Raw genomic sequence first — 114,088 nt, 5'->3', positions numbered from 1 at the left:
GCTCGACCTCGCCGCCGCACTGGCGGGCGACCCCCGGCTGCTGCTCCTGGACGAGCCGGCGGCGGGACTGACCGACGACGACATCGGCCGGCTGCTCGGCATCCTCGGCGGTCTATCGTCGAGCGTCGCGGTCATCCTGGTCGAGCACCATGTCGAGGTGGTCGCCCAACTCGCCTCGACCGTGACGGTGTTGACCGCCGGGAAGGTGCTCGTCACCGGCCCGACCCAGGAGGTTCTGGCGCATCCCGAGGTCCGCGAGGCGTACCACGGCACCGGCTCGACGGCGGGCCGGGCAGCCGGGACCGCCGCACCCCACCAGGGGGCCGGGACCACCGACCCGTCCGCCGCACCAGCGAGAGGATGACCGACGCCCGATGCTCGAACTCACCGGCCTGACCGCGGGCTACCACGGCGGCACCGTCCTCCACGGGCTCGACCTGTCGGTGACGGCCGGCACGGTCCACGCCGTCGTCGGCCACAACGGCGCCGGCAAGACCACCCTCGTCCACACCGTCGCCGGACTGATGCGCCCGAGCGCCGGGACCGTACGCCTCGACGGCCGCGAGGTGACGGGGCAGCCCGCGCACCGGATCGCGCGAGCCGGGATCGGGCTCGTACCGCAGGGCCGCCGGGTGTTCGCCGGGCTCACCGTCGATGAGCACCTGCGACTCTCCTACCGTCCACCGCGCCGGGGCGACACGGAGCGACCCAGCGTGTGGACCCCCGCGCGCGTGACGGAACTGCTGCCCCGGCTGGGCGAGCGCCGGGGCAACCGGGGTGCGGACCTGTCCGGCGGCGAGCAGCAGATGCTGGCGCTGGCCCGCGCCCTGCTCGGCTCGCCGCGTGTGCTGCTGCTCGACGAGCCGACCGAGGGCCTCGCGCCGGTGCTCGTCCGGCAGGTCCACGAGCTGGTGGCCACGCTGGCGGCCGAGGGCATCGCCGTACTGCTGGTGTCCCCCAGCCCGGCGCAGGCCGTCGAGTCCGCGGGGGCGCTCACGGTCCTCACCTCGGGACGGACGACGCTGCGCATGGACGGTGCGGAAGCCCGTGCCGACGACACCGCTCTGCACGCGGCGCTGGAGCTGGCGCCGACGGCGGTCTGATACGCGAACGGCAGGGGCGGCGGCGCCCGTACGGGGCCGCCCCTCCCACCGCGAGCGCCTTCCGCTCCACAAGCCCTACCCGGCCTCAAGCCTTGCCCGGCCTCAAGCCCTACCCGGAAGCCTTGACCGGAAGCCTTGACCGGGCTTGACGTCCTACCCGGCCTTCATACGGTGACCGCCGAAGCCGCTGCGCCGGTCGGAGCCCTTGTTCTGGTCCTGCCACCACGCGTCGAAGCCGGCCCGGTCCAGGGCGGACCAGTCGGGGGTGTTCTCGACCTGCGCGGCGCCCATGCGGCGGGCGAGCGCGACCATGGCCGACCCGACCGGACCACGCCCCGCGTCATAGCTCTCCAGGGCCTCCTTCCAGCTGCCCCCGGCCGTCCAGGCGGCCTCCAGAGCGGTGGCGTCCTGGAGCGCCTTCACGCTGCCGCCGCCGATGTGCGGCCGGGCGACGCTGGCGGCGTCACCGACGAGCACCATCCGTCCCGAGGTGTAGTGCGGCACCTCCAGGTCGTAGATGGGCTGGATGAAGGTGGTCTCGGCGGGAGTACGGAGCACCCTGGCCGCCCAGTACGGCGGGAAGTTGTCCGCGACCAGGGCCCTCAGACGCGCGGTGAGCTCGGAGTTGAGCCGGCCCGGCGGCAGGGAGGTGGGGGCCCGCAGGTCGGGGTGGAGGCCGTCGGCCTCGGGGGGCGCGGTGTAGAGCACCCAGTTGAGCCGGTGCCCGCCGACCCCGTCCGGGATGCGGTAGATCATGCAGTGACCGCCGGGGAAGACGATGTTGTGCGCGTCGTTGCCGTCCGACGGGAGGTCCGCGACGTCCGGCGACGTCCCGCGCCATCCGATGTATCCGGCGTACGTGGCGTCCGCGCCGGGGAACATGGCCTCGCGGACGACGGAGCGGTAGCCGTCCGCCCCGATCACGAGGTCGAAGTGCTCCTGCTGCCCGTCAGCGAGCCGCAGCGTCACCCCGTCGGCGTCCGGCTCCACCCCGGTGACCACGGCCCCGGACCGGTAGGAGACCGACTCGGGCACCCGGCGGCGCAGTTCGCTCCACAGGGAGCCCCAGCTGTAGGCACGGAAGGGGAACGGCTGCTCGCCGACGACCCGGCCGTGATCGGCCTCCCCGTCCCGCACGCTCCACACCCGCCTGGTCAGCGGTGCCCAGGGCATCTCCGGAGCGACGTACCCGGCCTCCCTCAACTCGTCGTAGCGGTCGCTGTGGAGGGCGATCCCCACCCCCCTGTCACGGAGCCGGGCATCGGCGCGTTCCAGGACGGTGATCCGCTCGGCTCCCCCGCGCGACGCGGCCAGGGCCGCTGCACACCCCGCTATGCTGCCGCCGACCACGGCGACGCTGCCTCCACGCATGTCTGGCACTCCACTCACTCGACGTTCCGGCCTTCCGGTCCCGCCCACCCGACACGCCCCGACCACCGCCGCGGACGCCGCTGTCGTGGCCCGGGGGCCGGGCGGGACGGGGCGGGGCAGTGGCGCGTCTGGGCGAAATCACCCTGTATCAAGGGCTGTTGACCTGCGATCGGCCGGTCGGGACCCGCACGGGATCCTATCGGGGCATCCGGTGGACCGGCGGCGTACGCACGTCGGACGGTGGGCGCGCGAAGCGATGGAACGCACAGGGGCCGCCGCCGCGCTCCCGCCCTCCGGCGCCCGGTGATCGATGTCCGGCGGCGCCGACTCAGCCTTCGTCGACGCGCCCCTCCGCGGCACCGCGCCGTCGGCGCGTTCGCTCGGCGATGCCGCTCGACAGCCTGCCCGTGACCGAGCCGGCCCGGTCGAGGGTCTCGCTGCCGAGGCTTCTGGCGGTGTCGAGGCCCTTCGCTCCTGTCTCGATCGCCTTGTCCCTGGCCTCTGCGGCAGCCTCCGCCCATCGCCGCACCTCCGACGGCCGGGGGCCGGACTCGATCCCGAGCCGCACGTGGAAGTCGTGGACGCCGGTGGCGACCTGGTTCCTCGACCGGACGACGGCCGGGGACTTGCCCGGGTGCAGCAACACCTTCGCGTTGGCTGTGCCGGCAGCGTCGTTCATCCTCGCCACAAGGCGCCCGGTGCTCCGCGAGATGTGTTCCAGCCGGTCCCGCCTGGCGGCCTTCAGCCCGAGGCGATGCCCGTTCAGCTCGTCCGGAGACGTGTCCCCCACCCGGTCGAGTTCGAGCACGGCGACCGCGTCCTGCAGTTGGAAGCAGCGGGCCAGCACGGCGAGCCACTCCCCGACCGCTGTCTCGGCATCCCTCGCCGCCTCGGCCAGGTCACCGATCTTGGTGTGCTTCTCCATCTTCTCGGCGATTGCGTCGAGTTGGCGCAGCGCGTACGCCTGGGTCTCCGCGATCGCGGCCGGCGCCGCCTGCACCTTCGACCACGAAACCTCGTCGCCCCCGCCCCTCATCTCCCGGACGGTCATGGCCTCCTCGATGACGAAGCCCACGCCGATCATGCGGGCCAGCACGGCGTCCTTCTGGGCGCGCAGCACATCGTCGACCTTCGCGTCGATCACGGCGAGATAGTCGGTGATCTCATCCATGGTCTGCTGCATCGCGACCTGCGTCATGATCCGCGCGGCATTCGCGAGAACCGCGGGGTTCGTCAGAAGAGACCGGGGCGCCTTCGCGAATTCGACGAATCCCCCGACCTGTCCCTTGCGCCCTTTCACCACACCGGTGCTGAGACCCGTCTTCGAGCTTTCCCTCAGCCCGTACTTCTTGACGAGCTGCGCCGACTCCGGAGTCAGTTTCACCCAGCGTCCGGAGTCGGCGGCCATCTCCGAAGCCGCCTGCGCGACGGCGGCCCCGGCGCTGCCGAAGGACTTGAGCCGTTGCGGTCCCAGGTCCTTCGCCGACAGGCCCTCCGCGACCAGGAAGCGTTCGACATCCGCCGCCCGCCCGATGACCGCCAGCCCGTCGTCGTCGCTGATCAACTGAATCTCGTTGTCCATCGCCTGCTCCTGAAGTGGCTTTCGCGCGCGGTGTCCGGGAAGCAGGCGGGTCAGCTCTTCCGGAACGCCGCGTCCAGGTTGGGGACCTCGACGGAGGAGTGCAGGGTGACGCCGTCGACCGGCTCGACCTGGGCGGCGATCAGAGCGAGTACGGCGTCCGCGAGGCGGGTCTTGGTCTCGTCGGTGCGGCCGTGGAGCAGTCTGATCTCGATGTGCAGGACCGCGTGACCTTCGGTCTCACCGCCGATGACGAAGTCGTCCACCTGGCGGAAGCGGGTCTTGCAGGCCTCCGGGCGGGTATCGACGGTGGCGACGACGAGCGGGTGCAGGGCGAGCGCGAAGGCCTGACGGTCGAAGGCCTCGGCGAGCGTGCCGGAGTAGTCGACGGTGATCTGCGGCATGGGAGGCAACTCCTCGGAGAACGGCGCGGGCTGGAGACGTCCGCTGGTACGGGGGGAACGGTAGCCGAACGTGCGTCCAGGTCGGGGGCCCGTCCGCCGTCCGGATCGGGGGCTCGTCCGCCGTCCGGGCCCCGGACTCCTCCGCCGTCCCGGTCGGCGCGTGCTCCGGTCGGCCCCGTCCGCGCTGCGCACCGGGACGGCCGGCCTTACCGTCTGTGCTGACGCCGTCACCCAGGGAGCCGGTCGACGCGGAAGCCCGCACCCGGCGGGGCGCCCGTCCCACCCCCGTACAGGAGGAGCCCATGCCGGAGCTGTTCATCGATGGTCAGTGGACCGCTGCCGCCGAGGGGCGGACGCGGGAGATCCGCTGTCCCGCCGACGGCACGCTGGTGGCAGAAGTCGACGAGGGCGGGGCCGGGGACGCCGCCGCGGCGGTCGCCGCGGCCCGGCGGGCCTTCGACCACGGGTCCTGGCCGGGGACGTCCGCCGCCGAGCGGGGGCGGCTGCTGCTGCGGGTGGCGGAGCTGCTGGAGCGGGACAAGGACGTCTTCGCGCGGGCCGAGTCGCTGGACACGGGCAAGCGGCTGGTCGAGAGCGTCTACGACATGGACGACATCGCGAACTGCTTCCGGTACTTCGGCAACCTCGCCGGTTCCGGGGGCACCGACCGGGTCGTCGACACCGGGAGCGCCGACACGGACAGCCGTATCGTCCACGAGCCCGTCGGGGTCTGCACGCTCATCACGCCGTGGAACTATCCGCTGCTCCAGACCGCCTGGAAGGTCGCTCCCGCGCTCGCGGCCGGCAATACGTTCGTGCTCAAGCCGAGTGAGCTGACCCCGCACACGGCGGTCCTGCTCATGAGGGTGCTGGCCGAGGCCGGGCTGCCGGACGGGGTCGCCAATCTGGTGCTGGGGGCGGGTGCTGTCGTGGGCGCGCCGCTGACCGAGGATCCGCGCGTGGACATGGTGTCGTTCACCGGAGGGCTCGCCACCGGGCGGCGCATCATGGCGGCCGCCGCGCCCACCGTGAAGAAGGTCGCCCTGGAGCTGGGCGGCAAGAATCCCAACATCGTCTTCGCCGACGCCGATTTCGAGACCGCCGTCGACTACGCGCTGATGGCGGTCTTCCTGCACTCGGGGCAGGTCTGCTCCGCCGGGGCGCGGCTCCTCGTGCAGGACGAGCTGCACGACCGGTTCACCGACGAGCTGGTGGCGCGGGCCCGCCGGATCCGGCTCGGCGGACCGTTCGACGAGGACGCCCGCAGCGGTCCGCTGATCTCCGCCGCGCACCGCGACAAGGTCGAGGCGTACGTGGCCGAGGGCATCGCCGAGGGTGCGGTGCTGCGGTGCGGCGGGGCGCGGCCCGACGATCCGGCGCTGGCGGGCGGCTTCTACTACCCGCCCACCGTGCTGGACGAGTGCGCGACCTCGATGTCCGTGGTGCAGGACGAGTCGTTCGGTCCGGTGCTCACGGTCGAGCGGTTCCGGGACGAGGACGACGCGGTCCGGCTGGCCAACGACACGGTGTACGGGCTGGCGGGGGCCGTGTGGACGCAGGACGGCGGGCGCGCCCACCGGGTGGCCTCGCGACTGCGGGCGGGCACCGTGTGGATCAACGACTTCCACCCCTACGTACCGCAGGCGGAGTGGGGCGGTATGAAGCAGTCCGGATTCGGGCGCGAGCTGGGTCCCGCCGGTCTTGCCGAGTACCAGGAGGCCAAGCACATCTGGCGCAATGTCGCGGCGGTCCCCCAGCGGTGGTTCGAGTGAGCGCGGACAGCGGTCCGGACCGGGGTCCCGCGGCCGAGGCCCGCAGTCGCGACCAGGACGACGACGACGCGCTCGGCGAGCTGGGCTACCGTCCCGAACTCCGGCGTACGCTCGGCAATTTCCACACCTTCGCCGCCGGGATCAGTTACATCTCGATCCTGACCGGCACCTTCCAGCTGTTCTACTTCGGCGTCAGCTTCGGCGGTCCCGCCTACTGGTGGTCGTGGCCGATGGTCTTCTGCGGACAGCTGATGGTGGCCCTGTGCTTCTGCGAGCTGGCGGCCCGCTACCCGGTGGCCGGTTCGATCTACAACTGGGCCAAGAAGATGGGCGGTCCGCACGTCGGCTGGCTCGGCGGGTGGATGATGATGACGGCCACCATGGTCACCCTGTCGGCCGTGGCGCTGGCGTACCAGATCACGCTGCCGCAGATCGACGACTGGTTCCAGTTCGTGGGCGACGGGAGCGGCAAGAACGACCAGGCGGCCAACGCCGTGCTGCTGGGCAGCGTGCTGATTCTGTTCTCCACGCTGGTGAACGCGTTCGGGGTCAAGCTCATGGCCCGGATCAACTCCGCGGGCGTCTTCATCGAGCTGATCGCCGCCGTCCTGCTCATCATCTTCCTGGCGGCCCACATCACCCGTGGTCCCAGCACCGCCCTGACGGAAACGTACGGTCTGGGCAGCGGCCAGTCGCTGGGCTACTTCGGCGCGTTCCTCACCGCGTCGCTGGCCTCGGCCTATGTGATGTACGGCTTCGACACCGCGTCCTCGCTCGGCGAGGAGTCGCACGATCCGGGCCGCAACGCGCCCCGCGCCATTCTGCGGGCGCTCATCGCCTCGTTCCTGATCGGCGCGTTCATCCTGCTCTTCGCGCTGCTCGCGGTGCCGGACCTGCACGCCGAGGAGCTGTCGACGGGCGGTCTGCAGTACGTGGTGCTGGCGACGCTCGGCGACACCGTCGGGGAGGTCTTCCTCTGGGCGGTGGTCGTCGCGATCACGGTCTGCGTGCTGGCGGTGCAGGCCGCCGGGATCCGGCTGATGTTCGCCATGGCGCGGGACAACAACCTGCCCGCCGGATCGAAGCTGGCCAAGGTCAGCCCCCGCTTCGGGACGCCCGTGGTGCCCGCCGTGCTGATCGGGGTGGTGGGCGTCGTCATCCTGGTGGTGAACATCAACCAGCCGCAGATCTTCTCGGTGATCACCAGCATCGCGATCATCATGATCTACGTGGCCTACCTGCTGGTCACCGTGCCCATGCTGCTGCGCCGGCTGCGCGGCGACTGGGAGCCGCGCGAGGGCGCGTTCTCGCTGGGCCGCTGGGGGCTGCCGGTCAACGTCGTCGCCGTGCTCTGGGGCACGGCGATGTCGCTCAACCTGGCCTGGCCGCGCGCCGAGGTCTACAACGCGACCGGCCCGCAGCACTGGTATCTGCGCTGGGGCGCGTTCCTCTTCATCGGCGTCGTCGCGCTCGGCGGCTTCGCCTACTACTGGTTCGTCCAGCGCCACCGGACCGGCGTACTCGCCGAGCACCGGTTCGAGACGCAGGACCCCGGAAAAGGCCCTGCCGCTCCCCCGTCCCCGCCCGCCGTCTGAATCCTGGAGTCGTGATGCCCGACGCAAGCACCCGTTCCGAGTTCGACTACGTCGTGGTCGGCGGCGGTACGGCCGGAGCGGTCATCGCCGCCCGGCTCACCGAGGATCCCGCCGTCACCGTCTGCGTACTGGAGGCGGGCCCCTCGGACGTCGGGGACGAGAGCGTCCTGCGGCTGGATCGGTGGATGGCCCTGCTGGAGTCCGGTTACGACTGGGACTATCCGGTGGAGCCGCAGGAACGGGGCAACAGCTTCATGCGGCACGCCCGCGCCAAGGTGCTCGGCGGCTGCTCCTCGCACAACTCGTGCATCGCGTTCTGGGCCCCGGCCGAGGACCTCGACGAGTGGGGCGCGCTCGGCTGTACGGGGTGGAGCGCGGCGGACTGCTTCCCGCTGTACCGGCGGCTGGAGACCAACGACGCGCCCGGCGACCACCACGGCCGCTCGGGTCCGGTCACCATCCGGACCGTGCCGCCCCTCGATCCCTGCGGCGGCGCCCTGCTGTCGGCCTGCGCGGCGGCGGGCATCCCCACCGTCCCGTTCAACACGGGCTCCACGGTGGTCCGGGGTGCGCACTGGTTCCAGATCAACGCCCGTGAGGACGGCACCCGTTCGTCGGCCTCGGTGTCGTATCTGCATCCCGTTCTCGGCTCCCGGCCGAACCTGGACGTACGGACGGGGCTCCAGGCGAAGCGGCTCCTGTTCGAGGGGGAACGGTGCTCCGGGGTGGAGTACCTGGAGCCCGACACCGTCCACAGCGGCACGGTGCGCGCCCGGCGCGAAGTGATCGTCTCCTGCGGGGCGATCGACTCCCCCAAGCTGCTGATGCTGTCCGGCATCGGCCCGGCCGGGCATCTGCGGGACACCGGGGTGGACGTGCGGGTGGACTCCCCCGGCGTCGGCTCGCACCTCCAGGACCACCCCGAGGGCGTGATCATGTGGGAGGCGAAGCGGCCCATGGTCGCCTCCTCCACCCAGTGGTGGGAGATCGGGATCTTCGCGGACACCGAGCCGGGTCTCGACCGGCCGGACCTGATGTTCCACTACGGCTCGGTGCCGTTCGACATGAACACCTACCGGCGCGGCTACCCGACCTCGGACAACGCGTTCTGCCTGACCCCGAACGTCACCCGCGCCCGGTCCCGGGGCACGGTTCGGCTGCGGACCCGGGACTTCCGCGACAAGCCCCGGGTCGATCCGCGCTACTTCACCGACGAGCACGACGTACGGGTGATGACGTACGGGCTGCGGCTGGCACGGGAGATCGTGGCGCAGGCCCCGATGGCCGAGTGGGCGGGCGCCGAGCTGGCTCCGGGGCCGGGCGCGACCACGGACGCGGAGCTGTTCGACTACATCCGCGAGACGCACAACACCGTGTACCACCCGGCCGGAACCGTCCGTATGGGCCCGGTGGACGACCCGGAGTCGCCGCTCGACCCCCGGTTGCAGGTCAAGGGGGTCTCGGGGCTGCGGGTGGCCGACGCGTCCGTCATGCCGTTCCTGCCGACGGTCAATCCGTGCATCACCACGATGATGATCGGCGAGAAGTGCGCCGATCTGATCAAGGAAGGCTGAGCCGACGGCCTGCCACTCTCCCGTTATTCGCACACCTGATCGAATAGCGGTACGCTCTCCCCATGGCCGTACACCTGCAAAGCTCACTTTTCGACCAGGAGGCCGAAGTCGGCACCGCCCCCCTGAGCGGGCTGCGGCGCACCGATCTGGGCCACGGGGCCTGGATCGACGTGCTGCCGCAGTGGCTCCGGGGCGCGGACACGCTGTTCGAGACGCTGGTGCGCGAGGTCGACTGGCGGGCCGAGCAGCGCGTCATGTACGAGCGTGTGGTGGCGGTCCCCCGGCTGCTGGCCTTCTTCGGCCGCCGCGATCCCCTGCCGCATCCGGCGCTGGAGGCCGCCCGCACCCGGCTCGGCGAGCACTACGCGGCCGAGCTGGGCGAACCGTTCACCACGGCGGGGCTGTGCTTCTACCGGGACGGGCGGGACGGGGTCGCCTGGCACGGCGACACCATCGGCCGGGGAAGCACCGAGGACACGATGGTCGCGATCCTCTCGCTGGGAGCCCCCCGGCACCTCGCGCTGCGGCCGCGCCGCCCGGGGCCCGCCCCCGTCCGCAGGCCGCTCGGGCACGGCGACCTGATCGTCATGGGCGGCAGTTGCCAGCGCACCTGGGAGCACGCGATCCCCAAGACCGCGCGGGCCGTCGGACCGCGCATCAGCGTGCAGTTCCGGCCCGACGGGGTGCGCTGAGCCAGGCGTCCGGCGGGTGCGGCGCGGGTCACCGCAGTTGTGCCGGTCCCGGGCAGGGCGGATTCTGAGGGTAATGAACCGGGCCGGTGTCGCGCCGTGAGCGCGGCGAGCACGGCGGAGAGCGCCGATTTCCGCGGCCCCCTGGACATCACCAGGGCGGCCACGGTGGTCCTGGACGCCGAGAGCACCGTCATCGGCTGGAGCCCCGCGGCCTCCGAGCTCCTCGGCTACGGCCCCTCCGACGCCCTGGGCAGGCCCCTGACCACGTTCCTCTCGGTGCGGCCGGCCGGCGGCACACTCCCGGCAGAGGCATCCGGAGCGGCCGGTCCCGGCCCCGGACCACCGTCCCTCGTCGGCAACGAGATCCATGTGGCCCGCACCCGGGACGGCCGTGAGCTGCTGGTGGCGACGGCGACGTGTCCGCTGCCGGGTGCGGCCGGGGCGAGCGGCCCCGGCACGCCGGACCGGATCCTGGTGGCGGCCGAGGTGGAGGCACTGCTGCACTGGGAGTCGCGGATCGCCCTGCTCCAGGGGCTGGCCACCCAGTCGCCCGTCGGCCTGGCCATCTACGACACCGACCTGCGGCTGAGCTGGAGCAACACCGCCTACGAGCGGGAGATGGGACAGCCGCTGGCCGCGTTCCGGGGCAAGCGGGCCGAGGAGCTGTACGGCGCGGGCTCCTTCGTGACCCCCGGCTACCCGCACACACTCGCCAGCGTCATGCGTCAGGTGCTCGACACCGGCGAGCCGGTCCTCGACCTGCACTTCCGGGGGCAGCCGCCCAGCGACCCGGGCAGGGACCATCTGTGGTCCTGCGCGTACTACCGGCTGGAGGACGCCCACGGGCACGCGCTCGGCGTGTGCGAGGACGCGTTCGACATCACCGACCGCTACCGGGTCCAGGAGCGGCTGACCCTTCTCGTCGAGGCCGGCCGCCGCATCGGCACGGTCCTGGACGTGGCCACCACCGCCGAGGAGATCGCCGACGTGGCCGTGCCGGACTTCGCCGCCACCGTACGGGTCGATGTCACCCGGGCCGCGGTGACCGGGGAGACGGCGGCGGTGGGCAGCCCGGCGGACATGACCCTGCTGCGGGTGGCGGAACGGTCGGCGCCGGGGTCCGGTACGCCGGATCCCGGCCTCCCGGCGAGCGGACCGACGGAGACCGGCCGCCCGGATCCCTACCGCCCGGCGGCGAGCCCGACGGTGGCCGACAGCCCGGATACCGGCCGCCCGGATACCGGCCCGACCGGTAGCGGCCCGACCGGTAGCGGCCCGACCGGGAGCGGCCCGACGGCGACGGCGCGGGGCCCCGCCGGCCCCGGCGGCACCAACAGCCCCGGCGGTCCCGGCGGCCCCCGGCAGCCGTATCCGCCGGTCGACTATCCGCCCGGGTCGCAGCAGAACCGCAGCCTGTCCTCGGGCGGGCTCGTGCTCGACGAGGGCACCCTGGTCGTCCCGTTGCGGACCGGGGGCGGCATCCTGGGGCTCGTCACCTTCGACCGGGGCGAGGGCTCCGACACCTCGGGCAGGACGCCCGGCCCCGACCGCGCGACCACGTTCGACAACGGCGAGGTCGCCCTGGCCGACGAGCTGGCGGCACGGGCCGCCGTCTGCATCGACAACGCGCACCGCTTCCCTCGCCCTCCAGCGGCAGTTGCTGCCCCATCACCTGCCGCCGCAGTCCGCCGTCGAGACCGCCTACCGCTATCTGCCGGCCGACGACGTGACCGGCGTCGGCGGGGACTGGTTCGACGTGATCCCGCTGTCCGGGACCCGGGTCGGCCTCGTGGTGGGGGACGTGGTCGGGCACGGGCTCCAGGCGGCCGCCACCATGGGCCGGCTCCGCACCTCCGTACGGGCCTTCGCGCAGCTCGACATGGCCCCCGACGAGCTGCTGACCCGGCTGGACGATCTGGTGGGACAGCCCGCGGAGGACCGGTCGGACGCGTGCGGCGGGGCCGTCGAGACCTATGACGTGACCACCGGGGCGACCTGCCTGTACGCGGTCTACGACCCGGTCTCCCGGCGTTGCGTCATGGCCCGTGCCGGGCATCTGCCCCCGGCGATCGTCGGCCCGGGGGGCGAGGTGTCGTTCCCGGACCTGCCCGCCGGTCCGCCGCTCGGTCTCGGCGGGCTGCCGTTCGAGTCGATGGAGATCGACCTGCCCGTGGGCAGCCTGCTGGCGCTCTTCACCGACGGTTTGGTCGAGGCCAGGGACCACGACATCGGACGCGGCCTCGACACGCTGGGCCAGGTGCTCGGCGACCGTTCGGCGTCGCTCGAGGAGCTGTGCGACCGGGCGGTGTCCGAGCTGGTGCCCGGCGGCACGAGCGCCGACGACACGGCCCTGCTCCTGGTCCGCACCCGTGCCCTCGGCGCGGACCGGGTGGCCGACTGGGAGCTGACCGCCGAACCCGTGTCGGTGGGCCGTGCCCGTGAGCTGGCCACCGGGCAGCTGGAGGCCTGGGGACTGGAGGAGCTGGTGTTCGCGACCCAGCTGGTCGTCAGCGAGCTGGTCACCAACGCGGTGCGGTACGCGGGCGGTCCGCTGGGGCTGCGCCTCATCCGGGACCGCACCCTGGTGTGCGAGGTCGCGGACACCGGCCACACCTCTCCGCACCTGCGGCACAGCGCGGCGGACGACGAGGGCGGGCGCGGCCTCTTCATCGTGGCGCAGCTCGTCCAGCGGTGGGGCACGCGGTACACCCCGACCGGAAAGACCATCTGGACCGAGCAGGCCCTGCCGCCGGCCGAAGCCGGCTGACCCGTACCGCGCGCGGGAAGCCACGCGTCGGCAGCGCCCGTGAGCAGCACCCCGTGAGCAGATCCCGTAGGCAGCACCTTTGTTGACAACCCAACAGACTTGGACTTAGGTATGCCTTACCTAAGTCGACTGGGTGTCCGTGGTTCTGGTTACCGATGCCGAGAAAGGTGCTCATCTCATGAGTGCTGTTCCCTCCACCCGTACCGTCGCCCGCGCGGGCCTCGCCGCGTTCGCCGCCGCCGCGCTGGCTCTGGCCTTCGCCTCCCCCGCAGCCGCCGCGACCGGCACCCGTACGGTCACCGACGGGGGCGCCACCTACAACCTGTCGCTCACCGCCCCCGACACCGCGGCCGCCGGGGGCGCCAACATCACCGTCACCGGCAGCGGTTACAACACCGGCCAGGGCGTCTACGTGAGCCTGTGCGTGGTGAACGGGGCCCAGGGCGCCAACAAGCCCTCGCCGTGTCTCGGCGGCCAGGACCAGTCCGGCACCACCGGCGCCTCGCACTGGGTGTCCGGCCTGGGCGGCGGCCTCCCCAACACCTCGCCGTTCGGCGCGGGCGGCACCTTCAGCGTCCGGATACACGTCAAGGCCGACCTCGGCGGCGGCAACATCTGCGGCGACACCGTCGAGTGCGCCGTCGTGACCCGCGCCGACCACACCGACACCAACGACCGCAAGTACGACGTCCACGCCCCGATCAGCTTTGTGTAGCACAGCCCACCACAAGTAGCGCCGATCGACTTCGCGCCACTCCTGCCAACTCCCCTGGGCAACACAGCCATTCGCCCGGTCCCGGCCGCTCGCGCCGGGGCCGGGCTCCCACGCGTCGTGACGAGGAATGACATGACATCCACTCCGGGCACCGCTCCCGGCACACCACCGAACGGCAGCCGCGGAATCGGCCGGCGCAGACTCGGCCGGCGGGCGGGTACGGCGGCCGTCGCCGCCCTGCTGCTCGCGGCGATCCCCACGGGCGCGGCGGTCAGCGCCGACTCCGGCACCCCGAAGACCGCCACCGGCCCCCAGGGGCAGAAGCTCACCGTCTCGGCCACCACCGGACTCGACCCGGCCGGCGAGAAGGTCCGGGTCACCGGCGAGGGGTACGGCCTGAAGTCCGGCATCTACGTCGCCCTGTGCAAGGACAACGGCGACAACCGGGCGCCCTCCCCCTGCCTCGGCGGCGCGGACATGAGCGGCGGCTCGAAGACCTCGCAGTGGATCGTGCCCCCGGGCGACCCGTACGAGGGCGACCTCGCCCGCGCCTTCGGGCCCGGCGGAACCTTCGACGTGGAGATCGAGATCGCCGCGAAGGGCGACGGCCTCGACTGCGCCGAGGTGGCCTGCTCCCTCGTCACCCGGGCCGACCACCGCGCGGGCGGCGACCGTACGCAGGACGTCCGCATACCCGTCGCCTTCGCGGGCCAGGAGCCCGGCGAACCGGGCGGCGAGGGCGTCGACGTGCCCGCGGGGACCGTCTCCTACCGGGCCGTCGCCGACTTCACCTCCGCCGGCAAGCCGCTGGACCTGCTGCTGCACCCCGACTCGAAGAAGCTCTACGTCGGTGCGGACAACCTCCCCGACACCGCCGACGTCGACGAGCGCGGGCTGTATGTGCTGAACCCCGGGGACGGGAAGGCCGAGAGCTGGATCAGCCAGGCGCCCGGGCCCACCGGGGAGGTGCGCACCTCGGCGGCCGCCCGCATCGCGGGACCGCTGCCGGGCGACGGCGTCGTCTACAACTACCCGCTGCGGGGCGTCGGGAGCGCCAAGGCCGGTGACGAGAAGGCCTCGGGCGTCTGGCTCACCGGGTCCACCATCACCGACATCGCCCCCGGCACGACCCCGGGCACGGTGCTGGTCGCGCAGGGCGCGAAGCTCTCCGAGATCGAGCGGGCCACCGGCGCGGCGACCCGGAGCCTCACGCTCCCGGGCGGCACGCAGTTCGCCGCCGATCCCGCCCGGGGCGCGCTCTGGTTCAGCGACTTCGCGGCCGGGAAGCTGCACCGGGTGGACCTCGCGTCGTTCGCGGTCACCGCGTCCTTCGAGCTGCCCGGTGCGCAGGGCATGGCCGGTTTCACCGAGATCGACCCGGCCGCCGGCGCGGTGTGGGTCGGCGTCAACCGGTCCGTGCTGGTCCTCGACGCCGCGGGCAAGCAGTTCAAGACGCTCGTCGGCAAGGACCTGGCCCGCGACGCCGCCTTCGACGCGGCGACGGGCCGGGCCTACGTCGCCTGGCAGGACGGCGGGGACCTCTCCGATCCGGCCAACGACAACAACGGCACGCTGACCGTGTACGACACCGAGGACTTCGCCGTGGCCGCGAAGGACCTGTCGCTGCCCGGCAACCACTCCCAGTCCGGCGCGGCCTCGCTCGCCGTCGAGCCGGGCGGGGCCACCGTCTTCGTCACGAGCCCCGCCGAGGGAAAGATCACCAAGCTGGTCCGGCAGATCTCGCCGCTGGTGACCCGCGCGCCCGCCGACCTGGCGGCGGTGGACGGCGAGGAAGTCGCCATCGCCGCAGCGGCGGAGGGCTCCCCGGAGCCCACGGTCCGCTGGCAGGTCAGCACCGACTCCGCGCAGACCTGGAAGGACGTCGAGGGCGCGACCGGGTCCGCCCTCGCGTTCACCGCGAGGACGGCGCAGGACGGCTACCGCTACCGCGCCGAGTTCCGCAACGACGCCGGCACCACCCGCACCTCCGCCGTGACACTCACCGTCACCGCGGCCACGGGCGGCGGGGAGACGGGCGGCGACAGCAGCGGCGGCAGCACAGGAGGTGACGGTTCGGCGGGCGGCGACAGCGGTACGCGGTCGGGCGGCGGCTCCACCACCGGGGGCTCCGGCTCCACCGGCACGACCGGCGGTTCCGGCACGGCCGGCGGTTCCGGCTCCACGGTCGGCGGTGGCGCGGGCGGCGGCACCGGAACCGCCGCCACGTCCGGCGGCGGCAGCCTGGCCGCCACCGGCGTCACTGTGATGTCCGCAACTCTCTTGGCGGCAGCACTCGTTGGCGCGGGGCTACTGGTCCACCGGCGCACGAGGAGGCGCACGGACCGCGCGTTCTGACCCCGTAACGACGCCTCCACCCTCACGGGCGGGCGGGCGGAACGCGTGAACCCCCTGGCCCGGCGCCCCGCCTGCCAGGGGGTTCACGTGTTCCCTCCCGGGCGCACCGGAGCCGGAGCCTCCGCCGATCGCTCCCCGACCCGGACCGGCACAAGCGCTTACCCGCCCGACGCTCCCTCAACATCCGTACACACAAGGCGACATCGGGCGGTTCCGGCTGATCGGAGGTGTCTGGAACGAGCCGTCTGAACTTCACGGGAACTCCAGCGAAATGGCACGTGTGTGGATATCGTGCACCGAGCGAGGGCGCGTCCGTCAGTCCATGGGATCGGCGGATGCGTCGCGTTTGTGGGGGTGCGACTGTGACTGGGGGGTTCATGGGGCATGTCGAAATACCTGATACCGACCTATCCGGACCGGTGGGGCTCCGGGGCGCGCCGCGCCCCCGCACCGCCGCGTCCCGGAATCGCACGGCGGCCCTGGAACAGCTGTGGAGGGCCCCGACAGCACAGCGCGACCCGGCCGGCCGGGCGCCGGCCCGGCGGCGGCCGGCGCCCGGCCCGGCCCTCGCCGCGCTGACCGACCTGCTGGGTCTGGCCGGTCCGGCCTGGCTGCTGCTGCACGCGGGCGACCAGCCGCGCCCGGTGGCGGCCGCCGCGGTGGCGGGGCTGGTCTGGGCCGGGCTGCGCGGCGCCCGGGGGCGGTACACGGACCGGCCGAGGACCGCGCCGGGCGGCGCGCTCGGCGCGGTCGGGGACTGGCTCGTGCTCATCGGGCTGCTGGCCGTACTGCACACGGCCGCGGGCAGTCCGGTGGACCCGGCCACGGCTGTCGTGGCCGTGGCGCCGGGACTGCTGGTCGCCGCGGCGGTGGCGGGGCTGCGGCGGTGGCCGCGCTCCGGACGCCGGGGCCACCGGGTCCGCAGAGTACTGCTGGTCGGCGAGGCTTCGGGGGTGGGCCGGGCGGCCGAACTGCTCAACTCCCGTACGGACCACGACTATTGTCTGGTCGCCGCCATTCCGGTGGGCGCCGCCCGGCTGGAGCTGGACGGGGTGCAGGTGCCGGGGCGTCTCGCGTCCTGCCCGGCCGACGACGACGTGACGACGGTGCTCGGCGGGGTCTACGCCCACGCGGCGGACCTGGTGCTGGTGGCTCCCGGGCCCCAGCTGACCGGGGACCGGCTGCGCCGGCTCGGCTGGGGGCTGCACGACGGCGGCGTCGCCCTGTCCGTGGTCTCGGAGCTGTCCGGGGTGGCCGCCGAGCGGGTCCGCCCGGTCACGGCGGCCGGGCTCACCCTGCTGCACATCGCTCCGCCGCTGCGCGGGGGGCCGCAGGCGGTGCTGAAGAACGTGCTGGACCGTACGGGGGCCCTGTTCGGGCTGCTGGCCCTGACGCCCTTGTTGCTGGCGGTGGCGCTGAGCGTCCGGCTGTCCTCGCGGGGGCCGGTCTTCCATCGACAGGTTCGACAGGGGCAGCACAACCGGCCGTTCACCATGTGGAAGTTCCGCACGATGGTGGCGGACGCCGAGAAGCTCAAGGCGCAGCTCGCCGCGAGCAACGAGGTCGACGGACCGCTGTTCAAGATGCGTGGCGACCCCCGGGTGACGTCGGTCGGGCGGATGCTGCGGCGTACCTCGCTCGATGAACTCCCGCAACTGGTCAATGTGTTGCTGGGCCATATGTCGCTGGTGGGCCCGAGGCCGCCGCTGCCGGAGGAGGCCTCGCGCTACGACGAGCGGGAGCACCGCCGGCTCGCCGTGAAACCGGGGCTGACGGGCCTGTGGCAGGTGAGCGGCCGTTCCGATCTGACCTGGCAGGAGACCGTCTCGCTCGACCTCTGGTACGTCGACAACTGGTCGGTGGCCGCCGACATGGGACTCCTCGCCCGCACCGTGCGCGCCGTCGCCGACGGCCGCGGTGCGTACTGAGGGCGGGGGCGTGCGGATGCGTGGAGCACAGCCGGTGCGCCGCCGAGGGAAACCCCTCGACGGCGCCGAACGGTCATTGCCCGGCGGGGAGTTGTCCGAGCCACCAGGCGTAGGTGCGGGCGATGCCGTCGCGCAGCGGGATCTTCGGCGTGAAACCGAGGGAGGAGAGGCGGGTGACGTCGAGCAGCTTGCGGGGCGTCCCGTCGGGCTTCGACGCGTCCCAGCCGATCTGCCCCTGGTATCCCGTCACCTCCCTTACGGTCTCGGCGAGTTCACGGATGGTGAGGTCGTCTCCGCAGCCGATGTTGACGGGCTCGTCGCCGTCGTAGGCCTCCAGCAGGGTGACGCAGGCGGCGGCAAGGTCGTCGACATGGAGGAACTCGCGGCGCGGGGAGCCGGAGCCCCACAGGGTCACCTCGGGGGCCCCGTCCCGCCGCGCCTCGTGGAAGCGGCGGATCAGCGCGGGCAGAACGTGCGAGGTCTCCAGGTCGAAGTTGTCGCCGGGCCCGTAGAGATTGGTGGGCATGGCGCTGATGTAGGAGGCGCCGTACTGCCGCCGGTAGGACTGGATCTGGACGATTCCGGCGATCTTGGCGAGGGCGTAGGCCTCGTTGGTGGGCTCCAGCTCGCCGGTGAGCAACGCGTCCTCGCGGATCGGCTGGGGCGCGAGCCGGGGGTAGATGCACGACGAGCCGAGGAAGAGCAGCCGCTCGGTGCCGGCCGCGTGCGCGCCGGCGATCACGCTGAGCTGGATGCGCAGGTTGTCCTCCAGGAACTGCACCGGATACGTGCTGTTGGCCATGATCCCGCCGACCTTGGCGGCGGCCAGCACCACGGCGTCCGGGCGGACCTCCTTCAGATACGTCCCGGTCCGCGCGGCGTCGCGCAGGTCGAGGAGGTCGCGGCCGCGGGTGAGCACCTCGTGGCCGTCGTCGGCGAGGCGGCGGGCCACCGCCGAGCCGACCAGGCCGCGGTGTCCCGCGACGAATATGCGGGAGCCGGGCCGCAGTAGCGGGCGGGCGGATTCCCGGGAAGGGGCGTGGAGTTCGGTCGTCATGGCTCGGATTGTGCCAGCAGAAAGGGACTGCGGTGACACTTTGCCGCAGAACGCATCAATTCCGATATGTCGGTGAACGTCGCCGCCGAGGCGATCAGCAGAGAAGGGGGAATCGTGGCGAAGACCGCGCTCATCACCGGAGTGACCGGCCAGGACGGTTCGTATCTCGCCGAGTTGTTGCTCGACAAGGGGTACACGGTGCACGGCCTCATACGCCGTTCCTCGAGCTTCAACACCGAGCGGATCGACCACATCTACCAGGGCCCCGAGGAGCCGGAGCGCTCCTTCGTCCTGCATCACGCGGACCTGACCGACGGTGTGGCCCTGGTGAACCTGCTGCGCGACATCCAGCCCGACGAGGTCTACAACCTGGGCGCGCAGTCGCATGTGCGGGTGTCCTTCGACGCCCCGCTGTACACCGGTGACGTCACGGGGCTCGGCACCGTCCGGCTCCTGGAGGCGGTCCGGGCCAGCGGCATCCAGACCCGCGTCTACCAGGCATCGTCCTCCGAGATGTTCGGCGCCAGCCCGCCCCCGCAGAACGAGGGGACCCCGTTCCATCCGCGCAGCCCGTACAGCGTGGCGAAGGTCTACTCCTACTGGGCGACCGTCAACTACCGCGAGGCGTACGGCATGTTCGCGGTGAACGGGATTCTCTTCAACCACGAGTCGCCGCGCCGGGGCGAGACCTTCGTGACCCGGAAGATCACCCGGGGCGTCGCCCGGATCAAGGCCGGTCTCCAGGACCGTCTGCACCTGGGCAACCTGGACGCGGTCCGGGACTGGGGGTACGCGCCGGAGTACGTGGACGCCATGTGGCGGATGCTCCAGTGCGACACCCCCGACGACTATGTGGTCGCCACCGGTGAGGGCGTCAGCGTCCGGCAGTTCCTGGAGTTCGCCTTCGAGCACGCGGGACTGGACTGGCGCGAACACGTGCGTTACGACCCGAAGTACGAACGCCCCAGCGAGGTGGACGCGTTGATCGGGGACGCGTCGAAGGCCGAGGAACTGCTGGGCTGGAAGCCCGAGGTGAAGTCTCGGGAGCTGGCCCGCATCATGGTCGACGCCGACATCCGCCGGCTGGACGACCAGCTGACCGGGGCCGCCGTCCGGGTGGACAGGTGACCCGGCCGGGCGGCGTGTTCCCGCGCGTCCGCCCGGCGGGCCCGTCCGTCCCCGGGCCGGCTCGGCCGACGGCCACCACCGGGCGCCGGCCACCGGAGCCCGGACCGATACGTCGGTCACCCCCAACTCCCGGCCGGCGCCAGCCGCGCCCGTGCCCGGGACGATCACCGGCGCGCCCGCCGTCTCCACCGATCACTCGGTGGAGCTCTCCGCGCCGGCACCGGGCGGGGCCCTCGGCTCCGCCTACTCACTCGCGTCGGCCGGCAGCGGGACGGACAGTCCGCGCGTCCGGTCGGGCGAGGCAGGATCCGCGGCCTCCAGGCCGCAGCTCGAATCTCACCTTCGGAGCTGAATGATGAACGGAAGTACGGGGCAGAGAACCGGAGGACGCGGCCGTGTGCGGGCCGCTTCCGCCGCTCTCGGCCTGCTGGCCGGAGCCCTGACCGCGACCGCGGCCGGGACCTCTCCGGCGGCGGCGCTGACACCACCGGTCGCCATCACCGCGGACGACCTCACCACCTGGCAGACCAACGGCATCGTCTGGTCGATGGCCGCCGGCGACGGCGTCGTCTACGCGGGCGGCACCTTCTCCACCCTGCGGCCCCCCACCGCCGCTCCCGGAACGGGCGAGCAGCCCGCGGTGAACTTCGCCGCGCTCGACGCGGCGACCGGGGCGCCCACCGACTGCTCACTGTCCTTCACCATCTCCTCGGGGACCGCGACCGTCCGCGCCCTGGCGCTGTCACCGGACGGCGAAACCCTGTACGCGGGCGGCCAGTTCGGGGCGGTGAACGGAGTCGGCGTGAGCAACATCGCGGCGATCGACACCGAGACCTGCACGGTCCGCAACACCTTCAAGATCGGGGTCTCGGCGACCGTGCGGGGGCTCGCCGTCACCGACGACACGGTCTATCTGGCGGGCGACTTCACCACGGTCGGCGGGCAGGCCAGGAACCACTTCGCCGCCGTCACGACCGGAGCCTCGCTGCTGCCCTTCACGGCCAACGCCGACGAGGTCGCGCGGGCGGTCGAGGTGACTCCGGACGGGCAGAACGTACTGCTCGGCGGTGACTTCTTCCGGATCAACGGCACGACCACCCACGCCCTGGCCGTGGTCGACGCGACCACCGGCCAACTCACCAAGGCCTACCCGGGGTTCATCCACAACAACTCCACCGTGCAGGACATCACCACCGACGCCACCGGCTTCTACACCGGCAACGAGGGCACCGGCGGCGGGGTGTTCGACGGGCGGATCGCTCTGAACCTGGGCGACTTCCAGCAGCGCTGGCGGGACACCTGCCTCGGCGCGACCCAGGCGGTGCTGGTGCACTCCGGCGTGCTGTACAGCGGCAGCCACGCCCACGACTGCTCCAGCATGGGGGCCTTCCCGGACCAGCAGCGCAAGCATCTGCTGGCCCAGTCGGTCGACGACCCGAAGCTGCTGCCGTGGTTCCCGGACACCAACGACGGCATCGGGGAGCCGGTCGGACCGCGGGTGATGACCCAGGCGAGCAGCGGCGGGGGCCACTACCTGTGGGTGGGCGGCGAGTTCACCACCGTCAACAGCAAGCCGCAACAGGGGCTGACCCGGTTCGCGGACGGCCCGGACACGGGCACGCCCTGGGTGCCCAACGTCAGCCTGTCCACCCTGACCCCGGGGCGGATCGACGTGAACTGGCAGACCAGCTTCGACACCGACGACGGGGAGCTGACCTACCGGATCTACAAGGACGGCTCGAACACCCCGGTCCACACGACGACCGGCTACTCGGTCTTCTGGGACCGGCCCCAGCTGACCTGGACGGACACCGACGTCGAGCCGGGCGCGACCCACTCGTACCGGATCACCGCGAGCGACGGCACCAACACCAGCGCCAAGTCCCCGGCCCAGTCCGCGACCGTGGCGAACACGACGGAGGCGTACCCGGCCCGGGTCAGGTCCGACGGGGCGAGCCTGTACTGGCGCTACGACGAGGGCGCCTCCACGTTCGCCCACGACAGCAGCGACAACCTGAACAACGGCTTCCTGCGCAACGGCCCCGCCTACCGGCAGACCCCGGCGGCGGTCGCCGGGCCCTCGACGGCGATCGGCTTCAACGGCGCCGACGACTACGCGTACAGCAACCGGCAGCACGCCGCGCCGGGCCGGTTCTCGGTGGAGACCTGGATCAGGACCACCACCACCCGGGGCGGGAAGATCATCGGCTTCGGGAACATGACGCAGCAGAACAGCACCCGTCAGGACAAGAACGTCTACATGCGCAACGACGGACGGCTCGTGTTCGGCGTCCAGAGCAGCGGGGCACGGACCGTCACCACTCCGGCCGCCTACAACGACGGCCAGTGGCACCACGTCGTCGCCACCCAGGGCCCCCTGGGGCAGGGCATGGCGCTGTACGTCGACGGGCAGCTGCGCACGTCGAACATCCTGGTCTCCGGCAACGACGGCAACCCCGGCTACTGGCGGGTCGGTGGGGACAACCTGTCCGGCTGGCCGAACCGTCCGACCAGCAACTTCTTCGCCGGGCAGATCGACGAGACCGCCGTCTACCCGACCACGCTGAACTCTTCGCAGGTCAGCGCGCACTACGCCCTGAGGAATGGCTGATCCGATGAGGAACCCGCTCCTGGCCGGCGCCGTCGTCATCATGACGACGGCGGCGCTGGCCGCCTGCGGCTCGTCCGCCGACGGGAACGGTCCGGAGGCCGCGGGCGCCCAGCGCCCCGCGGCCTCCGGGCCCGCCGTCCCCGGCCCGTCCGCCTCCACGCCCACCCCACCCGCCACGCCCTCCGCGGGGGACCCCGAGGAGCCGGCGGCCGGCCCTTCCGCTCCCGCCACGGGCCCGAAGACGCCGTCCGACGCGATCACCCCGGCCACCGGGACGTTCACGAAGAAGCAGAAGGAGTATCTGCGGGACCGGGTGCCGAAGGGCATGGACCCGGCCGCCGTGCTCCAGACCGGCCAGGAGACCTGCGACAAGCTCCGCTATCTGGTCAAGGCCGACCGGGACACCGCCGTCGGCGCCATCGCGACGGAGGAGATCCCGGACGCGGCGGACGCGGTCGCCGGGCTCTGCCCCCAGCACCAGGACCTGGTGGACGAGGCGGCGTACGCCTATCCCGACGGCGTCCACACCGGGAAGAGGCTCCGGCCGGGCGCCTACCGGTCCGCCTCCCCCACCGCGGCCTGCTCCTGGCAGATCACCGGGGCCGGGGGCAAGGAACTGTCCTCGGGCTCCTCCGACACCGGCGCCTCCCGGAAGATCACGATCCCGACGTCCGCCCGCACGTTCACCTCCACAGGCTGCTACGCCTGGCTGCCCGAAGGAGCCAAGGGATGACCGCAGGAAAGCCGAAGCTGCCGATAGCCGTGGCGATCCCCACGAAGAACGAGGGCCTGAACATCGCGGAGGCGGTGAAATCGGTGCTCGGCCACTTCGAGGCGGTCGTGGTGGTGGACTCCCACAGCACCGACGACACCGTCAAGATCGCCGAGGAGTGCGGAGCCGAGGTGGTCACGTACACCTGGGACGGGGGCCACCCGCGCAAGAAGCAGTGGTGCCTGGACAACGTCCGCACCGATCTGGACTGGATCCTGCTCCTGGACGGCGACGAGCGGCTCAGCCCCGGGCTGCTGGCCGAGCTGCGGGAGACCTTCCGGGACCCGGCGGCCCCGAAGCCGGCCGCGTACGACATTCCGCTCGGCTACTGGTTCTCGGGGAAGCGGCTGCGCCACGGATACACCATCCGCAAGCGGTCGTTGACCGACCGGACCCGCTCCCACTACCCGGAGGTCGGGGACCTCGACGCCCCCGGCATCGGTGAGGTGGAGGGCCACTACCAGCCGGTCGCGGCGACGGTGGGGACGCTCACCCACCCCATCGAGCACCAGGACCTCGACCCGGTGACCGCCTGGTTCGAACGGCACAACCGCTACTCCGACTGGGAGGCGTGGCTGGAGCAGCACCCCCAGGTGAAGGAGCAGGTGCGCCAGGTCAAGTCCCGCCAGGGGCAGTTGTTCCACAAGGCGCCGTTCAAGCCGGTGGTGTCGTTCGCGTACATGTACCTCTACCGGCGGGGCTTCCTGGACGGCCGGGCGGGCTTCGACTTCGCGCTGGCGATGAGCTTCTACCGCTGGCAGATCGCCCTCAAGTCGCGCGAGAAGCCCGTGCGTCGGTGAACAGCCCGGTCACCACCCACGCCTCCGGCGGACCACGTCCTCGTAGGTCCGCCGGAGGGTGGCGGTGACGGCCTCGATGGTGAACTGCTCGTTCACCAGCTCCCAGGCGGCCTTGCCCGCCCGCTCGGCGGCCTCCGGCTCCAGCAGCTCCAGGATCGCGTCGGCGACCTTGCGCGCGTTGGCCGCGTCCTCGCCGACCCGGCTGTCGATCACCCGGCCCGCCCCCGCCCCGGCGACGTCGGGGGCCTGCCCGCAGGTGCGGGTGATGACGACCGGGGTGCCGACCGACATCGCCTCCAGCACCGAGACCGGGAACGGCTCCTCGATCGCCGGGAGCACGTACACATCGGCCTCGCGGTCGGCGGCGAGGACCTGATCGTGCTCCAGCGGACCGACATGGTCGAGGGAATCGGCCACACCCAGCTTCCGGGCGAGTGCGAGGGTGCCGGCCAGTGCGCCGGTGTCCGGCCCGGCGAGCACGAAGCGGGCGTCCGGGTGGCGGGCGAGGACGTGCGGCATCGCGGAGACGAAGTCCTCGGGCCGCTTGCGCTCCTGGATCCGGGCGAGGAAGAGCACCGTGGGCGGGCGGCCGGGGTCGCGGGCGGGCTTGCGCTCCTGCGGGCGGACCCCGTTGACCAGCCGTACGGTGCGGGTGAGCGGGACGGGGGCGGCGACGTCGTTCACATCGACCCGCTCCATCTCGGTGAGGTGCAGGACGGCGTCGGCCTCGCGGAGCACCTTGCGGACCCCGAGCAGGTCGGTGAGCTGGGCGACCTTCTTCTCGGTGGGGTCGATCATGCCGTGGGTCTGGACGACCAGCGGCGTCCGGGACGCGAGCGCGAGGAGCGCCGCCGGCAGGGTCACCAGGTCCCGCATCAGATGGACGTGTACGAGGTCGGCGCCGCGCATCATGCGGCGTGCGGTGCGCAGCAGCGTGGCGGAGGTGATGCCGCTGACCTCGAACATCGGGAGCAGGTGCCGCGCCTGGAAGAGGTGGACCGGAACTCCCTCCACCCGGCTGGGCAGTTCACCGTCGGGGAAGCCGTCGCCGAGGGCCATGACGCGGGCGTCGTCCCCGGCGGCCCGCTGGACCCTGGACAGGTTGAACGCCACCCGGGTCGGACCTCCGAAGGCGTGGTCCGGAGTGTGGAGCGTGACAACATGCAGGATTTTCACCAGAGTTCCCCTCAACCTCGGCCGACCGTTCACAGCCTAGTCATCGCATCCCCTCAAGTGGGTTGATTCGTTAGAGTGTTCAGCGGTTCACTGATCGGGGGGCGCATGACGTCGGTGCACACGTCGGCGCGCACGCCGACCCGCGGGAAGCCCTCCGACGCGCCCGCGCGGCCGATCGCCTGGGCCATGCTGTCGCGGGCCCTGTCCGTGCCGCTCATCCTGGGACTGGTCTGCTTCCTGCCCGCGGTGATCGCCGCCCAGCCCGGCAGCGGGGTCCGGGACACGGCGTACTGGCTCCAGTTGGTGCTGACCTGCTATGCGGGGGCCCGGCTGGCGACGATGATCCTCTCGACCCGGCGGCGGCTGCTCCAGGGCGTCTTCTGGATGTTCGTGTACATCGCGATGGGCGTGGCGCCGTTCGCCCAGGTGGTGATCGGGCAGACGCCGACGCCGATGGTGGGGCCGCGCCAGGACCTGGTGACCGCGATCGCGATGGTCCTGGTGGGGTGTGCCGCCTATGACCTGGGGGCGCTGCTGGCATCGCGGCGCCCGCTGCGCCGCCGGGCACCCTCCGCGCGGGGCTCGGGCGGGGGGAAGGCCGCCGTGGCGCATCCGCTGCGGCTGCGGCTGCTGGTGCTGCTGGCGTTCGCGGCGAGCGCGTTCTACGTGCTGAAGCTGGGCGGGCCCGCGGTCTTCTTCTCCAGCCGGCAGGAGATCAACGAGACCGTCGCGGCGAGCGGGGTGGTGACCGAGGGGTCCAACGTCGGCTCGGCGTTCGTCAAGGGCTTCGGCCAGGTCCCGGCGCTGCTGGCGCTGCTGTTCTACACCCGCCGCCTGGCGACCTCCCACCGCGCCCGGCGCACCCCGTCTACGGTGCTGGTGTGGGTGGCGCTGGCGGCGTTGAACCTCGTGGTGAACAACCCGATCTCCAATGCCCGTTACTGGTTCCTGACGGTGCTGATGGCGTTCGTGTTCACCGCGTTCCCGAGCAGTGCGGCGTTCTACCGCACGGTGCTGGCGACGGGGGTGGTGGGGGCGCTGGTGGTGTTCCCGTACGCGGACCGGTTCCGGTACGAGGAGGGGGGACAGCGGCCCGTGCAGTCGGCGTCGGTCTTCGAGCCGCTGGTGACCAAGGACTACGACCAGATGGTGATGTTCGCCAACACCATCTCGTGGGTCGACACCCGGGGGCACACCTATGGCCGTCAGCTGACGGGCTCCGCGCTGTTCTTCGTGCCGCGCGCGGTGTGGAGCGGGAAGCCGGAGGACACCGGGGTCCGGGTCGGGCAGTGGATGGGGCTGCGGATGACCAATCTCTCGGCCCCGCTGTGGACCGAGTTCTGGGTCGACCTCGGTCCGGCCGGGATGGTCGGCGGGATGGCCCTGATCGGCTACGCGGCGGCCCGCACCGACCGCAGGTACGCCCTCGCGGTCACCCGGGCGGGTCCGGGTTCGGGCAGCGTGCTGGCCATCGCGGCCCCGTTGATCGCCGGATACACCTTCATCCTGCTGCGCGGTCCGCTGCTCCAGGCGGTGGGGAAGCTCGCCATCGCGGCGCTGTGCCTGGTGCTGATCACCACGTTCAGGGAGCAGCGGGCAGCGCGTCGGCGCTGACGGTCTCCCGGGGCGCGGGCCCCCGGCGGTGGATCCGGGCCACCCTGATCCAGGTCGCGACGGCCTTGCAGAGCGAGCCCAGGGCCAGCCCCCAGGCGGCGCCCGGGACACCCCCGACGGCGTAACCGCCCGCGAGGAACGCCACCGCGGTGAGCGAGAAGACGACCTGGACGCTGAGCGTGGTGCGCGGGTCGAGCATGCGCAGGGCGAGCAGCCCGCAGGTGCCGACGGCCATCGCCGCGTACTGGCTGCCCGTCGCGGGGAGCAGGGCGGCGGCCGTGGGCCAGGTGTCGCCGAGCAGTTCGCGTCCGGCGCGTTCGGGCAGCAGGGCGAGCACGGTGGCCCAGAGCGCGGCGGTCGCCGCGAGGACGGCGGCGAGGGCGGCGGTGGCCCGGACCCGGCGGCGGTCGTCGCCGATGCGGCCGAGGAGTGGGGGGCCGAAGGAAGTGGTGGAGGTGTAGAGCACGTTGAGCGGTCCGAACAGGGTGGTCGCCCCGCGCAGCGCGCCGACGAGGAGCGGGTTGCCGACCGCGCCGAGGCCGAGCACGGAGAGCTGGCCGGTCGCGTTGCCCACGCCGAACTCGACGGTGAAGCGCTGCCCGAGGTGGCCGCGCCGGAGCATCGGGCGCAGCCGCACCGGGGTCCCCGCGGTGGCCCGGTGGAGGAGGGAGGCGGACAGGAGCAGGGCGGGCAGGGCGGAGAGGCCCCAGACGGCGATCAGGCGCGCCGGGGACGCCCCGTAGTCCTGCGCGGCGAGCGCGCCCAGCACGCAGCCGAGCCGCAACAGGTCGGCGGTCAGGGCGAGATGGGGCTGCTGGAGGGTGGAGAAGGCATACCGTCCGGCGTCCTGCCCCAGCGCCACGGGGAGCACGAGGCCGAGCGCCATCAGTGCGCGGGCGGTGTCGCCGGGGACGAGGAGGCAGACGGCGGCGAGCAGCGCGCCGAGGGCGGCCGAGGCGAGGACGGTGAAGGCGACGGCGGACCGGCAGGCGCCCCGGGTCTCCTCCCCCGCGCCGCGCTTGAGGACGAGGGGCTGCCCGGTGTACGCGCCCGAGACGCCGAGGAGCACCGTGAAGACCAGGTACACCGCGGAGAAGCGGGCGAAATCGGTGAGGGTGGAGAGCCGGGCGGCGGCAAGGAGCACCAGGATGTTGGTGAGCGCCGCCACGCCCTGGTCGGCGACCGAGCAGAGGACGGCGGTGCGGGCTCTCACCGGCGCGCGGCCGGCAGGGTGAAGGTACGCAGGCCGAGGGTCTCGGTGGGATCACCGGTGTTCTCGGGAGCGTCCGGCTCGGTAGTGGCGGCGGGCCCGCCGCCGTCGCCCCGGCGTCGCGTCGGCTTCGCCCGTCGCCGCGCGCGGCGCAGTCGGCCCCGGCCCGGGTGGAGCAGCGCGCCGAGTACGGATCCTCCGGAGGCTCCGATGATCTCGCGGATGCGTTCCAGGTCGCTGCGGTGCACCTCGCGCGGGTCGCAGACGATCATGACGCCCTCCACCCGGTCGACGAGAGCGACCGCGTCCGCGTAGGACAGGACGGGCGGGGCGAGGACGATGACGACATTGCCGGGCCGGTCGGCCTCGGCGACGATGCGGCCGACGGGCGGGGAGGTCAGGGCGCGCGGGACGTTGTCGACGGTGGTCCCGGGGATCAGGGCGAAGGCCCCGGATCCGGGCACGTCCACATGGGTGCGGCCGCCGGTGGGCCAGCTGCCGTCGCCCTCCCCGGCCGCCCAGCGCGGTGGGCGCATCCCGTGGGCGGCGGAGCCCAGGTCGCGGGCGAGCGAGGGGGTGCGCAGGTCGGCCTCGACGAGCAGGACGTCGCGGCCCATCTCGGCGAAGGCGGCGGCCAGGTTGGCGGCAGCGGCGGCGGCCGCCGTGCTGTCGCCGCGCGGGGCGGTGACCAGCAGGCGGCGGCTCTCGGCGAACGACGGGTCGTAGGCGAGCCGGAAGGCGACGGCGCGGTACTCCTCGGCCAGCCGGGAGCCGCCGCGGCCGATGGCGAGCAGGCTGCCCGCGGCGGCGCGTTCCCGGGGCAGGGTGCCGAGCAGGGGTGCGCCGAGCGAGTGGACGAGTTCGCGGGTGGAGCGTACGGCGGGGTCGAAGACGAGGCGCACCCAGGAGAGCAGCAGCCCCAGCGCGAGGCCGACGACGCCGCCGAGCCCGAGCAGGAGGGGCAGTCCCGCACCGGTGGGCGCGGTGGGGGCGACGGGCTTCTTGTTGAGGTAGCCGGGGGTGGTGTCCAGGGCCTTCAGTTCGGAGATCTTCCGGCTCAGCTCGGAGATGGAGACGATGATGTTGGCGCGGGCGCTGCTGACGTCGTCCTCCGCGCCCGCCCCTATCTGGTCCTCCAGGAGGTCGCGCTTCTCCTCCAGCGGGCCGAGCTGGGCCCGGTAGCCGTCGGACATGTTCTGGATGCTCTCCTCGGTGCGCGCCTTGCGGTGGGCCAGATAGGCCCCGGCGAGGGCTTCGGCGCGGGCGCGGGCCTGTTCGGGGGTGGCGGCCGTGTAGGAGAAGCGGAGGGTGAGGGTGTTGGGCGGGTTGGTGACCTGGAGCCCGGTGAGCAGCTTGCGGGCGGTGACGTCGTCGCCCGCCTTGAGGAGGGTCCCGGCTGCCAGGGTGCCCACCGTGTCGCTGACGGCGGTCTGGCGCTCGGAGCCGATGTTGATGCCCTTGTCCGCGGTCGATCCGGCGGCGAAGGGGTCGGAGATCGCGGAGCGTACGAGCACCTCGCCGGTGGCGGTGTAGACGTCCTCGCCGCCGAGGGCGAGATAGCCGCCGCCGAGCAGGCCGACGGCGACGCCGCAGGCCAGCAGGGAGCGGTAGCGCAGGAGTTGGCGGAACTGGTCGCGCAGGAGCGCCGGCTCGTCCTGGTCGTCCGGGGCGCGGTGATGGGGTGTCATCGGCGGGGGCTCCCTTGTGCGTCCGGCAGGACCTCGGCGAGCAGGGCGTCGAACCGGGCGAGGCCCGCCTCCCGGCTCAGATGGCGGGCGACGTAGCGCGGGCCCTCGGCCCCGAGGGCGTCGGCGGCTGCCGGGTCGGCGGCCAGCTTCCGCAGCGCTTCGAGCAGGGCGGCCGGATCCTCGGGAGCGACGAGGACCCCGGCTCCCGAGCGGCGGACCTCGTCGGCGGTGCCGCCCTCGTCGGCGACGGAGGCGATCACGGGGCGTCCCGAGGTGAAGTAGGAGGTGAGCTTGGAGGGGACGCTCATGTCGAGGACCGAGGCGCGCTGGGTGACCGCCAGGACGTCGGCGGCGGCGAGGACGTCGGTGAACTCCTCGGCGGCCGCGGGCTCCAGGAAGTCCACGTTGGCCAGTCCCTCGGCGCGGGCGCGCAGGGCGTCGCGCTGGTTGCCGTCGCCCATCAGGACGACGCGGACGTCCGGGGCGATGCGGGCGGTGTCCACCAGGACGTCCAGGCCCTGCTTGAGGCCCATGTTCCCGGAGTGCAGGACGACCGGGGCGCCCTCGGGCCAGCCGAGCCGGGCCCGGGTCGCGGCCCGGTCGGCGGTGGGGCCCCGCACATGGGTCCAGTTGGGGACGATGCGGATGCGGCCGGGGTCAACGCCGAGAGCGGTGACGCCGGGGACGAAGCTCTCGTGGATGACGCCGACGAGGGCGGCCCCGCGCAGGGCGTACCGCTCGGCGGCCGCGGCGACCGAGGCGGCCCTGCCGCCGCCCCGGATGCCGCTCTGCGCGGCTGCCGCCCCCATCAGGTCCTGGACGACGGGCAGATGGGGGACGCCGTGGCGCCGGGCGAGGCGGGCCCCGATGACGCCGCCGGCGAGGCTGGGCATCTGGGAGATCACGACGTCGGGGCGTCCGGGCGGTGGAGCGAACAGCCCGGTCGCGAGGACGCTCGCCTCGAACGCGGCCCGCTTGAGCGCGGTCTGACGGGGTGGCACATAGTGCCGGCGCCGGTGCACGCCGACTCCGCCGCGTATCTCCACCGTTCTCCAGACGCCCCGGTACTCCTCCTCCAGCCGCCAGGAGGGGTAGTGCGGCATGCCGGTGAGTGCCCGGACGCGGGCGCCGGACTCGGCCCAGTGCTCGGCCAGTTGGGTGGCGTACGGGCCTATGCCGGTGAGCTCCGGTGCGTAGTTGGTCGAAACCACCAGGAGTCGGCGGTCCCGCAGCGGACTGGGCCTTGACGTTTCGGACATCGGACGATCGCCTTCCCCCCACGACAGCCACTGTCCCCACCGGGGAACAGCCCCTGTCGAGCTTATCCGTTCACGGCTTGCACAAGTGTTCTTCACAGTAAGGTCGTTGGAACATCACCGGATCACGTTCACCGTGGGGGGAGAGATACGGATGGTGCAGCACAGGGTGGGTTACGCACCCGGGGTGTACGACCTGTTCCACGTCGGGCACCTCAACATCCTGCGGCACGCCCGCAGCCAGTGCGACTACCTGGTCGCGGGGGTCGTGTCGGACGAGATGGCCGCCCTCGCCAAGGGCCACACGCCGATGATCCCGCTCCGCGAACGACTGGAGATCGTCCGCAGCGTGCGCTTCGTGGACGCCGCGTTCGTGGAGACCGTGCCGGACAAGGTCGAGACCTGGCAGCAGGTCCGGTTCGACGTGATCTTCAAGGGCGACGACTGGCGGGGCACGGAGAAGGGGGAGAAGCTGGAACGCGACTTCGCCGAAGTGGGCGTGGAGGTCGTCTACTTCCCGTACACCGTGCACACGTCCAGCACCCAGTTGCGCCGGGCGCTGGACGTGCTCGTCAGCCGGCCCGGAGCGCTTTCAGCTCCCTGAACCACTTGGCGAGGAAGAGCGCCAGGAACAGCGTGTGCACCACCGCGAGCGCGGCGTACCCGGCGCGGAAGGCCCCGGGTGCGCCGAGCAGCAAAAACACCAGGCAGAACACCCCGTAGTCGGCGGGCAGCAGCGCCGCGGCCCGCACCCGCGAGACGGGCGGCGCCGACGCCGGCGCCGCCCAGGACGGGCCCCGGGCGCTCACCGCCGCCTTGCCGAGCTGTTCGCGCAGCAGCCCCGCGCAGAAGGTCACCACCGCCGCCAGCTGGAAGCCCAGGGGAAGCAACAGCCAGGCTTCCGAGGGCAGTTCACCGAAGCGGTAGAAGGAGATCAGAACGGCGGCGTGGACGAGCAGCAGCTTCCCGCAGTCCACGACATGGTCCAGCCACTCCCCGTCGGGGCCTCCCCGGCCGGTGAGCCGGGCGAGCTGCCCGTCGGCGGAGTCGAAGGCGAAGCCGACCGCGAGGGCCGCCCAGACCAGGACGCCGAGCGTCCAGGACGGCTCGACGAGCGCGACCGACGCCAGTGCGCCGTAGGTGAACAGCGCGCTGATGAGCGTGACGTGATTGGGTGTCACACCCGCCCGGTACGCCCCGGCCGCGAGCACCCGCCCGGCGGGCCGGTTCACATACCTCGAATAGAGCGAGACGCCCTTGGCGCTCTTCTGTGCACCGCGCAATTCGCGCAGCACTGTGCCCGTGCTTCCCATACGCCCCCCAGCGTCCGGCATTGCCCGCATCATGACATGCGGACACCGGCCCGTGGGCGCTTTGGCGGGGACCGGGCGGTGAGGGGATTCAGACGCGTTCCAGCGGGCGGTGCGGGCCCCCGGGGAGTTCGGCGGCGACCGTGTCGCCGGTGCGGATCACACCGCCCTGCCGGACCACGCTCATGACACCCGCCTTGCGCACGACCGCACCCGTCGCGTCCCGGCCGACGACCTGCTTCAGCAGCCCTTCCTGGAAGGCCTCGATCTGGAGGCAGGGGTTGCGCAGGCCGGTGACCTCGACGACCGCGTCGTCGCCGATCCTCAGCAGGGTGCCGGTGGGGAGGGCGAGCAGGTCGATGCCCCGGGTGGTGAGGTTCTCGCCCAGCTCTCCGGGGGCCACGGTGAATCCGGCGCCGGACAGCTCCGTGAACAGCTCCTCGTGGATCAGGTGGACCTGCCGCAGATTGGGCCGGGTGGGGTCCTGCGCGACCCGGGAACGGTGCTTGACCGTCACGCCCGCGTGGGCGTCCCCCTCGACCCCGAGCCCGGCGAGCAGCGTCACGCTGTCCCGGTTCGCCTTGCTGAACGTGTGCCCGCCGCCCGCGCTGACCGTCGTGACCGTTCCGTACGTCATGGTTCCCTGCCCCCGCTCGACATGCGCGATGCGCGACCTCCTTCGACCCTACGCCCGGCGGCGGACCGGCAGACGGAGCCCCCTTACCTCCGGGGTAATCGACGGTGCCCGAGCCCCCGGGCCAAGGTGGGGTCACCGCCCCGGACCACCGGGGCGCACGAGGAGAGGGCACACCATGACCGGGTACGACGAGGCCGTCCAGCGCTACTTCGCCGCCTGGAACACCACCGGGGCCGAGGAGCGGGCGAAGGCCGTGGCCGCCGCGTTCACCGCCGACGCCCGCTACACCGACCCGCTGGCCGATGTGCGGGGGCACGAGGGGCTGGCGGCCGTGATCGGCGGCGTGCACGAGCAGTTCCCCGGCTTCCGCTTCCGGCCCGCCGGGACGGCCGACGGGCACCACGACCTGGTCCGGTTCGCCTGGGAGCTGGTCTCCCCGGCGGACGGCTCCGCGCCGGTGGCCGGGTTCGATGTGGCCCGGCTCGCCGAGGACGGCCGGATCAGTTCGGTGAGCGGGTTCCTGGACCGCGTGCCGGAGGCGTGAACGCGCCGCCGGGCGCTCACTTGCCCTCGGTGAGCTGCTCGTCGAGTTCGTCGAAGAGCAGATCACCGTGGTCGATCTGACCGGTGCGGTACGCGGAACGGGCCACCAGGTGCGAGGCCACCGGGCCGGTGAGCATCTGGAAGAAGGCGATGAGGCCGAGGGTCGCGAGATCCATGCCGCTGCGCAGCCGCAGCGCGACCCCGGCCAGCACCAGGATCATGCCGAGGGTCTGCGGCTTGGTCGCCGCGTGGCTGCGGGAGAGGACGTCGGGCAGCCGGATCATGCCGATCACCCCGAGCAGACAGATCGCGGCGCCGATGAACAGCAGTGCGGCGCCGGCCGTGTCGACGATCTGGAGCCAGAGACTCACCGCGGGCCCTCCTGGGTGTCGTCGGGGTGCGGGGGGCGGGGCCGGTCGCGTACGGCGATGAAGCGGGCGATGCCCACCGAGCCGGTGAACCCGAGGAACGCCAGCACCAGCATGATCGGGAAGTAGAACGGGTCCCGGGCGAACGCCGATTTGGCGGCGAGTCCGGCGATGATCAGGGCGGCGCAGACGTCCAGCGAGATCGCCCGGTCCAGCATGGAGGGGCCCCGCCAGATCCGGGCCAGCAGCAGGGCCCCGGCGAGCAGGATCAGGACGACGGCGGCGGTCAGCAGGACGCGGTCGACCTGTTCGGGCGCGATCATGGTGCGGGCCTCCCGGCGGCGAGCTGGGGCGGTGGCGGGGGTTCGGCGACCCGGGCGATCTCGTCGGGGGTCCCGAAGGCCCGTACGGTCAGTTCCTCGATCCGCCACACCTGGCGCCGGGCGGCTTCGAGCTCCTCGGGACGGTCGGCGTCCAGGACGTGCAGGAAGACCGTGGCGGTGGCCCGGCGCACCTCGATGATGGAGCCGCCGGGGACGTTGGAGACGGCGACGGCGGTGGCCGCGAGCATCAGGTCGCTGCGGCAGCGCAGGGGCACCCCGATCACGGCGGCCCGGTGCGGCAGGCCGAAGAAGATCTGCCGGGTGACCTTCACCCCGGAGGTGTACATGTCGTGGAGGAGATAGGAGACCAGCCGCAGGATGCCCCAGGGGTGGAGCCGCAGTCCGAGGTCGACCCGGGGCAGCGGGAAGGCGAGGCAGACGGCGACCGAGACGACCAGGCCGGTGATGACGTTGGCCCAGGTGAGGGTGGACCAGAGCAGCACCCAGATGAGGGTGAGCCAGGCGATCAGCGGCAGGTCCAGCACGCGCCGCCGGCGGGTGCCGAACTCGGCGCTCAGGGGCGGCAGATCGGCGTTGCGGAACGAGAGGCGCAGGATGCGTTTCACCGGCCCAGCACCTCCTGGACGTACGGGGTCCGCTGGAGGAGTTCGGCGGCCGTGCGGTCGGTGAAGGCGGTGAGCGGGTCGGCGAACACCGTGAAGGCGAGGCCGATCCCGATGGTCGCCGCGGTGGCCGCGACCATCGGGCGGGGCAGCCGGCTGGTGGTGATGACGGCCCGTCCGTGCAGAGTCGCGCCGGCGGCCTGTCCCGCCGGGCGGTGGGCCGGTGTGATGCCCTCGTCACCGGTGCCGCGGATCCGGTCGGGGCCCGCGTCCGCGTCGTCGTCGCTGTCGTCGCCGGACTCCAGGACCGTACCCGCGGCGGCCTGGCCGGGCGGGGCCGCCCGCCAGAAGGCCAGGTTCCAGACCTTGGCGACCACGTACAGCGTCAGCAGGCTGGTGGCCGCCGAGCCCGCGACCAGCAGCCAGGCCCAGCCGCCGCCGTCGGCGACGCCGGCGCGCATCAGCCCGAGCTTGCCGATGAAGCCGGACAGCGGGGGGATCCCGGCAAGGTTCATCGCGGGGACGAAGAACAGCACGGCGAGCATCGGCGCGGCCCTGGCCAGACCGCCGAGCCGGGTCAGCTCCGTGGTGCCGCCCCGGCGTTCGATGAGCCCGGCGACGAGGAACAGGGTCGTCTGGACGGTGATGTGGTGGGCGACGTACACGATGGCCCCGCCGTACGCCTCACGGGTGGCGAGGCCGATCCCGAAGACCATGTAGCCGATGTGGCTGATCAGGGTGAAGGAGAGCAGCCGCTTCAGGTCGGTCTGGGCGACCGCGCCGAGGATGCCGATGACCATCGAGGCCAGGGCGATGGCCATCAGGAGGTCGCCGAGGCGGTTGCCGGGGAAGAGCAGGGTCTCGGTGCGCAGCATGCAGTAGACGCCGACCTTGGTGAGGAGTCCGGCGAAGACGGCGGTCACGGGCGCCGGGGCGGTCGGGTAGGAGTCGGGGAGCCAGGCGGCGAGCGGGAAGACGGCGGCCTTGATCGCGAAGACGGTCAGCAGCAGCGCCTGGATGAGGGTCTGTACGCCGATGGGGAGGTCGGCCAGCCGTCCCGCGAGCTGGGCGAAGTTGGCGGTGCCGGTGGCCGCGTACGTCATGGCGATGGCGGTGAGGAAGAGCATCGAGGAGAACAGCGAGATGATCACGTAGGTGGAGCCCGCCCGCATCCGGGGTCCGGTGCCGCCGAGGGTGAGCAGGACGAAGCTGGCGACCAGCATGATCTCGAAGCCGACGTAGAGGTTGACGAGGTCGCCGGCGAGGAAGGTGCAGGAGACCCCGGCGACGAGGATCAGATAGGCGGGGTGGAAGACGGCGAGCGGGGTCTCCTTGTCGCGGTCGGTCATGCCCTGGCCGAGGGAGTAGACGAGCACGCAGAGCGTGACGGCCGAGGAGACCGTGAGCATCAGCCCGGACAGCCGGTCGGCGACCAGGGTGATGCCGAGCGGCGGGGCGAAGTCGCCGAGGTGGACGGAGAGCGGGCCGTGCCGGTCGGCGGCGATCATGAGGATCACCGAGAGCGCGAGTACGGCGGAGAGCACGGCGACGCTGATGAAGCGCTGGAAGCGCCCCAGGCGGGTGCCGAAGGCGAGGCTGAGGCCGGTGGCGCACAGGGGCAGCAGCACGGGCAGCGGGACGAGCGCGTTCATCCGTCGGCTCCTCGGTCGCGGGGGTAGCGGTCGTCCGCCTTGGCGTCGCCGTCGCGTGCGTAGTCCTCCGGGTCCGCGCCCAGCACGTCGTTCCACAGGTTTCCGGAGGCGTCGCGGCCCCGGGCCTGGCGGGCGCGGTCGGCGCGGAGCCGGTCGCGGAGCCGGCGGCGCTCCTCGCGGTAGCGTTCGCGCTCCTCGGCGGTGGGCTCGGCTCCCGACCGGAACTGCTCGCGCAACTGGGCGCGTTCGCCGAGCACTTCGGCGCGCAGCACGATGCGGCGGTCCTCCAGGTCGTCGTGGACCTCGTCGGTGCCGGTGATCTGGTGGCTGCGGTAGGCCATGGCCAGCAGGAAGGCGGTGGTGGCCAGGGTGATGACGATGGCGGTCAGTGCGATGGCCTGGGGCAGCGGGTCGGTGACCCGGCTCAGGGACACCCCGTAGAGCAGGGGCGCGGCCCCGGCCCGGCCGGTGGAGGAGAGGACCAGCAGGTTGATGCCGTTGCCGAGGATGACGGCGCCGAGCAGGATGCGGGTCAACGGGCGGGTGAGCATCAGGATGCCGCCGACGGCGCAGAGCACGACGGCGGTGGCGAGGAGCGAGGCGCTGACGATCATCGGGGGCCCCCTCCCGCCTCGGGGCCGCCCTCGGGGGTGAGGACGCCCGCCGCCCGTTCGATCTGCCGGTCGATCTTGGCGCCGAGGGCCCGCACGATGTCCAGGACGACGCCGAGGACCAGCAGGTAGACGCCGAAGTCGAAGAGGACCGGGGTGCCCAGGTGGTATTTGCCGAAGACCGGCAGATGCCCGTAGTACGTGAAGGCGTGCAGGACGGTGCCGTCGGCGAGTCCGAGGAGGCCCACTCCGGTGGAGATGAAGAGGCCGAGGCCGGTGAAGAGTCCTGGTTGCAGGGGGGCGGCCTCGGCGAGTTCGAAGCGGCCGCCCGCCAGGTAGCGGGTGATCAGGGCGAGTCCGGCGACGAGTCCGGCGACGAACCCGCCGCCGGGCAGGCTCTCGGCGCAGAACAGCAGATAGACCGAGAGCACGAGGATCGGGTGGAACAGCAGCCGGGCCACCACCTCGAAGACGATCGAGCGGTGCTCGGGGGCGAGGGTGGCTCCGGCTGCCAGCCAGCTGCGTTCGGGGGCCGCTTCGTCGCCCTGCGGCAGTCTGGAGGAGTGGTGCGCCGACAGGGACCAGGCGGTGCGGCCCCGCAGCTCCTCCTGGACCATGGTGCCCTCGCTGCGGCGGTGCAGGTAGATGAGGCTGGTGACGCCGATCGCGGCGGCGGCGAGCACGGCGGACTCCCCCATCGTGTCCCAGGCGCGGAGGTCGACGAGGATGGTGGCCACGACGTCCTTGAGCCCGTGGTCGGCGACTTCCCGGACCATGGCGGCGCCGGCCGGTTCGGCGGTGCGCGCGGCGGCGGCGACCCACATGCCGACGCCGATGGTGGCGGCCGCCGCGAGGGCCATCGGGATGCGGGCGGCCCGCCGCCAGGTGCTGACGGTCTCCTGGAAGTGGACGGGCATCCGGCGCAGCACCAGCACGAAGACGATCATCGAGACGGTCTCGACGCAGAACTGGGTGAGCGCCAGGTCGGGCGCTCCCTGGACGACGAAGAGCAGGGCGGCGCCGTATCCGGTGAGGCCGGCCAGGACGACGGCCTTCATGCGCCGGCGCACCGTCAGGCACAGCAGGGCGGCGGCGCAGGTCAGGGCGGCGACCGCACCCTGGAGCGGGTTGTCCCAGAGCCGGGGGCTTACGGCCCCGTCCCAGGGGGTGTCGATGACGAGGACGGCGAGCTGTCCGGCGAGCATGACGAGGAGGGTGGTGGCGAGGTACACGGAGAGGGAGCCGCGCTGGATGAAGCCGGTGACCTGGAGGGCGAGACGTTCCTGCCCGAGCAGCAGATGGCCGAAGACGCTGTCGGCGGTGGGCCAGGCGATCCGGCGGGAGAGCCGGGTGACGCGTGCGCGGCCGAGGAAGAGCACGGTGCCCGCGGCCCAGGCGAGGGCCGACAGGAGCAGGGCGAGGCCGAATCCGTGCCAGAGGGCGAGGTGGTACGGCTTCCCGTCGGCCGGGAACGTGTCGGCGTACGCGCCCAGCAGCCGGTCGGTCCAGCCGACGCCGGGGCCGAGGACCAGGCCGAGGACGGCGAGCAGGGCGGGCGGGGCGAGGAAGGCCCACCCGACGCGGTGGACGGGGGTGTCGGGGACGCCGGGCTTGCGGGCGAACGCGCCCCAGACGAACCGCAGGCTGTACGCGGTGGTCAGCGCGGACCCGGCGACGACGACGGCCAGCGCCCACCGGTCGGCGGCGGAGCCGTGCAGCAGCGCCTCGAACGCGGCCTCCTTCGCGGCGAACCCGAGCAGCGGCGGGAGGGCGGCCATGGAGGCGGCGGCGAGCACGGCGACGCCGGCGACGTACGGCAGGGAGCGGCCGACCCCGGAGAGTCGGCGCAGGTCGCGGGTGCCGGCGGCATGGTCGACGATGCCGGTGACGAGGAACAGCGGGGCCTTGAAGAGGGCGTGCCCGAGGATCATCGCGGCGGCGGCGAGCGCGGCGTTCCGGTTGCCGGTGCCGGCGAGCAGGGTGAGGAAGCCGAGCTGGCTGACGGTTCCGTAGGCGAGGACGAGCTTGAGGTCGTTCAGGCGCAGCGCCCGCCAGCCGCCGAGCAGCATGGTCGCGCCGCCGAGGACGAGCACGACGGGTTTCCAGACGGGGACGTCGGCGAAGGCGGGGGCGAGCCGGGCGACCAGGTAGACGCCGGCCTTGACCATCGCGGCGGCGTGCAGATAGGCGCTGACGGGGGTCGGCGCGGCCATGGCGTTCGGCAGCCACATGGAGAACGGCCAGATCGCGGACTTCGACAGGGCCCCGCACAGCACGAGGACGACGGCGACGGACACGGCGAGGGTCGTCTCGGGCGGATCGGCGACGATCGCGGAGATCCGGTACGTGCCGGCGGCCTGACCGAGGATCAGGAAGCCGACGAGCATGGCGAGGCCGCCGAAGGTGGTGACGACGAGGGCCTGGAGGGCGGAGCGGCGGCTGTGCCGGTGTTCGCTGCCGTGGCCGATCAGCAGGTAGGAGAAGACCGTGGTCAGTTCCCAGAACACATAGAGCGTGATCAGGTCGTCGGCGAGGACGAGGGCGAGCATCGCGCCCGCGAAGGCGAGGAGGTTCCCGGCGAAGCGGCCCAGTTGCGGGGTGTCGTCGGTGAAGTAGGAGGCGCAGTAGAGCAGGACGAGCGCGCCGACCCCGGCGGCGAGCAGCACCATCAGTTCGGCCAGCGCGTCCAGGCGGAGGTCGAGGGCGACGCCGTAGTCCGGGATCCACTGCCAGGACCAGGTGTCCGCACCCGAGGACGCGACGGTGTCCCAGCGGGTGAAGGCCCAGACGGTGGCCGCCGCCGGGGGCAGGGCCAGCACGACGAAGGCCCGTCGGCCGAGCCGGTGCACCAGCGGGCCCGCGCAGGCCGCCAGGGCGAAGTGGGCGACGATGAGCGCGATCACCGAGGGGTGTCCGGTTCGGGCGACGGGGCATCCGGAATAAAAGGCACTAAATACAGATATATCTCTCAGGCCGATTCACCCGACCGGCGCGCCGCGCACCTCCCGGCCCACTGCGTTCGGTGCGGCCGTCTCAGCCGTGTCCGGCACAGGGGCCGCTGTGGTCGCAGTACGGGGTGTTGCCGGTGGCGCCGCAGCCGCAGAGCATCACCCGGGTCTCGTGGCGCGGACCGTACGGGGTGGCGACTTCGAGGTCCCCGCGCAGGTGCAGCACCCCGTCGGCGTGCAGGGAGACGTGGGTGGGGACGTCCGGGACCTCGTCGGGCATCCCGTCGGTGCGGTGGTACTGGAGCGCGCCGCTCGGGCAGCGGTGGATGACGTCGGCGACCTCGTCGGCGGGGGCGTTGTCGGGCTGGACCCAGGGGCGGCGGTCGACGTCGAAGACGGCGGGGAGCCCGGTCACGCACTCGGCGGCGTGCAGGCAGCGGTGCGAGTCGAAGCCGACGACGATGCCCTCGCCGTCGTAGGACTTGGCGGCGGGGCGCGGGGGTGGCTGGCTGGTCACCGCTGACTCTCCCGGGTCGGCTCGGCATCCGGACCCCTTCAGCCTCGCCCCGGCGCCCCGCCGCCGCTACTCGGGGGCCGGGCTCTCACGGGAGGACCGCGACCCCGTCGATCTCGACCATCGCCTGTTCGTCCCAGAGCCGGGCGACGCCGATGACGGCCATCGCCGGGTAGTCGCGCCCCGCGAGCCTGCGCCAGGTCCGGCCCAGCTCGGCGGCGTGGGACCGGTAGTCGGCGATGTCCGTGGCGTAGACGGTGACCCGGGCGAGGTCGGCGGGGGCGCCCCCGGCCGCGTGGAGAGCGGTGAGCAGATTGCCCAGTGCCACGGCGAACTGGTCGGGCAGGGTGGCCCCGACGACCTTGCCGTCCGGGTCGAGCGCGGTCTGCCCGGCGAGGAAGACCAGGTGCCCGCCGGTGGCGACGACCGCGTGGCTGAAGCCGGTGGGCGGGGAGAGTTCGGACGGGTTGATCCGGTGGGACGGGCTCATGCGGGCGGCTCCTGGGTGAGGTCCCCCGGCTCCACGGGCTCCTGGGCGGTGGACTGCTGGGCGAGGGTCAGCTGCGCGGCGCGCTGCTGGGCGGGGGGCTCGGACCGCCGGTCGCCGTTCGCGTACAGCTCCTTGGCGATGATGGTGCGCTGCACCTCGCTCGCACCCTCGTAGATCCGCGGCGCGCGGACCTCGCGGTAGAGGTGTTCGAGCAGATGCCCCCTGCGCAGGGCGCGGGCGCCGTGCAGCTGGACGGCGGCGTCCACGACGTACTGCGCGGTCTCGGTGGCGTACAGCTTGGCCATCGCCGCCCGGCGCGGCACGCCGTCCTCCCCGGCGTCGTACGCCGCGGCCGCCGCGTAGACCAGGAGGCGGGCGGCCTCGGTGCGGGTGGCCATCTCCGCGACCTGGTGCGAGACGGCCTGGAGGTCGCTCAGCGGGCCGCCGAACGCGGTGCGCCGGGCCGTGTGGTCCAGGGTCGCGTCGAGGGCGGCGCGGGCCATCCCGACGGCGAACGCCCCGACGCTGGGCCGGAAGAGGTTGAGGGTGCTCATCGCGACGCGGAAGCCCCGGTCGGGCTCGCCGAGCACATCGTCGGCGGTGACCGGTACGCCGTCGAACTCCAGGGTGCCGATGGGGTGCGGGGAGAGCATGTCGAGGGCGGAGCCGGTGAGTCCGGGACGATCGGACGGAACCAGGAACGCGGTGATGCCACGGGATCCCGCACCGGGGGTGGTCCGGGCGAAGACCACGGCGAAGTCGGCCTCGGGGGCGTTGGAGATCCAGCACTTCTCGCCGGTGAGCGCCCAGCCGGCCGGGGTGTGCTCGGCGGCCAGGCTCAGGGCCGCCGCGTCGGAGCCGGCACCCGGCTCGCTCAGGGCGAACGCCGCGACGGCCCGCCCGGCCCGGACCTCGGGGAGCCAGCGCTCACGGTGGGCGGGGGTGCCCGCTTGGACGATCGGGGTGGTGCCGAGGCCCTGGAGGGCGAGGGCGGTCTCGGCCTCGGTGCAGCCCCGGGCCAGGGACTCGCGCAGCAGGCACAGGTCCAGCGCCCCGGAGCCCAGCATCCGGCCGAGGAGGCCCAGCTCGCCGAGAGCGGCCAGCAGCGGGCGGTTGACGCGCCCGGGCTCTCCCTTCTCCGCCAGCGGGCGCAGCTCCTGTGCGGCGAGGGTGCGGAGCTCCTCGCACCAGGCGGTTTGTTCCGGTTCGAGGGAGAATGCCGTCATGGCGGCGCCTCTCTTGTCGCGTCGTTTCGCGTGCCCCGTCGCGTCGCGTGACATCTCGTCGCATCGCATCGCACGTCATGTCTTATCGCGGACCGTTGACTACCGTCACCCAAACGATACGCTCCAAAGGCGACAAGGGGGCGATCCTTCATGGAGCCGAATTCCTCGCCGAACACGCCCACAGCCGCCGCCGACGCGTCCGTACGCGTCCCCGGCGCGCATCCCGAGCCGTCCGGCCACGCCGCGGGCGCCCACGCCGACACCTTCACGCGCGACCATCTCCCGCCACCGGAGCAGTGGCCGAAGCTCCTCCTGGACGATCCCGGGTCGCGTTACCCCGACCGGCTGAACTGCGGGTACGAACTGCTGGACCGCACCGTCGAGGAACGGGGCGCGGACCGTCCCGCGCTGCGTTCCGCCGACGGGAGCGTCTGGAGCTACGGCGAGCTCCGGGAGACGGTGGACCGCATCGCCCATGTGCTGACGGACGATCTGGGCGTCGTGCCGGGCAACCGGGTGCTGCTGCGCGGGCCGACGACGCCCTGGCTGGCCGCCTGCTGGCTCGCCGTCATGAAGGCGGGCGCGGTCGCCGTCACCGTACTGGCGCAGGCGCGCGCGACGGAGCTGGCCACCATCTGCTCGCTGGCGCGGATCAGCCACGCCCTGTGCGACGCCCGTTCGGTACGGGATCTGGCCGAGGCGGACGTGGACGGCCTGCGGATCACCCTGTTCGGCGGGGACGCGCCCGGGGACCTGACCCGGCTGGCCGCGTCCAGGACCGGGCCGTACCGGGCGGTGGACACGGCCGCCGACGAGGTCGCGCTCATCGCGTTCACCTCGGGGACCACCGGACGCCCCAAGGGCTGTATGCACCTGCACCGGGACCTCCTGGCCATCGCCGACACCTTCTCCCGGCACGTGCTGCGCCCCTCGGCCGACGACGTGTTCGCGGGCAGCCCGCCGCTGGGCTTCACGTTCGGCCTGGGCGGGCTGCTGGTCTTCCCGCTGCGGGCCGGGGCCTCGACGCTGCTGCTGGAGCAGGCCGGCCCCCGGCAGCTGCTGCCCGCCCTGGTCCGGCACCGGGTCTCGGTGCTGTTCACCGCGCCGACGGCCTACCGCACGATGCTCGGGCAACTGGACGGCCACGACGTCTCGGCGCTGCGGCGCTGCGTGTCGGCCGGGGAGAACCTTCCCGAGGCGACCTGGCGGGCCTGGTACGAGGCGACGGGGCTGCGCATCATCAACGGCATCGGGGCCACCGAACTGCTGCACATCTTCATCTCCGCGGCCGACGACGCGATCCGGCCGGGCACGACGGGGGTGCCCGTGCCGGGGTGGCAGGCCCGGGTGGTGGACGAGCACGGGGACGAACTGCCCGACGGCGAGCCGGGACTGCTGGCCGTGCGCGGCCCGGTCGGCTGCCGCTATCTCGCCGACCCGCGGCAGACGGAGTACGTCCGGCACGGCTGGAACATGACCGGCGACACCTTCGTCCGCGACCCGGACGGCTACTTCCGCTACGTCGCCCGCGCCGACGACATGATCATCTCCTCCGGGTACAACATCGCGGGCCCCGAAGTGGAGGACGCCCTGCTGCGCCATCCGGAGGTCGCGGAGGCCGCCGTGGTGGGCCGGGCGGACGAACTGCGCGGCGAGATCGTGGTGGCGCACGTGGTGCTGCGGAACGGCTCGGAGCAGACCGCGGACTCGCTGCGCGCCCATATGAAGGCCAACCTGGCCCCGCACAAGTGCCCGAGGGTCTTCGTCTTCCAGGAGTCCCTGCCACGGACGGCGACCGGCAAACTCCAGCGGTTCCTGCTGCGGGACCGGCCCGGCTCTCCCCCGGCCCGGCCTCTAGAGTGATCACGTGGCCGAGTTGCGCACCCCCCGTTCCCTGATCGTCACGCTCTACGGCGCCTACGGCCGCCCGCCGGACGGCGCACCGTTCGCGGTGTCGGAGCTGATCCGCCTGCTGCACGCCGTCGGCGTCGACGCCCCCTCCGTACGCTCCTGCGTCTCGCGGCTGAAGCGGCGCGGGCTGCTGGTGGCCGCCCGTGCGGCGGACGGTTCGGCGGGGTACGCGCTGTCGCCGGACGCCCGGCAACTGCTGGACGACGGGGACCGGCGGATCTACCGGCGGCGTGCACCGCGGCTCTCCGACGGCTGGGTGCTCGCGGTGTTCTCCGTGCCCGAGGCGGAGCGCAACAAACGCCACCTGCTGCGCTCCCGGCTGGCCCGGCTCGGCTTCGGCACGGCCTCGCCCGGAGTGTGGATCGCGCCGGCCGGGCTGTACGAGGAGACCCGGCACACCCTGGAGCGGCTGGGACTCGCCCCGTACGTGGACCTGTTCCGCGGCGAGCATCTCGGCTTCGCCGCCACCCGCGAGGCGGTGGCCCGCTGGTGGGACCTGGCGGCGGTGGCACGCCTGCACCACGAGTTCCTGGAACTCCACGAGCCGGTGCTGCGGGACTGGGAGACGTCCGGGGACGCCGACGACGCCCCCCGCCCGCAGACCGCCTACCGGGACTACCTGCTGGCACTGGACTCGTGGCGTCAACTCCCTTACGCGGACCCGGGTCTGCCGCAGGAGCTGCTGCCCGGCGACTGGCCGGGCGGCCGGTCGGCGGAGGTGTTCGGCCGGCTGCACGAGCGGCTGCGGGACGCCGGGGAGCAGTACGTACGGCCGTGACTCCCGCCGGGGGTGAAATCCAGGTGCCCCGGGCCCCGGCCCACGGGCAGGATGAGGCATGACCTGGACCTTCGGAGACGACACCGGCACGTTCCTCGCCGCGGCCGGCGCGTCGCTCGCCGCGCGGCCCGTCGAGCACACGGTGGCGCTGACGGTCACCGAGCGGCTGAGGCGTGCGGGCCCGCACCACTACGGCGGGGGCGATCCGGTGTTCGGCTGGTGGCGCGGGGCGGACGGCACGGTGGCGGGGACCCTGGTGCGCACTCCGCCGCATCCGGCGCTGCTGAACTCCGTGCCGGCCGAGGCGGTGGGGCCGCTGGCCGACGCCCTGGGAGCGGGCCCGGATCTGGACGCCGTCAACGCGGACCGGGACACCGCGGCGCTGCTGGCCACCCGGCTGCCCGGCTACCGGACCGAGCAGGAGCATCGGCTGTACCGGCTGGGCCCGCCCCGGCCGCCCTCCCCCGCACCGGAGGGCCGTGCCAGGGCGGCGACACCTGCGGACCGGGCACTGCTCGTGGAGTGGGTGCGCGGGTTCGCCGACGCGACCGGGCAGTCGAAGTCCTCGGCCGAGTGGCTGGTGGACGAGGGCACGGAACGCGGGGCACTCACCCTCTGGGAGAGCGGCGGGGCTCCGGTGGCTCTCGCGGGTCGCTCCCCGATGCTGGCGGGGACCGTGCGGGTGACGTTGGTGTACACCCCGCCGGAGCTTCGCGGCCGGGGGTACGCGGCCGCCGTGACGGACGAGGCCGGCCGGGCGGCCAGGGAGTCGGGGGCGGCGGAGGTCGTGCTGTTCGCCGACCTCGCCAACCCGACGAGCAACGGCGTGTATCTGCGCATCGGCTACGAACCGGTGGCGGACCGGCTGTTGTTGAGGAGGAACCCGTGACCGAGCGGCATGTGGACGCTGAACCCGTCACGGCGGAGCCCGTGACGGCGGAGCCCGTGACGGCGGAGGCGCTGTGGCTCGTCGCCGCGAACGTGGTGCGGTGGCGGCGGTACGGGGACGGCGGGCAGCAGCTGCGGCCCGGGACCAAGTCGTACCGGGGCGGGTCGAAGGTTCACGTCGTCACGACCTACGGGGGCATGGCGCACCAGGAGTTGACCACCATCGGGCGCGGCCGGCACACCGGCGCGTACATCACCATCGACATGGCGACCCGCAATCTCCACACCTTCCGGCCCGTCGCGGTGTACAGCCCTGCGGTGCTGCGCCGCGCGGCGGTGTTCGGCGTCGACGGGTCGTGGGCCACGCGGGAGTACGCCGAGGAACTGGCCGCCCTGCTCGGGCGCCTGGCCCCCCGGTACCGCGAGGAGCACTGGCGCGGAGCACCGCACCCGGTCCCCTGCCGCTGCCACGACTGCCTCAGCCCAGCGTGAGTCGGGGCTTCGGTCCGTCGGTGCGGCCGGTGGGCGGGGGGCGGCTGCCCGCGCCGTACGGAAGGGGCCAGGGAGCTCCGGGGCCGGCGTAGCCCTGGTCGGCCGCCGCGTGCAGGGTCCAGTGGGGGTCGAACAGATGGGGGCGGGCCAGGGCGCAGAGGTCGGCGCGGCCCGCCAGGAGCAGGGAGTTGACGTCGTCCCAGGAGGAGATCGCGCCGACCGCGATGACGGGGACGTCGACGGTGTTGCGGATCCGGTCGGCGTACGGGGTCTGGTAGGAGCGGCCGTATTCGGGGCGCTCGTCGGCCACGACCTGGCCGGTGGAGACGTCGATGGCGTCGGCCCCGTGGTCGGCGAAGGCGCGGGCGATCGTGACGGCGTCCTCGGCGTCGGTGCCGCCCTCGGCCCAGTCGGTGGCGGAGATCCGCACGGTCATCGGCCGTTCCGGCGGCCAGACTTCGCGTACCGCGTCGAAGACTTCGAGGGGGAAGCGCAGCCGCCCGGCCGGTGCTCCGCCATAGGCGTCGGTGCGGCGGTTGGTGAGCGGGGAGAGGAAGCCGGAGAGCAGGTATCCGTGGGCGCAGTGGAGTTCGAGGAGGTCGAAGCCGGAGTCGGCGGCGCGCCGTGCGGCCGCCACGAACTGCTCGCGCACGGTGTCCAGTCCGGTCCGGTCCAGCTCCGCCGGGACCTGGCTGACACCGGGCTCGTACGGGAGTGGGGAGGCGGCCGTCAGCGGCCAGTTGCCGCTCTCCAGGGGCTGGTCGATGCCTTCCCACATCAGCTTCGTGGAGCCCTTGCGGCCGGAATGTCCGAGCTGCACACCGATGGCGGCGCCGGGGGCGGAGGCGTGGACGAAGTCGGTGATCCGCCGCCAGGCGGCGGCCTGTTCGTCGTTCCACAGGCCGGTGCAGCCGGGGGTGATGCGACCCTCGGGGCTGACGCAGACCATCTCGGTCATGGTGAGCCCGGCGCCGCCGAGGGCGCGGGCCCCGAGGTGGACGAGGTGGAAGTCGGCGGGCATCCCGTCGGTGGCGGAGTACATGTCCATGGGCGAGACGACGACGCGGTTGCGCAGCTCCAGACCGCGCAGCCGCAGCGGGGTGAACATCGGCGGGGTGCCCGGTGGGCAGCCGAACTCCTCCTCGACGGCGGCGGTGAACGAGGCGTCGCGCAGCCGGAGGTTGTCGTGGGTGACCCGGCGGCTGCGGGTGAGCAGGTTGAACGCGAAGCGGCGGGGCGGCTGGTCCACGTAGGTGGCCAGTTCCTCGAACCAGCGCAGGCTGGCGGCGGCGGCGCGCTGGGTGGAGGCGACGACCGGGCGGCGCTCGGCCTCGTACGCGGCGAGGGCCGTGGGCAGGTCCGGCTGTTCCCCGACGCAGGCGGCCAGCGCCAGGGCGTCCTCGACGGCGAGCTTGGTTCCGGAGCCGATGGAGAAGTGGGCGGTGTGGGCCGCGTCGCCGATGAGCACGGTGTTGCCGTGGGACCAGCGGGAGTTGGTGACCGTACGGAAGGCGAGCCAGGAGGACCGGTTGCCGCGCAGCGGTCGGCCGTCCAGGGCCTCGGTGAAGAACTTGGCGCAGCGGGCGGTGGATTCGGCCGGGTCGCAGCTGTCGAGCCCGGCGGCGCGCCACACCTCCTCGCGCATCTCGACGATGACGGTGGAGGCGTCCGTCGCGTACGGATATCCGTGCAACTGCATGACGCCGTAGGGGGTTTCGGCGATCTCGAAGCGGAAGGCGTCGAGTGCGAAGTCGGCGGCGAGCCAGATGTAGCGGTTGCGGTGTTCGGTGACGCCCGGGCCGAAGGAGTCGGCGTGGGCGGCGCGGGTGGCGCTGTGCACCCCGTCGGCGGCGATGACCAGGTCGTGGTGGGCGGCGAGCTCGGCGGCGGGCGGGGCGGGGGCGCGGAAGCGGAGGTCGACGCCGAGGCCGGCGCAGCGCTCGTGCAGGATCTCCAGGAGCCGTCGGCGGCCGAGGGCGGCGAAGCCGTGGCCGCCGGAGGTGTGGGTCCGGCCCCGGTGGACGATGTCGATCGTGTCCCAGCGGACGAACTCGCGGCTGAGCGCCCGGTACACCTCGGGGTCGGCGTGCTCGATGGAGCCGAGGGTCTCGTCGGAGAGGACGACGCCGAAGCCGAAGGTGTCGTCGGGGGCGTTGCGCTCGAAGACCGTGACCGTGCGGTCCGGGTCGAGCCGTTTGAGGAGGGCCGCGGCGTAGAGGCCGCCCGGGCCGCCGCCGATGACCGCGATCCGGCGCACGGACGGGGGGTCCCGGCGCGGGGCGGTCGCCGCGTCCGGGCGCCGGGCGGCTTCGGGGGGCGGTACGGCGGCGCCCGGGCTCCGGGGGCCCTCGGGGGCCGGCACGGCTACCTCCCCTGCCACTTCGGCGGCCGCTTCTCGGTGAAGGCGGCGTGGAACTCCGCGTAGTCCTCGCCGTGCATCAGGAGGGCCTGGGTGTTGGCGTCCAGCTCGACGGAGGCGGCCAGCGGCATGTCCAGCTCGGCGGTGAGCAGCGCCTTGGTCTGGGCGAGCGCGAGGGCCGGGCCGTCGGCGAGGCGGCGGGCCAGCTCGGCGGCGCGCTCGTCGGCCCTGCCCTCCTCGGCCAGCTCGCTGATCAGCCCGATCCGCTCCGCCTCGGGGGCGCGGACGGCGTCCCCGAGCATCAGGAGCCGGGTGGCGTGGCCGAGGCCGACGACCCGGGGCAGCAGGTAGGCCGCGCCCATGTCGCCGCCGGAGAGGCCGACCCGGGTGAAGAGGAAGGAGAAGCGGGCCGACGGGTCGGCGACGCGGAAGTCCGCCGCCAGGGCGAGCACGGCCCCGGCTCCGGCGGCGACGCCGTGGACGGCGGCGACGACGGGGAAGGGGCACTCCCGCAGGGCGCGGACGACCTGTCCGGTCATCCGGTTGAAGTCGAGGAGCTGCGCGGTGTCCATGGCCAGGGTGGCGCCGATGATCTCGTCGACGTCGCCGCCGGAACAGAAGCCGCGCCCCTCACCGGCGAGGACGAGGGCGCGGACGGAACGTTCCCGGGAGAGCTCGGCGAGGAGGTCGCGCAGATCCGCGTAGGCGCCGAAGGTGAGCGCGTTGAGTTTCTCGGGGCGGGCGAATGTGACGGTGGCCACACCGTCGTCCCGGGTCAGCCGCAGATGACGCCATTCCTCGGTGCTCGGGGCCGAGCTGGGAAACGGGCTCATGGAGGGGTCCCCTTCAGCGATCGGGCTGGTGCCGGCCGTGCGCGGGTCGCGTTCCGCCTCCGAAGTTATCACCCTTACGTGACCGCCGTCACGAGGTCGCAATACAGCATCCATGAGACCGTTGTGGCGAAAGTCCCCTTTGCTCCGGCCGACCGCCTCTATGGCTGAACCGGAGCGGTTCGTAAGGTTGAAACCAGGAAGTCTCGACACGAGTACCGCGTGAACCCCAGAAGTCGAGACTTCCCGCTTCGAGGAAGACCCGCTCCCGAACGGAAACCCTGCCGTGCCGCCCGACGTCCCCGTTCCCGCTTCCTGGCGCATCGCCCTGCCGCACTCCACCGCGGCCGTGCCGATCGCCCGCGCTCTCATCCGTACGGCGCTGTCGGACATCGACGCCCCGGCCGACAGCGACACCGCCGAGCTGCTGACCGCCGAGCTGGTGGCCAACGCGGTCGAGCACACTCTGGGCGGTGAGCCCATCGAGCTGGTCGTGGAGCTGCTGCCCACCGGCTGCCAGGTCGAGGTGCACGACCGCGACCCCGCCCCGCCGGGCGACCTGTCCCGGCCGCAGCCGGGCTTCGAGGTCGATCCCTGGCAGGAGCACGGCCGCGGCCTGCTGCTGATCCGGACCCTCAGCTCCGCGTGCGGTCACCGCACCACGGAGCACGGCAAGGCCGTCTGGTTCACGCTTCCGGCGATACCGGCGCAGCCGGGTCCGTCCCCGGGGAGCTGACCAGCCGGGAGCGCTTGCGCCCGTAGCCGGCGTACAGCAGCGACCCGACGGCGAGGAAGACCGCGAACTGGACCCAGGTCGTCCAGCCGGTCCCGTACATCAGATACAGGCAGAACGCGACGCCCAGCAGGGGGCTGACCGGGTAGAGCGGCACCCGGAAGGTCCGCTTCAGCTCGGGGGCGCTCCGCCGGAGCACCACCACCGCGACGTTGACGGCGACCATCGTGGCGAGCGTGCCGATGGTCGTCAGGTTCACGACGACGTCGAGCGGGACGAACGCGGCCGGGACCGCGAAGACGCAGGCCACGATCCAGGTGTTGGCGACCGGGGTGTGGGTCTTGGGAGAGACCCGCTCGAAGACGCGCGGGATGAGCCCGTCGCGGGACATCGACATCAGGATGCGGGTCTGCCCGTACATCACGGCGAGCACCACCGAGGCGATGGCGACGACCGCACCGAAGGCGATGATGCCGCCGCCGACCGTGGAGTCGGTGACCTGGTTGACGGCGATGGAGAGAGCCGCGCTCTTGTTCGCGACGGCGTCCGAGCCGATCGCGCCGATGGCCGAGAGCGCCACCGCGCAGTAGAGCAGGGTGACGACGCCGATGCAGATCAGGATGGCGACGGGGATGTTCCGCCGGGGGTTCTTGACCTCTTCGCCTGCGGTGGTGATGGCGTCGAAGCCGATGTAGGAGAAGAACGCCAGCGAGGCGCCGGCGGTGATCCCGCCGAGCCCGTGGGTCGCGAACGGCATGAGGTTGTCGTCCTGGAACGCGCTGAACGCCACGGCGCAGAACGCGACCAGGATGCCGATCTTGAGGACCGCCATGGCGGCGGTGGCGGTCGCGCTCTCCCGGACTCCGCGCACGAGCAGCGTGGCGGCCATGGCGATCACGACGACCGCGGGCAGGTTGATCACGCCGCCGTCGCCGGGTCCGGAGGACAGGGCCGCGGGCAGTTCCCAGCCGAACAGGCTGTTCAGCAGCTCGTTGACGTACTGGCTCCAGCCCACCGCGACGGCGGAGACCGACACGCCGTACTCCAGCATCAGGCACCAGCCGACGAGGAAGGCGGTGCGCTCGCCGAGCGCCGCGTACGCGAAGGAGTACGAACTTCCGGAGACGGGGATGGCGCTGCCCAGCTCCGCGAAGGAGAGGGCGGTGAAGATGCAGGTGATCGCCGCGAGGACGAACGAGATCACGACGGCGGGGCCGGCCTCGGCGACGCTGTCGGACAGCCCGACGAAGATGCCGGTGCCGACGATCGCGCCGATCCCGAAGCAGACGAGCTGGAAGGGGCCCATCGTGCGCTTGAGGCCGTGGCCCTCGAGGTCTCCGCCGGACTCGGCGATGAGCTGATCGGGGCTCTTGCGGCGCAGGCCCGGCTTCGAGGGGCCGGGGCGCTGCGGGGTGCCGGAATACGGCAGACCGGGGCTCATGCGGGACGTTCTCATCTCTGGTGGTGCAGTGGGGGGACGTTTCCCGGTGCGTGCGGCGGCCGTGGGGACCGCGGGCGGCACATGGGAAGGGGTCCGGGCATCGCGAGCCCGAACCCCACCAAGAGGCGTCATGGTAGCCACCACCACGCATGTTCACCCAATCGGGTGTATGAGCATGCGAAACGCGGCTACTTCGCAGCCAGCGTCGCCACCAGCACGGCCTTGATCGTGTGCATCCGGTTCTCCGCCTGGTCGAAGACGACCGAGTGCGGGGACTCGAAGACCTCGTCGCTGACCTCCAGCTCGGTCAGCCCGTACCGGTCGTGGATGTCCCGGCCGACCTGGGTGCCGAGGTCGTGGAAGGCGGGCAGGCAGTGCAGAAACTTCACGTCCGGGTTGCCGGTGGCCCGCAGGACGTCCATGGTCACGGCGTAGGGCCCGAGGGCGGCGATGCGCTCGGCCCACACCTCCTTGGGCTCCCCCATGGAGACCCAGACGTCGGTGGCGACGAACTCGGCGCCCCGCACACCCTCGGCGACATCGCCGGTCAGGGTGATCGTCGCGCCGCTGACCTCGGCGAGCTCCCGGGCCCGCGCCACGACGGCCTCGTCCGGCCAGTACGCCTCGGGGGCGACGATCCTGACGTCCAGGCCGAGCAGGGCGCCGGTGATCAGGTAGGAGTTGCCCATGTTGAAGCGGGCGTCGCCGAGGTAGGCGAAGGCCGTCCCCGTGACGGGCCCCTCGCGGCACTCGGTGATGGTGAGGACGTCGGCGAGCATCTGGGTGGGGTGCCAGTCGTCCGTGAGCCCGTTGAAGACCGGCACTCCGCCGTACGCGGCCAGCTCCTCGATGGCCTCCTGGCTGTCACCCCGGTACTCGATCCCGTCGAACATCCGGCCGAGCACCCGGGCGGTGTCCTTCACGGACTCCTTGTGGCCCATCTGGGAGCCCGACGGGTCGAGGTAGGTGGTGAAGGCGCCCTGGTCGGCGGCGGCGACCTCGAACGCGCAGCGTGTGCGGGTCGAGGTCTTCTCGAAGATCAGCGCGATGTTCTTCCCGCGCAGCCGCTGGACCTCGACCCCGGCCCTCTTGGCCTCCTTGAGCTCGGCGGCCAGGGAGACCAGGCCGAGAAACTCCTCGGAGGTGAAGTCCAGCTCCTTGAGGAAGTGGCGGCCGGTGAGGTCTATGGCCATGATGACTGCTCCTGGGTCGGACGGGGATCGGCGCACTGTGCGCGGGCAGAACTGGAAGTCTATACGACGCCCCGCATCCCTATACAGACCCCGGGGGTCGCGGTCCGCACGCCCCTCATGCCACGGGGTCCCGCTCCACCGGGCAGCTCATACAGCGCGGCCCGCCACGCCCCCGGCCCAGCTCACTGCCCCGGATCTCGATCACCTCGATGCCCTGCTTGCGCAGATAGGTGTTGGTCGTGGCGTTGCGCTCGTACGCGACGACGACCCCGGGCTCGACCGCGAGCACGTTGCAGCCGTCGTCCCACTGCTCGCGCTCGGCCGCGTGCACGTCCTGGGTGGCGGTGAGCACCCGGACGGAGTCGAGGCCGAGGGCGGCGGCGATGGCGCGGTGCATGTGCTCGGGCGGATGGTCGGTGACCTTCAGTTCGCGGGGGCCGCTGCCGGGCTCGATGGTGTACGAGCGGAGCATGCCGAGACCGGCGTACTGGGTGAACGTGTCGCCGTCGATCATCGTCATCACCGTGTCGAGGTGCATGAACGCCCGGGCCTTGGGCATGTCGAGCGCCACGATCGTGCGCGCCGAACCGGCGTCGAAGAGGCCCCGGGCCAGCATCTCCACGGCCTGCGGCGTGGTGCGCTCGCTCATCCCGATGAGGACCGCTCCCTGCCCGATGACCAGGACGTCACCGCCCTCGATGGTGGAGGGGTAGTCGTCCTGGCCCTCCGACCAGTGGTGGAAGGCGCCCGCCTCCGGGCCGGTGAACAGGGGATGGTGCCGGTAGATCGCCTCGAAGTGGACGGTCTCGCGCTGCCGGGCGGGCCAGCGCATCGCGTTGATGGAGACCCCGTCGTAGATCCAGGCCGAGGTGTCCCGGGTGAAGAGGTGGTTCGGCAGCGGGCCGAGCAGGAAGTCGTCCAGGTCCATCACGTGGAAGCGGACGGAGGTCGGCTCGCTGTGCCGCTCCAGGAACTCCCGCTTGGTCATGCCGCCGACCAGCGCCTCCGCCAGCTCCTCCGAGGACAACTCCTCGAAGGCGGCCCGCAGATGCTCGGTGGCGAGCGGACCGTACTCCTTCTCGTCGAAGACCCGGTCGAGCACCAGCCGCCGGGCGACCGGAATGTCGAGGGACTCGCGCAGGAGGTCGCCGAAGAGGTGCACGGCGACCCCCCGGTCGCGCAGGACGTCGGCGAACCCGTCGTGCTCCTCCCGGGCGCGGCGCACCCACAGGACGTCGTCGAACAGGAGCGCGTCCTTGTTCCTGGGGGTGAGCCGCTTCAGCTCCAGATCGGGGCGGTGCAGTATGACGCGGCGCAGCCGCCCGGCTTCGGAGTCGACTTGGAATCCCATGTCTTCATCCTCACCGCGCGGAGCGCCGTTCACCCCGCGAATCGCCTACGGGTTGCCCGGCTCTCAGAGCCGGGGGTCCACCGGCTCCGACTCCAGCGCCAGAACCGCGAACACCGCCTCGTGGACCCGCCACAGCGGTTCGCCCTCCGCCAGCCGGTCCAGGGCCTCCAGACCGAGTGCGTACTCCCGCAGCGCCAGCGACCGCTTGTGGCCGAGGAACCGGGAGCGCAGGCGCTCCAGATTCTCCGGGCGGGTGTACTCGGGGCCGTAGATGATGCGGAGGTACTCCCGGCCGCGCACCTTGACGCCGGGCTGGACGAGCCTGCCCCCGGCGTCCCGGACGAGAGCGCCGAGCGGCTTGACGACCATGCCCTCGCCACCCCGTCCGGTCATCTCCAGCCACCAGTCCACGCCCGCGCGGACGGAGGCCTCGTCCCCGGTGTCGACGACGAGCCGGCGGGTGACCTGGAGCAGCCCGGTCGGGTCGTGCTCCACGAGCCGGTCCAGCCAGGCGAGCTGCTCGTCGTGCGGCACGGAGGCCAGGGAACGGCCCTGGACGGCGAGGATCTGGAACGGCGCGAGCCGCACCCCGTCGAGCCCTTCGGTGGGCCAGCAGTAGCGCCGGTAGGCCTCGGTGAACGCGGCCGCGTCCTGCGCACGGGCACGCTGGTGCCCGGCGAGACCCGCCACCTCGACGCCCCGGGCGACCGCCTGCTCCAGGGCGGCGACGGCCGACGGGAAGACCGCGCCGGACGCGGCGCCGACGGCGGCGTACTGCGAGCGCAGCAGCCCGCCGGCCTTGAGCGACCACGGCATCAGCTCGGCGTCCAGAAGCACCCAGTCGGTGTCCCACTCCTGCCAGAGCCCGGCGGCGGTGACGGCGGTGCGGAGCCGGTCCAGGACCGCCTCGGTCATGGCCGTGTCGTCCAGGAACGGGCGTCCGGTGCGGGTGTACAGCGCGCCGGTGGGGCCCGCCGTGCCGAAGCGCGCGGTCGCGGCCCCGGCGTCCTTGCAGACCAGGGCGACGGCCCGGGAACCCATGTGCTTCTCCTCGCACACGACCCGCTCGACGCCGTCGCCTGCGTACTGCGCGAAGGCCTCCGCCGGGTGCTCCAGGAAGCCGTCCTCGCGGGAGGTGGCGGTGGGCGCCATGGTGGGCGGCAGGTAGGCGAGGAGCTGCGGGTCGACGGCGAACCGGCTCATGACCTCGAGCGCGGCGGCGGCGTTCTCCTCGCGCACGGCGACGCGGCCCAGGTGCCGGGTCTCCACGATCCGGCGGCCCTGCACATCGGCGATGTCCAGGGGCCTGCCCTCCCGGCCCCCGGGCGCCTCGGTGGTCAGCGGCTTGACCGGCTCGTACCAGACCTTCTCGGCGGGTACGTCGACCAGTTCGCGCTCCGGCCAGCGCAGCGCGGTCATCTTCCCGCCGAAGACGGCCCCGGTGTCCAGGCAGATGGTGTTGTTGATCCAGGAGGTGCTGGGCACCGGGGTGTGGCCGTAGACCACGGTGGCGCGGCCCCGGTAGTCCTCGGCCCACGGGTAGCGCACGGGCAGGCCGAACTCGTCGGTCTCCCCCGTCGTGTCCCCGTACAGCGCGTGGGAGCGGACCCGGCCGGAGGTCCGGCCGTGGTACTTCTCGGGCAGCCCGGCGTGACAGACCACCAGCTTGCCGTCGTCCAGGACGTAGTGGCTGACCAGGCCGTCGATGAACTCCCGCACCTGTCCCCGGAACTCGGGGTGTTCGGCGTCCTCGCGTTCCAGCTGCTCGACGGTCTCGGCGAGCCCGTGGGTGAGCTGGACCTTGCGGCCCGCGAGATAGCGGCCGAGCTTGTTCTCGTGGTTGCCGGGGACGCACAGGGCGTTGCCCGCCGACACCATGGACATGACGCGGCGCAGCACGCCGGGGCTGTCGGGGCCCCGGTCGACGAGGTCGCCGACGAACACCGCCGTACGCCCCTCGGGGTGGGCGCCGTCCACATAGCCGAGCTTCCCGAGCAGGGTGTCCAGCTCGGAGCGGCAGCCGTGGATGTCTCCGATGATGTCGAACGGGCCGGTGAGGTGGCGCAGGTCGTTGTAGCGGCGCTCCAGGACCACTTCGGCGCTCCCGGCCTCCGCCTCGGTGCGCAGGACGTGCACCTTGCGGAAGCCCTCGCGCTCCAGGCCGCGCAGGGAACGTCGCAGCTCGCGGCGGTGCCGCTGGATGACATGGCGCGGCATGGAGGCGCGGTCCGGGCGGGCCGCGTTGCGGGCGGCGCAGACCTCTTCGGGGAGGTCGAGGACGATGGCGATCGGCAGGACGTCGTGCTTGCGGGCCAGCTGGACGAGCTGCTTGCGGCTCTCGGCCTGGACGTTGGTGGCGTCGATCACGGTGAGCCGCCCGGCCTCCAGGCGCTTGCCGGCGATGTAGTGCAGCACGTCGAAGGCGTCGCGGCTGGCGCTCTGGTCGTTCTCGTCGTCGGCGACGAGGCCCCGGCAGAAGTCCGAGGAGACGATCTCGGTCGGCTTGAAGTGCTCGTGGGCGAAGGTGGACTTGCCCGATCCGCTGGCGCCGATGAGGACGACGAGGGAGAGGTCGGTCACCGGCAGCTTGCGCGCTGCGTCACGGCCGCCCGCAGGGGTGGTGCTGTCGCCGTCGGCGCTTCCCGCGCCGGTGTCGGTGCTGTTCATGCGGCTTCCGCCTCCTTCGCCTGCTTCTCGGTCGTCGTGCCGGTCTCCGTGGCGCGGGTGAACACGGCCATCTGGGTCGGCGGCCCCACCTCGGGGTCGTCCGGCCCGACCGGCTCGTACCGGACGGTGTATCCGTGCCGCTCGGCGACCTGCCCGGCCCAGTCCCGGAATTCGGCCCGGGTCCACTCGAAACGGTGGTCCCCGTGCCGGACGTGCCCGGCCGGGAGGGTCTCCCAGCGGACGTTGTACTCGACGTTCGGCGTGGTCACGAGCACCGTCCCCGGTCGCGCCGCGCCGAACACCGCGTACTCCAGGGCGGGCAGCCGGGGCAGGTCCAGGTGCTCGACGACCTCGCTGAGCACGGCGGCGTCGTATCCCGCCAGCCGCTTGTCCGTGTAGGTCAGCGAACCCTGCCGCAGGGTGACCCGGTCCGCCTGGCGCTCCCCCATCCGGTCCAGCTTCAGCCGCCGCGAGGCGATGGTGAGGGCGCGCATCGAGACGTCGACGCCCACGATCTCGGTGAAGCGCACGTCCTTGAGGAGCGCCTGCACCAACTGGCCCTGGCCGCAGCCGAGGTCGAGCACCCGGCTCGCCCCGGCGGCGCGCAGCGCGTCGAGGATCGCGGTGCGCCGGTGCTCGGCGAGCGGGACCGGCTTCTCCTCGGTGTCGGTGCTCTCGTCCACCGCGTTGTCGACGCATCCCACGTCGAGGTCGTCCGACTCGGCGAGCCGCACCAGCTCCAGGGCCTGGTCGGCCTGGCGGGTGAGCCCCCAGCGGTGGGACAGATAGCGCCGGGTGATCAGCGGCCGCTCGGGGTGGTCGGCCAGCCAGCCCTCCCCCGCGCGCAGCAGCTTGTCCACCTCGTCGGGCGCGACCCAGTAGTGCTTGGCGTCGTCGAGCACCGGGAGCAGGACGTAGAGCTGCCGCAGCGCGTCGGCGAGCCGCAACTCGCCCTCCAGCACGAGGCGTACGTAGCGGGAGTCGCCCCACGCGGGGAACTCCTCGTCCAGCGGTACGGCCGTGACCTCGACCCTCGACCAGCCGAGCGGCGCGAACAGCTTGCGCACCAGCTCGGCGCCGCCCCTGGCGGGCAGGGCGGGCACCTCGATCCGCAGCGGCAACGGGCTCGCGGCCCGCTCCGGCATGGCCCGGCAGACGCCGCCGAGCGCCGACTTGAAGACGGCGGCGAGGGCGACCGACAACAGCGAGGACGCCGCGTAGGGGCGGTCGTTGACGTACTGCGCGAGCGCCGCGTCGGGCGCGCCTCCCCGGCCCTTGCCCTTGCCACGCCGCACCAGCGCCACCGGATCCACCTCCAGCAGGAGCGCGGCCGTGCAGCGCTCGGCGGACGCCTCGGGATAGAAGACGTGTGCGGAGCCGTGCGAGGTGGAGAACGCCTGCGCCTTGTCGGGATGCTTGTGCAGCAGAAAGCCCAGGTCCGTGGCGGGACGTTCAGGGGTGCCGGTCGTACCGATTGTCAGGAACACCTGTCCGAGTATGATCCTCGCCCCCTGCCCCCACCAGGTATTTTCCCCGGCCCCGGGGCGGGTGATCTCCGGGACGGCCCCGGTGACAGCCCCTACGGCGGGCTCTGGCTCTCCAGCCGCCCGTCCAGCTCCGTGATGAGGTCCGGCCCCACCCGGCAGCAGCCTCCGACGAGCCTGGCCCCGGCCCGCGTCCAGGCCCGCACCCGCCCCGGGTCGAAGGTGCCGCGCCCGGTCCATCCGCGCGCTCCGGCGTCCCATCCCTCCCCGCTGTTCGGGTAGACCACGGCGGGTCTGCCCGTGACCGCCACCGCCTGCTCGACCGCCCCCTGCGCCTCCTCCGGATCGCAGCAGTTGACCCCGACCGCGAGGACGGAGTCCCGCCCCGCCGCCACCGCGAACGCCTCCTCCAGCGGCTGGCCGGCCCGGGTCCGGCCGCCCACCACGCTGTACGAGAGCCAGTACGGCACTCCGGTCTCCTCGGCCACCCGGACCAGGGCCTCGGCCTCGTCCAGGTCCGGCACCGTCTCCAGCGCCAGGGCGTCGGGCCCGGCGGCGGCCAGCGCCGCCACCCGGGGGCGGTGGAAGCGCTCCAGTTCCCGGACGCTCAGCCCGTAACGGCCCCGGTACTCACTGCCGTCCGCGAGCATCGCCCCGTACGGTCCGACCGACGCGGCGACCCAGGTCTCCCGCCCGGGGCCGGCCCGGCGCGCCGCATCGGCGGCGCCCCGGGCCAGCTCCACGCTGCGGGCGAGCAGGGCCTCGGTCCCGGCCCGGTCGAGGCCGTACCGCCCGAACCCTTCGAAGGTGGCCTGATAGCTGGCCGTGATGAGCACCCGCGCGCCGGCCCGGAGGTACGCGAGGTGAGCGGCCTCGATCTGTTCCGGCGCGTCGGCCAGCAACCGGGCCGACCACAGCGCGTCGGAGAGATCGCAGCCCTGCGCCTCCAGTTGGTTGGAGAGCCCGCCGTCCAGCAGGACGGGTCCGGCGTCCAGCGCGTCGGCGAGCGTGCTGCCCGTGCTCACGGCTGCCTCCTCGTCAGGTCAGGTCAGGTCAGGTCAGGTCAGGTCAGCTGGGACTGGATCTGCGAGGAGATCAGTTCCAGATGGTCCAGGTCGTCCAGGTCGAGGACCTGGAGGTAGATCCTCGACGAGCCGATCGCCTCGAAGCTGCCGATCTTGTCGACGACCTCGGCGGGCGATCCCGCAAGCCCGTTCGCCTTGAGCTCCTCCACGTCCCGGCCGATCGCCGCCGCGCGTCGGGCGACCTCGGCGTCGTCCTTGCCCGTGCAGACGATCAGCGCGTTGGAGTACACGAGGTCGTCCGGCGAGCGCCCGTGCGCCTGCGCGGCGGCCCGGACCCGGCCGAACTGCTTCTCGCTGTCCTCCAGCGAGGCGAACGGGATGTTGAACTCGTCCGCGTACTGCGCGGCGAGCCGCGGGGTGCGCGTCGCACCGTGGCCGCCGATCAGGACGGGCACCTTGGCCTGGGCGGGCTTGGGCAGCGCGGGCGAGTCGGTGAGTTGGTAGTAGGTCCCGTCGTAACTGAAGGTCTTGCCGACCTCCGTCTCCCACAGGCCCGTGATGATCGCGAGCTGCTCCTCCAGACGGCCGAACTTCTCCTTCGGGAACGGAATGCCGTAGGCCTTGTGCTCCTGCTCGAACCAGCCTGCTCCCAGGCCCAGTTCGACCCGGCCGCCCGACATCTGGTCGACCTGGGCCACCTGGATGGCCAGCACCCCCGGCAGCCGGAACGTACCGGCGGTCATCAGCGTGCCGAGCCGGATCGTGCGGGTCTCGCGCGCCAGGCCGGCCAGGGTGATCCAGGCGTCCGTCGGTCCGGGCAGTCCGTCACCGGAGCCCATGCGGAGATAGTGGTCGGAGCGGTAGAAGGCGTTGAAGCCCAGGTCCTCGGCGGCCTTGGCAACGGTGAGCAAGGTGTCGTAGTCGGCCCCTTGCTGGGGCTCGGTGAAGATGCGAAGATCCATGCCCTCCATCCTGCCCCTCCGGCGCCCGATACCGCCCACCAGCCCGGCCGGACCTCCCCCGCATCTCCCCCTGTCTGCCCCCGTCTCCCCCCTCGGGCCCCGCCTCCCCCTCAGGCCGTCGCTCCCCTCAGGACGCGTCGCCCCCCTCTCGTCGCCCCGCCGCCTCCACTCAGGGACCCGCCGCCGATGCCGCGGGGCCGCGTATGCCGCCGTAGGGGCCGTCCCGCTCCCTCTCCCGCTCCGCCAGCCGCCTCAGCATCCCGTGCACGCGTTCCAGCGATTCGTCGGCCGCGTCCATCGCCTCGATGCACTGCCAGTACAGACCGTCCTCCCCCGTGTCGCAGGCCACCCCGACCAGGGCGATCCCGGCCTCACCGAGCAGCAGCGCGAGCCCGGCCAGCGCCGGCCGCACATCGGCGATCCCGGACAACTGGGCCGCCCTGGCGCCGCCGGAGAGCACCGTCGGGTGGTCCAGCGCCGAGCATCCCGCGCCGATCTCCCCCAGCGCCCGCGCCTCGCTCCGTAATTCCATCGGGCCGTACAGCGCCAGCCGACTGCCGATCGCCCGGGCCAGCGCCTGTGCCTGCCAGGCCTCCGCCATGACATCCAGCGCACCCCGACTGCCCGACAGAGCCCGCCGCCCCGCCTCGATGAGTCGCTCCGCTTCCATGCGTCTCCCCCGTCCGTACGAAAACCCGCTCACCTCATTCATTACCCACAGTGAGGTAGACAGCACCGTAAGGCCAGAGGAAATCGGAAATCTGTGGACAGGAAGTCGACTGTGGATATCTCGCTCACTCCGAAGAGTGACGATCGTGGGGTTCCGGAGCGCTCGGCAGGGGGAAGCGCTTCTCGTTCCGCTCCAACTTGGCCGCCAGCGCCGCCGTCGGGTCGATGCCCAATACCTCGCAGAACTGCAGGAGATAGGCGAGCACATCCGCCACCTCGTCGGCGACCCGGTGGGCCGATTCGGGGCTCTCCATGATCCCCGCCGACTGTTCGGGCGTCAGCCACTGGAAGATCTCCAGCAGTTCGGAGGCCTCGACGCTGAGCGCGGCCGCCAGGTTCTTCGGGGTGTGGTACTGACCCCAGTCGCGCGCCGCCGCGAACGCGGCCAGCCGCCGCTGGAGTTCTGCCACATCGATGTCTGTCACGGCACCAGGTCTATCACCGGCCACCGACAGTGCCTCCTCGCACGCCACCCCGCACGGGGGACGGGGCCGGCCCGGAGGACGGGGACGGCGCGGCCGGGGGCGGCGGTCCGATCCGGCTGCCGCCCCGACTGCCGCTCCTCCTACTGGGCGAGGCCCGCGGGCGTGACCCCCTCGACCTCCATGCCGACCGGCGCGAGCAGGAAGACATTGCGGTCGACGCGGTGCATGCCGCTGCCGAGACCGAAGACCACACCACTGCTGAAGTCGAGAATCCGCTTCGCCACGTCCGTCTCCGCCGCCGTCAGGTCGAGCAGCACCGGAACCTGGGCGACCAGGTACTCGGCGACCTCGCGTGCGTCCGCGAAGACCTGCACCCGCAGCACGACGAGGCGCCGCTGTTCGGCCGCGCGCTCGTCCGGGACGGTGCGGTGGTCGATCCGGGACGGCCACTCGTCGCGGCCGCGCAACGGCACGACCTGTGCGAGCCCCTCCCACTGTTCGTCGGTGGCGTCGTATCTGTCATACCTGTCGTACCTGCTCACAGGGCCACCCCGTCGTCGAGCCGGTCGGGTTCCCGCCGGCTGCACTCACTGTTCATCGGGCAATCCTCTCGCCCCTCACCCGTTCGGCGTACCAGCGACACGGTGAAGTCTCCGTCCGTGTCACTTCCGGTACCCGACGGACATCGGTTCATGACGACGCATGCCCCCGCACCCCTCAGACGGCGAAGAGCCGCACCGTACCGATCGGACCGTGCCTGTCGGACCGTGCCGATCAGACCGTGATGACCTGGACCCCCGCCTCGTCGAACCGGTCCTTCGCCTCCGCGCCGATGTGGGAGTCGGTGACCAGAACGTCGACCAGCCCGAGGTCGCAGACCCGGGCGAACGCCCGCTTGCCGATCTTCGACGAGTCGGCCGCCACCACCACCCGCTGGGCCCGCTCCGCGAGCAGCCGGTTGACGCTGGCCTCGCCCTCGTGGTGGACGTACGCGCCGCGTTCGATGTCGATGGCGTTCACCCCGAGGACGGCGACGTCCAGGGTGATCTCGTTCATCACGCCGACGGCGAGCGGGCCCGTCAGTTCGTACGACTGGGGCCTCGCGACCCCGCCCGTCACGACCATCTTGATCTGCGGCCGGATCGCCAGCTCGCTCGCGATGTTGAGGGCGTTGGTCACCACGGTCAGCGTCGGCTGCCCGCCCGCCACCGCCGTCTCGCCCACGATGTCCGGGCGTACCGCCAGCGCCCTGGCCACTTCGGTCACGGTCGTTCCGCCGGTCAGGCCGACGACTTCGCCGACGGCGACGAGGCCGGACACGGCGCGGCCGATGGCCTGCTTCTCCGGCGCGTGCCGGCCCGTCTTGTAGCGGAGCGCCAGTTCGTAGGAGACCCCGTGCGCGACCGCGCCGCCCCTGGTGCGGGTGAGCAGATGCTGTTCGGCCAGCTGGTCCAGGTCGCGGCGGATGGTGGCGGCCGAGACGTCGAGCGCCGTCGCCGCCTCCTCGACGTCCACCCTGCCGTGCTTGCCGACCAGTTCCAGCAGCGCGTCCCACCGGGCGTCCCTGGACAAGAGCGTCTCCTCACCGTCCGGCGCGGGCACCGCGTTTCGAGGGAACGCGGTCGCCGGTGGCCGGACCGCCGCAAGCGTCGCACAGGGCTCTCCGGGAGCCCTTCACCCACCTGCACCTTGCTTGTTTTTGCTTGATAACTGCATGTAACGTGCAGAATTCTACATGCGGGCTGATCAGTCCCGCTCAGCCCCGTTCCCGTGGTCCACCTCGTTCCCGTGGAGTGCAGACGTGTCGTATGCCGAGACCGAGACAGCCAGTCAGCCCGCCTGCTGGCGGCGCGCCGCCGCCCTGGCGGGCGGCCCCGAGGCCGCCGCCCTGCCCGTCGCGGGCGAGCGGATCGCGGTCGTCGGCTGCGGTACCTCCTTCTACATGGCGCAGGCCTACGCCGGGCTCCGCGAGGGTTCCGGCCAGGGCGAGTCGGACGCCTTCGCCGCCTCCGAGTTCCCCTTCGGCCGCCGCTACGACCGCGTCGTCGCGCTGACCCGCTCGGGGACCACGACCGAGGTCCTGGAGCTGCTGGAGCGGCTGCGCGGCACCTCGCGCACCGTGGCCGTCACGGCGGACCCGGAGACCCCGGTCCGGGCGGCGGCCGACGATCTCGTCGTGCTGGACTTCGCCGACGAACGGTCCGTCGTCCAGACGCGCTTCGCCACGACCGCCCTCACCCTGCTGCGGGCCCACCTCGGCCTGCACTCCGAGACCGTGGTCGCGGACGCGGAGACCGCGCTGGCCGGGCCACTGCCCGACGGGCTGCTGCGGAGCACCCAGTTCTCCTTCCTCGGCCGGGGGTGGACGGTCGGGCTGGCCCACGAGGCGGCGCTGAAGATGAAGGAGGCGTCGCTGTCCTGGACGGAGTCCTATCCCGCGATGGAGTACCGCCACGGTCCCATCAGCATCTCCACCGCCGGAACCGCGACCTGGATGTTCGGCGAGGCTCCCGAGGGCCTGGCGGAGCAGGTGCGGGCGACGGGCGCACAGTGGGTGGACGGCGCCCTCGACCCGCTGGCCGATCTCGTACGCGTACAGCGCCTCGCCCTCGCCCGTGCGGCCGCCCGGGGGCTCGACCCGGACCTGCCGCGCCACCTGAGCCGTTCGGTGGTGCTCGACGGGTCCTGAGGGACCATGGACACATGCACCTGACCCTGTCGGCCGCCCGGGATCTGTCGGCCGCCCCGGAGCCGCCGGGGGGCATCGCCGGCTGGGCCGCCGGGCTGGTCGAGGCGTTCGGCGGTCCCGGTGCGGGTGCGGCCATCGCGCTGGAGAACGTGTTCCCGCCGCTGCCCAGCGAGGTCATCCTGCCGCTGACCGGGTTCGCCGCCTCGCAGGGGGTGCTCAGCATCGCCTCGGCCCTGTTCTGGACGACGCTCGGCTCGGTCGTCGGCGCGGTGGTCCTGTACGGGATCGGAGCCGTGTTCGGCCGGGAGCGGATGCACGCCTGGTGGGCGAAGCTGCCGCTGGTCAAGGCCTCCGACCTGGTGCGGACGGAGGAGTGGTTCGCCCGGCACGGCACCAAGGCGATTCTGCTGGGCCGCATGGTGCCGGTGTTCCGGAGCCTGATCTCGGTGCCCGCGGGCGTGGAGCGCATGCCGCTGCCGGTGTTCGTCACCCTGACGACGGCGGGCAGCCTGGTGTGGAACACCGTGCTCGTGATGGCCGGGTACTGGCTCGGCGACCAGTGGGACGTGGTCGGGGCGTACGTCGGCGTCGTGTCCAAGATCGTGCTGGCGCTGGCCGCCGTCGCCCTGGTCGGCTACGTCGCGATGCGGATCCGGGGCCGCAACCGCGAGCGGCCCTGACGACGCGGCCGGGCACGGCACCACGCGGCACGGGGAGACTCGGCACGCTGCGGCACGGCACGAAGCGCCTCGGCACGGTGCGGCACGGCACGAAACGGCTCGGCACCGCCCCGTGCGGCAGGGCTCGGCGCCGCGCGGCCCCGCGTCGCGCGGCGTGGCCGGAACCGGCCGTCCGGCCCCCGGCCCCATCGGTAGGACACCCTGCCGGGGGTGTCTCACGGCCGACTGTTCAGGACTCCTCGAAGTAGGCGTCCAGGACGGTGTCCAGCTCGGCCGGCCAGCCCTTGAGCTCGGCGCGGCTCGCCGCCTCGACCTCGGCGTTGAACCAGCGGCGGCTGGACAGATGGACGGTGACCGTGAACCGGCGGCCGAAGCGCGCCGGCGTCGTCTCCACCGCGCCGATCTCGTCCCAGTGGAACTCGGCCTCCTGGTCGTCGAGCGTGAAGCGGACGCCTTCCCTGGCCACCCGGATCGAACCGCGTCGGTCGCTGACCTCGAAGACGGGGCCCTCCTCGACGGCCTCGCCCCCGTCCTCGCCCTCGTCCTCCGCCGTGGCGTCGTGCGCCGCCGCTTCCGGTTCCTGGTCGGCGTCGGCCTCAGCGGCCTCCGCTCCGGGCTCATCGTCGCGTTCCGCTTCCGCCTCCGGAGCAGCGTCCTTCGGGCCGGCCTCCGATTCCGTTTCGGGCTTCCGGGTCGCGACGGGCGCCGCCAGTCCGGGCAGGGGGATGAACGCCGGGTCGGTGCCTGCGGCGAACTCGGGCTTCTTGTTCGAATCTATGCTCTGCTCCACGGCGGGCAGTATGGTCGACGAACCTGTACGTGACCAGTCGTCACCGCCCCGGCACCGCCCCCGGCCTCCGCCCCGCAGGCGAAATTCCTTCCGGGGAGAGGCCGGAGCCCTGTCCGACGGCAGGAAGCTCCCGGCCGCTCAGAGCACGCCCCTGCGCCATTCCCGTACCAGCAGACAGCCGAGGTACGCGCCGCCGATCGCCATCGTGTAGATCCCGACCGGCAGGTCGTCGAAGAGCGCCAGCTGCTGGGAGCAGAGGTCCGCGAGCACCAGCAGGAGGCCGCCGGTGAGGGCGGAGAGCAGCAGGTGCGGGCCGGAGCCCCGGGTGAGGCGTTTGGCGATCTGGGGCGCGGTCAGGGCGATGAAGGCGATGGGCCCCGAGACGCTGACCGCGGCGGCCGAGAGGGCGATGGCCAGGACCACCGCGAGGGTCTTGGCCTTCTTCGGCTCGGAGCCGAGCCCCTCGGCGATGTCGTCACCCATCTCACCGATGTCGAGCCGCCGCGAGATCAGCGCGGTCAGCGGGGCGGCGACGAGGAGGACCAGCCAGACGGTGGTGGCGTCGGTCCAGGAGCGGGCTGTCAGGCTGCCGTTGACATAGGCGGTGAGGACGGAGGCCTTGTCGCGTTCCAGTGCGTAGACGACGTACTGGGTGACGGCCGCACCCATCGCGGCGACCCCGATCCCGGCGATGACGAGCCGGGCGGGGTTGCGGAAGCCGGTGCCGGTGGAGACGTACACGAGGGCCATCGCGAGCACCGCGCCGAGGAGCGCTCCGACGGCGACGGGAACCGTGTCGGGGAACATCAGGGCGCAGATCGCGGCGCCCGCGCCGGCCCCGGCGGAGAGCCCGATGACGTCCGGGCTGCCGAGCGGGTTGCGGGTGACGGACTGGAACAGGGCGCCGGAGAGGCCGAGCGCCGCGCCGACCCCGATGGCGACGGTGACGCGGGGGCCGCGCAGCCGGTTGAAGACGAACCGGTCCTTGCCCTCGGCATCACCGATGAGCGCGGCGGGCAGGTCGGCGAGGTCGATGCCGAGGCGCCCCCAGGCCAGCGTCGTGACGGCGGCCGCGAGAAGGAGGACGAAGAGCCCGGCGCCCGCGAACACGGAGGCCCGGCGCATGGGTATCGCCACGGTGCGGCCGACGACCAGATAGCCGCGCGGGGCCCGGGGCGCCTTGCGGACGGGGGTGGTCCGATCGGTGACGGTCATGAGGTGCCCCGCATCCTGCGTACGGCGATGAGCAGCGCGGGTGCGCCGATGAAGGCGGTGACGACGCCGACCATGAGTTCGGTGGGGCGCATGACGACCCGGCCCACCACGTCCGCGAGGAGCAGAAGCGTGGGGCCGAGCAGGGCGGAGAAGAGGATCTGGGCGCGGAAGTCGACGCCGACCACGGCCCGTACGACGTGCGGGACGGCGAGGCCGACGAACGCGATCGGGCCGACGGCGGCGGTCGCGGCGGCGCTGAGCAGCGTGGCGGCGAGCAGTCCGCCGCCCCGGGTGCGCCCGGGGTGCGAGCCGAGGGCGACGGCGGTGGCGTCGCCCAGGGCCAGGGCGTTGAGGCCGGGGCCGAGAGCGAGGGCGAGCACGAAACCGACGGCGGCGAAGGGCAGGACGGACCAGAAGACGTCGAAGTCCCGGCCGCCGAGCGCTCCGACGACCCAGTAGCGGTAGCTGTCGAAGACCTGCGGTTTGCTGAGGGTCACCGCCTGGATGAACGCCATCAGCACGGCGGTGAGCACGGCTCCGGCGAGCACCAGGCGCACCACGCTCGTCCCCGTGCCGGCGGAGCCGATGACATGGACGAGGACGCCGGCGACCAGCGCTCCGGGCAGCGCCCACCACATGGTGTCGGTGGCGCCGGAGGCCCCGAGCCAGGCGGTCGCGGCGACGATGCTCGCGGAGGCGCCGGCGTTGATGCCGAGGAGGCCCGGTTCGGCCAGCGGATTGCGCGAGACGCCCTGCATGAGGGTCCCCGCGACCGCGAGGCAGAGTCCGGCGAGGACACCGAGGACCGTGCGCGGGTAGCGGCTCTCGACGATGACGGTGACGTTGGGGTCGGCGGTGCCCCTGAGGACGTCGACGACTTCGCCCAGCGAGGTGCTGCGACTGCCGAACATGACGCTCGCGCAGAGCGCGAGGGCCAGCGCGGCCAGGCCGAGGAGCAGGAGGAACGCCGTCCGAGCGGCGCCGGTACGGGAGGTACCGGCGCCGCTCGGCGGTGCGACCGTGGTGGTTGCCATGGGAGTGGAGTGTGCCTTGTGGGCTCGGCGGTTCGGAGACCGGTCCTACTTGCCGGCGGTCTTGACGGCCTTGTCGATGATCGGCAGGTAGCGCTCGATCGTCCACGGCACGGTCAGCGGGTTGATGATCGAGGAGGCGGTGACGAAGGAGTTGTCGTTGCTCGCGACGACGGCGCCCTTCTTGATCGCGGGGATCGCGCCGTACAGCTTCTGGCCCTCGATCTCCTTGCGGTTCTTCTCGTCGGTGTAGAACGTGAAGACGAGGTCGCTGTCCTTGAGCTTCTCGGCGTTCTCCAGGCCGATGAGGGCCGAGTCGGTGCCGGGGGTCTCCTTGAAGCCGTTGACGACCGGGTCGACCTTCAGGCCGAGCGAGGAGACCATCTTGACGCGCTGCTCCTCGGGCTTGAAGACGCCGAGGGTGCCGGGGCCGGAGTTGTAGATGTAGGAGAAGGTGACGTCCTTGTAGTTCGGCCGGGTGGCCGCGGCGTCGGCGAGCTGCTTCTCGATCTTCGTCTTGAGACCGTTCGTGTCCTCGGTCCGGCCGAGCGCCTTGCCGATGATGTCGATCTGCTGGTCCCAGTCGGTGCTCCACGCCTGGTCGGGGTAGGCGACCGTGGGGGCGATGTCCTTGAGGACGTCGTACTGCTTCTGCGTGATGCCCGACCAGGGGGCGAGGATGACGTCCGGCTCCAGCTCGGTGATCGCCTCGAAGTCGATCTCCTCGCCGCCCGTGAACTGCTTGGGGAGCTTGTCGCCGGACTTCTTGACCGCCTCGTTGATCCACGGGAGGTAGCCGGACTTGTCGCTGCCCCAGGGGTAGCTCTCGATGCCGACCGGGGTCTGGCCGAGGGCTATCGCGGTCTCGGCGGAGCCCTGGCCGAGGGTGACGATGCGTTCGGGCTTCTCCTCGATCTTCGCGGTGCCGAGCGAGCTCTTGATCGAGACGGGGAAGGCGCCGCCGCTCTTCGCCGAGTCCTTCGCCCCGTCCTTGTCGCCGTCGCCGTCCGAGGAGCAGCCGACCAGGGCGACGGCGAGAGCGACGGTGGTGGCCGTCGCGGCGAGGGTGTGGCGGCGCACGCGGGTGAAGCCGAGCATGGAGGGTCCTCAGGTTGGCCGAGCGAATGAAGGTTAGGCAAGCCTAAGCCAGAGGTGTCGACGCCTCAACAAGCCCCCCTCCCGCACCGCCGGGCACAGGGCCCGCACCGGGGGGCCGTCGGGCCTCCCACCCCTCCTCGGCACGCCGCCCGGGGGCAGGGCGGATTCGTGGACTGGCCCCGGGGGCAAGGCTGTTGCCCACCGGGGCCGCCGGGGGACCCTCTCCACCCGTACGCGCTCCGCCCGTGTGCTGATCGTTATGCGGTCCGCCCCGGGACGACGGGCCACGCTCAGTGTCCGTGCTCGGCGGATTCCTCGTTCTCCGGCACGGGCTCCCCGGCCGCCGCTCCCCCGGCGTGCACGGTGAAGGCGGCCGTACGGACCTTCCCCTCGTGCCGGAAGTCGAGGAAGAGGCGGTAGGCGCCCTTGCTCGGGGCCGTCGCGGTGAAGGAGACCTCCGGCCCCGGCTTCGTCCGCCCGTCGCCCGGTTCGCCGTTCGGGTGGACGTGGAGGTACGCCAGGTCCCCGGCGCGCAGCGCGACGAGGTGGCCGTACGCGCCGAGGTAGGGCTGGAGGTCGGTGACCGGCTTGCCGTCCTTCTCGACCTCCAGCTTCAGCTCGCTGCCCGCACCGGGGCGCAGCGCCCCGTCGAGCGTCACCTCGTATCCGTCGACGGTCACCGTCCGCTCGGCGTCCGGCAGCGCCTCGGGGTTCGCGTCGCCCGATACGGCGAGGTCGGCGCCCAGGGTGACGCCCTCGGCGTTCTTCACGTCCGGGGTGAAGTCGGCGAAGACCCGGTAGCCGCCGGCCTCGGGAAGCTCGACGGGGGTGGACCAGGTGCCGTCGGCGGCCCGCTCGGGGTGCAGGTGCCGGTAGGTGGTGAGGTCGCTCGACGCCACGATCAGATGGAGTTCCTTGTCGTGCTCGCGACGGAACGCCGTCACCTTGCGGGAGGTGTCCTCGTCCACGACGGCGAAGCGCAGCTCGGCGGGCTCGCCCGCCTCGACGCGCGGGGTGCTGAGGTCGAGGGTGTAGCCCCCCTGGGAGATCTGCAGGCCGCCGGGAGGTTCCGGGGCCTCCCCCGCGCTCTTCTCCGCCGCTCCCTTCTCCGCGGCCGGGCGATCCTTCGCGCCGTGACCGTCCTGGTGGGACGACTCCTTCGCGGCGACGGCGGGATCCATTGCGCCGCCCACCGCGTACGCCGACCCGAAGGTCGCCGCGAGCCCTGCGGCGAAGGCCGTGATCTTGAGACCGGTATGCATGGCCCACTCCTCGTCAAGGTCGCCGGGTCGCGACCACTCACCACCCAAGATACCCCCCAGGGGTATGAAGTCAACCGGAAGGTGACCTTATGGCGGGGGCACGGGGCACGGAGAATGTCGCTCACCGGCTTGGCCGAAGCGGAGGGAAGCGGGATTCCATGGGGGCATTCGTCGCGCTGATGGCGGGACTGGGCGGGGCGGCCGCGTGGTGCGCGGTGGTGCTGGTGCGGCGCGGGCGCCGCGGGTCGACCGAGAACGCGGACGGGCTGCTGATCGAGCAGGCGGCCCGGCTGCGGGCGCAGAAGATGAAGACCGACGGGCGCGCCTTCCAGGTCTACCCCCACGGGGAGCCGGGCTCAGGACAGCGCCGTCACTGACCCTCGGGGCCCATCGCCGCCAGGGCGCGCAGCAGGGTGTCCGTCTGCTCGTCCATCGGGAAGAACGACTCCACCGCGAGTTCCGAGAGGGTCACGTCGGCGGGCGCCCCGAAGGTGGCGATCGTGCTGAAGAACGCCATGTCGCCGAGGGGTGTGCGGATGCGCAACGGGACGACGATGCCCGTCGGGTCCACGGGGCCGGGGTCGGCGTCGAGGTCCGGCGGGGCCGGGTAGGCGGACACCTCCTCGTACAGCTCCCGCAGATCACGGTGGCCGGTGGTGTCGGCCTGGTGCCGCAGCCGGCCGAGGGCATGGGCGCGGACCTGGGCGAAGTTCAGGCACTGGGAGGCGAGGCCCTCCGGGTGGAGGATCAGCCGCATCACATTGCCTCCCGACTCCGTCAGATGCGGCGGCACGGCGCCGAGCAGGAGGGACATCGCGTCGTTGCGGTCGACGATGTTCCAGATCCGGTCGATCGCGGCGGCGGGGTACGGCTCGTGGCCGGCCAGCATCGCCCTGACCGCGGAGCGGACCATGGCCATCCGGTCGCTGTCGAGCGGCGACTCCCGGTACGCGGGGGCGTAACCGGCAGCCAGCAGCAGGCCGTTGCGGTCCCGCAGCGGGACGCCGAGGTGCTCGGCGAGCCGGAGGACCATCTCCCGGCTCGGCCGGGCGCGGCCCGTCTCCACGCAGGAGAGGTGCCGGGTCGAGGAATCCGCCCGCAGCGCCAGGTCGAGCTGGCTGAGCTTGCGGCGGCGGCGCCACTCCCGGAGCAACAGGCCCACGCGGGGCGGCTCTTCGGTCTCCATGACCTCACCGTATCCAAGGTTCACCGTCCACGCGTCCATGACCTGGGAGGTCATGGAGTGCGGGCCCCTGCGCGTGGCACGGTGTCACCGACCCCACCGGCCGAAGGAGATCCGAGATGACGTACGCCCTCACCCCGCCCGCGACGGTGGCCCCCGCACGGGACGCCGCCCGGTTCCTCCGTCTGGTGCTGCGCGTCGACGGTGCGAGCACCGCCGTGATGGGCGTCGTGCTGGTCGCGGCGGCCGTGCCGCTCGGCTCCGCGACCGGAATGCCGGTGGCCTTCGCCGTGGCGTTCGGGATCTTCCAGATCGGCGGGGCGGCCTGTCTCGCCCTGATCGCCGGCTATCCGGTGATCCCGCCCGCCCTGGCCAGGACCGTCGTCGCGGTGAACGCCCTGTGCGCGGTCGGGTGCGTGGTGACGGCCTTCGCCGGCTTCGTGCCGCTCAACGGGTTCGGGGTGGTGTTCCTGCTGATCGGCGCCCTGATCGTGACGGTCTACACGGCGCTCCAGTACACGGGGCTGCGGCGGATGACGGCGGCGTCCTCGTCGCGGTAGAGCCTGCCGTCGAACTACCGGCGTCGCCCGCCCGGCAGACGTCGGTTCCCTGGGCGGCGTGGCGTCACCGTGACCTTCTCTGCCGTCCCTAGCCTGACGGAGGGGTACCCGACGGCAGGACAGGCGCACGTCATGGAACCACGCACGCACTGGCTCTTCGGGGACCAGCTCGGCCCCCACTTCCTGGACCCCCGCCGCGGCGGACCGGACGCACACGCCCCCGTCCTGATGATCGAGGCCCGGTCCGTGCTGCGCAGACGTCGATTCCACCGGGCCAAGGCCCACCTCGTCCTCTCCGCGATGCGGCACCGGGCGGCCGAACTGGGCGACCGCGTCCGCTACGTACAGGCCGAGACCTACGCGGACGGGCTGGCGGAGGCAGGGTTCGACGGCCGCGGGAACCGCCTGACGGTCTGCCACCCGACCTCCCGCGCCGCGCTGGACTTCGTCACCGCACGGGACGAGGTCGACGTCCTCCCGGCCCGCGGCTTCCTGCTGCCGCAGGCGGAGTTCGAGGCGTGGGCGAAGGAGCACACGGGCGACCGCCTGCGGATGGAGGGCTTCTACCGGTGGGTCCGCCGTCGCCACGAGCTGCTCATGGACGGCGACGAGCCCGCCGGGGGGACCTGGAACCTCGACCACGACAACCGCGAGCCGCCGCCCCGGGGTTGTTCGACCCTGGAGGCGCCCGCCCCGTACCGCCCGGCCGAGGACGGGATCGACGACGAGGTGCGCCACGACCTCGACCGCTGGGAGCGTGACGGGGACGTCTCGTTCGTCGGCCGTGACGGCCCGCGCCGCTTCCCCGTCACCCGGCGGGAGGCGCTGGCCGCGCTCCGGCGCTTCGTCTCGCACCGGCTCGGCGACTTCGGCCGCTACGAGGACGCGATGCTGGCGGATGACCCGGTGATGAGCCACAGCCTGTTGTCCGTCCCCCTCAACCTGGGGCTCCTGGACCCGGCCGAATGCGTCGAGCGGGCCGAGAAGGCCTGGCGCTCGGGCGGGGCACCGCTCAACAGCGTCGAGGGCTTCGTGCGCCAGATCGCCGGCTGGCGCGAGTACGTGTGGCAGCTCTACTGGCACTTCGGCGAGGACTACCGGGGCCGCAACGCGCTGCGCCACACCGCGCCGCTGCCCGACTGGTTCCTCGGCCTGGACGCGGAGGCGGTCACGGCGAACTGCCTGTCCACCGCGCTGGCCCAGGTCCGGGACACCGGCTGGACCCATCACATCCCGCGCCTCATGGTGCTGGGCAGCCGTGCTCTGCAGGACGGCTGGGACCCGGCCGCCGTGACCGACTGGTTCCACCGCTGCTTCGTGGACGGCTACGACTGGGTGATGCTCCCCAACGTCGTCGGCATGTCGCAGTACGCGGACGGCGGCCGGATGACGACCAAGCCGTACACCTCCGGCGGCGCCTACATCAACAGGATGAGCGACCTGTGCGCCCCCTGCGCCTACCGCCCCACCGACCGGACCGGCGACCACGCCTGCCCGTACACGGCGGGCTACTGGGCTTTCCTGCACCGCCACCGGACCGCCCTGAGCGCCAACCACCGCATGGCGAGGGCGGTCAAGGGCCTGGACCGGCTGAAGGACCTCGACGGACTCCTGGAGGAGTCCTCGGAGCGCGGGGACCGGGCGCCCTGAGCGCGGCCACGACCACAACCTCGGCCTCCGGCTTCCACCGTGAAGATCGCGTCCGCCGGGGAGCACGCACGCCCTCTACTCCCCCGCGAAGTCCTCCGGGGCGGACCGGGCGAGGTCGGCGAGGGTCGCGAGGGCCCGGGAGAGGGCCTCGCGGGTGGGTGACGCCAGGCCGAGGCGGACCGCCTGCGGGCCCCGGTCGCGGCCCGTGGTGAACGCCGCGGCCGGAGTGACCGCGATGCCGTGGCGCGCGGCGGCGGCGACGAAGGTGTCGGCCCGCCAGGGGCTGGGCAGCTCCCACCAGCGGTAATACGAGAACGGGGCGCTGCGCGTACGGAAGCCCCCGAGGTGCCGGTGGGCGATCTCCTGCCGCACCCCGGCCTCCCGCTGCTTCGCCCGTACGAGGGCGTCGACGGCGCCGTCCGCCTGCCACTGCGCCATCGCCTCCAGGGGGAAGCGCATGGGCGTCCACCCTCCGGAGCGCAGGGCTCCCGCGACCCGGCCCGCCGCAGCGGCGGGGGCCACGGCGAACCCGAGGGACAGCCCCGGGGACAGCCGTTTGGAGAGGCTGTCGACGAGGACGGTCCGCTCGGCGGCCCGCGAGGCGAGGGGCGCCGCGTCATCCCGGAGGAAGGCCCAGACGGCGTCCTCGATCGCGTCGATCCCCGAGGTCAGCAGCACGTCGGCCAGGTGGTCGAGCCGCCGCGCGGGCATGGTGAGGGACAGTGGGTTGTTCAGGACCGGCTGTACGTAGACGGCGTGCAGCGGATCCGCGCGGTGCGCCTCCTCCACCGCCTCCGGGATCAGCCCGTCGCCGTCCATGGCCAGGGGCACGAGGGTGACGCCGAGCCGGGCGGCGATGGCCTTCAGCACCGGGTAGGTGAACTCCTCGACGCCCAGCCGGGCGCCCGGCCGGGTCAGCGCGGCGACGGCGGCGGAGATGGCCTGCCGGCCGTTGCCCGCGAACAGGATCCGTTCCGGGTCGGGCCGCCATCGCCCGCGCGTGAGGACATCGGCGGCGGCCTCGCGGGCGGCGGGGGTACCGGCGGGCCCGACCGGGCGGAGCACCGACTCCAGGCGGTCGGAGCGCACCAGCTTCTCCAGGCCGGCGGCGAGCAGCCCGGCCTGCTCGGGGACGACGGGGTGGTTCAGCTCCAGGTCGATCCGGCTGTCGGCGGGCTCGGAGAGGGCCGGGGCGGGAGCGGGAGCGCCGGGCGCGTCCGTGACGAACGTGCCGCGTCCGACCTGGCCGACGGTGAGGCCCCGGCGGGCCAGTTCCTGGTAGACGCGGGCGGCGGTGGAGTCGGCGATGGCGTGGATCCTGGCGAACTCCCGCTGCGGAGGCAGCCGTTCCCCGCCCTTCAGCCGCCCCGCCGCGATCTCCTCCGCCACCCCGTCGGCGACGGACCGGAAGTCCTTCACAGGCTTCGCCTCCTCGGTGGGCGTTCGGCGTCGAATCCCTGACGAGCGGCATCCAAGCACGACATTGCACCGAGTGCAATGCCCTCTATTGAACCGAGAAGGACGGCAAACCTAGACTCCGATTGCACCGGTCGCGGGGGGCCGGTGCACAGGGTGCCGGGCCTTGCCGGCACCCCATGAACAGAGCGGCGGGAGAGCATGGTCGAGCTGAGCGGGGTGCTGGGGGTCGCTCTGGTCGCCCTGGGCATGGTGCTCACCCCGGGCCCGAACATGATCTATCTCGTCTCCCGGAGCATCACCCAGGGGCGACGCGCGGGAGTGGTGTCCCTGGGCGGTGTGGCCGTGGGCTTCCTGGTCTATCTGCTGGCCACGAATCTCGGCCTTTCGGTGGTCTTCCTCGCGGTGCCCGAGCTGTACGTGGCCGTGAAACTGGCCGGCGCCGCCTACCTGGCCTATCTGGCCTGGAACGCCCTGAGGCCCGGGGGCGTGTCCGTCTTCGCCCCCGAGGAGCTGCCGCACGACTCCTCGCGCAAACTGTTCACGATGGGCCTGATGACGAATCTGCTCAACCCGAAGATCGCCATCATGTATCTCTCGCTCATCCCGCAGTTCATCAGCCTGGAGGCGGGAAACGTGCTGCTCCAGGGCTTTCTGCTGGGCTCCGTGCAGATCGTGGTGGCCCTCAGCGTCAATCTGGGCATCGTCCTGGCGGCGGGTGCCATCGCCGCCTTCCTCGCGCGACGCCCCTCCTGGCTCCGCGTCCAGCGCTACCTGATGGGCACGGCGTTGGGCCTGCTCGCCGTGTCGGTGGCGACGGACACCTCGGCACCGGCCAGAGCGTGATCAGAGCATGATGAGCAGGCGCGTATCGGCCTTGAGCTTCCTGTTCACCGAACGGCTCTGCACATAGACCTCCAGCTTGGGGTTGTTGCCGGCCTTCACCGAGACGGTCCCACGGACTCCCGCTCCGAACAGCAGGTTGCGCGCCGCCTCGCCCGTGTAGGCGCGGTCGGTGTCCTTCTCGACGACGATGACCTCCTTGTCGGGCTGCACCTGCACCCGGGTGCCCAACTGGTAGTAGCAGGAACCGCGTTCGTAGGTGACTCCCGGATGCGAGTCGACGAAGGCGCGGATCTCCACCTCCTTGTCGACCTTCAGCAGCCGGTACTTGTCGGCCGCGACCGGTTCGAGGTTGGCCCGCACGTCGTCCACCGATATGTCCTGGCCGACGGCGAACAGGTTCTTCGTGCCGCGCACGCCCTGCTCGCGACCGCGCAGGAAGCTGGTGGCGGCGGCGCGCACGGTGCCGATCGCGTCCTCGACGCCCTTCTGGGAGTCCGCGTCCCAGATGGCGATGTTGCCTGCCGGGAAGCCGTAGTTCTGGGCGGTGCGCTTCGCCAGCGAGTTCGGAACGAGGATCGCGGAGGTCCAGTGCCCCGGAAGCCCGTTCATCTTCGCGGTGATCCGGTCGAGCCAGGGGCCGAGGATGCTCATGTCGCCGTCGTGCCGGCGGTCGCCGCCGGAGGCGTTCTCCTCGCCGTCCGTCACCACGATCTGGAGGAAGCTGTGCTCGCCGTACTCCTCCCAGATGTGCCCCAGGTCGTCCAAGGACTTGAGCGAGGCCTCGATGAGGGCGGTGGCGCCGTTGTTGACCTTGTAGAGCCCCCGCATGGACGGGAGGTGCTTCACGTCCATGTCCCAGACCAGGTTCTCCACCCGGTGGTCGAAGGAGTAGAGGCTGATCCGCGTCTCGTGGCCGAGGCTGTCCGACTCGGCCTTCAGTCCCGCCACGAACTCGTCCACGACGCGGATGAGCTGACCCTGGTGCTGGTACATGGAACCCGAGGCGTCCACGACCAGAGCGACGTGATTCACCTTGTGCTGGATCCTGTTGGCGGACATGCTTCTGCTCCTTCGTCCGGTGCTCCCCGGTGCTCCCCCGAGTGATGCTTCGACTCTATGGGGAGGCACTGACAGTGGAGCCGGGCCGCCGCCGACCGCCCCGCGCACGGCCGGGCCGGGGCCGGCGCCGATGGCGCCGACCCCGGCCGGGGGGGGTGAAGCAGCGGGTCAGAACTCGGTGGTGACGGTGGCCCCGCTGAAGGCGGCCGCCGCGTGGAGGCTGATGTAGTTGGCGCCGGACGGCGGGTTGGTGATGGTCAGGGTGTGGGAGTTGCCCGCACCGGTGGCCCGGTTGGTGTGGGCGCCGGTGGTCGCCCAGTTGGCGTTGCTGTAGTAGAGGTCGGCGTCGCCGGTGCCTCCGCTGATGGTGATCTTCAGCTGCGTGGTGCCGGCCGGGACGTACAGGTAGTGGTAGGCGTAGTCGCCGGTGGGGGCGGAGAGGTTGCCGCGACGGCAGTTCTTGCCCAGCACGCGGGTGTCGGGGTCGGTGCACTCGCCGACGGTGGAGCCGCCGGTCACGGTGACCGTCCGGGTGGTGGTGGCCGTGGCGCCCTTGTCGTCGGTCACGGTCAGGCGGACGGTGTAGCTGCCCGCGGCGCCGTAGGTCTTGGCGGGGCTGGTCTGCGTGGAGGTGGTGCCGTCGCCGAAGTCCCAGGAGCGGGAGGCGATGGTGCCGTCGGCGTCGGTCGAGCGGTCGGTGAGGGTGACCGTCAGGCCCTTGACCTCGGCGGTGAACTCGGCGGCGGGGGCCTGGTTGCCCGGCTGGCCGCCGCCACCGCAGTCACCGGCGGCGCATGCGGCGAGCCAGGTCTTCCAGTCGCTGTCGTAGCGCGTGCCGACGGTGCTGGTGAGGTAGGTCCGGGCGGCGCTCCACTCGCCGGCGCGGTAGTGGGCGAGCACCTTGTCCATGTCGGCGGGGTGCTTCTCCAGCATGTACCGCACGGCGAGGTAGCCCCAGCGGTACACCCGTGTGGTGTCGTGGCTGTAGTCGGTGCTGAACAGGGTGCTCAGTGCGTAGGTGCCCTTGCCCGCCTCGGTCATCGCCGCGGTGTAGGGCTCCTCGCGGTAGTGGTAGGAGATGTACTCCGCGAAGCCCTCGACCCACCAGATGGTCGGGGTGGTCATGTTGGCGGCGAAGTCGCCGTACATGGTGAAGCGGCCGTCGAGGTAGTGGGTGTACTCGTGGTTGAGGTTCCAGATGTGGAAGTCCGGTCGCAGCCACTCGGCCTCGTAGGCGATGAAGCGGGGCTGGTTGCCCACGACGGAGGGGTCGCCCTCCAGGTACATGCCGCCGTTGTTGGTGTCGATCCCGTACATCGCGCCGGCGTAGGTCTGGTAGTCGGCGCTGGAGTCGTAGGCGATCACCTCGATGGTGGTGTTGTTGTCGTCGGCGACCGGGCCGTTGTCCTTGGCGATCCGGTGGAAGTAGGCGTCCTGCTCGATGAGGCTGGTGCAGCTGGCGCTCAGCTCGGCGGACGTCATCTGCTGGGCCAGGATGCGAATGCTGGGGCTACAGGTGTGACGGACCGGCAGCACCTCGCGCTTGAGGCGCTCCTGGAGGTCGCAGACGCCGTATGTCGCGCAGTTCGCCTTGTCGTAGTAGTCGGCCATCTCCGCTATGCCCACCCAGAGCGGGGCGGTGGGGCCGGTGATGGAGGTGTCCCGGAGCAGTGCGGTCGCCAGCGGGCGGACCTTGCCCTGCAGGCTCGTGTGCTGGAGGAAGCGGCCCAGCTCCCGTCCCGCGTTGGAGGTCAGGTACGCCTGGTCGCCCTCCAGCAGGGAGAGGTGGTCGGCGGCGAAGCGGTGCAGCGAGTCGATGAGGCTCGGGTCCGACTCGACGGCACTGACGAACTCGGGCACCTGGTGGCCCCGGAAGGTCACCGTGTAAACGTTGTTGACCGCGGCGAGCATCCGTGAGGACGCGTTCCAGGTGGAGTTGTAGTCCGCGAGCATCCGCTTGACGACGGAGATGTACCGGGCGTTCTCCTGGGCGCTGTCGATCAGGATGACCGCCTCGGACAGCGTCTCGCCGTTGGCGTCGGTCACGTCGCGCGACCGGGAGCTGGCGAAGAAGCCGTCGAGGCCCGAGCGGATGGCGGTCTGCAGGGTGGGGCCGTACGGTCCGACGACGTCCGGGTTGTACCACTGCACGTAGTACCCGGCCCGGAGGTACAGCACGAGCTGCGGGGTGCCGGTGCTCGCGTCCCCGGGGTAGTTCGCGGCGTTGTCGCGCAGCGCGTAGGCCACCGAGGTCATCTGCGCTTCACGGAAGGCCAGTTGGGCGTTGTTGCCGGTGAGGCTGAACAGCGTGTTCACGCAGTCCGTGGTGGACGCCTTGATGAATCGCACCAGTTCGCTTCCGGTGCGGCCGGTGAAGTCGGCCGGGTCGCACGCGGCGGCCGCCTTCGCCGAGGACTTCTTGCCCGCGCCCTGCTTCGGCGGGGCGTCGTGCTCGCCGTAGGCCTCCTTGAGGGGGGACTTGTCGGCGCTCAGCGGGGGAAGCTGGGACGCCTTCAGCCGGTTCTTGGCCTGGTGGTCGGCGTCCGATGCGGGGGACTGCTGCGCCTGCGGCGCGGGGTCGGCCGAACCGGCGGGGCGGGACGGCTGGGACGCGTTCGATGCCGTGGCTGCCGAAGGGGAGTTCGGCTGCGCCTGGGCCGGCTGCACGAGCAGCGCGACGCCCATCGCCCCGGCCAGAGCCAGGGGCAGAACGGCACCCACACCTCGGCGGACGAGTGTGGTTCTCACGTTTTTTCCTCCCATGAGGGGTCGGAGGCACGCGCATGCGTGACCGATGGGATGCACAGGGCGTGGGGCAGGGGGTGTTGTCGTGCCGTGCTGTCGGCCGGACGGATTGGGGTCGCTGTCCGGAGTTGACATGCCCACGCCCTGTGACATGTACAATGGCACAGGTCACACATCACAGGGAAGACATCTGACCGAATCCGCTACGACTTTCCGGTGAACGCCGCCCGGCGGGAACGAGCGGCCCGGCCGGGAGGGGCGGCCCGGACGTGCGCCGGGCCGCCGGGAGCCTCTCAGCCCGTTTCGGGGAAGTGGCAGGCCGCCGTACGTGCGCCGGAGCCCACGACCTGGAGCAGCGGCCGCTCGGTGCGGCAGACGGCCTGAGCCTTCGGGCAGCGCGGATGGAAGCCGCAGCCGCTGGGCGGCGCGGCGGGGCTCGGCGGGTCGCCGAGCAGGAGGATCCGCTCCCGGCGGCGCTCCGCCGCCGGGTCGGGCAGCGGAACCGCCGAGAGCAGCGCCCGGGTATAGGGGTGCGCCGGCCGGTCGTACAGCTCGTGCTTGTCGCCGATCTCGACGATCCGGCCCAGATACATCACCGCCACCCGGTCGCACACCCGCTTCACGACGGACAGGTCGTGGGCGATGAAGAGGAACGACAGCCCCAGTTCGTCGCCCAGACGCTCCATCAGGTTGACGACCTGGGCCTGCACGGACACGTCGAGCGCGGAGACCGGCTCGTCGGCGACGATCAGGCGGGGGCCGGTAGCCAGGGCCCGGGCGATGCCGATGCGCTGGGCCTGGCCACCGGAGAACTGGTACGGGTGCCGGTCCAGGTGTTCGGAGCCCAGGCCCACCAGGTCGAGCAGTTCGGCGGCCCGGTCCCGGGCCGCCCGGACCGTGGCCCCCTGCACCAGCAGGGGTTCGGAGATGATCCGGGCGACGGTCTGCCGGGGGTTCAGGGAGGCGTGGGGATCCTGGAAGATGATCTGGAGGTGCTGCCGGACCGGCCGCAGCTCGCGCTGGGACAGGTGCGTGATGTCGCGGCCCTCGAACTCGACGGCCCCCGCGGTGGGTTCCAGCAGCCGGACCAGCATCCGGCCCGTGGTGGACTTGCCGCAGCCGGACTCTCCGACCAGCCCCAGGGTCTCCCCCGCGGCGAGCTCCAGATCGACGCCGTCCACCGCGCGGACCGGCGCGGTGGCGCGGCCCAGGACGCGGCGGCCGGGGAACGTCTTCACCAGTCCGCGCACGGACAGCAGGGGCGCGGCGCCGTCGTCCCCGGCCGTACGGGAGTCCGGCGCGGCGGCCGGCGCGGGACCGGTCTCCTCCGAACGGGCCGGTGAGCGGCGGGACTTGGAGTACGTGGGTTTCATCGGGCCTCCTCGGCCGGTACGGGGGCCCCGCCGGACGGACCGGGATGCGGGGCGGCCGGCAGGGGCAGGTGGCAGGCGACCAGCCGGCCGCCGCCGGGCACACCCCTGGGACGGGGGCTCTCCCCGGCGCAGCGGGCCCGCTCCGGGACGGTGGCTGCGGCCGCCCGGGGGCAGCGCGGCTCGAAGGGGCAGCCGGCTCTCGGCTCGGCCGGTGAGGGCGGGGAGCCGGGGATGGCGCGCAGCGGTGCGTCGTCCGGGTCGTCCAGTCGGGGCAGGGAGTCCAGGAGGCCCCGGGTGTAGGGGTGTGCGGGGCTGTGGAACAGCTCGTCCACCGGAGCCTGTTCGGCGCCGCGCCCGCCGTACATGACGAGCACCTCGTGGGCGACGCGGGCCACCACGCCCAGGTCGTGGGTGATCATCAGGACGCCCAGTCCGCGGTCCTGCTGGAGCCGGGCGATCAGTTCGAGGATCTGCGCCTGGACGGTGACGTCGAGCGCGGTGGTCGGTTCGTCGGCGACGAGGAGTTCGGGTTCGCAGGAGAGGGCCATGGCGATCATGGCGCGCTGGCGCATGCCGCCCGAGAACTGGTGCGCGTACTCCCCCGCCCGGCGGCCCGGTTCGGGGATGCCGACCTCGCCGAGCATCTCCACGGCTCGTCTGCGGGCGACGCGCCGGCCGCTGCCGAAGTGGTGGCGGTGGGCCTCCGCGATCTGTTCGCCGACGGTGTACGCGGGGTGCAGTGCGGACAGCGGGTCCTGGAAGACCATGGCCATCCGGCGGCCGCGCAGCCGGCCGAAGCGGCGGTCGGTCAGGCCGAGGAGCTCCTGCCCGGCGAGGGTGATCGATCCGCTCACCCGGGCCCGGCGGTGCAGGCCCATCACGGCGAGGGAGGTGACCGATTTGCCGGAGCCGGATTCGCCGACCAGACCCAGGGTGCGGCCTGCCTCCACGGTGAAGGAGACCCCGTCGACCGCCTGGACGGTTCCGGCGGGGGTGTCGAAGGCGACCCGCAGGTCGTGGACGCGCAGCAGGGACTGGTCCGGTTCGGTGGTGGGCGGCACGTCAGTTCCTCACCCTCGGGTCGACGACGGCGTACAGGAGGTCGATGACGACGTTGGCCGCCACGATGAAGAAGGCCGCGAGCAGGGTGACGCCGAGCACGACGGGCTGGTCGGAGCGTTGCAGGGCGTCGTAGAAGAGCCTGCCGACGCCGGGGATGCCGAAGATGGACTCGGTGATGACCGCTCCGGCCAGCAGGGCGCCGAGGTCCATGCCGAAGAGCGTGAGGACCGGCATCATCGCGGACCGCAGTCCGTGTTTGACCACGACGGTCCGGGCGGGCAGGCCCTTGGCGCGGGCGGTCCTGATGTACGGCTGCGCCATCGTCTCGATCATCGAACTGCGGCTCTGGCGGGCGTACATGGCGGCGTAGAGCAGGGCCAGGGCGATCCAGGGCAGCAGCAGGTTGGCCGCCCAGGCGAGGGGGTCGTCGGTGAGCGGGACGTAGGCGGGGTAGGGCAGCAGCCCGGTCAGCCGGACCAGCCCGTACAGGAGCATCACCGCGGTGAAGTAGACGGGCAGGGACGCGGTGGCCACCGCGCCGACCATCAGGGTGCGGTCGAGCAGTCCTCCCTTGCGCAGGGCGGCGGTGACTCCGGCGCTCAGCCCGAGCACCAGCCACAGGCAGGCGGCGCCGAACGCCAGGGAGACGGAGACGGGCAGGCGGTCCATCAGCAGGTCCCACACCGGCAGGGCGTTCTCGTAGGAGTAGCCGAGGCAGGGGAAGCCGCACTGCAGCGCGTGGGGGCCGGTGCCCAGCTCGCGCCCGGCGAAGATCCCGACGAGGTAGTCGCCGAACTGCCGCCACACCGGCTGGTCGAGGCCCATGAAGTGGCGTACTTCCGCGAGGCGTTCGGGGCTGCACGTCTTGCCGCAGGCGGCCGAGGCGGGGTCGGCGGGCAGCAGGTAGAAGATGACGAAGGTGACGGCGCAGATGGCGAGCAGGACGCCTGCCACGCCGAGGAGCCTGCGGACCAGGTAGGCGATCACGGACGTCCTCCCTGGGGATCGAGGATGTCGCGCAGCGCGTCGCCGAGGACCGTGAAGGCGAGGACGGCGACGAAGAGGAAGACGCTGGGGACGATGAAGTACATGGGGTCCGTCTCGTAGTAGGCGACGGCCTCGGCGATCATCTGGCCCCAGGAGGGGGTGGGCGGGCGCACGCCCACCCCGAGGAAGCTGAGCGCCGCCTCCGTGCTGATCATTCCGGGGATCAGCAGCGTGGTGTACGCGATGACGGGTCCGGAGATGTTGGGCAGCACCTGCCGGGTGAGGATGCGCCAGGGCCCGCTGCCGCAGGCGCGGGCGGCCTCGACGAACTCGCGGTGACGCAGGGAGAGTGCCTCGGCGCGCACCACGCGGGCGATGCCGGGCCAGCCGAAGACGCCGATGACGACGGTCATCAGCACGACCCGGTTGACGTCCTGGGCCACCGACATCATCGCGATCATGAAGATGAGCGAGGGGAAGGACATGGTGAGGTCCATCAGCCGGCTCAGTACGGTGTCGACGCGCCCGCCGAAGTAGCCGGCCGCGATGCCCGCGGCGGTGCCGGTGACGACGACGATCGCGGTGGCGGCGAAGGCGATCAGCAGGGACACCTGCGCGCCGTGGACGACGCGGGCGAACAGGTCGCGGCCGGTGACCGGTTCGACGCCGAGCCAGTGCTCGGCGCTGATGCCGCCGAGGGCGCCGTGGGGCAGGCCGCCGAGGTAGGGGTCGATGGCGTCGGCGTCGAAGGCGGTGGGCGACCAGCCGCCCAGCCGGCTGAGCAGGGGTGCGGTGAGGGCGACGAGGATCAGCAGGGCGGCGGCGATCAGGGCGGTCCGGCTGCCCCGGTCGCCCCAGAGGCGGCGCCAGGTGGTCCGCCACGGGGCGTCGGGCAGCGCGGGTGAGCCGGGCCCGCCGGCTGCCGGGGCGTCGCCCGGTCCGGTGGGCGGGGCGGTGACGATGCTCATGGGAATGCGTCCTCGTCCCCTCAGCCCTTGCTTCGGGACGGGTCCTTGAGACCGATCACGGCGAAGTCGAACTGGCCGGTCCAGGAGGGGTGTCCGAAGGCTCCGGCGATGTTGTCGCCGACCAGCAGCGGCTTGCGCTCCCAGAGCAGGGGGACGGCCGGGGAGGTGCGCTGGATCTCCCGGTCGAGCGCGGTCCACGCCTTGTTGGCGGCGGTCGCGTCGGACATCGCGGCGATCTCGTCCATGCGGCGTTCGACGGCCTTGTCGCGGAACTGGGAGACGTTGCCCTGGTTGCCCTTGGGCTTGATGGTGCGGCCGTCGAAGACGAACGGCAGGAAGGTGGCGGCGGACGGGTAGTCCGGGCACCAGCCGCTGATGGCCATGTCGGGGGCGTTGGCGGTGTCGCCGATGGTGTCGTAGTAGACCGAGGGGTCGACGGTCTCGATCCGCAGCCGTATGCCGACCCGGGACAGGCTCTGCTGGAGCGCCTCGGCGCGGGTCTTGTCCCCGGTGGACACGGTGATCGTCGTGTCGAAGCCGTCGGCCCTGCCCGCCTCGGCGAGAAGCTTCTCGGCCTTCTTCACATCACCGGTGGCCGGCCCGCCGTGGACCGGGGCGGCGGCCCGGCCGCCCGTGAGGGACGGCGGCAGATAGGCGGTGGCGATGTCGTTGAGGGCCGGTCCGCCGTTGGCGGTCACCTGGGCCTCCTTGTCGACGGCGTACTGCATCGCGAGGCGGAGCTTCGGGTCGTCGAACGGCGCGCGGGAGGTGTTCAGCGCGAGCATGTCCGTACAGCCGGTGCGCTCGGCGGAGAGCCGCTGCCGGATCTCCGGCTTCGGCAGGACCTTGGCGACGCTGGAGGGCTGGAGGTCGGACCACTCGACCGCGGAGGCGTCGACGCCCGCGCTCTCGATGATCCGGTCGTCGATCTGGCCGCCCTTGAGCCCCTGGATCACGACGATGCGGTCGGGGTAGGCCTTGCGCACCGGGTCGGTCGCCGCGTCCCAGTGCGTGTTGCGGACCAGCACCAGTTTCTTGCCGCGCGCGTAGCTCTCGATGCGGTACGGGCCGGAGGAGAAGGGCCGCAGGTCGTACTGGACGCCCTTCTCCCGGGATTCGGGCACGGGCGAGAAGGTGGGCAGCGTGACCGTGTAGGAGAACTCGGCGACGGGCCTGTTCAGCGAGAAGACGATGGTCCGGTCGTCGGGGGTCCGGATCGAGTCGAGGTGCTTGCCGTCCAACGGGCCGGCGTACCCCTCGGCGTCGGCCAGATAGCGCTGGGCGTAGTCGGGTCCGCCGGCGAGGTCGGGGGCGAAGGACCGCTCGACGTTGTACTTGATGTCGCGGGCGCGGATCGGGGTGCCGTCCTCGTAGACGAGGCCGGGCTTGAGGGTGAAGGTCCAGGTGCGGCCGCCGTCGGAGGATCTGCCGAGGTCGGTCGCGAGGTCGGGAACGATCTCGCTGCCCTTCTTCCCGGGTTCGGCGCGGAAGGTGGTCAGGGTGCGGTAGATCAGCCGGGTGCCGAAGTCCATCGCCGGCATGACCCAGTTGCGGGCCGGGTCCAGGTGGGCGAAGTCCTGGTTGGACAGCACGGTCAGGGTGCCGCCCCGCTTCGGCGTGCCGCCGATGACGGTGCCGGTCGCCACCCCGGGCTGTCGCCTGTCCGGGTCGCGGTCGTCACCTCCCTGCGTGGAGCAGGCCCCCAGCAGGGCCAGGGCGAGCGAGGTGCTCAGCGATGCGGACAGCATCCGGGTGCGACGGGACATGGGTGCACTCCTCGTACGGGGAAAGGGACGCGGCCGGGGAAGGGACGCGGCGAAACCGGGAACGGGCCGAAGGAAGAAGCGGGAACAGGCCGGCGGAAAGGGGCGGCCCGGAGGGCCCGGTGGTCCGGGCCGGCGGGCGGCCCGGAGGGCGACTGCTTGCGGAAAGCGGGGCCGGAAATCGCGTCCGCATCCGTGTGGTGTGACCCGTAACATAGTAATGTGAAATTGCACAGCCAAGGTGTGCGTCATCCCGTTACCGAAACGTGTCCCCGCCGCACCGGCCGCCCGGCGGCCCGGAAGCGCCCTGGACACCGGGACCGACGAACACCCGCCCACCGCAACGGCATCCGCCACTGATCCTCGAAGGAGACCCATGACCTCGGAGTCCCCGGCCCAGGTACACACCGGCAGCCACGATCTGCCCGTCACCGCCGCCCTGGACGCCTTCATGGCGGCCGACTGGGCGCCGTCCCCGCTGCCCGCCGGCACACAGGTCCCCGGCCGCGCCCTGCTGCCGGACCGCCTGGAGCGGCTGTCGGCCCGCTTCCCGGGCGAGCGGCTCGTCATACCCGCCGGGACGCTCAAGGTCCGCTCGAACGACACCGATCACCGGTTCCGGCCGCACAGCGCCTACGCCTGGCTGACCGGACTGACCGGCGAGGAGCAGCCCGACCACGTCCTGGTCCTCGAACCCTCCGGCCCGGAAGGGCACGAGGCGGTGCTCCACGTCCGCCCCCGCTCCTCCCGGAACACCAGCGACTTCTACCGCGACCGCCGCTACGGCGAGTTCTGGGTCGGCCGCCGCCCCGACCTGGACGAGACGGCGGCGCTGACCGGGCTGCGCTGCACCCACCTCGACGACCTGGCGAAGCTCCTCACCGGCCCGCAGCCGCCGACCCGTCTGCTCGCCGGCGTCGACGCCCGGGTGGACGGCCTGCTCGCCCCCCGGTCCCACACCCCGGCAGGGGACGCCGAGTTGGACGCCGCGCTCTCCGAACTCCGGTTGCGGAAGGACGCCTGGGAGGTCGGCCAGCTCCAGCTGGCCGTCGACCACACCACGGCGGGCTTCGAGGACGTCGCGCGCGCACTGCCCGACGCGCTGCGCCACCCCCGGGGCGAACGCTGGATCGAGGGCGTGTTCCAGCTGCGCGCCCGGAGCGAGGGCAACGGCACGGGGTACGAGACCATCGCGGCGGCGGGCGCGCACGCCTGCGTCCTGCACTGGATCCGCAACGACGGACCGCTCGACCCGTCCCAACTGCTGCTGCTCGACGCGGGGGTGGAGACCGACACCCTCTACACCGCGGACATCACCCGCACCCTGCCCCTGTCGGGCCGCTTCTCGCCGGCCCAACGGGACGTCTACGAACTGGTGCTGGCCGCACAGGAGGCCGCCATCGGCGTCCTGCGACCGGGAGCCCGGTTCCGGGACTTCCACCAGGAGGCCATGCGCGTCATCGCCGAGGGACTGCACGGGTGGGGCATCCTGCCGGTCACGCCCGAGGAGGCGCTCGCCGACGACAGCGGCCTGTACCGCCGTTACACCCTGTGCAGCAGCGGGCACATGCTCGGCATCGACGTGCACGACTGCGCGCGGGCCCGCGCGGAGACCTATCTCGACGGCGTGCTGGAGGAGGGCCACGTCCTCACCGTCGAACCCGGGCTCTACCTCCAGCCGGACGACGAGACGCTGCCGCCCGAGCTGCGCGGCATGGGCGTGCGCATCGAGGACGACCTGGTGATCACGGCGGACGGGGTGAAGCTGCTCTCCGGCGCGCTGCCCCGTACGGTCGACGGTGTCGAGGGCTGGATGGCCCGCCTCCTGGACAGCTGACAGCACTGGCCTTCGAACGATGAGGCACCGCGCAACGTGACATTGTATAGTGCGGTGCCACATCATTGAAGGGGAATGCATGAGTGAGCTGAAGTCCCGCAAACTCATCTCGGTGCAGGAGCATCTGCGCGACCAGGTGGCCAACGCCCTGCGTGCCGCGCTGATCGCGGGGGAACTCCAGCCCGGCGTGATCTACTCGGCGCCGACGCTCGCCGCCGAGTACGGCGTCTCCGCCACTCCCGTGCGCGAGGCCATGCTGGATCTGGCCCGCGAGGGCCTGGTCGAGGCCGTGCGCAACAAGGGGTTCCGCGTCACCGAACTCTCCGAGCGCGACCTGGACGAGTACACCGAGATCCGCGCCCTCATCGAGATCCCCACCATCGGCCGCGTCACCCGCACCGCCTCCCGCGAGCAGTTGGAGGCGGTGCGTCCGGTGGCCGAGGAGATCGTGACCGCCGCGCAGGGCGGCGACCTGATCGCCTACCTGGAGTCGGACCGCCGCTTCCACCTCGACCTGCTCGCCCTCGCCGGGAACGCCCGCCTCGTGGAGACCGTGGCAGACCTGCGCAAGCGCTCCCGGCTCTACGGGCTCACCGACCTGTCCCAGGAGGGGTCGCTGGTGGGATCGGCGCGCGAGCACACCGCGCTCCTGGACATCATGATCGCGGGGGACGCGGAGGGGGCCGAGGAACACATGCGCCGCCATCTCGCACATGTGCGGACCCTGTGGGCGGCCCGTAAGCGCGAAGCCGAACGCGCCGCCCCGTCCCGCAAGCTCGGCGCGCGCTGACGCCGAAGTACGGGCGGGGCGGCGCGCGTTGACGTGACGGGGCCGCGCGGGCTCTGCGCCCCACGCCCCGAAGTCAGGGCGGGGCGACACGTGTTGACGTGACGGACCGACGGCGGCGCGGTGTCGGGGCCCGCGTCGGCGGACGGTCAGCTCCGCTCCGCCGGCGTCCCCTCCTTCCGCCGGTGGGCCGCGACGGCGACCACCAGGTCCTGCCAGCCCATCCCGCACGTCTTCACGACCAGCGGGCGGTCGGCCGGGATGTCCCCCCGCGAACCGATCGGATCCGCCAGGGTGACGAGGTCCTCCGGGACGAGCGCGCCCTCGTGGATCGCCATGACGACGTCGCCCGCCTCGCGGAGGGCGGTCGCACGGCTCTCCACCACGACGGTGGCACGCCCCATCAGCACGCTGTCGAGCTCCCGCGCGTCCGACTCGTGGGAGCCGACCGCCAGCACCACCGCGCCGTCCCGCACCAGCCGCCCGTCGACCACCGGCCGGCGCGCGGACGTCGCGGTGACGACGACGTCCGCGCGGCGCACCGAAGCCGCCACTTCCCCGCCGGCCGCCGCCAGGCGGCGGTCCGCCCAGCCGGGCACGGGCCCTTCGCGCCGGGTGACGACTGTGACGTCGGCCACCGGCACATGGGCCCGTACGGCGGCGACGTGCCCCTCTCCCTGGGGGCCCGCGCCGAAGACCACCAGGCGCAGTCCCCGGCCCCCGTCGGCGAGCGCGCGCAGCCGGTCCAGGCAGGCCGCGACCGAGACGGCGGGGGTGCGCAGGGTCGTCAGCGCCACCCCGTCCAGCAGGGCCACCGGCGTCAGGGTCGCGCTGTCGTGCAGCAGATAGGTGGCGTTGATCCGCCGCAGCCCGCGCGCGGCGTTGCCGGGCGCGACGGTGGCGACCTTCACGCCGAACCAGCCGCCGGACTCGGAGGGCATGAGCAGCCCCTGACCGTGGGTCAGCGGCACGACCGCCCTCGGTACGTCGCCGTCCGGGTCGAGCCCCCCGGCCAGCGCCTCCCGGACCGCGGCGACGGCCCCGGCCGGACCGAGCGCGAACACGTCCGCGGCGTCGAGCGTCACCGTCATCGCAGCACGAACCCGGGTACGAGGGCGTCGTCGGGATCGACGGTGAAGCGGCTGGTACCCGTGGCGTACGCGGTGCCCGTCACGGCCGGGACGACGAAGGGACTCCCGTGGCCCGTGGTGGACCGCTCGATCCGGGCGCGGAAGACGGAGCCCACAACCGACTCGTGCCTCAACTCGTCGCCGAGGCGCAGTTCCCCGGCGTCGGCGAGGAGCGCCACCCGGGCCGCGGTGCCCGAGCCGCACGGGGAGCGGTCGACCTGGCCGTCCGCGAACACCGTGACGTTGCGGTGGTGCAGCAGCCAGGTGCCGTCGGGCCGTTCGACGGGGGCGCCGGCCTCCTCGGTGAACACCGTCCCGTAGACGCCGGACAGCCGGTCGTCCTCGGGGTGTTCGGCGGCGCGGGCGGCGTTCAGCGCGTCGCGGATCTCGCGGCCGGCCGCGACGATCGCGGTGACGTCACGCGGCCGGACCCGCAGGCCGAGCCGGTGTGCCGGGAGCACGGCGTACATGGCGCCGCCGTAGGCGATGTCGACGGTGACGGTTCCCAGCGAGGTGGCCACCTCGACACCGCGCGCGTGGACATGGCCGGGGACGTTGACGAACGTCACGTCCGCGACGCGGCCGCCGGCCGTGCGCACGCTCGCCGTGACCCGGCCGGAGGGGACGTCGATGACGACGTCCGTCGTGCCGTCGGCCGGGGCCGGGACCAGGCCGGTGGCGACCGCCCAGGCGCCGAGGGCGATCGTCCCGTGGCCGCAGGCCGTGGAGAAGCCGTCCTTGTGCCAGAAGAGGGCCCCGAGGTGGGCCCCCGCGTCGTCCGGCGGCACCAGGAAGGCCCCGTACATGTCGGCGTGGCCGCGCGGTTCGCCGCACAGCAGGGCCCGGGTCCACTGCACCCCGGCGTCGGCCATGGCGGCCGTGCGGCGCTCCGCGACGGTGGGTCCGTGCCCGGTCACGGCCGGCGGGGATGCGGGCACGATCCGGAACGGTTCACCCCCGGTGTGCCAGTCGACCGTGTCGATCGGCCCGGTGTACGCCGTCCCGACCGGTACGGTGTACGGATCGGTCGTCATACCGTGAATCCCGTCGGATAGGGGTCGGTGGGGTCGAGCAGGTACTGCGCGGTCCCGGTGATCCAGGCGCGGCCGGTGACGGAGGGCAGTACGGCGGGCCTGCCGCCGACCGTGGTCTCCCCCAGGAGCCGGCCCGTGAAGCGGGAGCCGATGAAGGACTCGTTGACGAAGTCCTGCCCGGTCTTCAGCAGCCCCCGCGCGTGCAGTTGGGCCATCCGGGCGCTGGTTCCCGTCCCGCAGGGCGAGCGGTCGAACCAGCCGGGGTGGATGGCCATGGCGTGCCGCGAGTGCTCGGCCGTCGAGCCGGGCGCCTCCAGATAGACGTGGTGGCAGACGTCGATCGCGGGGTTCTCCGGATGCACCACCGGGTTCCGCTCGTTGATCGCCCCCATGACGGCCAGGCCCGCCTCCAGCAGCCGCCCCTTCTCCGCCCGGTCGAAGGGGATGCCGAGGTCCTCGGTGCGCACGATGGCGTAGAAGTTGCCGCCGTACGCCATGTCGTAGCGGACCGGGCCGAACCCCTCGACCTCGACGACCTGGTCCAGCGCGTGGCTGTAGGAGGCGACGTTCTCCAGGGTGACGGACTCCGCGCGGCCGTCGCGCACGGCGACCCGTGCCGTGACGAGGCCGGCGGGGGTGTCGAGGCGGATGAGCGTCTCCGGTTCGACCGCTTCGACCATGCCCGTCTCCACGAGGACCGTCGCGACGCCGATGGTGCCGTGGCCGCACATGGGCAGGCAGCCGGAGACCTCGATGAACAGCACGCCGAAGTCGGCGTCGGGCCGGGTCGGGGGCTGGAGGATGGCTCCGGACATGGCCCCGTGCCCGCGCGGCTCGCACATGAGCAGGGTGCGCAGCCCGTCCCGCTCCGCCATGAACCGCAGCCGTCGCTCGGCCATCGTGGCGCCCGGCAGGACGCCCACCCCGCCGGTGACGACCCTGGTCGGCATGCCTTCGGTGTGCGAGTCGACCGCGTGGTAACAGACCGTGGAGCGCACGTCAGTTCACCCCGGCGTCGATGAGGGCCTGGGTGGCGGCGCGGACGACGGCCTCGGTCTCCGGGTCCAGGGTCTGCCGGGGCGGACGGCAGACGCCGCCGGTGCGGCCGATCATGTCCTGGCCGAGCTTGATGGCCTGGACGAACTCGGTTTTGCTGTCCCAGCGCAGTACGGAGTGGAGCTGCCGGTAGAGCGGGAGCGCGGTGTCGAGATCGCCGGCCAGCGAGGCGTTGTAGAGGTCGAGGCAGGCGCGCGGGAAGACCTGGGGGTAGCCGGCGACCCAGCCCTTGGCGCCGGCGACGCCGACTTCCAGGAGGGTGTCGTCGGTGCCGATGATCAGGTCGAGTCCGGGGGCGAGTTCATTGATGGCGTAGCACCGGCGGACGTCACCGGAGAACTCCTTCACGCCCACGATGAATCCCTCCGCGTGCAGCTTGGCCAGCAGCTCGGGGCGCAGGTCGACCTTGGTGTCGATGGGGTTGTTGTAGGCGGTGACGGGAAGCCCGGCGGAGGCCACCATCGCGTAGTGCTCCAGGACGGCACGGTCGTCGGCCCGGTAGGCGTTGGGCGGCAGGCACATGACGGCCTGGCAGCCGGCGTCCTTGGCGAACCGCGCGTGCCGCCTCGCCTCGATCGCGCCGTACGCTCCGACGCCCGGCATCACGGTGAAGCCCTCGGGGGCGTTCGCGACGGCGGTCTCCACGACGCGGTCGCGTTCCTCGTACGTCAGGGTCTGGTACTCGCCCAGCGAGCCGTTCGGGGCGACGCCGTGCAGGCCCTGCTCGGCGAGCCAGGCGACGTTGTCCCCGTAGGCGCCGTGGTCGACGGCGAGGTCCTGGTCGAAGGGGAGGCTCGTCGCGACGATGACGCCGTGCCAGGGCATGCGGGTGGGAAGGGAGGTGCGGTCCATGGGAACTCCTCAGCTGGGATCGGTGGTGGGCTCGCCGGAATCGGCGAGCGCACCGAGGGTGACGGGGGTCGCGATCAGCCGCTCGGTGGGGGCGTACGGCTGGTCGCGGGCGGAGACGAGGCAGTGCACGGCGGGCCCGCACATCCGGCCCTGGCACCAGCCCATGCCGGCTCTGGTCAGTTGTTTGACCTGCCGGTGGTCGGCTGCCGCGTCGTCGGCGCGGGCGGCCCGGACCGCCCCCGCGGTGACCTCTTCGCACCGGCAGACCGGTGTGTCGTCGGTCAGCCACGCGGGCCAGGCCGGGGGCAGGGGGTGTGCCTGTGCCATCGCCCGGGCGAAGGCGCGGTGCCGGGCCACCGCCCGGCGCTCCGCGGCCGGGCGCCGGGTGCCGGGCCGGGCCGGGGCGGAGAGGTCGGTGAGCACCGAGACGGCGGCGACGCGGCCCTCGCTCACCGCGAGTGCGGCCCCGCCCACGCCGCAGGTCTCGCCCGCCGTGTACAGCCCGGGCACCGTGGTGCGCTGTCCGTCGTCGACGGCGGCGGCCATGGTGCCGTCGCCCGCGTCGGCGAGATCGCAGCCGAGCGGGAGAAGCAGGTCGAGCTGGGGGACGAAGCCCCAGCCGACGCCCACGGTGTCGGCCTCGATCCGGCGCTCCGTGCCCGGGAGCGGGCGCCCGGCGGCGTCCAGGGCGGCGGTGCGCACGACGGCGACCCGCCCCTCCCCTTCGGCGCCGACGATCGCGGTGCGGGTCCGGACCGGGACGCGGTGCCGGGCGAGGGTGCCCGCGTACCGGGCGCCCTCGGCCCACTTGGCGGGGTTGCGCAGCAGGGCCGCGGGGTGGCGCAGCCAGGCCGAGGGCGCAGCCGCCTCGCACACGGCGACGACCTTCGCCCCGCGTGCGGCGAGGGCGGCGGCGACCGGCAGCAGGAAGGGGCCCGTGCCGCCGAGGACCACCCGGCTGCCCGCGACGACTCCGCCGCCCTTGAGCAGCGACTGGAGCCCGCCGGCGGTGAGCACCCCGGGCAGGTCCCAGCCGGGGAAGGGGAGTTGGCGGTCGTAGGCGCCGGTCGCCACCAGCAGGGCCGGTGCGCGCAGCACGACGGCCCGCTCCTCGGGCGCCCGGCCCCGGTCCATGGCGTGGACGGCGAAGCCGTCCTCCTCGCGGGCCGTGGTCCACACATGGTGGTTCAGCAGCAGCGTGAGCCGTCCGGTGCCCTCGTGGGCGGAGAGGGTGGCGCAGAGCGCCCGGTAGGTGCTCAGCCCGTGGTGCAGATCGGCGGTCGGCACGGCCTCGCGCGCGGAGAGCGGGGGGTGGCGCCAGAACTGGCCGCCCGGGGCGGCGCCCGAGTCGATGAGGACGACCCGCAGCCCGCCGTCCAGGGCGGTGGCGGCGGCGGCCATGCCGGCCGGGCCCGCGCCCACCACGACGAGGTCGGCGGACTCACTCATCGTCGCCCTCCCCCGTCGTGACGGCCATGCCCGCACGGGCCTGCACCAGGCAGGCGCGCTGCCCGCCCGTCCCGTCGACGGTCACCAGGCAGTCGTAACAGACGCCGATCCCGCAGAAGATCCCCCGGGGCCGTTGTCCGCCCCGGGTGGTCCGCCAGGCGACCCGGCCCGAGGCGACGAGCGCGGCGGCCAGGGTCTGTCCCGGTACGAACGGCAGCGGTTCGCCGTCCACGGTGAACGCGGTCACTGCGGTCACTTCGGCACACCTCCGGTGGTGAGGAATCGGTCGGGCAGGAGGCCGGTGTGGGCGGCCGGATCGGCGCCGCGCCACGGGCGGCCGAGGAGTTGGGCGGTGACCAGGGCGCCGGTCCCGGGGGCGAGGCCGATGCCGGCGCCCTCGTGGCCGCACGCGTGGAGAACTCCGGGGACGCGGGGGTCCGGGCCGATGACCGGCAGGTGGTCCGGACAGTACGGCCGGAAGCCCCGGTAGGCGCGGATCAGGTGGACGCCGCGCAGGAACGGGAAGAGGCGGCATGCCTGGGCGGCGAGCCTGGCCACCACGGCCGGGTTCATCGAGGTGTCGAAGCCGACGCGTTCGCGGCTGGCGCCGATCAGGATCGTGCCCGCGCGGGTGCCCTCGACGACGCACGAGGTCTCCAGACCCTCGTCGCTGGAGGCGACATTGGCCACGTAGTCGGCGGAGTAGACCTTGTGCCGGATCATCGGCGGCAGCGGCTCGGTGACGAGGACGAAGCCCCGGCGGGGCAGGATCCCGACGGGGGCGCCGAGCCGGCGGCCGACCTCGCCGCCCCAGGTGCCGGCGGCGTTGACCACGGCGTCGGCGGGCAGCACCGTGCCGTCGGCGGTGCGCACTCCGGCGATCCTGCCGTCGGTCCCGGTGACCGCGGCCACGGCCTCGCCGGTGTGCGTCCGGGCCCCGTGCCGGACCGCGGCGCGCAGCAGTCCGGCCGCCGCGAGAACGGGCTGCACCTGGGCGTCCTGCGGGTAGTGGACGCCGCCGGGGAGGCCGGGCGCGACATGGGGTTCGAGTTCGCCGACGCGCTCGACGGCTTCGGTGCGGACGCCTGCGGCCGCCTGGCGCGCGGCGAACGCGTGCAGGGCCCCGAGTGCGTCGGGGGTGCTCGCGACGACGAGGCCGCCCTTGGTCTCGAACTCGACGGTCTCCGGTCCGAGTTCCTCGGCGGCCTCGTCCCAGAGGTCGCGGCTGAGCCGGGCGAGCTCCAGTTCGGGGCCGGGCTCCTTGTCGGAGAGGAGGATGTTGCCCTCCCCCCGGCTGGTCGTGCCCGCGCCGACGGGACCACGGTCGAGGACCGTGACGTCGAGCCCCGCCGCGGCGGCGTGGAACGCGCACGCGGCACCCACGATGCCCGCTCCGACGACTACGACTTTCATGGCCGCTCCCTAGTGCAATGTCACATGCCATTGCTTAGGCTATACATCCGGACGACCCGAGGACAACGCCACCACCCCGGTGACTTTCACCCGGGCACCCGACGACCGCGCGCCGCCCACCGGCGCGCACAGGGAGACGCATCACTGTGAACCCGACCGGAAACCCCGCTCCGCCCGCGGACCCGCTCCTGAACGGACCCACCCCCCTGACCGGGCACTCGCTCCTGGCCGGCCGCGAGGTGCCCGGCACCGGGGACGCCTGGTACGCGGTCGCCGCCGCGACCGGCGAACCGTTCGGCCCCCCGCACCGGGACGCCTCGACGGAACAGGTCGCCGAGGCGGCCCGGCTCGCCGCGGCGGACGCCCGCGCCTTCCGCGCCCTGCCGCCCGAGCGGCGGGCGGCCTTCCTCGACGCCTGCGCGGAGGAGATCGAGGCACTCGGCGACGCCCTACTGGAACTCGCGGCCCGGGAGACCGGACTCCCGGCGACCCGGCTGACCGGTGAACGGGGGCGCACCTGCGGGCAGTTGCGCCTCTTCGCCGAGCTCGTCAGGAGCGGGAGCGCCCTCGGCGCCCGGATCGACTCCGGGCCCTCGGGCACGGACGTACGGCTCCGGCGCGTGCCTCTGGGCCCGGTGGCCGTGTTCGGTGCGAGCAATTTCCCCCTGGCGTTCTCGGTCGCGGGCGGCGACACCGCGTCCGCGCTGGCCGCCGGCTGCCCCGTGGTGGTCAAGGCCCACCCGGCGCACCCGGGCACCGGCGAGGCGGTGGCCCGCGCCGTCACGGCCGCCGCCGCGCGCACCGGCATGCCGGCGGGCGTGTTCTCCCTGCTGGTGGGCCGGGGTCACGACGTCGGCCTCGCCCTGGTCGGCGATCCGCGGATCACCGCGGTGGGGTTCACCGGCTCCCGGGCCGGCGGGCTGGCGCTGATCGCGGCCGGCCGGTCACGCCCGGTACCCGTGCCGGTCCACGCCGAGATGTCCGCGGTCAATCCCGTGATCATGCTCGACGGGGCGCTCGCCGAACCGGAAGCCGCGGCCTCCTCGTACGTGGCGTCGCTGACGGCCGGCGCGGGGCAGTTCTGCACGAACCCCGGCCTCCTGCTGGTGCCGGCCGGACCTGCGGGCGACGCCTTCCTCTCGGCCGCGGCCCGGGCCCTGAAGGCCGCGGAGGGGCAGGTCATGCTCACCCCGGACATCGCCCGCGCCTACACCGAGGGCGTACGGCGGTGGGAGAACGTCCCGGGTGTACGGGAGGTGGCCCGGGGCGCGGCCGGGGCCGGCCCGTACGCACCGGCCCCCGTCGTCCTGGCGTGCGACGCGGCCGCGTACACCGCGCACCCGGAGCTCACCGGCGAGGTCTTCGGCGCCGCCGGGCTCGTCGTGCGCTGGTCCGGTACGGATGAACTCCTCGGCCTGCTTGAGGAGTTGGAGGGCCAGCTGACGGCCACGCTGCACGCGGCGGACGCCGACCGGGCGACGGCCCTGGAACTGCTGCCGGTACTGGAGGAACGGGCGGGCCGCGTCCTGTGGGGCGGCTGGCCCACCGGCGTCGAGGTCTGCCACGCGATGGTGCACGGGGGCCCGTGGCCCGCGACGAGTTCGCCCGGTACGACGAGTGTCGGCACCCTCGCCGTCGAGCGCTGGCTGCGCCCGGTCTGCTACCAGTCCTTCCCCGACGCCCTCCTGCCCCCCGAACTCCGCGACGACAACCCCCTGCGGGTCCCCCGGCAGACGGGGTCCGGCCTCACCGGGGGAGCCTGAACTCCGGCAGGACCGGGGCCGGACGGGCCGGTCGCCCGCGTTCCGTGACCCGGGGCCGACGCCTCCGGGTCACGGAACGCGCCGAACGGCGGTTCCCGGGCGGACAGCCCTCAGGTCCACAAAGCCGTGCACCCGTACGGCGAAGGGGGCGTCGCCCCGCAGAGCGAGAGCCGCGCGATACGGGGCGGGCGCCCGCACATCGCGCAGCCACCACGTGCGACCGCGCAATGGCCCGTCCGCGCAGCGCAGCGGCCCCTCCCGCATGACCGGCAGCCGCAGCCCGTCGACGAACGTCGCCCCCACCGCCTTGACGCAGGCCTCCTTGCGCGCCCAGAGCCGGGAGAAGCTCTTGCCCGTGGCGACCGCCCCGGCCTCCTCGGGGGTGAAGAACCGGGCGGCCAGCGCCGCTTCGCGGACTCCCGGGCCCGGACAGGCCAGGTCGATGCCGACGCCGCGCCGCCGGCTGACCGCGATGGCGGCCAGGTCCCCGGCGTGGCTGAGGCTGCTGTGGGGCGCGTCCGGGAGCCGGTCGAGGTACGGCTTGCCGTGGGCCGAGTGCCGCCAGCGGACGGCGTGCGGCGGCACGTCGCAGTAGCGGGCCAGCGCCGTCCGGTAGGCGGCGTGGGAAACGACGTAACGGATGCGACCGGGCCCCGGCGGGATGCGCTCGCATTCCGCACGCTCACGTCTGTCGAGGAGATGAGTCAGCGACGCCGGCCCGTCCGGCGGAGAGACAAGGGGCACGTACCAGACATCCACGATACCCCCGTCGCCACCCTCGTCGCGCATAACCGTCGACCTGCCGATGTGAATACTCCGCGATTTCGAGTACGAGATCATTTCCAATTTTGCAGAATTGCCCGATGAAAAATACCTGGGGGAACCAATGCGTCCGCGCCTCGCAGCTCCGCGGCGCGGAACGCATCGACGCACGGTTCGTCGACGGCGACGAGCGGGCGAGCGGGACCTCTTCCTGCTGGCCGCGCGTCTCAACATCACCCACGGCCTCCCCCTCTCCCGGGCGGCCGCCGCGCGGCGGCCGCCCGGATCCTGCGCTCCCACCCCCAGTGGTCCGACCGGGCCATCGCCGAGGCGACCGGTCTCGCCGCCAAGTCGATCAGCGCCATCCGCCGGGACAACTTCGCCGAGAACACCACCACGCTGAACGTGCGGATCGGGCGGGACGGCAAGCGTCGCCCCCTGAGCAGCATCGAAGGACGCAGGTCCGCCGGTGAGCTCATCAAGGCCCGGCCCCACACACCGCTGCGCCAGATCGCCAAGGATGCGGGCATCTCGCTGGGCACGGCCGCGGACGTACGGTCCCGGGTGCTGCGCGGGGAGGACCCGGTGCCGCAGGGCAGGACGCACGCGCCGCCGGCGTCGGCCGCGGCCCGCCGCCCCGTCTCCACCGTCACCGCCGAGCTGCCGGCCGCCCGGGCCGTCGAGCCGCCGACCCAGCTCGACGTGGCCGCCATGATGCGGATCCTGCGGTCCGACCCCTCCCTGCGCTTCAGCGAGGGCGGGCGCAGCCTCCTGCGGTGGCTGTCCGGGCACGTGATCGAGCCCCGGGAGTCCCGTATCGCCCGGAGCTGGTCCAGGGGCTGGTCGCAGGAGAGCGGGACGTAGGCGCCGCCGGCCTCCAGGACGGCGAGTATCGCGGTCAGGGCGTCCGGTCCGCGCGGCAGCAGTACGGCGACGGGGACCTCACGGCCGCAGCCCTCGGCCACCAGCACCCGGGCCGACGCGGCGCTGGTGGCCAGGAGTTCGCCCCGGGGCACCCGGACCGCGCCCTGAACGGCGGCCGGCCGCTCCGGGGGGAGGTTCCGTGAGCGGATCAGCGCCGTGACGGACAGGTCGGGCAGATCGCGGACGGACCCCCTGAGCGCCGCCTCGCCCTCGGCCGGGTGTCGCGGTCCCGGGGCGTCCGGGCCGCCGGAGGACGCGGGGAGCCACGTGCCCGACTCCGAGGAGGTCCGCACGGTCGTCGGGGAGGTGCTCACGGCCGCGAAGCCCGGCGCGGTCGTCGTGGAGATGACAACCCACTCCCCGCAAGTCGCCCGCGAACTCGCCGATCGGGCACGGTCGTCGGACGTGGAGTACCTGGACTGTCCCGCCGGCGGCGGGATCGCGGCCGTACGCGCCGGGCCCTCGCGTTCTGGGCGCCGATCGCGGCGAGGACCGGCCGTGGAGCGCGCACGGCCGGTCCTCGTCGCGATCGGCGACCCGGAGCGGCTGCGGCACTGCGGGCCCGTCGGTTCGGGTCTGGTGGTGAAGCTGCTCAACAACTACCTGGTGGCCGTCAACGCCGCCGCCTCCGGCGAGGCGCTCGCCCTGGCACGCAAAGCCGGTGTCGACGTGCGTACGGCGATCGAGGCCGTCGTCTCGGGCGGCGGCGGGGCCAACGCCCAACTCGCCAACCTGTACCCGAACCGCGTCCTGGCCGGGGACTTCGAGGCCGGCTTCAAACTCGGCTACATGGTGAAGGACCTGTGCCACGCCTTCGACCTGGCGGCCGAGCTGGGCGTCGAATCCCCACTCGGCCGGGCCGCCGGGGCCCGCATGGACGAAGCCGCCGAACGGTACGGAACCGAAGTCGACTTCGGCTCCGTGTCCCGCCTCAGCGGCTGGTAGCGCACGCCGTCGGCAACGCCCCCGTCCGACGCCGGGCACAGGGGGGCCGCTGTCGACGGCCGGCGCGCGGCGGTTCAGCCCACGGGACGGGGTGCGTTCGAGCGGTCGCGGGTGCGTGCCACCTTCTCCTCCAGCAGCGTGCGGCACTGCGGCCACTCCTCGGCGGTGACCGAGAACATCGCCGAGTCGCGCAGCTTGCCGTCCTCGCCGGGCGCCCAGGACTTCGACCAGTTCCGCAGCACGCCCTCGAACCGCGCACCCGTGCCCGCGATGGCGGCCCGGCAGCGCTCGTTGCGGGCATCCGTCTTGAGGTCGACCCGCGACACCCGCCATTCCTCGAAGGCGTGCCGGAACAGCAGGTACTTCGTCTCGGTGTTCACACCGGCGCCCAGGGCCGAAGCGGCCAGCCAGGTGAAGCCGACCTCGATCGCGAACAGCCGGTCCTCGCCGGGCCACGGGCGCGGATCCCAGAAGGCCGTGGCCCCCACCGCCCGCCCCGTACGGAGCGAGACCTGCGCGTACGGCGCCATCCGGCCCGCCGCCGCACGTTCGAGCTGCGCGTCGATGTAGCGGCCGGTCTCGGCGGCCGTGGGCACCCAGGTGAACCCGTACGAGCTCCGGTCCTCCTCGGCGGCGACCGCCAGGTCCCCGGCATGGCGGTGCGCCAGCGGCTCCAGCCGGACCAGCGAGCCTTCGAGAACCGGCCCCTCACCCCTGAAAACCATCGGTCATCCCATCCTTCTCGTTCGGTTCCTCGCGACGGAGAGCAGATCGACGGGCGCCCCGCCCGGCGTACGGATCAGGGCCATGGCCAGTCGCCGGCCGCCGACGTCCGTCACGATCGGTTCGGCGAGCGGGGTCGCGCCCGCGGCGACCGCGCGGTCGCGGTCGGCCGCGATGGAGGTGCTGAACACGCCCATGGACGGAAAGCCGACGTCGTTCATGGCGTGGCCGGGCGCGTCCTCGCCCCGGGCGATCACGAACGCGCACTCTCCCCGCGACCGCGGCGACGGGATCGTTCCGCAGGCCACGTCCGGACCGCGCTCCTGCCAGGAAGCGCCGGCGAACTCCTCCCAGAACGCAGCCTCTTGGGCCACATCGGGCACCGTGCAGAGTATCCCAGCGAGGCCGCCGTCCGTGGACGCTGCGTCGTACCACGCGAGGCCCCCGACAGCGGGCAGCCGACTTCGTACCGGATCGGCCAGTGGGCCGGCCCGCCGGAGCAGGTCCCTCACCACCGGCTCCCCCGCCTCGGGTTCCGGGTCCGCGCCCCCGTCCGGCGGAGGGCTGCGGAACAGTGCCCCGTACGCACTCGGCCGGCCGGCCGGACGTGCGCCGGTGCCGTACGACTTCCAGCCGGAGGCCGCCCGGCCCCGCGAGCAGGGAGAGCGGCAGCGGCGCGTCCCCGTCGTCGATGCCCTCGAAGCCGGCCTCCAGCACCACCTCGTCGCGGAAGACGGGCGTGAAGCCCCACGGCTCCGCCAGGGCACTCCCGTGGTCCAGGTCGGCCTCCATGGTCAGGTGCGTCACTCCGGCGATCACCGCCGGCCCGCCCCGTCGTCCTGCCACGAGCCGGCCAGGCTGCGCGGCACCCCGGGCAGCGCGTCCCAGCGGGCGACGACCGAGGGCCGCTCCAGCTTGTCCTGCTCGCCCCTCGGCAGGGGTTCGTCGGTCAGGACCACGCGGCACGGAGCCCGTTGGGCGCCGAGAGCCTCCCGGAGGTGGGCGAGGACGTCGTCGGCGCTCACGTCGCCGCCGTCCACGAGCCGTACGAGACAGCCGATGTCCTCGGTGCTGTCGGCCAGCCGCAGGGCCAGCGCCGCCGCCTCCAGGATCTGCGGGTGTGCCGACGCCGCCTCCTCCACCTCGCTGAGATAGATGGCGTAACTCCCCTTCATCACCGCGTCCTTGCTGCGGCCGACGAGGTGGTAGTCGCCCTCCTCGTCGCGGCGGCCGATGTCGCCGGTGCGGAGCCAGCCGTCGACCAGCGACTCTGCGGTGGCGGCGGTGTTCCGGTAGTAGCCGGTGAACACCTGGGCCCCGGAGAGTTCGATCTCACCGACCCCGACCCCGACGCCGTCGACGACCGCGCCGGAGGCATCACGCAGGCGGGCCGTCACCCGCTCGGGGACGCCGATGCTGTTGGTCGCCAGCCCGTCGGGGCCCCGATGGCCGAAGAAGGCCGCCGAGGAGGTCTCGGAGAGCCCGTAGGCGTTGTACAGGGGCGTCCCGAACCGGCGCTGGAAGCGCGCCTGCGTCCGGGGCGAGAGCGGAGCGCTGCCCGTGAGGCACAGCGGTGCGTCGACGGCCGGGTCCCGGTCGGCCGCGAAGCGGTTGACCAGCTCGACCAACTGCGGCACGAGGAAGGTCTGGTCGATTCCGTGGGCCTCGATCCGCGCCCAATAGTCCCGCGCGGTGGAGACGGTCAGCTCCGGCAGGACGACGACGGTCGCCCCGAGGACCGCGCCCCAGGTGTGGTGCAGGTTGATCACCCCGGATCCGGACATCCGCATCGAGCGGGCGATCCGCCGGACCGGTCCGCCGCGCAGCCGCTTCGACGCCGAGGCGTTGCCGAGCGTCCCCTCGTACAGGCGCTCGTGGGTGAACACGATCGCCTTCGGGTCCCCGGTGCTGCCCGACGTGTAGCCGATGAACACGGCGTCGGACGGCGCGTCGGACGGGCCGGGGGCGAGCGGTGCGACGGCCGGCGGGGCGCCGGTCCCGCCGTCGTCCAGCGTCACGCCGAACGCCGCGTGCTGTGCGCCAGGACCGACGACGTCATCCGGGCGCCCCACTTCGCGTCCAGGAGGACGGGCGGACAGTCGAGCCGCCAGAGCGCGAGCAGGGTCGGCACCAGGTCGGGGTGGTCCTTCAGGACGAGGGAACAGACCTGGTGCGGCTTCACGCCCTGGTCCGTCAGCGCCTCCTGGATCTCCCCGGCCCGCACGCACAGGTCGGCCCAGGTCTGTACGGTGCCGGCGTGCGGATCCCGCACGTGGACGACGGCCGGTTCGTCCGGCCGGGCCGACGCGAGGTCCTCATGGCGCCCGAGCAGCTCCCTCACGCCTCGGTGGCCTTCCACTCCAAGTGGTGCAGGCTGAGTTCGAAGCCGCTCCGGAGGTAGGTGCGGTGGGCACGCCTGCGGTGGTAACCGGTGTCCAGGTGGACGGCCCCGCAGCCCAGCCGACGTGCCTCGTCCTGGACGAAGCCGAGGACCGCACGGCCCAGTCCCGCCCCCTGTGCTCGGTCAACGCGCAGAGGTCGTCCAGGTAGACGGCGCGGCCCCGGGCCATCGAGTGGACGATCCGGAATCCGGCGGCCGCCCGGACCTCACCGTCCTGCTCCAGGAAGACGATCCGGTAGGCCTCGTCCTGCTGGACCTTCCAGCGCCCGACGAACTCGTCCTCCGAGGCGATGTGAGGGCGCAGCTCGCGGAACACCGGCCAGCACCGGCGTACGTCCTCCTCGTTCCGCGCTGTGTGGATCTCCCAGGTCATCGGCTCTCCTGACGTCGTGGCATCGGTTCAACGGTGGTGCGGGACGGCCGCTCGGCGCCGGGGCCGTCGCCCGCGGCGCTCACGCCTGGGCGAAGACGAATCCGTAGGCCTTGCGCAGGGTGGAGAACAGTTCGATCTTCAGCGTCGCGAGCTCGGTCTCCTCGCCGCGCTGCTCCTCCAGGAAGTCCAGGAACGCCAGGGTCCCCAGCGAGTCCAGGACTTCGGCGGCGAAGAGGTCTGTGTCCGCGTGCACGTCTGCGGCATCGGCGCCGATCTCTCCCAGGAACGTGATCGCGCTCGTCACTCTGGGCCGGATCAACAGCAGCATCCCGGAGCCGGAACGGGGCTTCGACTGGTTCATCACCGGCAACTACAGCGCGACCACCCGCCGCTTCCTCACCACGGCCGCCCAGATGCCGGAGGAGAAGGCGTACTCCCCCCACCACGCCACCCACGGCCACTGCTACTCGGCGGACCAGCTCATCACGCTGGCGGCGCTGGAGGCGGACGGCCGGCTCACCCACGGCCGACGCGTCCTGCTGCTGGCGAGCAGCTCCCGTTCGTGGCCCCTCACCGCCCTGGAGCGCGTGGACCCGGCCCCGGCGTGACGCCACCGCACGCCTCGCACGCTCGATGAGTCCGCGGCAGGGGACCCGCCGGCGGGCAGGGTCTGCGCTGTGGACCTGCGTGCCACCACGTGCTCTTCGGCCCGCAGGCTGCCTGCCGTCATGTGTCTGGGGGACTTGTGCAACGTGGCGAAGTCTGGTGGGTCCAGTTCGACGAGCGGAGACTGGTCGTGCTGCTGTCGGGAGACGACACGTCCGGGATCCGGGTGATGCAGGTCGTCGCTCCGGCGGGCGTCGACCTCAGCGGTCTGGGCATCGAAGTGACGGTCGGCGCCGCTGAAGGACTGCCGTTCGAAGGCGTGCTGCGGCTCGCACTCCCACGTCCGGGCTTCACCCCGTGCACATGGCTGACCACGGTGTCCCGGGACGACCTGATGGAGCGGGCGGCAGTCCTGTCCTCCGCGAAGCTCAGCGAGATCGACGACGCCCTCCGACGCGCTGAACAACCGCAGGAGCCGACGCCCGCGACGGCGTGGGCGATCCCGGGCGAGATGACCGACGCCGGCCACCTGCCCTTGGCGCCCCGTCGACATTCGCCACCTCGACAGGACTGACCTGCCCAACAGCGCGCGCCTGACACCTCATCAGAACGCGCGTCACGAGCGTCATTTAGGCGTCAGGATATCGCCCGTAACACCCACACCGCACATGCTGCGCGCGGGCGAATCCCCAGCTCAGTCGCCCTTCTTCACCGGCTCCAGAATCGCCACGCACTCCACATGATGCGTCATCGGGAACAGGTCGAACGCCCGCAGCGTCCGCACCTTGTACCCCCCGTCCCGGAAGTACGCCAGGTCCCGTGCCAGCGCCGCCGGGTCGCAGGCCACGTAGGCGATCTTGCGGGCGCCCAGCCCCGACAGGTGCTTGACGACCTGCTTGCCCGCGCCCGCGCGCGGCGGGTCCAGGACGATCAGGTCGCACTCCGTGATGCCGGTGCGGGGCAGGACCTGGTCGACCTTGCCGTGTTCGATGCGGACCCGGTCCAGGTCCTTCAGGTTGTGGCGGGCGTCCTCGACCGCGCGCTTGCCGGACTCGATGCCGAGGACCGCGCCCTTCTCGCCGAGGCGCTGGCCGATGGCGCCCGCGAACAGGCCGACGCCGCAGTAGAGGTCGAGGGCCGTGTCGTTCTTGCGGGGCAGCAGGCCCTGCATGACAGCGCGGACCAGGGTGTTGGCCGCCTGCGGGTGGACCTGCCAGAAGCCGCCGGAGCCGACGCGGTAGGTGCGGTCGTCGGCGCGCTCGCGGACGAAGGCGCGGCCGTGGACGCGGTGGACGCCGCCGTCCTTCTCGTCGACGCGGAGCACGGAGACGGGCTTGTCGAGTTCGACCAGGGGGAGCCGGCCGCCGGGCTTCGGGGTGAGGATGACCTGGCGGTCGTTCGAGCCGGTGGCGGTGATGGCCTCCACCGCGGCGATCTGCGGCCACTCGCGCTTCTCGACGCCGAGCTCCGAGACGCCCGGCGCGGCGATCAGGCAGCGGTCGATCGGCTGGACGTCGTGCGAGCGGTGCTTCCGCAGGCCCGCGCGGCCGTCGGCGTCGACGGCGTACTGGACGCGGGTGCGCCAGGCCGGCACCTCGCCCGCGGGGAGCTTGTCGCCCTCGGCCGGCATGACCGTGCCGTCCCAGCCGGCCTCCTCGGGGGTCAGGCCCGCCAGGCGCAGGAGCTGCTCGGCGATGACCTCGCCCTTGAGGCGGCGCTGCGCGCCCGGCTTGGCGTGCTGCCAGTCGCAGCCGCCGCACATGCCGGGGCCGGCGTACGGGCAGGGCGCCTCGACGCGGTCCTTGGACGGCTCGATGATCCGTACCGCGTCGGCCCGCAGGAAGCGGGAGTCCGTGTCGCCGTCGGTGACCTTGGCGATGATCTTCTCGCCGGGGAGCGTGTGGCGTACGAAGAGCACCTGGTTCTCGGCGGTGCGGGCGATGCAGTGGCCGCCGTGCGCGACGGGCCCGACCTCGACCTCGTACTCCTCCCCGACCAGCGAAGACGTGGGTTCGTTCTGCATGAGGGGAGGCTCCAGGGAGAAAGGGGGCAAACGGTCGGGCCCGCGGCCGGACGACAGCCCACCAGTCTACGCGGACGGGGTCAGGGCGCTTACCACGACCGGCCCCGCAGCCTGGCGCCTTCCGGCCGGGCTCGTGACGCCCGTACGTCAGCGTCCCGGCCCGTCGTCCATCGGCGAACGGTTTCAGCCCTTGCGGTGGGGCTCCTTGCGGTTCGACTCCTTGTGCCCCCGCTCCACCGGGCCCCGGCGGACCGAACCCGGGGCGCTCCAGTCGGCGCGCTTGCGGGCCCGCTTCTTCGCCGCCTCGGAGGACTGGAGCTGGTACGGGACGGAGGTCACCATGACGCCGGGGGTGAAGAGCAGACGGCCCTTCAGGCGCAGGGCGCTCTGGTTGTGCAGGAGGTGCTCGTACCAGTGGCCGACCACGTACTCGGGGATGTAGACGCTGACCACGTCGCGCGGGCTCTGGCGGCGCAGGCCCTTCACGTACTCGATGACCGGGCGGGTCACCTCGCGGTAGGGCGAGTCGAGGATCTTGAGGGGGACGTTGATGGCGCGCCGTTCCCAGTCCTCGCGCAGCGCCTTCGTCTCGTCCGGGTCGACGCTGATGGAGAGCGCCTCCAGGTGGTCGGCGCGGATCAGTTTGGCGTAGGCGAGGGCGCGCAGCGTGGGGCGGTGGAGCTTGGAGACGAGGACGATGGCGTGGACGCGGGAGGGGCGCACGCTCTCGTCCGTGGGCGTCTCGTCGGCGGCGATCTCGGCGGCGACCCGGTCGTAGTGCTTCCGGATCGCGGTCATCGTGCCGTAGAAGATGACCATGCCGAGCAGGGCCACCCAGGCGCCGTGGGTGAACTTGGTGGCGAGGACGATCACCAGGACCATGCCGCAGAAGAAGGCGCCGAACGCGTTGATGGCGCGGGAGCGCACCATGTGGCGGCGCTTGGCCTGATCCCGTTCGTCGGCCAGCAGGCGGTTCCAGTGCCGCACCATGCCGGTCTGGCTGAGGGTGAAGGAGACGAACACCCCGACGATGTAGAGCTGGATCAGCCGCGTGGAGTCGGCGCCGTAGACCCAGACGAGCAGGATGGCGGCGCCCGCCAGCAGCACAATGCCGTTGGAGAACGCGAGGCGGTCGCCGCGCGTGTGCAGCTGGCGCGGCAGGTAGCGGTCCTGGGCGAGGATCGAGCCGAGCAGCGGGAAGCCGTTGTACGCGGTGTTCGCGGCGAGGAAGAGCACCAGGGCGGTGGCGGCCGCGAGGACCATGAAGAGGAAGGAGCCGTGGCCGAAGACCGCCTCGGCGACCTGGGCGATGACCGGGTCCTGGGTGAAGCCCGCGCCGACCGGGACGCCGTCGCGGATCAGGTCGACCGCCGGGTTCTCGGCCATCTTGACGTCGGTGGCCAGGGCCAGGCCGATGATGCCGCAGAACATGGTGACGGCGAGCAGGCCCATCATGGCGAGCGTGGTCGCGGCGTTCTTGCTCTTCGGCTTCCGGAAGGCGGGCACCCCGTTGCTGATCGCCTCGACCCCGGTGAGGGCGGCGCAGCCGGAGGAGAAGGCCCGCAGCAGCAGGAAGACGAGCGCGAAACCGGCCAGCCCCTCGTGTTCGGGCCTGATCTCCAGGTCGGAGGTGGGGGCGTGCATCGCGTCGCCGAGGACCACTCCCCGGAACGCGCCCCACAGGATCATGAGGAAGACGCCGGCCACGAAGAGGTAGGTGGGAATGGCGAAGAGCTTCCCGGACTCCTTGACGCCGCGCAGGTTCATCAGGGTGAGCAGGACGATGGCGCCGATGGCGCAGAGCGTCTTGTGCTCGATGACGAATGGGATCGCGGAGCCGAGGTTCTCGACGCCGGAGGAGATCGACACGGCGACGGTGAGGACGTAGTCGACGAGCAGGGCGCTGGCGACGGTCAGTCCGGACTTGGGGCCGAGGTTGGTGGTCGCGACCTCGTAGTCGCCGCCGCCGCTCGGGTAGGCGCGGACGTTCTGCCGGTAGGAGGCGACGACCGTGAACATGAGGACCACGACAGCGACGGCGATCCAGGGGCTGAAGTGGTACGCCGACACCCCCGCGATGGACAGCACGAGGAGGACTTCTCCGGGTGCGTACGCCACCGAGGACAACGGGTCGGACGCGAAGACGGGGAGCGCGATGCGCTTGGGGAGAAGGGTCTCCCCGAGTTTGTCGCTACGCAGCGCCCGGCCGATCAGGATCCGTTTGGGCAGGTCGGTCAGTTTGGACACGCTGAGGATCGTAAGCGGAGCCCGTGGCCGGAACGCACACCCTTTCGACGTGGCCCCGCAATCTCCTGCGGTCGGCGGAGAACGCCCCTTATTCCTTAACGCAATCCTTGCACTCGTTCGGCCTATTTTGCTTTCCCTTTGCCGGAGTGCGCGAAGATGCGGACACTCGGATGAGGGATTGACCACCCCGGCGCTTAAGCTCGTCCCCGGGCCGCGCCGCGGGTGTGTGTCCCGTTGTTTGCCCAGCAAGCTGAGAGAGAAGTGTGAGCAGCGTGTTTTCGCAGGTCAGCCGGATGACCAGGACGGCGGGGTAGGCGCACAGTGCACATCGTCATCATGGGCTGCGGGCGCGTCGGAGCCGCTCTCGCACAGACCCTGGAACAGCAGGGGCACACCGTCGCGGTGATCGACCAGGACCCCACGGCGTTCCGTCGCCTCGGGTCCGGATTCGGCGGTCGCCGGGTCACCGGGGTCGGCTTCGACCAGGACACTCTCCGCGAGGCGGGCATCGAGGACGCCGGGGCGTTCGCGGCGGTCAGCAGCGGCGACAACTCGAACATCATCGCGGCCCGGGTGGCCCGCGAGATGTTCTCCATCGAGAACGTCGCGGCGCGGATCTACGACCCCCGGCGCGCCGAGGTCTACCAGCGCCTCGGCATCCCCACCGTGGCGACGGTCCGCTGGACGGCGGACCAGATGCTGCGACGGCTGCTGCCTTCGGGCGCCGAGCCCCTGTGGCGCGATCCGAGCGGGGGTGTGCAGCTCGCCGAGGTGCACACGACGCCGTCCTGGATCGGCCACAAGATCAGCACGCTCCAGGAGGAGACGGGGGTCCGTGTCGCCTTCCTCACCCGGTTGGGCGAGGCCATACTGCCGAGCTCGCAGACCGTCCTCCAGGAGGGCGACCTGGTCCACGTGATGATGCGTACGGACGAGATCGCCAAGGTCGAAGAGGCCTTCGCCCAGGGTCCCGAGGAGGACGGTCACTGATGCGTGTGTCGATTGCCGGGGCGGGCGCGGTGGGCCGTTCCATCGCCGCCGAGCTGCTGGAGAACGGGCACGAGGTGCTGCTGATCGACAAGGCGCCGACCGCCATCTCGGTGGAGCGGGTCCCGATGGCCGAGTGGCTGCTCGCGGACGCCTGTGAGATCACGTCGCTGGACGAGGCGGCGCTGCAGCGGTGCAACGTGGTGATCGCCGCGACCGGGGACGACAAGGTCAACCTGGTCGTCTCGCTGCTCGCCAAGACCGAGTACGGCGTGCCCCGTGTGGTGGCCCGGGTGAACAACCCGAAGAACGAGTGGCTGTTCAACGAGTCCTGGGGCGTGGACGTCGCCGTCTCGACGCCGCGCCTGATGTCGGCCCTGGTCGAGGAGGCGGTGAGCGTCGGCGATCTGGTCCGGCTGCTGCGCTTCAGCCACGGCGACGCCAACCTGGTGGAGCTGACCCTGCCGCCGGAGTCGGCGCTGGCCGGTACCCGTGTCGGGGACGTGGCCTGGCCCGAGGACACCTCGCTGGTGACGATCATCCGGGGTACGCGGGTGCTGACGCCGAGCCCCGAGGAGTCCCTGGAGGCAGGTGACGAGCTGCTGTTCGTGGCAGCCCAGGCGCGCGAGGAGCAGTTGGAGGACCTGTTGTCGGTCCGGCGGGATCCGTCGGAGGACTGACCGGGCAGAACCACGGGAAGGGGCCCGGAACCGCTGAGCGGTTCCGGGCCCCTTCCTCTGCGATGCCGGTGTACGGGTCAGGCGTCCGGGTCGCGGAGCGCCGCGGCGGCCTGCTTCTTGCGCTCCTTCTCGGCCTGTTCCTCGGCCTCCATCTCGGCGAAGACGTCGATGGGCGCCGGCGCCTTCGCGAGGAAGACCCAGGTCAGATAGACCGCGAGCAGGAACGGCGGGATCTTCAGCGCGATGAGCACCCAGCCGAACTCGGTGGTGTCGGCCCACCAGTAGAGCGGGAAGAGGATCGCGCACTTGGCCAGCAGGATGAAGCCCCAGGCGTAACTGGCCTTGGTGTACGCCTTCTTCCGGCCCGGGTTACGGGTCCGCCAGGAGAGGTTCTCCTTGAAGACCGGGCCGAGGATCAGGCCGATCAGCGGCACCCCGGCCACGGCGGTGCCGATGTAGGCGACCGCGAGACCCAGGGTGTAGAGCATGCCCGGCAGGTAGAAGTCCTTGGCGTCGCCGGTCATCTTCGCGAAGAGGACGCCGAAGGCCACCCCGAAGACACCGCTGAACGCGTGCTTGACGGTGTCCCGGCGGATCAGCCGGACGGCGACGAGGGCCAGGGACACCGCCAGGGCCGCGATGGCCGAGGCGTTCAGGTTCTTGTTGATGGTGAAGATCGTGACGAAAAGCAGCCCGGGGAGGACTGTCTCCACCATGCCGCGCACACCGCCGAAGGCCTCGAAGAGGGCGGCCTCGGTGACGGCCTTCGCCTCGTCGTCCTGCTGGGCGGCGTGCTTCCCGCCGGTGTGCTGCGGGGCCGTACGGTGGGGCTGGTCCGTTTCGGACGTCGGCTTGTCGAGAGACGTCACCGGCTACTCCTTGGCGAGCGGTCGGAGTTCGTATGTGGGGTTGAACAGCACCCGGCGGCCATGGCTCATGGCGACCCGCCCCGAGGCGATGATCCTGCGGCCGGGCTCGATACCGACGATGGAGCGACGGCCGAGCCAGACCACGTCCAGCGGCTCGGTGCCGTCGAAGAGCTCCGCCTCCAGGGCGGGCACTCCGGCCCGGGGACGGAGGGTGACGGTCCGCAACGTACCAGCCACCTTCACGATCTGCCGGTCGGAGCACTCGGAGATCCGGGTGCATCCGGTGACCTGCGCGTCCTCCTGCAGCTCCTGGGACTCCAGGTCCTCCTGGGAACTGGAGAGCCGGTCGAGCATACGGCGGAACCGCCCGGAAGGTCTCGCCGCCTTCCCGGCCTTCCCGGCTTTCTCGGATCGGGGAACAGCACTCATACCCGAAGGGTACCGGTCCTTCGGTCTGCGCACGGAGGCCCTGGAAACCACACGAAAGGGTGACCCGGCGCCCGTCAGCCGCGCTCGAAGCGGTAGCCCATGCCCGGTTCGGTGACGAAGTGCCGGGGGTGCGAGGGGTCCGCCTCCAGCTTGCGGCGCAGCTGGGCCATGTAGACCCGCAGATAGTTGGTCTCGGTGCCGTAGGAAGGGCCCCAGACCTCCTGGAGGAGCTGCTTCTGGCTGACCAGGCGGCCGCTGTTGCGGACGAGGACCTCCAGCAGGTGCCATTCGGTGGGGGTGAGGCGTACGTCGCGGCCTGACCGGTGCACCTTCTTCGCCGCCAGGTCGACGGTGAAGCCGGCCGTCTCGACGAGGGCGATGTCCTCGGCCCCGCCGTCCTGACCGACCGGTTCCGCCCGGCGTACCGAGGCGCGCAGCCGGGCCAGCAGCTCGTCCATGCCGAACGGCTTGGTGACGTAGTCGTCCGCCCCGGCGTCCAGGGCCTCCACCTTCTCGTCGGAGGTGTGGCGCGCGGAGAGGACGAGGATGGGCACCCGGGTCCAGCCGCGCAGGCCCCTGATCACCTCGACCCCGTCCATGTCCGGCAGCCCGAGGTCGAGGAGGACGACGTCGGGGTGGCGGGCGGCGGCGAGCTGGAGGGCAGTCGCCCCGTCGGGCGCGGCGTCGACCTCGTACTGGCGCGCCTTCAGGTTGATCACGAGGGCGCGGACGATCTGCGGCTCGTCGTCGACCACAAGCACCCTGGTCATCGCGGACCTGCCTTTCTGCTGCACGGGGAGGAGGGAAGAACTCTGCTGTACGGGGAGGGCGGGGCGGAGGGAAGAGCGCGGGGGCGGGCGGCGTACGCCCGGGGGCGTCCCGGTCCGCGGGGACGTGTCATGAGGTGGCCCGGGCCGGCAGCTCGGCCTCCGCCCGGATCCCGCCCGGCGCGGCGGTGAGGGTCAGGACCATGGTCAGCCCGCCGCCCGGGGTGTCCTCGGCGTCGAGGGTGCCGCCCATGGCCTCGGCGAAGCCCCGGGAGACGGCGAGGCCGAGGCCCACTCCGGCGCCGCGCGGGGCGTCCCCGTACCGCTGGAAGGGCTCGAAGATCCGTTCCTTGGCCTCGTCGGGGACGCCCCGGCCGCGGTCCACGACGCGCAGCTCGACCCGGCCGCCGAGGGCGCTGGCGGCCACGGCGACGGGCTCCTGGCCGGGGTTGTACTTGACGGCGTTCTCCACGATGTTGGCGACGACCCGCTCCAGGAGCCCGGGGTCGACGGCGACCATCGGCAGCGTCTCGGGGATGTCGAGGTCGACGCTGCCCTCCGGGACGCCGCCGAGCGCCATGGGGACCACCTCGTCGAGGTCGATCTCGCGGATCAGCGGGGTCACGGTGCCGGTCTGGAGGCGGGACATGTCCAGCAGATTGCCGACGAGGTGGTCCAGCCGGTCGGCGCCGTCCTCGATGCCTTCCAGGAGTTCCGCCTCGTCCTCGTCGGACCAGGCCACGTCGTCGGAGCGCAGCGAGCTGACTGCGGCCTTGATGGCGGCCAGCGGGGTGCGCAGGTCGTGGCTGACGGCGGCCAGCAGGGCGGTCCTGATCCGGTTGCCCTCGGCGAGCCTGCGGGCCTGCTCGGCCTCACCGACCAGACGCTGGCGGTCCAGGACGACGGCGGCCTGGGCGGCGAACGCGCCGAGCACCCGGCGGTCCTCGGCGGGCAGCACCCGGCCGGACAGCGCGAGGGCCATGTTGTCGCCGACCGGCATGTCCACGTCGGCGTCGTCGGGGCGGGTGACCGGGGCCGGCCCGACGGATCCGGCGCAGGTCCACGGTTCGACGTCGCTGCTGCGCTCCAGCAGGGCGACGGACTCCATGGCGAAGGTCTCGCGGACCCGGTCCAGCAGGGCGTCGAGGGCGGTCTCGCCGCGGAGCACGCTGCCCGCGAGGAAGGAGAGGATCTCCGACTCGGCGCGCAGCCGGGCCGCCTGGTGGGTGCGCCGGGCCGCGAGGTCGACCACGGAGGAAACCGCCACCGCCACCGCGAAGAAGATCACGATGGCGACGAGGTTCTCGGGGTCCTGGACGGTGAGGGTGTGGGTGGGCGGGGTGAACCAGTAGTTCAGCAGCATGGAGCCGACGGCCGCCGAGGCGAGCGCGGGCCGCAGTCCGCCGAGCAGGGCGGCGGCCACCGTCAGGAAGAGGAAGAGCAGGACGTCGTTGGCGAGGCCCGGGGCGTCCTCCATGCCGCGCAGCACCACCGCGAGCAGGACGGGGCCGACGACGCCGACGAGCCAGCCCCAGAGGATCCGGGCCCGGCCGAGGCGGGCGCCGCGGGCCATGGGCAGACCGCGCCCCTTGGCGACCTCCTCGTGGGTCACGATGTGGACGTCGAGGTCGGGCCCCGACTCGCGCGCGACGGTGGCGCCGACCCCGGGTCCGTAGATGTACTGCCAGGTCTTGCGGCGGCTGGAGCCGAGCACGATCTGGGTGGCGTTCACGCCGCGGGCGAACTCCAGCAGGGCGGCCGGTATGTCGTCGCCGATGACGTGGTGGAAGGTGCCGCCGAGGTCCTCGACCAGGGTGCGCTGGACGGCCAGTTCCTTCGGGGACGCGGAGGTCAGGCCGTCGCTGCGGGCGATGTAGACGGCGAGGATCTCGCTGCCGGAGCCCTTGGCCGCCATCCGGGAGGCGCGGCGGATGAGGGTGCGTCCTTCGGGTCCGCCGGTGAGTCCGACGACGA

Annotated in this window: 102 protein-coding genes and 2 pseudogenes (1 of these 104 cut by a window edge); 37 read left to right on the top strand and 67 right to left on the bottom strand. The window is 72.5% G+C overall.

The features are described from left to right. Positions 1–364: the final stretch of an ABC transporter ATP-binding protein gene (locus IE272_RS14720; RefSeq protein ID WP_190007040.1), read on the top strand. It extends 494 nt beyond the left edge of the window; the window shows 364 of its 858 coding nt (coding positions 495–858); its start codon lies off the left edge, out of view; its stop codon occupies positions 362–364. 10 nt (positions 365–374) lie between these two features. Beyond that, on the top strand, positions 375–1,103 hold the full coding sequence (locus tag IE272_RS14715) for an ABC transporter ATP-binding protein (RefSeq protein WP_190007039.1): 729 nt from the start codon (positions 375–377) through the stop codon (positions 1,101–1,103). A 153-nt stretch (positions 1,104–1,256) separates the two neighbouring features. Here the strand turns inward: IE272_RS14715 and IE272_RS14710 are convergent, their stop codons facing one another. The 3 genes from IE272_RS14710 to IE272_RS14700 all read right to left on the bottom strand — a co-directional run bounded on the left by IE272_RS14710 (position 1,257) and on the right by IE272_RS14700 (position 4,457). Then, positions 1,257–2,474: an FAD-dependent monooxygenase gene (locus IE272_RS14710; protein ID WP_190007038.1), complete on the bottom strand. Its 1,218-nt coding sequence runs from the start codon at positions 2,472–2,474 to the stop codon at positions 1,257–1,259. A 328-nt stretch (positions 2,475–2,802) separates the two neighbouring features. Further along, a complete protein-coding gene (locus IE272_RS14705) occupies positions 2,803–4,056 on the bottom strand; it encodes a hypothetical protein (RefSeq protein WP_190007037.1) in 1,254 nt (417 codons plus the stop codon). Positions 4,057–4,106: 50 nt separating this feature from the next. Continuing rightward, positions 4,107–4,457 (bottom strand): 5-carboxymethyl-2-hydroxymuconate Delta-isomerase, encoded by a 351-nt coding sequence (locus IE272_RS14700; protein WP_050357073.1) that lies wholly within the window; start codon positions 4,455–4,457, stop codon positions 4,107–4,109. Between the two features lie 302 nt (positions 4,458–4,759). Between IE272_RS14700 and IE272_RS14695 the strand changes: the two genes are divergently transcribed. The 8 genes and pseudogenes from IE272_RS14695 (at position 4,760) to IE272_RS14660 (ending at position 17,855) form a co-directional block, all read left to right on the top strand. Beyond that, a complete protein-coding gene (locus IE272_RS14695) occupies positions 4,760–6,229 on the top strand; it encodes an aldehyde dehydrogenase family protein (RefSeq protein WP_056698590.1) in 1,470 nt (489 codons plus the stop codon). Continuing rightward, a complete protein-coding gene (locus tag IE272_RS14690) occupies positions 6,226–7,824 on the top strand; it encodes an APC family permease (protein ID WP_056698593.1) in 1,599 nt (532 codons plus the stop codon). Before IE272_RS14695 ends, IE272_RS14690 begins: the two co-directional genes overlap by 4 nt. A 14-nt stretch (positions 7,825–7,838) precedes the next feature. Then, positions 7,839–9,398 (top strand): GMC family oxidoreductase, encoded by a 1,560-nt coding sequence (locus tag IE272_RS14685; RefSeq protein ID WP_190007036.1) that lies wholly within the window; start codon positions 7,839–7,841, stop codon positions 9,396–9,398. Positions 9,399–9,460: 62 nt separating this feature from the next. After that, a complete protein-coding gene (locus IE272_RS14680; RefSeq protein WP_050357069.1) occupies positions 9,461–10,090 on the top strand; it encodes an alpha-ketoglutarate-dependent dioxygenase AlkB in 630 nt (209 codons plus the stop codon). 96 nt (positions 10,091–10,186) lie between these two features. Then, positions 10,187–12,857 (top strand): annotated as a pseudogene (locus tag IE272_RS14675) (SpoIIE family protein phosphatase). Positions 12,858–13,035: 178 nt separating this feature from the next. After that, positions 13,036–13,572: a hypothetical protein gene (locus IE272_RS14670; RefSeq protein WP_190007035.1), complete on the top strand. Its 537-nt coding sequence runs from the start codon at positions 13,036–13,038 to the stop codon at positions 13,570–13,572. Positions 13,573–13,704: 132 nt separating this feature from the next. Beyond that, positions 13,705–15,927, top strand: coding sequence for a YncE family protein (locus IE272_RS14665; RefSeq protein ID WP_190007034.1), 2,223 nt, complete (start codon positions 13,705–13,707; stop codon positions 15,925–15,927). Between the two features lie 377 nt (positions 15,928–16,304). Further along, positions 16,305–17,855: an exopolysaccharide biosynthesis polyprenyl glycosylphosphotransferase gene (locus IE272_RS14660; protein ID WP_190007033.1), complete on the top strand. Its 1,551-nt coding sequence runs from the start codon at positions 16,305–16,307 to the stop codon at positions 17,853–17,855. Positions 17,856–17,928: 73 nt separating this feature from the next. On the opposite strand, the gene IE272_RS14655 is transcribed toward IE272_RS14660, so the two are convergent. Further along, positions 17,929–18,912 carry a GDP-L-fucose synthase family protein gene (locus tag IE272_RS14655; RefSeq protein ID WP_190007032.1) on the bottom strand — a complete coding sequence of 328 codons (984 nt, stop codon included), beginning with the start codon at positions 18,910–18,912 and terminating at the stop codon, positions 17,929–17,931. A 114-nt stretch (positions 18,913–19,026) separates the two neighbouring features. On the opposite strand from IE272_RS14655, the gene gmd reads away from it, so the two are divergent. The 4 genes from gmd to IE272_RS14635 all read left to right on the top strand — a co-directional run bounded on the left by gmd (position 19,027) and on the right by IE272_RS14635 (position 24,223). Then, a complete protein-coding gene (gmd, locus tag IE272_RS14650; protein ID WP_050357790.1) occupies positions 19,027–20,040 on the top strand; it encodes a GDP-mannose 4,6-dehydratase in 1,014 nt (337 codons plus the stop codon). Positions 20,041–20,392: 352 nt separating this feature from the next. Beyond that, complete coding sequence (locus tag IE272_RS14645) at positions 20,393–22,651, top strand: LamG domain-containing protein (protein ID WP_190007031.1); 2,259 nt, start codon at positions 20,393–20,395, stop codon at positions 22,649–22,651. Between the two features lie 4 nt (positions 22,652–22,655). After that, positions 22,656–23,384: an Rv1352/Rv1906c domain-containing protein gene (locus tag IE272_RS14640; RefSeq protein WP_057666381.1), complete on the top strand. Its 729-nt coding sequence runs from the start codon at positions 22,656–22,658 to the stop codon at positions 23,382–23,384. Then, complete coding sequence (locus IE272_RS14635; RefSeq protein WP_050357061.1) at positions 23,381–24,223, top strand: glycosyltransferase family 2 protein; 843 nt, start codon at positions 23,381–23,383, stop codon at positions 24,221–24,223. The genes IE272_RS14640 and IE272_RS14635 overlap by 4 nt, the downstream gene beginning before the upstream one ends. A gap of 9 nt (positions 24,224–24,232) precedes the next feature. Here the strand turns inward: IE272_RS14635 and IE272_RS14630 are convergent, their stop codons facing one another. Continuing rightward, entirely contained in the window at positions 24,233–25,399 is a 1,167-nt protein-coding gene (locus IE272_RS14630) for a glycosyltransferase (RefSeq protein ID WP_050357060.1), read from the bottom strand. A gap of 105 nt (positions 25,400–25,504) precedes the next feature. On the opposite strand from IE272_RS14630, the gene IE272_RS14625 reads away from it, so the two are divergent. Beyond that, complete coding sequence (locus IE272_RS14625) at positions 25,505–27,013, top strand: hypothetical protein (protein WP_190007030.1); 1,509 nt, start codon at positions 25,505–25,507, stop codon at positions 27,011–27,013. On the opposite strand, the gene IE272_RS14620 is transcribed toward IE272_RS14625, so the two are convergent. From IE272_RS14620 to IE272_RS14610, 3 genes are read right to left on the bottom strand one after another with little or no spacing between them, the layout of a single operon-like run. Next, positions 26,982–28,226 (bottom strand): MATE family efflux transporter, encoded by a 1,245-nt coding sequence (locus IE272_RS14620; RefSeq protein WP_057666377.1) that lies wholly within the window; start codon positions 28,224–28,226, stop codon positions 26,982–26,984. The genes IE272_RS14625 and IE272_RS14620 overlap by 32 nt on opposite strands. Continuing rightward, on the bottom strand, positions 28,223–29,911 hold the full coding sequence (locus IE272_RS14615; RefSeq protein WP_056698641.1) for a tyrosine-protein kinase domain-containing protein: 1,689 nt from the start codon (positions 29,909–29,911) through the stop codon (positions 28,223–28,225). Before IE272_RS14615 ends, IE272_RS14620 begins: the two co-directional genes overlap by 4 nt. Beyond that, positions 29,908–31,170 (bottom strand): glycosyltransferase, encoded by a 1,263-nt coding sequence (locus IE272_RS14610; protein WP_190007029.1) that lies wholly within the window; start codon positions 31,168–31,170, stop codon positions 29,908–29,910. Before IE272_RS14610 ends, IE272_RS14615 begins: the two co-directional genes overlap by 4 nt. A 151-nt stretch (positions 31,171–31,321) precedes the next feature. On the opposite strand from IE272_RS14610, the gene IE272_RS14605 reads away from it, so the two are divergent. Continuing rightward, positions 31,322–31,771, top strand: a complete 450-nt coding sequence (locus IE272_RS14605) for an FAD synthase family protein (RefSeq protein WP_032792203.1) — start codon at positions 31,322–31,324, stop codon at positions 31,769–31,771. Here the strand turns inward: IE272_RS14605 and IE272_RS14600 are convergent. Both IE272_RS14600 and IE272_RS14595 read right to left on the bottom strand, forming a co-directional pair. After that, on the bottom strand, positions 31,740–32,480 hold the full coding sequence (locus tag IE272_RS14600) for a CDP-alcohol phosphatidyltransferase family protein (protein WP_050357055.1): 741 nt from the start codon (positions 32,478–32,480) through the stop codon (positions 31,740–31,742). The genes IE272_RS14605 and IE272_RS14600 overlap by 32 nt on opposite strands. Positions 32,481–32,568: 88 nt before the next feature. Beyond that, a complete protein-coding gene (locus IE272_RS14595; RefSeq protein WP_098891615.1) occupies positions 32,569–33,114 on the bottom strand; it encodes an MOSC domain-containing protein in 546 nt (181 codons plus the stop codon). A gap of 175 nt (positions 33,115–33,289) precedes the next feature. Between IE272_RS14595 and IE272_RS14590 the strand changes: the two genes are divergently transcribed. Continuing rightward, positions 33,290–33,658, top strand: a complete 369-nt coding sequence (locus IE272_RS14590) for a nuclear transport factor 2 family protein (protein WP_098891616.1) — start codon at positions 33,290–33,292, stop codon at positions 33,656–33,658. Positions 33,659–33,674: 16 nt separating this feature from the next. Here the strand turns inward: IE272_RS14590 and mnhG are convergent, their stop codons facing one another. The 9 genes from mnhG to IE272_RS14545 all read right to left on the bottom strand — a co-directional run bounded on the left by mnhG (position 33,675) and on the right by IE272_RS14545 (position 42,412). Next, positions 33,675–34,028, bottom strand: a complete 354-nt coding sequence (gene mnhG / locus IE272_RS14585; protein ID WP_007452237.1) for a monovalent cation/H(+) antiporter subunit G — start codon at positions 34,026–34,028, stop codon at positions 33,675–33,677. Then, positions 34,025–34,348, bottom strand: coding sequence for an MrpF/PhaF family protein (locus IE272_RS14580; protein ID WP_190007028.1), 324 nt, complete (start codon positions 34,346–34,348; stop codon positions 34,025–34,027). The genes mnhG and IE272_RS14580 overlap by 4 nt, the downstream gene beginning before the upstream one ends. Next, on the bottom strand, positions 34,345–34,974 hold the full coding sequence (locus IE272_RS14575) for a Na+/H+ antiporter subunit E (RefSeq protein ID WP_050357051.1): 630 nt from the start codon (positions 34,972–34,974) through the stop codon (positions 34,345–34,347). The genes IE272_RS14580 and IE272_RS14575 overlap by 4 nt, the downstream gene beginning before the upstream one ends. Continuing rightward, positions 34,971–36,623, bottom strand: coding sequence for a Na+/H+ antiporter subunit D (locus IE272_RS14570; protein WP_190007027.1), 1,653 nt, complete (start codon positions 36,621–36,623; stop codon positions 34,971–34,973). Before IE272_RS14570 ends, IE272_RS14575 begins: the two co-directional genes overlap by 4 nt. Beyond that, on the bottom strand, positions 36,620–37,237 hold the full coding sequence (locus tag IE272_RS14565) for a Na(+)/H(+) antiporter subunit C (RefSeq protein ID WP_050357049.1): 618 nt from the start codon (positions 37,235–37,237) through the stop codon (positions 36,620–36,622). The genes IE272_RS14570 and IE272_RS14565 overlap by 4 nt, the downstream gene beginning before the upstream one ends. After that, positions 37,234–40,137 carry a Na+/H+ antiporter subunit A gene (locus IE272_RS14560; RefSeq protein ID WP_190007026.1) on the bottom strand — a complete coding sequence of 968 codons (2,904 nt, stop codon included), beginning with the start codon at positions 40,135–40,137 and terminating at the stop codon, positions 37,234–37,236. The genes IE272_RS14565 and IE272_RS14560 overlap by 4 nt, the downstream gene beginning before the upstream one ends. Before the next feature lie 130 nt (positions 40,138–40,267). After that, entirely contained in the window at positions 40,268–40,699 is a 432-nt protein-coding gene (locus IE272_RS14555; protein WP_050357047.1) for a (4Fe-4S)-binding protein, read from the bottom strand. Between the two features lie 85 nt (positions 40,700–40,784). Beyond that, the gene (locus IE272_RS14550) at positions 40,785–41,186 is read right to left on the bottom strand and encodes a RidA family protein (RefSeq protein WP_190007025.1); all 402 of its coding nucleotides are present in this window, start codon (positions 41,184–41,186) and stop codon (positions 40,785–40,787) included. After that, entirely contained in the window at positions 41,183–42,412 is a 1,230-nt protein-coding gene (locus tag IE272_RS14545; RefSeq protein WP_050357045.1) for an acyl-CoA dehydrogenase family protein, read from the bottom strand. Before IE272_RS14545 ends, IE272_RS14550 begins: the two co-directional genes overlap by 4 nt. A 150-nt stretch (positions 42,413–42,562) precedes the next feature. Here IE272_RS14545 and IE272_RS14540 point away from each other — a divergent pair, with 150 nt between their 5' ends. The 4 genes from IE272_RS14540 to IE272_RS14525 are packed head-to-tail and all read left to right on the top strand — an operon-like array spanning position 42,563 to position 46,481. Next, positions 42,563–44,275, top strand: a complete 1,713-nt coding sequence (locus tag IE272_RS14540; RefSeq protein WP_073959907.1) for an AMP-binding protein — start codon at positions 42,563–42,565, stop codon at positions 44,273–44,275. Positions 44,276–44,279: 4 nt separating this feature from the next. Then, positions 44,280–45,101 (top strand): PaaX family transcriptional regulator, encoded by an 822-nt coding sequence (locus IE272_RS14535; protein ID WP_190007024.1) that lies wholly within the window; start codon positions 44,280–44,282, stop codon positions 45,099–45,101. Between the two features lie 58 nt (positions 45,102–45,159). Further along, on the top strand, positions 45,160–45,990 hold the full coding sequence (locus IE272_RS14530; protein ID WP_190007023.1) for a GNAT family N-acetyltransferase: 831 nt from the start codon (positions 45,160–45,162) through the stop codon (positions 45,988–45,990). Between the two features lie 11 nt (positions 45,991–46,001). After that, the gene (locus IE272_RS14525; protein WP_373304179.1) at positions 46,002–46,481 is read left to right on the top strand and encodes a hypothetical protein; all 480 of its coding nucleotides are present in this window, start codon (positions 46,002–46,004) and stop codon (positions 46,479–46,481) included. On the opposite strand, the gene IE272_RS14520 is transcribed toward IE272_RS14525, so the two are convergent. After that, positions 46,468–48,738, bottom strand: coding sequence for a bifunctional salicylyl-CoA 5-hydroxylase/oxidoreductase (locus tag IE272_RS14520; RefSeq protein ID WP_057668554.1), 2,271 nt, complete (start codon positions 48,736–48,738; stop codon positions 46,468–46,470). The two genes, IE272_RS14525 and IE272_RS14520, sit on opposite strands and share 14 nt — an antisense overlap. A gap of 107 nt (positions 48,739–48,845) precedes the next feature. Continuing rightward, positions 48,846–49,673, bottom strand: a complete 828-nt coding sequence (locus IE272_RS14515) for an enoyl-CoA hydratase family protein (RefSeq protein ID WP_069754298.1) — start codon at positions 49,671–49,673, stop codon at positions 48,846–48,848. A 283-nt stretch (positions 49,674–49,956) separates the two neighbouring features. Between IE272_RS14515 and IE272_RS14510 the strand changes: the two genes are divergently transcribed. Further along, on the top strand, positions 49,957–50,406 hold the full coding sequence (locus IE272_RS14510) for an ATP-binding protein (RefSeq protein ID WP_007452262.1): 450 nt from the start codon (positions 49,957–49,959) through the stop codon (positions 50,404–50,406). Here the strand turns inward: IE272_RS14510 and IE272_RS14505 are convergent. The 11 genes from IE272_RS14505 to IE272_RS14455 form a co-directional block, all read right to left on the bottom strand. Continuing rightward, positions 50,357–51,844 carry an amino acid permease gene (locus IE272_RS14505; RefSeq protein WP_190007022.1) on the bottom strand — a complete coding sequence of 496 codons (1,488 nt, stop codon included), beginning with the start codon at positions 51,842–51,844 and terminating at the stop codon, positions 50,357–50,359. The genes IE272_RS14510 and IE272_RS14505 overlap by 50 nt on opposite strands. Positions 51,845–52,032: 188 nt before the next feature. Further along, on the bottom strand, positions 52,033–53,037 hold the full coding sequence (argF, locus tag IE272_RS14500; RefSeq protein ID WP_190007021.1) for an ornithine carbamoyltransferase: 1,005 nt from the start codon (positions 53,035–53,037) through the stop codon (positions 52,033–52,035). A 115-nt stretch (positions 53,038–53,152) separates the two neighbouring features. Beyond that, entirely contained in the window at positions 53,153–54,388 is a 1,236-nt protein-coding gene (locus IE272_RS14495) for an arginine deiminase (RefSeq protein ID WP_069754301.1), read from the bottom strand. 63 nt (positions 54,389–54,451) lie between these two features. After that, positions 54,452–57,055, bottom strand: coding sequence for a polynucleotide kinase-phosphatase (locus IE272_RS14490; protein WP_229897313.1), 2,604 nt, complete (start codon positions 57,053–57,055; stop codon positions 54,452–54,454). Beyond that, complete coding sequence (locus tag IE272_RS14485) at positions 57,052–58,542, bottom strand: 3' terminal RNA ribose 2'-O-methyltransferase Hen1 (RefSeq protein WP_190007020.1); 1,491 nt, start codon at positions 58,540–58,542, stop codon at positions 57,052–57,054. Before IE272_RS14485 ends, IE272_RS14490 begins: the two co-directional genes overlap by 4 nt. Before the next feature lie 92 nt (positions 58,543–58,634). Next, positions 58,635–59,564: a homocysteine S-methyltransferase gene (gene mmuM / locus IE272_RS14480; protein ID WP_190007019.1), complete on the bottom strand. Its 930-nt coding sequence runs from the start codon at positions 59,562–59,564 to the stop codon at positions 58,635–58,637. A 38-nt stretch (positions 59,565–59,602) separates the two neighbouring features. Further along, on the bottom strand, positions 59,603–60,526 hold the full coding sequence (locus tag IE272_RS14475; protein ID WP_056712261.1) for an LLM class F420-dependent oxidoreductase: 924 nt from the start codon (positions 60,524–60,526) through the stop codon (positions 59,603–59,605). 169 nt (positions 60,527–60,695) lie between these two features. Continuing rightward, the gene (locus IE272_RS14470) at positions 60,696–61,196 is read right to left on the bottom strand and encodes a DUF6099 family protein (RefSeq protein WP_056698669.1); all 501 of its coding nucleotides are present in this window, start codon (positions 61,194–61,196) and stop codon (positions 60,696–60,698) included. Between the two features lie 124 nt (positions 61,197–61,320). Then, entirely contained in the window at positions 61,321–61,680 is a 360-nt protein-coding gene (locus IE272_RS14465; RefSeq protein WP_050357034.1) for a nucleotide pyrophosphohydrolase, read from the bottom strand. A 140-nt stretch (positions 61,681–61,820) separates the two neighbouring features. Beyond that, positions 61,821–62,222 (bottom strand): cell division protein SepF, encoded by a 402-nt coding sequence (locus tag IE272_RS14460; protein ID WP_007452275.1) that lies wholly within the window; start codon positions 62,220–62,222, stop codon positions 61,821–61,823. A 232-nt stretch (positions 62,223–62,454) separates the two neighbouring features. Next, positions 62,455–63,252, bottom strand: a complete 798-nt coding sequence (locus IE272_RS14455; protein WP_050357033.1) for a DeoR/GlpR family DNA-binding transcription regulator — start codon at positions 63,250–63,252, stop codon at positions 62,455–62,457. 229 nt (positions 63,253–63,481) lie between these two features. Here IE272_RS14455 and IE272_RS14450 point away from each other — a divergent pair, with 229 nt between their 5' ends. Together IE272_RS14450 and IE272_RS14445 are read left to right on the top strand one after the other, a co-directional pair. Continuing rightward, positions 63,482–64,369 (top strand): SIS domain-containing protein, encoded by an 888-nt coding sequence (locus tag IE272_RS14450; protein WP_190007018.1) that lies wholly within the window; start codon positions 63,482–63,484, stop codon positions 64,367–64,369. Positions 64,370–64,383: 14 nt separating this feature from the next. Next, complete coding sequence (locus IE272_RS14445) at positions 64,384–65,049, top strand: DedA family protein (protein ID WP_050357031.1); 666 nt, start codon at positions 64,384–64,386, stop codon at positions 65,047–65,049. A gap of 229 nt (positions 65,050–65,278) precedes the next feature. Here the strand turns inward: IE272_RS14445 and IE272_RS14440 are convergent, their stop codons facing one another. From IE272_RS14440 to IE272_RS14420, 5 genes are all read right to left on the bottom strand, one after another. Further along, positions 65,279–65,839: a hypothetical protein gene (locus tag IE272_RS14440; RefSeq protein ID WP_190007017.1), complete on the bottom strand. Its 561-nt coding sequence runs from the start codon at positions 65,837–65,839 to the stop codon at positions 65,279–65,281. 138 nt (positions 65,840–65,977) lie between these two features. Further along, on the bottom strand, positions 65,978–67,054 hold the full coding sequence (locus IE272_RS14435) for a FecCD family ABC transporter permease (protein ID WP_190007016.1): 1,077 nt from the start codon (positions 67,052–67,054) through the stop codon (positions 65,978–65,980). Next, positions 67,051–68,088: a FecCD family ABC transporter permease gene (locus IE272_RS14430; protein ID WP_050357028.1), complete on the bottom strand. Its 1,038-nt coding sequence runs from the start codon at positions 68,086–68,088 to the stop codon at positions 67,051–67,053. The genes IE272_RS14435 and IE272_RS14430 overlap by 4 nt, the downstream gene beginning before the upstream one ends. Before the next feature lie 45 nt (positions 68,089–68,133). Then, entirely contained in the window at positions 68,134–69,183 is a 1,050-nt protein-coding gene (locus IE272_RS14425) for an iron-siderophore ABC transporter substrate-binding protein (RefSeq protein WP_050357027.1), read from the bottom strand. 290 nt (positions 69,184–69,473) lie between these two features. After that, a complete protein-coding gene (locus IE272_RS14420; protein WP_056698688.1) occupies positions 69,474–70,445 on the bottom strand; it encodes a DUF8832 domain-containing protein in 972 nt (323 codons plus the stop codon). 158 nt (positions 70,446–70,603) lie between these two features. Between IE272_RS14420 and IE272_RS14415 the strand changes: the two genes are divergently transcribed. Then, positions 70,604–70,822 carry a hypothetical protein gene (locus IE272_RS14415; protein WP_007452295.1) on the top strand — a complete coding sequence of 73 codons (219 nt, stop codon included), beginning with the start codon at positions 70,604–70,606 and terminating at the stop codon, positions 70,820–70,822. Here the strand turns inward: IE272_RS14415 and IE272_RS14410 are convergent. Then, entirely contained in the window at positions 70,816–71,631 is an 816-nt protein-coding gene (locus tag IE272_RS14410) for a helix-turn-helix transcriptional regulator (protein ID WP_190007015.1), read from the bottom strand. The genes IE272_RS14415 and IE272_RS14410 overlap by 7 nt on opposite strands. Before the next feature lie 116 nt (positions 71,632–71,747). On the opposite strand from IE272_RS14410, the gene IE272_RS14405 reads away from it, so the two are divergent. Next, positions 71,748–72,188, top strand: coding sequence for a hypothetical protein (locus IE272_RS14405; protein WP_050357025.1), 441 nt, complete (start codon positions 71,748–71,750; stop codon positions 72,186–72,188). Between the two features lie 132 nt (positions 72,189–72,320). Further along, positions 72,321–73,838 (top strand): cryptochrome/photolyase family protein, encoded by a 1,518-nt coding sequence (locus IE272_RS14400; RefSeq protein WP_190007014.1) that lies wholly within the window; start codon positions 72,321–72,323, stop codon positions 73,836–73,838. Positions 73,839–73,913: 75 nt separating this feature from the next. Here the strand turns inward: IE272_RS14400 and IE272_RS14395 are convergent, their stop codons facing one another. Beyond that, entirely contained in the window at positions 73,914–75,257 is a 1,344-nt protein-coding gene (locus IE272_RS14395) for an aminotransferase-like domain-containing protein (protein WP_190007013.1), read from the bottom strand. A gap of 198 nt (positions 75,258–75,455) precedes the next feature. Here IE272_RS14395 and IE272_RS14390 point away from each other — a divergent pair, with 198 nt between their 5' ends. Next, the gene (locus IE272_RS14390; RefSeq protein ID WP_190007012.1) at positions 75,456–76,100 is read left to right on the top strand and encodes a LysE family translocator; all 645 of its coding nucleotides are present in this window, start codon (positions 75,456–75,458) and stop codon (positions 76,098–76,100) included. On the opposite strand, the gene IE272_RS14385 is transcribed toward IE272_RS14390, so the two are convergent. The 7 genes from IE272_RS14385 to IE272_RS14355 all read right to left on the bottom strand — a co-directional run bounded on the left by IE272_RS14385 (position 76,101) and on the right by IE272_RS14355 (position 86,060). After that, the gene (locus IE272_RS14385) at positions 76,101–77,159 is read right to left on the bottom strand and encodes a vWA domain-containing protein (protein WP_050357021.1); all 1,059 of its coding nucleotides are present in this window, start codon (positions 77,157–77,159) and stop codon (positions 76,101–76,103) included. A gap of 168 nt (positions 77,160–77,327) precedes the next feature. After that, on the bottom strand, positions 77,328–79,880 hold the full coding sequence (locus IE272_RS14380; protein WP_190007170.1) for a collagenase: 2,553 nt from the start codon (positions 79,878–79,880) through the stop codon (positions 77,328–77,330). 317 nt (positions 79,881–80,197) lie between these two features. Further along, positions 80,198–81,277 carry an ABC transporter ATP-binding protein gene (locus IE272_RS14375; RefSeq protein ID WP_073959919.1) on the bottom strand — a complete coding sequence of 360 codons (1,080 nt, stop codon included), beginning with the start codon at positions 81,275–81,277 and terminating at the stop codon, positions 80,198–80,200. After that, entirely contained in the window at positions 81,274–82,338 is a 1,065-nt protein-coding gene (locus tag IE272_RS14370; RefSeq protein WP_190007011.1) for an ABC transporter ATP-binding protein, read from the bottom strand. The genes IE272_RS14375 and IE272_RS14370 overlap by 4 nt, the downstream gene beginning before the upstream one ends. A gap of 1 nt (position 82,339) precedes the next feature. Further along, positions 82,340–83,326, bottom strand: a complete 987-nt coding sequence (locus IE272_RS14365; protein ID WP_050357017.1) for an ABC transporter permease — start codon at positions 83,324–83,326, stop codon at positions 82,340–82,342. Beyond that, the gene (locus IE272_RS14360) at positions 83,323–84,294 is read right to left on the bottom strand and encodes an ABC transporter permease (protein WP_047179245.1); all 972 of its coding nucleotides are present in this window, start codon (positions 84,292–84,294) and stop codon (positions 83,323–83,325) included. Before IE272_RS14360 ends, IE272_RS14365 begins: the two co-directional genes overlap by 4 nt. A gap of 20 nt (positions 84,295–84,314) precedes the next feature. Then, complete coding sequence (locus tag IE272_RS14355) at positions 84,315–86,060, bottom strand: ABC transporter substrate-binding protein (protein WP_057666333.1); 1,746 nt, start codon at positions 86,058–86,060, stop codon at positions 84,315–84,317. 373 nt (positions 86,061–86,433) lie between these two features. Between IE272_RS14355 and IE272_RS14350 the strand changes: the two genes are divergently transcribed. Together IE272_RS14350 and IE272_RS14345 are read left to right on the top strand one after the other, a co-directional pair. Beyond that, positions 86,434–87,894: an aminopeptidase P family protein gene (locus IE272_RS14350; protein ID WP_190007010.1), complete on the top strand. Its 1,461-nt coding sequence runs from the start codon at positions 86,434–86,436 to the stop codon at positions 87,892–87,894. Positions 87,895–87,973: 79 nt separating this feature from the next. Then, positions 87,974–88,684: a GntR family transcriptional regulator gene (locus tag IE272_RS14345; protein WP_050357013.1), complete on the top strand. Its 711-nt coding sequence runs from the start codon at positions 87,974–87,976 to the stop codon at positions 88,682–88,684. A 146-nt stretch (positions 88,685–88,830) separates the two neighbouring features. Here the strand turns inward: IE272_RS14345 and IE272_RS14340 are convergent, their stop codons facing one another. The 7 genes from IE272_RS14340 to IE272_RS14310 are packed head-to-tail and all read right to left on the bottom strand — an operon-like array spanning position 88,831 to position 95,615. After that, a complete protein-coding gene (locus tag IE272_RS14340; RefSeq protein WP_190007009.1) occupies positions 88,831–89,772 on the bottom strand; it encodes an ornithine cyclodeaminase family protein in 942 nt (313 codons plus the stop codon). Continuing rightward, positions 89,769–90,845, bottom strand: a complete 1,077-nt coding sequence (locus IE272_RS14335) for a proline racemase family protein (protein ID WP_056698709.1) — start codon at positions 90,843–90,845, stop codon at positions 89,769–89,771. Before IE272_RS14335 ends, IE272_RS14340 begins: the two co-directional genes overlap by 4 nt. Then, a complete protein-coding gene (locus IE272_RS14330) occupies positions 90,842–91,843 on the bottom strand; it encodes a proline racemase family protein (RefSeq protein WP_050357010.1) in 1,002 nt (333 codons plus the stop codon). Before IE272_RS14330 ends, IE272_RS14335 begins: the two co-directional genes overlap by 4 nt. A 1-nt stretch (position 91,844) precedes the next feature. Then, a complete protein-coding gene (locus IE272_RS14325) occupies positions 91,845–92,753 on the bottom strand; it encodes a dihydrodipicolinate synthase family protein (protein WP_007454567.1) in 909 nt (302 codons plus the stop codon). 9 nt (positions 92,754–92,762) lie between these two features. Then, positions 92,763–94,202, bottom strand: a complete 1,440-nt coding sequence (locus IE272_RS14320; RefSeq protein ID WP_057666320.1) for an NAD(P)/FAD-dependent oxidoreductase — start codon at positions 94,200–94,202, stop codon at positions 92,763–92,765. Continuing rightward, a complete protein-coding gene (locus IE272_RS14315) occupies positions 94,195–94,458 on the bottom strand; it encodes a (2Fe-2S)-binding protein (protein WP_007454563.1) in 264 nt (87 codons plus the stop codon). The genes IE272_RS14320 and IE272_RS14315 overlap by 8 nt, the downstream gene beginning before the upstream one ends. Further along, the gene (locus tag IE272_RS14310; RefSeq protein WP_073959924.1) at positions 94,455–95,615 is read right to left on the bottom strand and encodes an NAD(P)/FAD-dependent oxidoreductase; all 1,161 of its coding nucleotides are present in this window, start codon (positions 95,613–95,615) and stop codon (positions 94,455–94,457) included. Before IE272_RS14310 ends, IE272_RS14315 begins: the two co-directional genes overlap by 4 nt. Positions 95,616–95,761: 146 nt before the next feature. Here IE272_RS14310 and IE272_RS14305 point away from each other — a divergent pair, with 146 nt between their 5' ends. Then, positions 95,762–97,378: an aldehyde dehydrogenase (NADP(+)) gene (locus IE272_RS14305; RefSeq protein WP_190007008.1), complete on the top strand. Its 1,617-nt coding sequence runs from the start codon at positions 95,762–95,764 to the stop codon at positions 97,376–97,378. A 69-nt stretch (positions 97,379–97,447) separates the two neighbouring features. On the opposite strand, the gene IE272_RS14300 is transcribed toward IE272_RS14305, so the two are convergent. Further along, the gene (locus IE272_RS14300) at positions 97,448–98,122 is read right to left on the bottom strand and encodes a 4'-phosphopantetheinyl transferase family protein (protein ID WP_190007007.1); all 675 of its coding nucleotides are present in this window, start codon (positions 98,120–98,122) and stop codon (positions 97,448–97,450) included. Between the two features lie 729 nt (positions 98,123–98,851). On the opposite strand from IE272_RS14300, the gene IE272_RS39470 reads away from it, so the two are divergent. Next, positions 98,852–99,004: a hypothetical protein gene (locus tag IE272_RS39470; RefSeq protein ID WP_506555325.1), complete on the top strand. Its 153-nt coding sequence runs from the start codon at positions 98,852–98,854 to the stop codon at positions 99,002–99,004. Here the strand turns inward: IE272_RS39470 and IE272_RS39465 are convergent. Continuing rightward, positions 98,968–99,357, bottom strand: a pseudogene (locus IE272_RS39465) (AMP-binding protein); the annotation flags it as partial. The gene IE272_RS39470 and the pseudogene IE272_RS39465 overlap by 37 nt on opposite strands. Between IE272_RS39465 and IE272_RS14290 the strand changes: the two are divergent. Beyond that, entirely contained in the window at positions 99,332–100,009 is a 678-nt protein-coding gene (locus IE272_RS14290; RefSeq protein WP_190007005.1) for an NAD(P)-dependent oxidoreductase, read from the top strand. The pseudogene IE272_RS39465 and the gene IE272_RS14290 sit on opposite strands and share 26 nt — an antisense overlap. 74 nt (positions 100,010–100,083) lie before the next feature. On the opposite strand, the gene IE272_RS14285 is transcribed toward IE272_RS14290, so the two are convergent. From IE272_RS14285 to IE272_RS14260, 6 genes are all read right to left on the bottom strand, one after another. Then, complete coding sequence (locus IE272_RS14285; RefSeq protein ID WP_190007004.1) at positions 100,084–100,734, bottom strand: GNAT family N-acetyltransferase; 651 nt, start codon at positions 100,732–100,734, stop codon at positions 100,084–100,086. Between the two features lie 3 nt (positions 100,735–100,737). Beyond that, positions 100,738–101,106, bottom strand: coding sequence for a hypothetical protein (locus IE272_RS14280; RefSeq protein WP_190007003.1), 369 nt, complete (start codon positions 101,104–101,106; stop codon positions 100,738–100,740). Positions 101,107–101,547: 441 nt separating this feature from the next. Further along, on the bottom strand, positions 101,548–102,750 hold the full coding sequence (locus IE272_RS14275) for a class I adenylate-forming enzyme family protein (RefSeq protein WP_190007002.1): 1,203 nt from the start codon (positions 102,748–102,750) through the stop codon (positions 101,548–101,550). Then, positions 102,747–103,073, bottom strand: a complete 327-nt coding sequence (locus tag IE272_RS14270) for an AMP-binding protein (protein WP_190007001.1) — start codon at positions 103,071–103,073, stop codon at positions 102,747–102,749. The genes IE272_RS14275 and IE272_RS14270 overlap by 4 nt, the downstream gene beginning before the upstream one ends. Next, positions 103,070–103,192, bottom strand: coding sequence for a hypothetical protein (locus tag IE272_RS39310; RefSeq protein WP_373304178.1), 123 nt, complete (start codon positions 103,190–103,192; stop codon positions 103,070–103,072). Before IE272_RS39310 ends, IE272_RS14270 begins: the two co-directional genes overlap by 4 nt. 393 nt (positions 103,193–103,585) lie before the next feature. Further along, entirely contained in the window at positions 103,586–103,810 is a 225-nt protein-coding gene (locus tag IE272_RS14260; protein ID WP_190006999.1) for a phosphopantetheine-binding protein, read from the bottom strand. On the opposite strand from IE272_RS14260, the gene IE272_RS14255 reads away from it, so the two are divergent. Beyond that, positions 103,794–104,114 carry a 3-oxoacyl-[acyl-carrier-protein] synthase III C-terminal domain-containing protein gene (locus tag IE272_RS14255; protein WP_190006998.1) on the top strand — a complete coding sequence of 107 codons (321 nt, stop codon included), beginning with the start codon at positions 103,794–103,796 and terminating at the stop codon, positions 104,112–104,114. The two genes, IE272_RS14260 and IE272_RS14255, sit on opposite strands and share 17 nt — an antisense overlap. Positions 104,115–104,251: 137 nt before the next feature. Further along, positions 104,252–104,686: a putative type II toxin-antitoxin system PemK/MazF family toxin gene (locus IE272_RS14250; protein WP_050356997.1), complete on the top strand. Its 435-nt coding sequence runs from the start codon at positions 104,252–104,254 to the stop codon at positions 104,684–104,686. Between the two features lie 120 nt (positions 104,687–104,806). Here the strand turns inward: IE272_RS14250 and IE272_RS14245 are convergent, their stop codons facing one another. Both IE272_RS14245 and IE272_RS14240 read right to left on the bottom strand, forming a co-directional pair. Continuing rightward, entirely contained in the window at positions 104,807–106,135 is a 1,329-nt protein-coding gene (locus tag IE272_RS14245) for a class I SAM-dependent RNA methyltransferase (RefSeq protein WP_050356996.1), read from the bottom strand. 183 nt (positions 106,136–106,318) lie between these two features. Next, positions 106,319–108,382, bottom strand: coding sequence for an APC family permease (locus tag IE272_RS14240; RefSeq protein ID WP_057666276.1), 2,064 nt, complete (start codon positions 108,380–108,382; stop codon positions 106,319–106,321). Between the two features lie 321 nt (positions 108,383–108,703). Here IE272_RS14240 and IE272_RS14235 point away from each other — a divergent pair, with 321 nt between their 5' ends. Together IE272_RS14235 and IE272_RS14230 are read left to right on the top strand one after the other, a co-directional pair. Next, complete coding sequence (locus IE272_RS14235; RefSeq protein ID WP_007454533.1) at positions 108,704–109,372, top strand: potassium channel family protein; 669 nt, start codon at positions 108,704–108,706, stop codon at positions 109,370–109,372. After that, complete coding sequence (locus IE272_RS14230; protein WP_032793112.1) at positions 109,372–110,049, top strand: potassium channel family protein; 678 nt, start codon at positions 109,372–109,374, stop codon at positions 110,047–110,049. Before IE272_RS14235 ends, IE272_RS14230 begins: the two co-directional genes overlap by 1 nt. A gap of 77 nt (positions 110,050–110,126) precedes the next feature. Here IE272_RS14230 and IE272_RS14225 read toward each other — a convergent pair whose 3' ends face one another. The 4 genes from IE272_RS14225 to IE272_RS14210 all read right to left on the bottom strand — a co-directional run. Next, the gene (locus tag IE272_RS14225) at positions 110,127–110,918 is read right to left on the bottom strand and encodes a DUF3159 domain-containing protein (protein ID WP_057666275.1); all 792 of its coding nucleotides are present in this window, start codon (positions 110,916–110,918) and stop codon (positions 110,127–110,129) included. A 3-nt stretch (positions 110,919–110,921) separates the two neighbouring features. Next, a complete protein-coding gene (locus tag IE272_RS14220) occupies positions 110,922–111,347 on the bottom strand; it encodes an OB-fold nucleic acid binding domain-containing protein (protein ID WP_179889719.1) in 426 nt (141 codons plus the stop codon). A gap of 74 nt (positions 111,348–111,421) precedes the next feature. Continuing rightward, positions 111,422–112,117, bottom strand: a complete 696-nt coding sequence (locus tag IE272_RS14215; RefSeq protein ID WP_032793201.1) for a response regulator — start codon at positions 112,115–112,117, stop codon at positions 111,422–111,424. Positions 112,118–112,244: 127 nt separating this feature from the next. After that, positions 112,245–114,088 (bottom strand): DUF4118 domain-containing protein (locus IE272_RS14210; protein ID WP_190006997.1); only part of this gene is annotated, 1,844 nt, incomplete at its 5' end.

Origin of the sequence: Streptomyces anulatus (genome assembly GCF_014650675.1) — a bacterium.
Taxonomy (GTDB): Bacteria; Actinomycetota; Actinomycetes; order Streptomycetales; family Streptomycetaceae; genus Streptomyces; species Streptomyces anulatus.
Note: the sequence above shows the minus strand (reverse complement) of the source record. Positions and strands in the feature narration are given on the sequence as shown.

Bases quoted from the DNA above. Each gene is read 5' to 3' on its own strand.
- IE272_RS14715 (WP_190007039.1), top strand. From the start codon at position 375: ATGCTCGAACTCACCGGCCTGACCGCGGGCTACCACGGCGGCACCGTC.
- IE272_RS14710 (WP_190007038.1), bottom strand. From the start codon at position 2,474: ATGCGTGGAGGCAGCGTCGCCGTGGTCGGCGGCAGCATAGCGGGGTGT.
- IE272_RS14705 (WP_190007037.1), bottom strand. From the start codon at position 4,056: ATGGACAACGAGATTCAGTTGATCAGCGACGACGACGGGCTGGCGGTC.
- IE272_RS14700 (WP_050357073.1), bottom strand. From the start codon at position 4,457: ATGCCGCAGATCACCGTCGACTACTCCGGCACGCTCGCCGAGGCCTTC.
- IE272_RS14695 (WP_056698590.1), top strand. From the start codon at position 4,760: ATGCCGGAGCTGTTCATCGATGGTCAGTGGACCGCTGCCGCCGAGGGG.
- IE272_RS14685 (WP_190007036.1), top strand. From the start codon at position 7,839: ATGCCCGACGCAAGCACCCGTTCCGAGTTCGACTACGTCGTGGTCGGC.
- IE272_RS14680 (WP_050357069.1), top strand. From the start codon at position 9,461: ATGGCCGTACACCTGCAAAGCTCACTTTTCGACCAGGAGGCCGAAGTC.
- IE272_RS14670 (WP_190007035.1), top strand. From the start codon at position 13,036: ATGAGTGCTGTTCCCTCCACCCGTACCGTCGCCCGCGCGGGCCTCGCC.
- IE272_RS14665 (WP_190007034.1), top strand. From the start codon at position 13,705: ATGACATCCACTCCGGGCACCGCTCCCGGCACACCACCGAACGGCAGC.
- IE272_RS14660 (WP_190007033.1), top strand. From the start codon at position 16,305: ATGGGGCATGTCGAAATACCTGATACCGACCTATCCGGACCGGTGGGG.
- IE272_RS14655 (WP_190007032.1), bottom strand. From the start codon at position 18,912: ATGACGACCGAACTCCACGCCCCTTCCCGGGAATCCGCCCGCCCGCTA.
- IE272_RS14645 (WP_190007031.1), top strand. From the start codon at position 20,393: ATGATGAACGGAAGTACGGGGCAGAGAACCGGAGGACGCGGCCGTGTG.
- IE272_RS14640 (WP_057666381.1), top strand. From the start codon at position 22,656: ATGAGGAACCCGCTCCTGGCCGGCGCCGTCGTCATCATGACGACGGCG.
- IE272_RS14635 (WP_050357061.1), top strand. From the start codon at position 23,381: ATGACCGCAGGAAAGCCGAAGCTGCCGATAGCCGTGGCGATCCCCACG.
- IE272_RS14625 (WP_190007030.1), top strand. From the start codon at position 25,505: ATGACGTCGGTGCACACGTCGGCGCGCACGCCGACCCGCGGGAAGCCC.
- IE272_RS14615 (WP_056698641.1), bottom strand. From the start codon at position 29,911: ATGACACCCCATCACCGCGCCCCGGACGACCAGGACGAGCCGGCGCTC.
- IE272_RS14610 (WP_190007029.1), bottom strand. From the start codon at position 31,170: ATGTCCGAAACGTCAAGGCCCAGTCCGCTGCGGGACCGCCGACTCCTG.
- IE272_RS14605 (WP_032792203.1), top strand. From the start codon at position 31,322: ATGGTGCAGCACAGGGTGGGTTACGCACCCGGGGTGTACGACCTGTTC.
- IE272_RS14600 (WP_050357055.1), bottom strand. From the start codon at position 32,480: ATGGGAAGCACGGGCACAGTGCTGCGCGAATTGCGCGGTGCACAGAAG.
- IE272_RS14595 (WP_098891615.1), bottom strand. From the start codon at position 33,114: ATGACGTACGGAACGGTCACGACGGTCAGCGCGGGCGGCGGGCACACG.
- IE272_RS14590 (WP_098891616.1), top strand. From the start codon at position 33,290: ATGACCGGGTACGACGAGGCCGTCCAGCGCTACTTCGCCGCCTGGAAC.
- IE272_RS14580 (WP_190007028.1), bottom strand. From the start codon at position 34,348: ATGATCGCGCCCGAACAGGTCGACCGCGTCCTGCTGACCGCCGCCGTC.
- IE272_RS14570 (WP_190007027.1), bottom strand. From the start codon at position 36,623: ATGAACGCGCTCGTCCCGCTGCCCGTGCTGCTGCCCCTGTGCGCCACC.
- IE272_RS14565 (WP_050357049.1), bottom strand. From the start codon at position 37,237: ATGATCGTCAGCGCCTCGCTCCTCGCCACCGCCGTCGTGCTCTGCGCC.
- IE272_RS14550 (WP_190007025.1), bottom strand. From the start codon at position 41,186: ATGAGCCCGTCCCACCGGATCAACCCGTCCGAACTCTCCCCGCCCACC.
- IE272_RS14545 (WP_050357045.1), bottom strand. From the start codon at position 42,412: ATGACGGCATTCTCCCTCGAACCGGAACAAACCGCCTGGTGCGAGGAG.
- IE272_RS14540 (WP_073959907.1), top strand. From the start codon at position 42,563: ATGGAGCCGAATTCCTCGCCGAACACGCCCACAGCCGCCGCCGACGCG.
- IE272_RS14530 (WP_190007023.1), top strand. From the start codon at position 45,160: ATGACCTGGACCTTCGGAGACGACACCGGCACGTTCCTCGCCGCGGCC.
- IE272_RS14515 (WP_069754298.1), bottom strand. From the start codon at position 49,673: ATGAGCCCGTTTCCCAGCTCGGCCCCGAGCACCGAGGAATGGCGTCAT.
- IE272_RS14505 (WP_190007022.1), bottom strand. From the start codon at position 51,844: ATGAGCCCCGGTCTGCCGTATTCCGGCACCCCGCAGCGCCCCGGCCCC.
- argF (WP_190007021.1), bottom strand. From the start codon at position 53,037: ATGGCCATAGACCTCACCGGCCGCCACTTCCTCAAGGAGCTGGACTTC.
- IE272_RS14495 (WP_069754301.1), bottom strand. From the start codon at position 54,388: ATGGGATTCCAAGTCGACTCCGAAGCCGGGCGGCTGCGCCGCGTCATA.
- IE272_RS14490 (WP_229897313.1), bottom strand. From the start codon at position 57,055: ATGAACAGCACCGACACCGGCGCGGGAAGCGCCGACGGCGACAGCACC.
- IE272_RS14475 (WP_056712261.1), bottom strand. From the start codon at position 60,526: ATGGATCTTCGCATCTTCACCGAGCCCCAGCAAGGGGCCGACTACGAC.
- IE272_RS14470 (WP_056698669.1), bottom strand. From the start codon at position 61,196: ATGGAAGCGGAGCGACTCATCGAGGCGGGGCGGCGGGCTCTGTCGGGC.
- IE272_RS14445 (WP_050357031.1), top strand. From the start codon at position 64,384: ATGCACCTGACCCTGTCGGCCGCCCGGGATCTGTCGGCCGCCCCGGAG.
- IE272_RS14435 (WP_190007016.1), bottom strand. From the start codon at position 67,054: ATGACCGTCACCGATCGGACCACCCCCGTCCGCAAGGCGCCCCGGGCC.
- IE272_RS14430 (WP_050357028.1), bottom strand. From the start codon at position 68,088: ATGGCAACCACCACGGTCGCACCGCCGAGCGGCGCCGGTACCTCCCGT.
- IE272_RS14425 (WP_050357027.1), bottom strand. From the start codon at position 69,183: ATGCTCGGCTTCACCCGCGTGCGCCGCCACACCCTCGCCGCGACGGCC.
- IE272_RS14420 (WP_056698688.1), bottom strand. From the start codon at position 70,445: ATGCATACCGGTCTCAAGATCACGGCCTTCGCCGCAGGGCTCGCGGCG.
- IE272_RS14415 (WP_007452295.1), top strand. From the start codon at position 70,604: ATGGGGGCATTCGTCGCGCTGATGGCGGGACTGGGCGGGGCGGCCGCG.
- IE272_RS14410 (WP_190007015.1), bottom strand. From the start codon at position 71,631: ATGGAGACCGAAGAGCCGCCCCGCGTGGGCCTGTTGCTCCGGGAGTGG.
- IE272_RS14405 (WP_050357025.1), top strand. From the start codon at position 71,748: ATGACGTACGCCCTCACCCCGCCCGCGACGGTGGCCCCCGCACGGGAC.
- IE272_RS14400 (WP_190007014.1), top strand. From the start codon at position 72,321: ATGGAACCACGCACGCACTGGCTCTTCGGGGACCAGCTCGGCCCCCAC.
- IE272_RS14390 (WP_190007012.1), top strand. From the start codon at position 75,456: ATGGTCGAGCTGAGCGGGGTGCTGGGGGTCGCTCTGGTCGCCCTGGGC.
- IE272_RS14385 (WP_050357021.1), bottom strand. From the start codon at position 77,159: ATGTCCGCCAACAGGATCCAGCACAAGGTGAATCACGTCGCTCTGGTC.
- IE272_RS14375 (WP_073959919.1), bottom strand. From the start codon at position 81,277: ATGAAACCCACGTACTCCAAGTCCCGCCGCTCACCGGCCCGTTCGGAG.
- IE272_RS14360 (WP_047179245.1), bottom strand. From the start codon at position 84,294: ATGAGCATCGTCACCGCCCCGCCCACCGGACCGGGCGACGCCCCGGCA.
- IE272_RS14355 (WP_057666333.1), bottom strand. From the start codon at position 86,060: ATGTCCCGTCGCACCCGGATGCTGTCCGCATCGCTGAGCACCTCGCTC.
- IE272_RS14350 (WP_190007010.1), top strand. From the start codon at position 86,434: ATGACCTCGGAGTCCCCGGCCCAGGTACACACCGGCAGCCACGATCTG.
- IE272_RS14345 (WP_050357013.1), top strand. From the start codon at position 87,974: ATGAGTGAGCTGAAGTCCCGCAAACTCATCTCGGTGCAGGAGCATCTG.
- IE272_RS14340 (WP_190007009.1), bottom strand. From the start codon at position 89,772: ATGACGGTGACGCTCGACGCCGCGGACGTGTTCGCGCTCGGTCCGGCC.
- IE272_RS14335 (WP_056698709.1), bottom strand. From the start codon at position 90,845: ATGACGACCGATCCGTACACCGTACCGGTCGGGACGGCGTACACCGGG.
- IE272_RS14325 (WP_007454567.1), bottom strand. From the start codon at position 92,753: ATGGACCGCACCTCCCTTCCCACCCGCATGCCCTGGCACGGCGTCATC.
- IE272_RS14320 (WP_057666320.1), bottom strand. From the start codon at position 94,202: ATGAGTGAGTCCGCCGACCTCGTCGTGGTGGGCGCGGGCCCGGCCGGC.
- IE272_RS14310 (WP_073959924.1), bottom strand. From the start codon at position 95,615: ATGAAAGTCGTAGTCGTCGGAGCGGGCATCGTGGGTGCCGCGTGCGCG.
- IE272_RS39470 (WP_506555325.1), top strand. From the start codon at position 98,852: ATGATGCGGATCCTGCGGTCCGACCCCTCCCTGCGCTTCAGCGAGGGC.
- IE272_RS14285 (WP_190007004.1), bottom strand. From the start codon at position 100,734: ATGGTTTTCAGGGGTGAGGGGCCGGTTCTCGAAGGCTCGCTGGTCCGG.
- IE272_RS14245 (WP_050356996.1), bottom strand. From the start codon at position 106,135: ATGCAGAACGAACCCACGTCTTCGCTGGTCGGGGAGGAGTACGAGGTC.
- IE272_RS14230 (WP_032793112.1), top strand. From the start codon at position 109,372: ATGCGTGTGTCGATTGCCGGGGCGGGCGCGGTGGGCCGTTCCATCGCC.
- IE272_RS14220 (WP_179889719.1), bottom strand. From the start codon at position 111,347: ATGAGTGCTGTTCCCCGATCCGAGAAAGCCGGGAAGGCCGGGAAGGCG.
- IE272_RS14215 (WP_032793201.1), bottom strand. From the start codon at position 112,117: ATGACCAGGGTGCTTGTGGTCGACGACGAGCCGCAGATCGTCCGCGCC.